Here is a 108,991-nt window from a genome sequence, read left to right as displayed (position 1 = left end):
TTCGGCATGATGAAGGATGGCGCTCTGCCCTGGGTCTCGACCATGGCCACCAATGCCGGCATGGTCGCTATGGCCGCGCTGATGATCTGGATCGCCGGCCTCGATACCTTCCTCGTCGTGCATCTGCCGATCGTGCTGCTCGCCGGTGCACTCGGCATCTGGCTCTTCTATGTCCAGCACCAGTTTGAAGACACCCATTGGTCGAACTCGCCGGAATGGCAGTTCCAGCATGCGGCCCTTCACGGCGCCTCGCATTACGACCTGCCCTGGGGCCTGCGCTGGCTGACCGGCCATATCGGCGTGCACCATGTGCATCACCTGTCGAGCAAGATCCCCTTCTACCGTCTGCCCGAAGTCCTGCGCGACCATCCCGAGCTGAAGACCATCAGCCGCATCACGCTGAAGGAAAGCTTCGCCTGCGTGAAACTCGTTCTCTGGGACGAGGCCTGTGGCCGGCTGGTATCGTTTCGGGAAGCGCGACGGATGGCGGTGGCCTGAGGCCGCGCCTCTCCTTACGGTCCAGGATCAGTTGACGCCCGTCGCTCCGCAAGCGGCGGGCGTCTTGTTTTGTGGGCGCAGCGCCACCGAATCAGCTCTTCGCACCCGTTTCCCATCCTGCGACCCAGAGCTTGCGCAGCCGGTCCCCTTCACGGCGGAAGTGGTTCCCCGTCGCCCGACAGGCGCTGATCCGGTCGGCGCGGAAATTGCGGAGCGCGCCGCGCAACTCGCACCAGCCGACGATGACTTCAGCCTCGGCATAATGGATCACTGCGATCGGCCGGATGCGCCGCGTCGTCGCCTGTTGCTGTTCGTTCACATAATCGATCTCCAGCTTTTCCTCATCGCGGATGGCGCGGCGGATCATCGAGAAGTCAATCGCATCGGGCGCCTCGGCCACCCGTCCCCAGGCATAGAGCGAGCGCGACACGATCGCCTCCTTGAGCGGCCCCGGAACCGCCGCCGCGATCTTGTCGAGCACGCGCAGTGACGCCTCGCGCAGCTCCTTGTCTGCCGTGCGTCGGGTCAAGGCCATGCCAAGCACGATCGCCTCGGTCTCTTCGGCGGTAAACATCAGCGGCGGCAGGTGAAAACCGGGCCTGAGGATGTAACCGACGCCGCGTTCACCCTCGATCGGAACGCGCATCGCCTGGAGTGCCGCGATGTCGCGGTAGATCGACCGCTGCGTCACCTCCAGCTTTTCTGCGATCTGTTGCGCCGTTATCGGGTGGGCAGCAAGCCTCAGGGTCTGGATGATCTCGAACAGCCGGGACGCCTTGCGCATGGGTCAGACCTCATCTCAACTGACACAGCTTTGTCAGTAGCCCTTGTCTAAATCATCTCCAACACATTGAAAACAGGCGGTTCCGACCGGGCTGTCTGCGCAACTGAGGAGATCCTACTGACATGACCTATGCCGAAAACCTCTGGCTCTTCACCCTCTTGCTCGCCGGCATCATCATCGTTCCCGGCATGGACATGATCTTCGTCATCGCCAATGGACTGACGGGTGGTCGCCGCGCAGGCATTGCCGCGACGTCGGGCATCATGCTCGGCGGCGCCTTCCACACGCTCTTCGGCACGATCGCCGTTGCGGCGCTCTCGACGTTCGTGCCCCAGCTTGCCGGCCCCATGCTGGTGATTGGCTCCGCCTACATGATCTGGATCGGCTACACGCTGGCGAAAAGCGCCATCGTCATCGACGGCATCGAGGCGTCGAGGCTGTACCGGACGGCGCGCATCTTCACCCAGGGCCTCATCACCTGCCTGCTCAATCCGAAAGCCTGGCTCTTCATTCTCGCCGTCTATCCGCAATTCATGCGCCCCGAATACGGGCCCTTCTGGCGCCAGGCCCTCGTCATGGGTGCGCTCACCCTGCTCTTGCAGGCGCTGGTCTATGGCGGGCTCGCCTTTGCTGCGGCGAGGGGCCGGGAGGCGCTGGTCTCGAAGCCCGCGATTACCATCTGGCTCGGCCGCGCCGCCGGCTGGCTGCTGGTTGCCGTGGCGGCGCTTATGCTGATCGAGGGGTGGCGCAGCTGGTGAGATGAGGTGGGAAGGGGCGGGGCCTAAAGCCCCACGGCCTTCCGCAAAGCCTTGTTCATCCGTGACTGCCACCCGTCGCCACTCGCCTTGAACCGGTCGATGACCTCCTGGTCGAGCCGGATGCTGATCGCCTTCTTCGGCGTCTCGGCCTTGGGGCGCCCCAGCTTGCGGTCGATCGACGCGGCAAGATCGGGAAAGACCTCGCGGAAGGGGCGGAGTTCTTTCAGTTCCTCGTCGGTCAGTTCGGGATTGTCCGGATCCGACGCAATCATTGCCTGGATCTCGGCCTCTTCCGCATCTGTCAGCGGACGGGCCGAGGAGAATTTGTTCTTCATGGCTCGCTCCTTTCCTTCCGGCTGGCTGGTCGCATGGAGATGATCGAGATCGCTTCACGTCCCATCGGCAGAAAGACGACCGCGATGATGATCCGGCCCTGAACTCACCGATTGCGATCGCCCGACCGGTCTTTGCCGTCCGGATCGATGCGTTCAGAAAGAACGACATGTCGAGATCCGCGAAGTCCAGCCGGTGCTTCGCCAGATTCTGCTGCCGCTTCGGTTCATCCCAGACGATCACCATATTTTATGTATATACGGAAATTCCGCAAGCCGGCATCCTGCGTTTTTGGGGGAATCCGCTCAGCCCCTTGCTGGCAACAGGATCACCGCCGCCCCGGCGAGGCAAATCGCAGCGCCGGTCAGATCGAATCGATCAGGCCGCTGTCCTTCAATCATCCAGAGCCAGCTCAACGACGCCGCGATATAAACCCCGCCATAGGCAGCATAGGCCCGACCCGCCGCATCCGATGGCACCAGCGTCAAAAGCCAGGCAAAGAGGGCGAGCGAGGCAAGACCCGGCACGAGCCAGAGGGGCGAGCGGTCGAGCTTCAGCCAGGCCCAGAAGGCAAAACATCCGGCAATTTCGGCAAGTGCGGCAAGGGAATAGATCACCAGGGTCATGGCGCTGATCTTCTCATGTCACGAAGGCCTGCGAAAGGGCGGGGAAGACTTCAGCCCGAACGACCCTGCAGGTTCAGGACGTGACAGACCCGCGGCAAGAGGTCCGCCTCTTTCGGGAAGCAGACGAAGAAGCCCTGCACGCTGTCGAAGCCGAGCTGTACGGCACTTTCCATCTGGTCCTCGTTTTCCACGCCGGCAGCCGTCACGATCATGCCGAGATCGTGGCAGAGGGCGATGACATGGCGCACGATCGCCTTGTCGACGGGACTGGTGAGCGCGCTGCGCATCAGCGAATGGTCGATCTTCAGGCGCTGGAAGCTGTGATTGCGCAGTGCCGAAAGCCCGGCATGGGTGGCGCCGAAATTGTCCATCGCAAGCGCAAAGCCGCAATAATGCAGCGCCTCGAGCGCCAGGCTGACCGGCTTGGCGAGCGGGCCGTAAAAGGCAGGCTCGGCAACCTCGATCTCCAGCATGTCTGGCGTCAGGCCGAAGTCCTGCACCATGTCGGTCAGGCGCAGGGCAAAATCCCCCGCACACAGGTCGAAGGCCGTGGCATTGACGCTGATCCGACCGAAATCATGCCCCTCGGCCCTCCAGCGCGCCGCCTGGCGCAGCGTGGTCGAAAGCACGAAGTCGCGGATCGACAGCGACAGCATCGGATCGTGGAAGACGGAGCGGAAATCCTGCGCGGCCGCCAGCCGGTCAGGCCCCAGACGCCAACGCAGCAGGGTCTCGACGCTGTCCACTTCGCGCTGATCGACGGAATAGGTGGGTTGATAGGTGAGTTCGAAGCGACCGCGTTCAAGCGCGCGCTTTGCATTGTTGACCAGAACGATTTGATCCAGAGTGCTGTCCAAACTCGACCCCATGAACCCACAGGGCCATTGCCCGTGAATTGTATCAACGCACATCATATATCAGGCTTAGTTGCTCGGAGGTGAACAAAAACGCTGCGGAAACGGCGAGCTTTTGTCACTCAGTTCTTGTCGCCTGCGGAAAAACGCAAGCGTCGGCAGGGCGGTGAGGCATCTGGAAACGATAGATCTCGCGCGTCCTCTCAGGGCACCAGCGTTTGCGCGATCTTGAAGCGTTTCGTGGTCTCGCCCGCCTTGTCCCCCGGTTTTTCGAAATGAAACACGAAGGTTTGCACGGCCTCCAGCAGGCTGGTCGTTGCCATGAAACGTTGCCGGTGTGGTTTCTGATGCGGCTTGCCGATCTCGGCCAGCATGATGGCAATGTTGCGCTTCGGGTCCTTCAGTTCCGCTTCGGGAAAGCCGGTGCCCACCCCACCATTCTGGTTCAGCTGGAAGAGCCCGAAGCTGCGTTCGCCGTTCAGATTTTCCGCGGCCGGGTTCAGGCCCGATTCGGCGATTGCATTGGCGATGGCCGCGATCTGCTGGATCGCGCCGAAACCCGCCGCTGCGAATCCCTCCGCGATCAGGCTTGCGATCGCCCTGCGCGAGGCAGGGATATGGGGGGAGTTCAGGTTGATGCCTGTGGCCGGCAGGGCAGGGCCGAAGTGCTCATCGAGCTTGGCGATCATCTTGTCCACCTCCTCGCGAACCGGTCCGCGGCTCGCCGCGAGCGCGGCCTCGAGGTGGTCTCCGACCAGGCCCAGCGAAGTCTTGCCATCGCGCGACAGAAGCGGCTTGTCGCGGCCATCCAGATTGGCGGCATCGATCTTTTCGGAGGCCGCCTTGCGCCGCGCCACATCGAGGATATCGGCGAGACCGGTTGCCGGTGTCGCAATGGCAAGTGCAGCGGCCTCTGTTCCCAGAACCTGGGCCAGCAGAAGTTCCGCCATGCTGGGCTGCCGCGAGAGCATGTCGGCCAGCGCCCGCTGTCGGGTCGAGGCCATCGCCGCAAAGACCACCATCTGCGCGCGCCAGCGCGTGATGTGGTCTGACGAATATTCGATCTTCCATTCGGGCTGGACGGCATTGAGCGACCATTCCTGTCTGGAAAATCCGATAGGGCCGAAACGTGAACCGTCATCGGTCGCCCAGCCGGTGACATTGCTCCGAAGCTGCGCCACGGCCATCAGATAGAAGGCGTTGATGTCGAAAACGCCGGCCAGATCGACGCATTCCCAGGCGACCTCCTCGCGGCTGAGGGGACCGAGAGAATCGGACGCCTTGTCGATGGCGCCGTCAGTGGTCCAGCCCTCCTGGCCGGTTTCCTTCACCCTGATCTTCGTCCAGGGCAATGTGCTGTCGTCCAGCACCTCGACCACCGTGCCATGTTTGAGCGCGGTTTCGGTCGGTGCACCGCCGGCCGTCTCCCGGAGTGTCCGATCTGCAATCATGATGGCCATGGCATGTCCTCCTGATGACGTTTCTGCTGCGGATCGATCGTCGGTGTGGTCAGGCCGGGGTGAAGGGTCTCGCAATTCCCCGGCCCGCCATCAGCGAGACTGCTCTCCCGCGTCGAAAGCATCCCTGACGCCGCGTTGCGCGCAGGTTTTCCCGGCGGCGAGGTCCGCCTCCTCGGTCAGCATCTCGACTTCGGCACTGTTGATGCCACTCGTCTCCGTATCTGGTCGCAAGACGTTGCGGCCCAATAGAAACTGCCGGATCGCCTGATCCGTGGCAGGTCCCGGCTGCCCGTCGCTCGGCACGCAGACAAGCGCCTGGATGCGCTTCAGTCTTTCGGTGGAAATCAGCGCGCTGAACCGGGGAACGTCGCGGCGCGGGCCCTGCGGCGGCAGGGGTGTCGTGGCGCTTGTCGGCTCCTGAAGGGCTGCGGCGACCTCGGGATCGCGCTCGCTTCCGACCTTGACGCCGACACTGCTGGCGCCAGGCGCGCTCACCGGCACGGCGGTTGCCGCTCCGACATGCTCCACGAGCGAGGCCTCGATGGTCGCCGGCAGGCAGAGGTCGAGATAGCCGCGAACATATCCATAGGCAGACGCCGGTCCGTTGATCCCCGACTTCTGCTGTGCCGCCCCTTCGCGATAGGCACGCGACAGCTTGGCCACGAAGGATTTCGTCGTCGCTGGCGGCAGTTGGTAGAGATAGGTGCCGCTGACAATGTCGGTGAGGCTGGAGGCGAGCCCGAAGGCTTGTGCAACGACCGCCATGGAAAGCTGGGAGGCCTTGGTTGCAAAGAGAATGGCATTCGTCGTCTGCCCGCCGACCGAAAGCGTCGACCGGATTGCGTCCTTGCGCCTGTTCAGCTTGAAGAGACGATCGAAATAGGCCGAGCAGGCATCGTCGACATAGTTGAAGCCGGCGAGCGTCACGTCATACCATCCCGCCTCCACGTTTCCGTACCCGGCATCCCGGCGAAGCCCGTCCAGCACGGTTGAGCGGTTGCTGCTGGCCGCCTCGACGCTCGGGCCCTGCAGGACAAGGCGCGATCCCGTCAGCCAGATCCACAGCACCATTGCATCCGCCGAGACAGAGCGGAATCAGTGCAAAAGTGAAGCGTGCGCGCGGTCGCGTGACCGCTCGAGAATGAGCCATCATGTCCCCCAGACGCTGGCGTCAGCCCGCATCCATCTGCGTTTGTCCGAATGACAACCGCCACCGGAAGTGGAGGATACATGAAGTTACACGCAAGTAAATACTGCGTGCATTTGTTGCGATAATGTAATCAAGGGTTGCATTCGCTTGCGCGGTCACGCAAAGGCAAAAACGGGTGTTATTTTGTGAACTTACCGCTTCAGACTGCCGAGAATCCCGCGCACCAGCGCCCGCCCCACGGAGGTCGCGACCGAGCGGGCCGCGCTCTTCATCGCCGCCTCGATGACGCTCTCGCGCTGATAGCCGGAGCGGCGTTTGGTCGTCGTGCGGCCGGAGGATGTCTCCGTCGGCTCGTCGCCGAAACCGGGAAGCGTCCAGCGACCGGCAGCGCTGTCGCCGCTCTCGGCCTTTTCCTCGGCCGCGCGCTTGGCCGCTTCCGCCTCGGCCGCCTTCTTGGCCCGTGCCATGAGAATTTCGTAGGCCGATTCCGAATCGAGATCGACGTCATACTGCCCGGCGACCGGCGAGAGGTTCATCACCTTTTGACGTGTTGCATCGTCGATCGGCCCGACCTTGCCGGAGGGCGGACGGATCAGCGTGCGCTCGACCATGGAGGGAATGCCCTTGGCTTCGAGTGTCGAGACAAGCGCCTCGCCGATGCCGAGCTGGGAGATCGCATCGGCACAGTCGAAGGCCGGATTGGGCCGGAACGTGTCTGCCGCCGTCTTCACCGCCTTCTGCTCACGCGGCGTATAGGCGCGCAGCGCGTGCTGCACCCGGTTGCCAAGCTGGGCGAGCACGGTTTCCGGCACGTCGAGCGGGTTCTGCGTAACGAAGTAAACGCCGACGCCCTTCGAGCGGATCAGGCGCACGACCTGCTCGACCCGCTCGAGCAGCACTTTCGGCGCGTCATTGAAGAGAAGATGGGCCTCGTCGAAGAAGAAGACCAGCTTCGGCTTGTCGAGATCGCCCACCTCGGGCAGTTCCTCGAACAGTTCCGAGAGCAGCCAGAGCAGGAAGGTCGCGTAAAGACGCGGATTCATCATCAGCTTGTCGGCAGCCAGGATGGAAATCGCACCGCGCCCGTCATTCGTCGTGCGCATGATGTCGGTGACCTTGAGCGCCGGTTCACCGAAGAAATTCTCCGCCCCCTGCTGTTCGAGGATCAGCAAGCCTCGCTGCAGCGTCGCGATCGATGCCTTGGAGATGAGGCCGAACTGGCTGGACAATTCCGTCGCATGCTCGGCCATATAGGTCAGAAGCGCCTGCAGATCCTTGAGATCCATCAGCGGCAGCCCGCCTTCGTCGGCAATCTTGAAGGCGATGTTGAGCGCGCCTTCCTGGGCCTCCGAGGCATTCATCAGGCGCGACAGAAGCAGCGGCCCCATCTCGGCCACGGTGGTGCGCACCCGGTGGCCTTTCTCGCCGTAGAGATCCCAGAAGATGACGGGGAATTCGGCTGGCGCAAAATCGGTGAAACCGATCTGCTCCGCGCGCTGGGTGATCCAGTCCTTCGGTTCGCCCATGGCGGCAATGCCGGAGAGGTCGCCCTTGATGTCGGAGGCAAAGACCGGCACGCCGGCCTCGGAGAAGCTTTCCGCCAGCACCTGCAGCGTCACAGTCTTGCCGGTGCCGGTCGCCCCGGTCACGATCCCATGGCGGTTGCCGTATTTCAAAGCCAGATATTCGGCCTTGTTCAGGCTGTCGTCCGGATTGCGGCTGGTGCCGAGATAGAGCGAACCTTCTTGCAGCATGCGGACGTGTCTCCCATTCGTCATCAGGACTTCAGTTTTCTCTTATAGGTGCAGTATCGGACATCGACAACGGTCGGATGTCCCGCCATGATGCAGGGGACCCGCTTCCGGATGGTCAGGCGGTCGCCCCTTCGGTCCCGGCAAATTTCACCGGCCCGAGCCGACAGGCGCTTGAGTTCGGAAACGACTTCCGTTACGTTGACGTCAACGTCAAAAAATGCCTCAGGAGGACTTCGAGAATGAGCGAAATCGTCACCCGCATCGCCGACAGTGTCGGCATTTCCCCGGACAAGGCCGAAACGGCGCTCGGCATGATGCTCGGTTTCCTGCAGCGTGAAGCCGCTGACGGCCCGGTCGCCAAGATGATCGAAGCGATCCCCGGCGCCGCTGAACTGGTTGCCAAGCACAATGGCGAAGGTTCCGGCGGCGGCGGTCTGCTCGGTGGCCTGATGAGCGCCATCGGCGGCGGCGGCGTCATGGGTCTCGGCCAGCAGCTGATGTCTCAAGGGCTCGGCATGGGCGAGATCTCCACCCTCGCCAAGGAAACCATGTCGGTTGCCCGCGAATATGCCGGTGCTGACGTGGTCGACGAGGTGGTCGCCTCCGTTCCGGGCCTCAGCCAGTTCGTCTGAGCCATCAGTCGTTGCAAAAGCAAATCAACCGTCGGATGCAGATCCGGCGGTTTTTTTATTGGCTCGCGGATCGGATTTATTGTTCCATTCCTGGAACATGAGAATGGGCTTGCATGGCATGGGCATCTGCACGGCCAGTCACCGGTCTGTACCATCCCAGAATTGGGGTGGCGCTGTATCGCAGGGCCTGTGAGCCATCGTGAATTCAATCAAATATTGTTTTCAGCGAAAAAAATTCGCGCATTGCGTTTGTTATTTGCGGCGAGACCATGCTGTCATTTAGCAGTCGTTAACATGAAGCGGGTTTGATTGATGCATGTATTCAAGGCGAGGGGCCAACATGCTGTCGAACTACCTGAACGCGAACAAGCTTGCCGATGACATGAGAGCCCTTTCCAAAGCGCAGGCGATGATCTCGTTCGCGCCGGACGGCACGATCCTCGAGGCAAACGAGAACTTCCTGAAGACCCTCGGCTACCGCCTTGAGGAGATCGTCGGAAAGCACCACCGCATCTTTTGCGACGAGGAACTCCGCCAGTCGCCAGATTACCAGCGGTTCTGGCCAGATCTCGCTGCGGGTCGTTTCCAGAGCGGCCAGTTCCGCCGCCAGAGCAAGGCCGGCGACGATGTCTGGATCGAGGCGACCTACAATCCGGTCTTTCATGGGGGCCGCGTGGTGCGAATCCTGAAGATCGCCTCCGACATCACCGCGAGCAAGATCGCCGCCTTGCATGACGGCAATCGCCTGCGGGCAATCGACCAGTCGCAGGCCATCATCGAGTTCGAGGTCGACGGTGCCGTCGTGCAGGCAAACGACAACTTCCTGAAGGCCATGGGCTATGACCAGGCCGAGATCATCGGCAAGCACCATCGCATGTTCTGCGATCCCGCCTATGTCGACACTGCAGATTACGCCCGTTTCTGGGAGCGCCTGCGCGCCGGCGAATTCATCGCCTCCAATTTCGTCCGTTACGGCAAGGGTGGCCGCGAGGTGTGGATCCAGGCTGCCTATACGCCGGTCTTCAATTCGCGCGGCAAGGTCTACAAGGTGATCAAGGTGGCCACCGACATCAGCCCGCGCATGCGCGCCGTCAAGATCATCGGCCAGGCCATCAAGCGCCTTGCCGATGGCGATCTCACCGTCCGCCTCACCGAATCGCTTGATCCGGTGCTGGAGAACACGCGCCATGACGTCAACACGGCGGCCGAAGCGCTTGATCAGACCATGACCGGCATCGTGCGGGCGGCCCAGACCTTGTCTGAAAATGCCGCCGTCATCAGTGAGGTCTCCAACAGCATCGCCTCCAACGGTGAACGTCAGGCAGCGACGGTCGAGGAGACGGCAGCTGCTCTCGAAGAGATCAACCGCACGGTCAAGGACACGACGACCCGCACACTCGATACCACCCGCCTTGTCGGCGAGACCCGCGCCAATGCCGAGGCCTCCGGCACGATCGTCACACAGGCGACCACGGCGATGGGCGAAATCGCCGGCTCATCGCGCGAGATTGAAAATATCATCGGCGTTATCGACGAGATCGCCTTCCAGACGAATCTGCTGGCGCTCAATGCAGGCGTCGAGGCGGCAAGGGCGGGAGAGGCGGGCAAGGGCTTTGCCGTTGTTGCCCAGGAGGTGCGTGAACTCGCCCAGCGCTCGGCCAGCGCCGCCAAGGATATCAAGGGCCTCATCGCCAAGTCCGCGGATGCTGTCCGCCATGGCGTCGCCCTCGTCGACAAGACGGGCCATGCGCTCGTGTCGATCGTCGATCAGGTTCAGGAAATCGACGGCAACGTCGATGCGATCTCGGTCGCGGCTCGCGATCAGGCTCAGGGTATCGGCGAAATCAACGGCTCGATCAGCATGCTCGACAAGGTGACGCAACAGAGTGCGGCGACCGTGGAAGAGGCGAGCGCTGCCGCCAACTCGCTCGCCGACGGCGCAAGAGACCTCTATGGCCTCGTTTCCCGTTTCCAGACCTCGGCACTGAAACCCGGTCAGATGCAGAACGCAGTGGGTCGGGCGGCCTGAGGGGGGCAAAAGGGATCGCCCTTTCACATCACCTCATGCGGCGTGGCGATCGCCACCCGTGACGGGGCGATGCGGAAATCCTTCGGCAGCATGCGGTGATGTGCCATCACCATCTGGCAGGCGCTGCGGGCATCCTGGCGCAGGTCGTGATGGATGACGAAGGTCAGTTGTCCGCCTGCCAGCAGGGTGCGGTTTTCGGCATCGAGATCGTGGGCGGCAAAGACGTCGATCTTGCGATTCTCCTGCGCAAACGCACTGAGGATCGCCCGGTTGCCGCCGCCGATCGAATAGACGGCGCGGATCTCGGGCTCGGCTGCGAGCGCCGCCTTCACCTGTTGCTCGGTCGTGCGATCGACGCCGAAGCCTTCCGAAACGGTGACGGCCCCAAGATGCGGTGCATCCCGCTGCAGTGCATCGCAAAAGCCGCGCTCCCGCTCCTCTTCCCCTGCAAACCGGGCACTCGACAGCGTCAGCAGCACCTTGCCCCCGGTCGGCCCCGCCATGCGCGCCAGCAGATAGGCGACCGTTGCCCCGGCCACCCGGTTGTCCATGCCGACATAGCCCAGGCGCACCGGCGCCGGCAGGTCGGTCACCAGCGTCACGACGGGAATGCCGCTTTGCATCAGCCCGCCCGCCATGTCGGCGACCGCCGGCGTCGAGGGCACTTTCAGCACCACGCCATGACTGCCGCGTCGGCGGATGCGCGCCAGGATCGCCAGAAGGTCGCGCTCCGCGAACCTATCGGCTACATGGAAGCGGGCCGACAGCGAGGCTGGCCGCAGGGCCGGCAGTTCCGCCTCGAAGGCGGCGCGCACGGCATTGGAAAAGCGCTGCGGCGTTTCCATGACAATGTCGATGACGAGGCGCCGCCCGGCGATGCGCGCCTGCGCATACTGCCGCTCGAGCTCGCCAATCGCCGCCTCGATGCGAAGCCCCGTCGCCTTGGCCACATGCGAGCGCCCATGCAGCGCCCGATCGACGGTGGCGAGGCTGAGACCGGACTGCAGGGCGATCTCCTTGAGCGGGAAGGGTGGGCGCATGGTCTAACCTTGAGGTGTTTTTGAGGTCTTTACCTGCTCATGTCTCGCGCGCGTCTTGTCTATGGTCAAGTCGAAAAGAGCATTTCGGGAGGAAGTCATGGATGTCAGGATTTTGAGCAGCCGCCGACGCCAGAAGGTCTGGCTCGACACCCAGGCCGGAGACATCGAGCCGTTTCGCGCGCTCGTCGCGCAGGAAACCAATCCCGCAGATTGGCCTTTCGCCATGGGGGTGGAAAAGAATGTCCTGATCTACGACGGGGACACGGTGAACAGGCTGGCCCGCAATCCCGACAGCCGCCGCGAGTTGATGGCGGAATGGGTCGAAGCCTTCTCGACCGGACCCGGGGTGATCGTCATCAGGGCGGCCATTGCCGATCATGCCGTGATCGATCGCGCCACCGAGGTCTTCAACGAGATCGTCCAGGCGGAGAAGGAAGCGGGCAAGGCCGCCGCAGACCATTTCGCCAAGCCCGGCGCCAATGACCGCATCTGGAACGCGCTGCAGAAACACGCGCTCGCCGACCCCGACAATTTCGCCCGTTACTATGCATCGGATGCGATCGCCATGGCATCGGAAGCCTGGCTCGGTCGCGGCTACCAGATGACGGCGCAGATGAACCGGGTCAATCCCGGCGGCAAGGCGCAGGTCCCGCATCGCGACTACCATCTCGGCTTCATGTCGCCGGAGCAGATGCAGGCCTATCCGGGCCACATCCACGCCATTTCGCCGGTGCTCACCCTGCAGGGTGCGGTCGCCCATTGCGACATGCCGGTCGAAAGCGGCCCGACGCTCTTTCTGCCCTATTCGCAGAGCTTCTTTGAGGGCTACCTCGCCTTCGGCCGGCCGGAATTCCAGGCCGTCTTTGCTGAACGGCATGTCCAGCTGCCGCTGTCCAAGGGCGACGCGGTCTTCTTCAATCCGGCGCTCATGCATGGCGCCGGCAACAATGTCTCCACCGATATCTGGCGCATGGCGAACCTCTTGCAGGTCTCCTCCGCCTTCGGTCGCGCCATGGAGACTGTCGATCGCGACGCCATGTGCAGGGCCGTCTATCCGGCCCTGCTGGCTGCCGAGAGGACTGGATCGCTGACCTCGGCCGAAATCGCCAATGCCATCGCCGCAACCGCCGAGGGATATGCCTTCCCGACCAACCTCGACAGTGATCCCCCGGTCGGTGGCCTTGCGCCGAAGACGCAGAACACCATGATGACGGAAGCGCTGCAGGCGGGCATGGAACCGGATGCCTTCGCAGCGCTCGTCGAGACACAGGCTGCCAAGCGCAGGGCATGAGGAAGACAATGGGAAGACTGGACAACAAGATCGCCGTCGTCACCGGCGGCACGCAGGGGCTCGGCGCGGAGGTCGCGCGGCTCTTTGCCGAGCGCGGCGCGAGTGGCCTCGTCATCTGCGGCCGCAGCCGGGACAAGGGCCAGGCAAAGGCGCGTGACATCACCGAGCGCTACGGCATCCCGGTGCATTTCGTCGCCGCCGATCTGGGCAATGTCGCGGATTGCCGCCGGGTCATTGCCGCCGCCGACGAAACCTTCGGCCGCATCGACGCCCTGGTCAATGTCGCTGCCATCACCGATCGCGGCACCATTCTCGACACCGATGAGGCCCTGTTCGATCGCATGTTCGCCATCAACACCCGCGCGCCCTTCTTCCTCATCCAGGATGCGGTCAAGCTGATGCTGCGTGATGGCATCGAGGGCACAATCGTCAACATCTCCTCCATGTCTGCAATGGCCGGCCAGCCCTTCATCGCCGCCTATTGCGCCTCCAAGGGCGCGCTCGACACGCTGACCCGCAATGTCGCCTTCGGCCTGTTGAAGAACCGCATCCGCTGCAACGCTCTCAACATCGGCTGGATGGCGAGCGACGGCGAAGACCGCATCCAGCGCGAATTTCACGGCGCGTCCTCGGACTGGCTGGAAAAGGCCGCCGCCCGCCAGCCTTTCGGACGGCTGGTCGACCCGGCCGAAATTGCCCGTGCCTGTGCCTATCTGTCGTCGCAGGAGAGCGGCCTGATGACCGGCGCCACGATCAATTTCGACCAGTCGGTCTGGGGCGCCTATGAGGACAGCCCGCATCCGAAGGAGAAGATGACGCTCTGAGGAGAGGCGAGGGAGGTCGGGGCACCCCCGACCCGGCCTCCCTCAAAGGCTGAAGCGGATTTCGTAGCGTGTCCCGTCACTCGTCTCGCGGGTCATCTCGCCGTCTATCTGGCGAACGAACGCATCGACCAGTCCGGTGCCGGAACGGCGCGTCGTCTCCGCCTCCATGCCGATCCCGTCATCTTCGACAGTCAGGCGCGCCGCACCATCGCCTGTCTCTTCGAGCACGAGGCGAATAATGCCTGTCTCCCGGCCGGCAAAGGCGTGTTTCACAGCATTTGTCACCAGTTCGAGCGCGGCAAGCGTCAGCGGCGATGCCCGGTCGGCCGACACCACGATGCCATCCGGCAGCACGGTCTGCAGCGTGATTGCCCGATCCTCCGGCACAAGCGTCGCCGGGTCGAGCGCCCGGCGCAACAGGTCGCCCAGGTCGATCGTCTCGCCATGGTTCGAGCGGTAGAGCAAATCATGCACCTCTGCGAGCGCCCGCACCCGCAACTGCAGGTCCTGCGCATCGATGCTGCCGCGCCGTGCCTGGATATTGATGAGGCTCGTCACCAGGGCGAGATTGTTCTTCACCCGGTGGTTCATCTCGCGCACCAGTTCGGCCCGCTGCTGCGCCAGGTTCTCCGCTTCCGTCAGTTTCAGAGCCTGCCGGTCGGTCGCCCGTTGCGCCAGCATGCTGCGCCGCGCGAGAGACGTGGCGGCGAGTGTGAACGCCCCCATGGCGACCATCAGCAGCCAGACGGGCATGGCGCTCCACACCGTGGCAGTAAAGATGGATCGCGTGGGAACGCCGAAATTGGCGGTAAGCGGCATGTGCTCCAACCGGCTGTAGGCATAGATGCGGCGGATCCCGTCCGATACGGCGAGGGCCTCGTAGACCCCTTCGGGTGCTACGGCCATGTTCTGCCGGGCAGGCGTGTCGGGCGGAAGAAGGATCGGCTCGCCGGGAACCTGACGCACCATGAGCTTGCCGTCGTCGCGGATCAGCGAGGCCGCCTCATCGACATGGGCCGCCACCGAACGCAGGAAGCTGCGGCTGGTCTCGGTGGCCACCGATGAGACGATCATGCCGCGAAAATCATTGGTGATGAAGGGACTGGCCACGATCATGGCGTCTTCGCCGCCCGGCTCCAGCCGGATGCGGTCGATGAAGAGCCGGCTGCCATTCCGGATCGCCTGCACGTAGTCAAGCGTGACGACGACGCCAGAATCGACCGGGAACATGCGGCTGGAGGCGACCACCTGTCCCTCGTCGCTGATCACCACGAGGCCGAAATTGTCCTGCTGGCGGGCATCGATGCCGGCAAGGAAACTGTGAAAGGCCTGTGATCGGATGAAATCGGCCGGCTCGCCCGAAACCCGGCTGCGGGCCGCGCCATGTTTGACGATCTCCGTCCCGATCAGCCTCTGGGAATATTGCCGGACCAAAGCAACAGTGTCGACCGCATGGTCGATCGCGATGGCCTTCTGCTCCTGAAAGGCGATGCCGCCCCAGATCAGGCAGCCGACGACCGGCAGAACGACACTGCCGAGCTGGATGGTCCGAAACCAGCGCAAGACCATGTCGGGCCCCCAGATCGTCACGCCAGACACCTCTCCTGCGAAAAGACTTCAATTCCTATGTCGCTTTTAGAGCATGCGAGGTTCCGTGATGCAACCGGGGGAACGATCCATGCGCCGCACCGTTGAAAAGGTGAATGGCAATGGCAAGGAGACGCTTGATGACGGACGAAACGACCAACCACCGCGAGAACGGCCAGCGCAAGCTCGGCAATCCGGCAGAGGCTTCGGACCATCGCGAAGCCCGCGAACCCGGCAGCAATGCCGACCGGATGCGCAAGACTACGTCCGGCGAGACAGGCGGCAACGGCGGTGGAAGAGAACGGCTGGACGACGGGCCCGGCGCCGGCCCGGACGCGGCACGCCACGACGCCCTTCGCGAGGCGGGCCGTCTCAGTGCGCCGGATGCCTATCTTGTCGAACAGGACATGGAAGATGCTGGGGAGCGTCAGGGCGACGACGGCCTCGATGGCCGACCGTCTCCGCTCGCCAATGCCGACAACCCGCAGCGCTGAACACGCAACCGGTCGGGCCGAAACGGAGCTGAAAGGATAATGGGATGGACTGGCAGAGCATGCTGTTCCAGGGTTGGCCTGGCATCATTCGCACACTTCTCGTCGGAACGCTTGCCTATGTGACGCTGGTTTTCTTCCTGCGCATTTCCGGCAAGCGCACCCTGTCCAAGCTCAATGCCTTTGACCTTGTCGTCACGGTTGCGCTCGGATCAACGCTCTCTGCGATCCTCTTGCAGGAATCGATTGCGCTTGCGGAAGGTGCCGCCGCCCTCGGACTGCTGATCCTGCTGCAATATCTCGTCACCTTTGCCTCGGTGCGCTCCGGCCGGCTCGCAAGAGCCGTCCGTTCCGAGCCGACGCTTCTTGCAAGGAGTGGCAGTTTCTGTGACGCCGCCATGATCAGCCAGCGCGTGACCGAGGATGAGGTCATGAGCGCCGTGCGCGCCAATGGCAGCGCGGAACTCAGTGGCGTTGCGGCCGTGATACTCGAAAGTGACGGCACGCTCAGCATCGTGAAGGGGTGAAATCCTGGCGGAGTGAAGGCACGCGCCGCGCGCGTCAGTCCGCATCGTCTTTCTTGTCCGCCCTCTCGGTTGCCCGATGCAGGGATTGTGGACTGGGCACACCCTGCCACGGCCAGCGACCCGAGATTTCCACCTCCAGGGAGAGGCTGAGGAAGGTGCGGATCACCACGATCACCGCCAGCACAAGCACCGAATCGAGGCTCGGTTCTACCGCCACCGTGTTGATGATGTCGCCGGCCACCATCAGCTCGAGGCCGAGCAGGATGGCCCGCCCCATGCCGGCCCGCAAGCTGCTATAGGCATCGAGCGTGCCGGGCGCCTTCAGATAGGCAATTCCAGCGATCGCGATTCCGATCACGATGACCGCCACGCCGACGGCTTCAATCGCGCGGGTGATCACATGCATGATGCTGACAAAGTCCATTGCGCCTCTTCCTCTTCAAAACTGGAACGTCCGGCACGGCATTCGGTTGCAGGTTCCGATCCGCATGCCCGGCACCTTTCGGCCGCTCGCGCGTTGAATGCAAGAATACTGCCGACAATTCGAAAGGCCACCAGGCGACAGGGAGACCGACATGCAGAACTTCGATCTGAGCACCATGACCAGGGATGAGCTGGACCAGCTGATCGCCGACGCGACCAGCGAACGCGGGCGGCGCGAGGCCCCGGAGGAAGACACGACCGGCGCCGGCGGCGTGTCTGGACAGGACGTGAACGATCCCGATCATGGCGCCATCACCACGCCGACCCCGCATGCCGTTCGCGAGCAGGGGCCGACCGGCCTCAAGCCGGGCGCACGCGTGGAAGGCACGACCGTGAAGGATGCCGATGAAGTCGATGCGCCGTCTTCCGGCGGCATCGAGGATGCCGCACGCCGCGTCGTCTGACATCTCCTCTACCGATGCCGGCCCCAGGGGCCGTCCGGCCGCCATGCATCGAAACGGATGCATGGCGGCCTTTTTTTGATCTGGCAATCCGCAATGAGAGTGGCCGGGCATGCCCGTCTGGCCGACATGGTCAAGGGATGATTGCCAGACAGGTCGCGCCGGGATAGTGCTCGCCGGTGATCACCGCTCTTGCCACCTATCTCGCGCTTTTTCTCGCGGCCTTCCTGGCTGCGACCATCGTCCCGGCCCAGTCGGAAGCCGTGCTCGTCGGTCTGATCCTTGCCGACGACCAGCCGGTGGTTGCTTTGCTGCTTGTCGCGACGGCAGGCAATGTCCTGGGCTCCGTGGTCAACTGGCTGCTCGGCCGCTTCATCGAGCATTTCCGCGACCGCCCTTGGTTTCCGGTGTCCCGGCCAAGGCTCGCCCAAGCCGAGACCTGGTATCGCCGCTTCGGCATCTGGTCGCTGCTTTTGTCCTGGGTGCCGATCATCGGCGATCCGCTGACGGTCGTCGCCGGCATATTGCGCACGCCCTTCCTGACATTCCTCGCGCTCGTTACGCTCGCCAAGGCCGGGCGTTACATCGTGCTCGCGGCGGCTACATTGCAGGTTGCGGGATAATACAATCCTGGCCTGCGTGTCTGCCGGATAGAATCCGCTAAAATTCTAATGGATGTGTTGACGGGATCATCAGGCGTGCCTGCGATGCTCCAAAATAACGTCCTGCTCTACAATGCTTGCCCACCCAGTCCGGAGAAAAACCATGCAGATCTCCAATCTTGCCGCCCTGGCAACTCTCACCCTTGCACTGTCGACGGCACCCCTTGTGCCTTTCTCCGATAGTATCGGGGGCGCGACAACGGCCTTTGCCAAGGATAAGGGCGGTGGCGGAAATGGTGGTGGCAACGGCGGCGGGAACGGCGGCGGGAACGGTGGCGGCAAGAGCGGCGACAGCGGCGCCGGCAAGGACCGTGGCTCCAATGGTCGAGAAGCCAAGTCTGCAGACCGCGGCCACGCCAGTGCGGCTGCCAAAGACAAGGGCGTGAAGGGCAATTTTCTGACGAAGACTTTCGCTGCCATTACTGGAAAGGCACAGAAGCCTGGCAAGACGCAGCTATCCGAAAAGCGAGCTAAGGCTCCAAGCCGCAAATCGACCGTAGTTCAGCCGACCGAGCCCGTCACCACGCTCGCGTCTGTACCCAAGGTGAAGCCTGAAGTCCGACCCGCCAACGCCGACCTCGCCGGCCTGAATTCGCTGAACCGCAATTACCGCGCCTACCTGAACTCCGCAGACCCGCGCATGGCGGCGATCCGCGACTACGCGGTCGCTTATGCGACCTACGAGCTTGCAAGCGGCATCGACACGCTTCCCACGGATCAGACATTGGGAGACGACGCATTGCGCGCGGCGCTTGAGGCTGCAGCAAAGCCCGGCACGTCCATTGATGATAGCACGCTCGACTGGGCCAAGGATCTGCTCGGTGTCGGACCGGCGATTGGCAAGATCGATGAGATCAGGGAGGAACTCGCGGCTGCAGAACCGGTCGAACCGCCCGTCGATCCTGTGGTCGATCCGGTCACCGATCCCGTGACGGATCCAGTAACAGATCCGACGACAGAGGTAGTTGAAGAGCCGGCACCATCGGAACAACCTGTCGATGAAGCGACACTTCTGCCGTCCGACGCAACGGCGGCACCGATAGCCACGCCATAAGGCAGATAAGATACCGAGACGGTCAGCGGGAGGTCAGGCGGTGATCTTCACCCCGGCTGCCAGTGCTGCCGAAATCAGCGCCTTGCGGCCGTCTTCTTCCTTCGCCTTGCCCTGGGCCACGGCGCCGAGCACCAACAGCGCCTTGTCCAGCGCCTCGCTCTCTTCCTCCGGCCAATCCTCGATCAGCGCCCAGGACGCGCCGAGCGAGCAGTCGACGACCACATCCTCGCCCTCTTCGCCGATCCCGTGCAGGATCACGGGTTTGCTCCAGGTCTGCGTCATGTCTCTTCGTCTTTCCATCGTCTCAAGTGGCGCTTCAGCGCCTGTTCGTGGCGGCTCTATAAAGGTCAAATCGCCTTTCCGCCATCGCCGATCCACTCAAGCGCGTTTCGGCACCAGCCCGTCGAGCGATGAGAAGATCTCGTCCGGCGGGTGATCCACGTACTCGTCCGGCGCGCCGGACCGGTTGATCCAGTGGCAGGCAAAGCCGAAGGCCTTGGCGCCGGCAATGTCCCAGCGGTTGGAGGACTGGAAGGCGATGTCGGGTGCGGCGATCCGGTAGGTGGACGTGACCAGCGCATAGGCCGCCGGCGCCGTCTTGTAGATCTTCAGCGCATCCACCGAGAAAATGTCGTCGATCAGGCCGCCAATGCCGGCTGCGGCCACGGCCTCGTCGAGCATGCGGGGCGTGCCGTTGGAAAGGATCGCGATCTTCGCCCCTCGCTCACGAAGCGTGGTCAGGACACCGGGCACTTCAGGAAAGCAGTCGAGCCGCCTGTAGGCATCGAGGAGATCGTCCCTGAGACGACGATCCACCGCCGGATACCGGGCGAAACAGAAATCGAGCGCGTCTTGTGTGAGTGCGGAGAAATCCCGGTACTGCCCGATCAGACTTGTCACCCAGGTATATTCGAGTTGCTTCACCCGCCAGAGATCGGAAAAGGCTGCCGCATCCGGCCCGATCGTCGCCGCATGCCGGCGCACGGCGGCATGCACGTCGAACAGCGTGCCATAGGCGTCGAAGACATAGGCCTTTGGGCGGGCCTCGCTCACGCCGGCGTCGTTTGATGCGGTCACTGTCATGAATACTCCTCCTTGCAGGAGGGTAGGGCGCCGGCCGAAGGTGATCAAGTCGCCCTGACTTGGCGATTGGTCTCAGCTCCGCCGGGCCGCCAGGCGGCCCCGGTCATGCTCGACCATATCGAAGCCGCGTTGTGTCAACCGGAACTGGCGTTTCTGGAATTCGCCACGGATCTCGATCAGCCCCTGTTCCTCAGCCTCGCCCAGGGTCTTCAGGCTCGTACCCTTCGGCGGTGTCTGCCAGTCCCGGCCTTGGGCCGCATGCAGCAATACCATGATCTTGATCATCGGGGTCTTTCTCCGGACAATGCCGATCTCAGCCTTGCCAGCCTCAGGCTCTGCCGCAGATCGGATGGCGCTGGCACAGTGGATGGCCACCGGCACGCCGAATATTGAACTGGATGCTGCTATGCCTGAGCTTTTGCCTAGCGTCGATCCAAAAATGGAAGATCAGGCACCGGCAAACGCCGGGAAAGCCAACCATAGCCTGTCGGGTTCCGGGTTGAGGCCCCCAGAGGGTTCTTCAGCGCCGCACTGATTCGCGACTGCCAGCCAGGCCCCTCCGCACGCAAGACGTCGATCGCCGCCCGACGGGCTGCGTCACTCGCCCAGATCCTGATCGATCTCCGTCAGCGCCCGGTCGACATGCCCCTCGAAGACCAGCGTCTCCTCCTCGGTAATGATCAGGATCTCCGGCGCCCCCCGCACCCGCACATGCTGCGATTGCGCCAGCCCCTCGTCGAGACCGCGGGTCAGAAGATCCATGAAGCGTGTGCCGGGTCCGGTGATCGCGATCGGCATGGTCTCCTCGGCAAGGCTCAGCATCCGCGCAAGTCCCTGGCCGAGCGCCAGACCCGCCTGGCGGAAGGCATATTCGGAGGCGCGATGCCCCTGACGGGCGCGACTGGCGATTTTTTCCATCTCCAGAAGCGGCACGAATTTCGCCGGGATCGTGTCCGGCGGCACTTCGAAGGCCATGCGCAGGATGCCGTAAAAGCCGGCAGACGCCTCGATGCAGCCGATCGCGCCGCAGCGACACAGCTTGCCGTCATTGGCATGCAGCATATGGCCGAAATTCGGGGCCCGGATCTCGAGATCGCCATGCTGGTCGCGATAGGCGATGCCGAGCCCGATCGAGTGGCCGAGCGACAGTGTCGCGAGCGAAGCGAGAGGCGTTCCGCGGGTCTTCTCCAGGCGCAGTGCCAGCGCATGGGTCACGAGCAGGCTCTCGTTGAAGAGCTGGATGCGGCTGCCGCCGAACTCGGTGAGTGCTGTCTCGAAGTCGAGCTCTTCATAGCCGAAGACGGGCGACCAGAGCAGCTTTGCACCCTCGCGGTCGACCAGTCCCTTGCTGGAAATGGAGATCGTCGAGATGGCCGAAGAGGGCAGGCGCGAGCGCTGGATCAGCCGGGCGATCGCGGCGCGAAACCCCTCGAGAAAACGCCCCGGCGATTCCAGACCCTGTTCGCGGGCCTCCTCGATTCGGTCGATCATCGTGCCGCGATAATCGGCGAGTGAATATTGAACGGCATGCGAGGAAATGCGCACGGCGATCACATGGGCGGCGTCCCGCCGCCGGGCAAAAAGCGCGCGCGGTCGACCGCGCTGGCCGGCATTGGCGACCTCGCGCCGTTCCAGCAATCCGTTCTTTTCGAGATGGGTGGTAATGGCGGAAACCGTTGCCGATGAAAGCCCCGTCGCGGCCGAAAGATCGGTATGCGCAAGCGGCCCCTCGCGTCGGAGCACCTTCAGCACAAGCCCGTTGTTCTGGTGGCGCACAGCTTCCGTGCTCGCCCTCGGACTGGCTGTCATGATGGGCTTGCCGCCCGCTCTTGTCTGATCCACCGCATGCTCCTCCCAAAGCATTTGGTCACTGTCTTTGCAAGCCTCCGCCAGGCCATGTTGACAGCGTGGGAATCTTCTGCCAGTTATTTTCTCGACTGTCGAGAAAAACCATTGGACGGGGGTCCATGGGGTAAGGGCAGTTTCGCAGCGGGTCGTAGGTTGGGAGGTCTTCCGACGGTCCGCTTTCACCTTGGGAGGTTTAAAATGAAATCCGTATTGAAGCTGATGGCAGCGACTGCCGTCATCGTGAGCCTGCATTCCGTTGCCAATGCAGAAGGCCTGACCGTAGGCGTCTCCTGGTCGAACTTCCAGGAAGAGCGTTGGAAGACGGATGAAGCCGCGATCAAGGCAGCGCTTGAAGCCGCCGGCAACAAGTACATCTCTGCCGACGCCCAGACGTCCGCCGCCAAGCAGCTGACCGATGTCGAAAGCCTGATCGCACAGGGCGCAAACGCTCTGATCGTTCTCGCCCAGGATTCGGAAGCCATCGGCCCGGCCATCGAAAAGGCCACCGCTGAAGGTATCCCGGTCGTCGGTTACGACCGCCTGATCGAGAACCCGGACGCCTACTACATCACCTTCGACAACAAGGAAGTGGGCCGCATGCAGGCTCGCGAAGTGTTCAAGGCGAAGCCGGAAGGCAATTACGTCTTCATCAAGGGCGCCTCGACCGACCCGAACTCCGACTTCCTCTATTCGGGCCAGATCGAAGTCCTGAAGGAAGCCATCGACTCCGGCAAGATCAAGAATGTCGGCGAAGCCTACACGGACGGCTGGAAGCCGGAAGCTGCTCAGAAGAACATGGAGCAGTTCCTGACCGCCAACAACAACGCGGTTGACGCCGTTGTTTCGTCCAACGACGGCATGGCCGGCGGTGTGGTTGCGGCTCTGGAAGCCCAGGGTCTCGCTGGCGCCGTACCGGTCTCCGGTCAGGACGGCGACAAGGCCGCTCTGAACCGCGTCGCACTCGGCACCCAGACCGTGTCTGTCTGGAAGGACAGCCGCGAACTCGGCAAGAAGGCTGCTGAAATCGCCAACGAACTTGCTGCCGGCAAGTCGATGGACGAAGTCGAAGGCACCGTGAAGTTCGCCGGCGGCCCGAAGGGCGTCGAAATGAACTCCTACTTCATCGCTCCGCTGCCGATCACCAAGGACAACCTCGCCACCGTCATCGACGCTGGCTGGATCTCCAAGGAAGAGGCCTGCCAGGGCGTTGCCGCCGGTTCTGTTGCAGCCTGCAACTGATCGACCGTGACTGACCACAGAGCTTGAGCCGGGACGCCGCAGCCATTGCGCTGCGGCGTTTCGACTGGTCGGACGCATCGCGGCGAGGGCCGGCAACACGGCTTTAAGGGGCCGCCTGTCGCAGGCTTCACCACAGAATGAGATGTCCCGATCCGCAAGGCGGGTACGAATCCCGCAGGCCTGCGCAAGACGCGCGGCCTTCGCAAGCCGACAAACGACTGGGGAGAATAATTCGTATGGCGGATAACAGCCTTGCCACACCCGCGCACGGAGCCCGGGCATCCAATGTTTCAGCGCTGAAGCGCTTCTTCCAGGCCACCGAGATCGACACGCGCCTGCTCGGCATGGTGATCGCGCTGGGGCTGATCTGGGTCGGCTTCGACATCCTGTCGAACGGCCTTTTCCTGACCTCGCGCAACCTGTGGAACCTCTCGGTTCAGGCCGCCTCGGTTTCGGTCATGGCAACGGGCATGGTGCTGGTCATCGTTACCCGCAACATCGACCTGTCCGTCGGCTCGATCCTCGGTTTTGTCGGCATGATCATGGCGGTGCTTCAGGCCCGCATCCTGCCGCCGATCATCGGCTTCGAACATCCGATGATGTGGATCATCGCCCTGTCGGCCGGCATTCTCGCCGGCGCCGCGATCGGCGCGCTGCATGGTGCCATCATTGCCTTCCTCGGCGTACCCGCCTTCATCGTCACGCTCGGCGGCCTGCTCGTCTGGCGCGGGGCTGCCTGGATGGTCACGTCAGGTGCAACGGTTGCCCCGATGGACACCACCTACCGCCTGATGGGCGGTGGTGCGGATGGTTCGATCGGCGTCACCGCAAGCTGGATCGTCGGCCTCGTCGCCTGCCTGCTGATCGTACTGTCCATTCTCAACACCCGCCGGCAGCGTCGCCGCTTCGGCTTTCCTCTGCGCCCGGTCTGGGCGGAATATTTCCTCGCCATCTCCGGCTGCATTGCCGTGCTCGGTGCCGTCTGGGTGGCCAACAGCTATTACATGCCGGTCAATCTGGCCCGCAGATATGCCGAGGCCAATGGCATCGCCTGGCCCGAAGGTGGTCTGCAGATCGGCCTGGGCATCGCCGTTCCGGTGCTGATCGCCATCGGCATTGCCATGGTCATGGCCTTCATCACCAACCGCACTCGCTTTGGCCGCTACGTCTTCGCGATCGGTGGCAATCCGGAAGCCGCCGAACTCGCCGGCATCAAGGTCAAGTGGGTCATCGTCAAGATGTTCGCGCTGATGGGCGCTCTCTGCGCCATCGCCGCCGCCATCTCGACCGCCCGCCTCAATGCCGCGACCAATGCGCAGGGCACGCTCGACGAACTCTACACCATCGCGGCAGCCGTTATCGGCGGCACGTCGCTTGCCGGTGGCGTCGGCACCATCGCCGGCGCCATGCTTGGCGCCATCGTCATGCAATCACTGAATTCGGGCATGGTTCTGCTCGGTCTCGACACACCGCTCCAGAGCATCGTCATCGGTATCGTGCTCGTCGTTGCGGTCTGGCTCGACACCGTCTACCGCTCGCGTGCGAAGTAAGGGGAGCTGAAATCATGTCGGAAAAACGTACCCCCCTCGTGGAAATGCGTAACGTTTCCATCGCCTTCGGCGGCATCCATGCCGTCGATGACGCCTCCATCGACCTCTTCCCCGGCGAAGTCGTGGCCCTGCTCGGCCACAATGGTGCCGGCAAGTCGACCCTGATCAAGATACTCTCCGGCGCCTACAAGCGCGACAACGGCGATATCCTGGTCCGTGGCGATTTCGCCGACATCAACAATCCGCGCGACGCCAAGCGATACGGGATCGAGACGATCTACCAGACGCTTGCCGTCGCCGATAACGTCGATGCCGCCGCCAACCTCTATCTCGGCCGCGAGTTGCGCACCCCCTGGGGCACGCTCGATGACGTCGCGATGGAAGCCAAGGCGCGTGAAGTCATGGGGCGCTTGAACCCCAATTTCCAGCGCTTCAAGGAGCCGGTAAAGGCGCTTTCCGGTGGTCAGCGCCAGTCGGTGGCGATCGCGCGTGCGATCCTCTTCGATGCCCAGATCCTGATCATGGACGAACCGACGGCAGCACTGGGGCCGCAGGAAACCGCCCAGGTCGGTGACCTCATCATGCAGCTGAAGAAAGACGGCATCGGCATCTTCCTGATCAGCCACGACATCCACGACGTCTTCGACCTCGCAGACCGCGTCTTCGTCATGAAGAACGGTCGCGTTGTGGGCCATGCCCGCACCGAAGATGTCACCAAGGACGAAGTGCTCGGCATGATCATCCTCGGCAAGTGCCCTCCGGGAGCCGTGCCAGGACCGGGCGCCATGCAGACGGCGTGATGGTCGAAGCGAGATGAACGACAGGCGAGGGGGCGAAAGCCCCCTCGTTTGCGTTCGGGGCCCTGCAACGGCTCTGAGGTCAGGTTGCGCGTGACGCTCTTCCACCGCCGCGATGCACGCCCCTTCGCACGCCCATGGAACAATCCTCGCGCCTTGCGCCTTTCGCCATCATACGCCGCATCGGGGCCCGGCATGGGCCGCTTGCGGCCCGTCCTGATGCCCGGAGGCGCCTGATGTCCTACACCCGTTTCGCCGCTATGATCGCAACCTCCACTGTCGTGATGTTTGTCCTGATGTATCTCAACACCTATGCGCTGGATCATGTCACCTACAGCCAGACACGCACCTGGATGGCGCTGCTGATGGGCGCAGTCATGGCGATGGTCATGATGGGCTTCATGGCCTCTATGTATCCAAACGGCCGCACCAACGCCTTTATCATCGCCGCCAGCGTCGTCGTCTTCGCCGGCTCTCTCTGGCTGGTCCGCAGCCAGGAGACGGTCGGCGACGTCAGCTACATGAAGGCGATGATCCCGCATCACTCGATCGCCATCATGACCAGCGAACGCGCCCATATCCAGGATCCGCGCGTGCGCAAACTGGCCGATGAAATCATTGAGGCACAGGTGCGGGAAATTGCGGAAATGAAGAGCCTGATCGCCGACCTCGAGGCCAATCCGCCACCGCAAGACGCTCCCGATCTCGCGCCGTCTGTCCCAGCCGTCCCGGAGCAGCCGTGAGCGATCGCCCGATAACCTTCAGCCCGTTGTGATCAGCGCCCCGATCGTGCCACCGACAAGCAGCACGATCCCGATCAGAAACGTAAGCGCGGAACCCGGTCCACGCGTCTTTGCATCGGTATAATATTCTGCGGCATAAAGCGCCCGTGCCGCAGTCCAGCCCAGCCCAAGCAGCCCGGCCAGCATGTCGGAGACGTAAAAGCCGAAAATCCAGAGGGAGGGCAGGAAGAGCACCATCTGCTCGACGGTGTTCTGCTGGACGCGAAAGACCCGCTCGAAATCGGTATTGCCCGTCGTCTTCGGCGCCTCGACGCCGAATTTCTTGCGGGCCTGTCCGACCTTCAGAAGGAACCAGCAATAGGTGAGGAGGGCGGCGAACGTGGCGAGGATGGTGAAGCGCATGATTGCCCCGGCTACAGGAATTCGGCGGTAACCATTGATTGGTAGGCGCCGTGTCATGATTAGGCAAGCAAGGAAGGTTACGGTTGCAGTGCGTTTGTGAAGAGCGGGCCGCTTGTGAGAGCGGACCATTTCCGCCATCATCCCGGGCATTGCTTCAGAACCTGAAGCTGCCGCAATTGAGAAACGACGAAGAGACGAGATGAGTACCGAGCACTTCAAGTTTGGCCGCGCCTACGACCTTCCGGAACTGGTCGCCGACGGGATCATCCATGGCGTCGGGGTCGTCTTTGCGCTGGTCGGTGCCACAGCACTCATCTTCTACGCCACCGTCTATTCCGACTATGCCAATATTGCCGCGAGCTGGATCTACGGGCTTGGCCTGATCATCTCGCTCGGCGTTTCCTTCACCTATAATATGTGGCCGCATTCGCGCGTGAAGTGGATCCTGCGCCGCTTCGATCACTCGGCGATCTTCATCCTGATTGCCTCCACCTACACGCCCTTCCTCGTCCAGGGCGCCGACCGCCCGATGATCCTGGCGCTCCTGATCGGCATCTGGATTACGGCGTTTACCGGCATCTGGCTCAAATTCCGCTTCCCCGGCCGCTACGATCGCCTCGCCATCCTGCTTTATCTCGGCATGGGCTGGAGCGGCGCACTCGCCATGGGTCCGATCTCCGAGATCATCCCCGGTGTGACGCTGACCCTGATCATCGTCGGCGGCTGCATCTATTCCGCCGGCGTCGTCTTCCACGTCTGGGAACGCCTGCGCTTCCAGAACGCCATCTGGCACGCCTTCGTCGTCACCGCGGCAATCGTGCATTATTCGGCAGTGTTTACGGCGATCAGCCTGGGCTAGGCACGCTCACCTTTTTTTTCGGTGGTCATGTCAGGGCGCGTCCAGAGGGTCTTTCAGGACCGCCGACAAGCCAGGCTTTCCCACTTTCGTTTCATCTCCGTATTCGCAGCGGATGCTCTCAACAGGCCCGAGCCTGACGATTCTCAGATCCCTGTCACCGAGTCCTGTTTTTCGATCTGCTTTGCCACTTGACTGGCGCCGAGGCGAAAGCCCGCCAGCGTCACCGGAAAACTGAGCGCCAGCGAAACACCCGCCAGCACCAGTGCCGCCGTGACAGGCGTCATGTCCATCTGGCCGGCGAGCATCTGCAGCTCCGCCCAGGATAACCCGTTGATGAACACCACGCCAACGAGGATCAGCGAACCGAGCAGCACGGCGACGAGGCAGAGCAGGGCGGAAAGCCTGAGGCTCGATCCCCAGCTTGGTCGCGCCCTCAGCCTCTGTGCCACGAAGCTCCCGGCAGACGAGCCGGCGGCCATCAGCACCGCCACATTGCCGGCCGACGACAGGCTGTCGCCCCAGCCATAGGCGTCAAGCACCAGCACCAGCAGATAAACGAGGATTTGCGCGCCGATCAGGACGAGAACATAGCGGGTGAGGAGGCCGGGAAGAAGAGAGGTCATGGCGCGAGATTTCCTGCGGTGATGGTCTTGCCTTTGCGCCCTTGATGCCCGATGTCTCGCCTCGGCGAAGTATCAGCCGTCACATCATCGTCTCGCGCGGCGCATAGTCCGCTGCAAACTGCAAAAGTCCCGAACATGACCCTGCTCCCCATTCTCCGCGAGGCGACCGAAGCCGATCTGCCCGCGATCCTCGCCATCTACAATCACGCGGTAGCCGAAACCACTGCGATCTGGAACGAGACCCTCGTCGATCTCGACAACCGTCGCGCCTGGTTCGAACTGCGCCGAACGCGCGGTTTCCCGATCCTGGTCGCCGAAATCGACGGCCGCATCGCCGGCTATGCCTCCTACGGCGACTGGCGGCCCTTTGACGGCTTCCGTCAGTCGGTCGAACATTCGGTTTATGTCGAGAAGGAGCATTATGGACGCGGCCTCGGCAAGGCACTGATGGCGGCCCTGATCGAACGTGCGACACAGGGTGGCATCCACGTCATGGTCGCCGCCATCGAAGCCGGCAATACCGGCTCCATCGCCCTCCACAAAAGCCTCGGCTTCCGCCTCGTCGGCACCCACCACGAGGTCGGTCAGAAATTCGGCCGCTGGCTGGATCTGACGATGATGGAGCTGAAGCTGGGGGCGTGACGCCTGTTCCCCTCGCGGGCCGCCACCTCCCCTCCGAGGAGGTGGCTGCGATGTGCGGGTGGAACGTTTTGCCTTAGAGCAGCGCCAGCAAGGCCTTGGCCGCTTCTTCTGACGACGCCGGGTTCTGGCCGGTGACCAGCTTGCCGTCGGTCACCACATGCACGCTCCAGTCGGCGCCCTTTTCGTAAAGCCCGCCGCGTTCCTGCAGCATGTCCTCGACCAGGAAGGGCACGACATCCGTCAGGCCGACCGCCTCTTCTTCCGAATTGGTGAAGCCGGTCACCTTGCGGCCGGAAACGAGCGGCTTGCCGTCCTTGCCCTTCACATGGCGCAGAACGGCCGGCGCATGGCAGACCGTGGCGACCGGCCGGTCCTTGGCCGCGAAGGCCTCGATCAGGGCGATGCTGTCCTTGTCTTCCGCCAGATCCCAGAGCGGCCCGTGGCCACCAGGATAAAAGACGGCGTCGAAATCGGCGGGATCGATGTGCGAGAGCGGCGTGGTCGAGGCAAGCAGCTGCTGTGCCGTCTGGTCCGACTTGAACCGGCCGGTCGCCTCTGTCTGCGCATCCGGCTCGTCGCTCTTCGGATCGAGCGGCGGCTGGCCACCCTTTGGCGAAGCGAGCGTGACGTCAGCGCCTGCGTCCTTCAGGACGTAATAGGGAGCTGCAAATTCCTCCAGCCAGAACCCGGTTTTCTTGCCGGTATCGCCAAGCTGGTCGTGGGAGGTAAGAACCATCAGGATTTTCATAGCTGTCATTCCTTGTCGTTTGAAATTCTCGGGGAAACCAAGTGTGGGCCATGTTGCGACCACGCCCTCATCCTGAGGCGTCGTCGCCAGGCGAGGGGCTCGAAGCCTCAGCCTCGCGCCAGATCAGTCGTCAGGCCCGACGCGGATGACCCGCTTGCCGAAAGCCTCGCCGCGCAGCAGTCCGATGAAGGCGCGCGGTGCCTCTTCCAGCCCGTCGATCATCTCTTCGCGATACTGGATCTTGCCGGCTTCCACCCAGCCGCCCATCTCCTTGGCGAAATCGGCATAGAGATGGCCGAAATCGTCGAAGACGATGAAGCCGCGCACGGTGATACGCTTCTTGAGGAGCATGCCCATCAGCCAACCGAGCCGGTCCGGGCCTTCAGGCAGGCCGGTCGCGTTGTACTGCGCAATCAGTCCACAAAGGGGAATGCGCGCGCCGGTGTTGAGAAGCGGGGCAACCGCGTCGAACACGGCACCGCCGACATTCTCGAAATAGATGTCGACACCCTTGGGCGTCGCGCGTTTGAGGTCTTCGGCGAAGCCGCTGGCCTTGTAATCAATGCAGGCGTCGAAACCGAGCGTGTCGACCGCATGGGCGCATTTCTCGCGCCCGCCGGCAATGCCCACGGCCCTGAGACCGAGGATCTTGCCGATCTGGCCAACGGTCGCACCCACGGGACCCGTTGCGCCCGCGACCACCAGCGTCTCGCCGGCCTTCGGTTTGCCGATCTCGTTCAGGCCCGACCAGGCAGTAAAGCCCGGCATGCCGGTCACCCCGAGCGCCCAGGACGGATGGCTTGGATTGGCGCCGAGCGACGTGATGCCCTTGCCGTCCGACAGCGCATAATCCTGCCAGCCGGTAAAACCGACCACCCAGTCGCCTTTGCTGAAGCCGTCGAGCTTTGAGTCCACCACACGCGAAACAGTGCCGCCGACCATGGTCTGCCCGATCTCGACGGGTGCGGCATAGGACGGCGCATCGCTCATGCGCCCGCGCATATAGGGATCGAGGGAGAGGAAGACCGTGCGCAACAGCATCTGCCCTTCGGACGGCTCGGGAAGCGCCCCGGTCTCCAGCCGCAGCGTCCGTTCGTCGGGCTCGCCCCGGGGGCGCTCGGCCAGCACGAAGCGGCGATTGGTCGTGGTTGATTGCGGCATGGAAATGTCTCCTGAAATTGTCGGCTGTCGTCTGCAGCGTGCAAGCCGCCCGCAAAGGCGGCCCTTGACGTTCGGGCCGCCTCGCTGGCGCGGCGGATGCCGGGCAACGGCACGCATACCGGTTGCTCTGTCCCGATACGCCCATGCCCCGACAACTGATCAAGCCGCCAGAAGTTCCATCGGGGAATTGGCATATGACGATTCGATCAGCGCACGGCGCTGCGCGGGGATCGTCTCCCCCTTGAGGGAGGGAAGGGCCGGCCTGCGCTGCGATCCCCATGCGCTCCGTCACTGGATCGTCGCATGCACCATCTCGCCCCGGATGGTGATATCAGGTCTTGCGCCCGGCGTGTTGGGCAATGCGCTATCGACATAGGATGCGACGGCCTCGACGGCGTAAGAGATCGTCGTCGGCACGAGAAACCGCAGCGTCGCATCGAGCATCTTGCCGGACAGGAGCACCGTCTCGTCCTGCACTACCCGGTCGAAGGTCAGCTTTGCCCGCAACGCCGCCCCCTCGACTGCGACCTGCGTCGCATGGCCGGCAAGGGCAAAGTCGCCCGCATCGCTTCGAACGTCGACCTGAGAGAAGTCGCCGTCGAGCCGCATGCGCGCTGCGTTCTGGGTGATCGAGACTGACGCGTCCGGCGCAAGCGTCGCATCAAGTGTCAGCGTGCAATCGTCCCAGTCGTTCCAGCCGAAGAAACCACTCCTGTCGCCCATGTCGACCGTCAGCCTATCGCCGTCCCGCGTCATCCGGGCCCGTCCGGCACAATCCCCGGCAAACCAGCCCGAGCGCCAGATCGCGCCCCAGCCGCGGCGCGTTCCGGAAAGCGTGGCCTGACGCGCGCCGTCGCCCCGGGTCGAGATCGTGATGTCGCTGGCCGTCCCCGTCACCGAAAGCTGCGTCACGCCGGAAAGATCGACCGGGCCGGAGATCGCGTCGCTCGCCCGGATCATCTGCACGCCGCCGTCGAGGATTGCGAGCCCGACGAGACCGCCGAGAATGGAGAGAAAGATCGTTCTTTTGCGCATGGTGAAGTGACCTCTTGGCTTGGCCGTGCCGCATGTCGGCCGGCCGGTTTCGATGCCTCCATCTGCAACTCCGAGCGCCGCATCTGCGACCTCGATCACGATCCGGGTCGACCGCGATCGCGCTTTGGGTCATGGTCGCGGCATCACGTTTAGGTCTCCAGCCATCGAAACCGGTCGCATGCTTTTCGTCCCGCTCTCCTTCCTCGTCGCCCTGTTCCTCGCCATCTTCCTCGTGCGCCTGCTGCGCGATGGTCGCGAGGCCTGGGGCACGCATGGCCTCTTCCTCGCGCTGATCGTCATGTATATCGTACAGAGCCTGCTCGTCGGGCTGCGCTGGGGTTCCGGCATGACGCAGGTCCTCGGCGTCCTGCCGGTGATGGCGAGCCTCATTCCGGCGCTCTCCTATCTCGCCTTCCGCGATCTCGCCCGCGAGCGGCAGGGTATTGAACGCGCCGACTGGCCGCATCTCCTCCCGACAGGCCTGATTGTCGCGATCCTGCTGACGGCACGCCTGCCGGTTGGGCTCGGTGTTCCACAGGGTCTGCGCATTCCCGTCGATCTCGTCCTGATCGCCACCTTTCTGAGCTATGGCCTGGCGCTGCTCTGGCTCGCCCGCTTCGGTCCAGACGGCCTCGTTGCTGCCCGCCTCGACGGGGCCTTGCGCTCCTATCGCGCACTTCAGCTGACAGGCCTTGCCCTCATCGCCTCGGCCCTCACCGATGTCGCGATCAGCCTCGACATGGTCTGGTCCGGTGGCCGCTATTCGCCAATGGTCGTCTCCGCCGCAACCACCCTCATCCTGCTTCTGCTCGGCATTGGCGCCGTCACTGCCGGTCAGGAGGAAACGGGAGAGGGAGAGGGAGAGGGAGAGGACAGCGATTTGCCGGACCGGCCGGCATTCGGTTCGGATCCGGTCATGTCGGCATCCAGCATGTCATCGGGCGACCGCGCCAAGGTCGCCGCCTTACCCTCTGCCCTGGCAACGAAAGCCGCAACCGAAGACCATCAGCGCCTCGCCGCGGATCTCGACCGTCTGATGACGGAAAAGCGCCTCTGGGCAAATCCGGACCTCAACCTCGCCCGTCTCGCCCGCCGGCTTGGCACGCCCGCCCGCGCGGTGTCGGAAGCCGTCAACCGCGTCCACGGCATCAGCGTCTCGCATTACGTCAACAACCACCGCATTGCCGAGGCCTGCCGGCTGCTGACCGACACCGACATGCCGATCACCCGGATCCTCTTCGAGGCCGGCTTCATGACCAAATCCAACTTCAACCGTGAATTCTTGCGCGTGACGGGAGAAAGCCCCACCGACTGGCGCCGGCGGTTATGCCTTCTCCCCGATGCGGAGAAGGTGGCACGCAGCGCCGTTTGAGGGGAGCGACGCGCTAGACGTCGAGACCTGTACGCGCTGTCGAGCCGCGCCGTCACCTTGCCTCCCCGGCACGGCTGAACCTTGGCGATTGCCTCCGCTACGCCTGCGCCTCTGCCTGAGGCGCGACGGTTGCCTGCAGGAGCCGCCTCCATCCCCCGAAAGGGCAGGGCAAGAACCTCACCGCGAATAGGCCGTGATCACTTCGAGGAACGCATCGCCATACCGTTCCAGCTTCGACTGCCCGATGCCGGAAATGCCGAGCATTTCGTCCTCGTCCATCGGCCGCTCGGTCGCGAGCGCAATCAGCGTCGTGTCGGGAAAGACCACATAGGGCGGCACGGCCTGTTCGCGGGCAAGCTCCATGCGCCTGGCCCTCAGGGCCTCGAACAATTCCTGATCCGCCTGGTCGAGGCCCGCCTTGGCCTGGGCAGAGCGCGAGGATTGACCACGCGCCGCCTTGCCCGAGGTCGGCCGGTCCTTGCGGAAGCGCACCTCGACCTCGCGCTTGAACACGTCCCGCGCCGTCTCCTCGAGCTTCAACGCCCCGAACGCCGTGTGGTCGACCCTGATGTAGCCGGCCGCCAGCAGCTGGCGGAACACCGATTGCCAGGTTTTCGACGGCAAGTCCTTGCCCGCCCCGAAGACTGGCATGTCGCAGTGGCCGAAGCGTGTCGTCTTGTCGTTCTCGGTGCCCACGAGCACGTCGATCAGATGCCCGGTGCCGAAGCGCTCGCCGGTGCGATAGATCGCAGCCAGCGCCTTGATCGCAGCCTCCAGCCCGTCCCAGGTCTCGACGGGTTTCAAACAGGTGTCGCAGTTCCCGCAGCCCCCCGCGTGGCGCTCGCCGAAATGCTTGAGGATCGCCTGGCGTCGGCAGCCCGGCGTCTCGCAGATGGCGAGCAGCGCATTGAGCTTGGCCCGTTCCACCCGCTTGATCTCGTCGGCCGCCTGACCTTCGTCGATCATGCGCCCGCGCTGGATGACATCGGCCATGCCATAGGCCATCCACACATCCGATGGCAGCCCGTCGCGCCCCGCACGCCCGGTCTCCTGATAATAGGCCTCGACGGAACCCGGCAGATCGAGATGCGCGACATAGCGCACATTGGGTTTGTCGATGCCCATGCCGAAGGCGACGGTGGCGACGAGGCAGAGTTCTTCCTCCTTCAGGAAGGCATCCTGATTGGCGTCGCGCAGCGCCCGGTCCATGCCGGCGTGATAGGGCAGCGCCCGGATTCCCTGATCGTCGAGCCAGGTCGCGATCTCCTCCACCTTGGCGCGGGAGAGACAATAGACGATGCCGCTCGATCCCTTGTGGCGCGACAGAAACCTGAGCAGCTGCTGGCGCGGCTGGTCGCGTTCGACGATCTCATAGGCAATGTTCGGCCGGTCGAAGGAGGTGGTGAAGACTTCCGCATCGTGCAGCCCCAGCCGCTCGATGATGTCTTCGCGTGTGTGGGGATCGGCCGTGGCGGTGAGTGCCATGCGCGGCACGCCGGGATAAAGGTCTGTCAGCTTGCCGAGTTCGCGATATTCCGGCCGGAAATCATGCCCCCATTGCGAGACGCAATGCGCCTCGTCGATGGCAAACAGCGCAATTTCCACGCCTTGCATCATCTCGCGGAAGCCCGGCGTGACGGTCCGTTCCGGCGTCACATAGAGAAAGTCGAGCGCGCCGCGATCGAGCGCCCGGCGGATCTCGACATATTCCTCGCGGGAAAGCGTCGAATTGAGCGCCGCGGCCCGGACGCCAAGCCCCTTCAGCGCCTGCACCTGGTCGCGCATCAGGGCGATCAGCGGCGAGACGACCACACCGACGCCCGGCCGGCAGAGCGCCGGCACCTGGAAACACAGGGATTTGCCCGCCCCGGTCGGAAACAGCACCACGGCGTCCCCACCGGACACGACATGGGACACCACCTCCGCCTGCCGCCCGCGAAAGGCCGGATAGCCATAAACGCGTTTCAGCACGGACAGCGGCGTTTCCGGCTCATGGGCGGAAAACAGCGGATCGGTAAGAGAGTGAGTCGGCATGGCGCCAGATGTAGCCGACGAGGGAGGGGATGACCACCGCTCGGCAAGGTTTCCCGGTGGAGAAGCCTTCGGCTCCGTCTCGCCAGACCGCATCCTGCTGCTCCTGGGCATCTGGACCCGCGTTTCGCCAAAGGCGCTGGCAGCGTTCCACGCGGAGTGAGGGTGCCTCCACCTCCTTTTCAATGGAGGAGGTGGCAGCAAACCGCCGGGTGCGGGGGATCAGGCATCCTTGTGCCCGGATCTTACAGCGCCCCGGAGGTTCGCGTCGCCCCTTCCTGAGAGGAAGAGGTTCGTTCGCTCAGTCGATCGGCGTGAACACCATCGAATGGCCGTTGATGCAGTAGCGCAGGCCGGTCGGTTTCGGGCCGTCGGGAAAGACATGACCCAGATGGCCGCCGCAATTGGCGCAGCGGATTTCCGTGCGCACCATGCCGAAGGCCGTGTCGCGGTGTTCGGTCACGGCATCAGGCTTCACCGGCTCGAAATAGCTCGGCCAGCCGCAGCCGGCGTCGAACTTCGTATCGGAGACGAAGAGCGGTTCGTCGCAGGCGGCACAGTGATAGAGACCCTTCTGGAAATTGTCCCAGTAGGGTCCGGAAAAGGCGCGCTCCGTGCCGTGTTCGCGCAGGATCCGGTATTGCTCCGGCGTCAGCTGGTCGCGCCATTCGGCGTCGGACTTGACGATCTTCGGGGCAGGGGTGGAAGCGGTCATGATCTACTCCTTGGCAAGAACCGGGCGTCTGGCGAGCGGCGTGGCAAGCATGGCCCGGCTGGGTTGCACTATAGATAGGGTGCGGGATGTCGACCGGCAATCGCCCCTCCCATGGCTTTGCTCGGCGAAAGCAGCCTGCGCTTTCATGCCAAACTGATAGACATGCACTGTTTTTGACCGAAACCTGGGTTGACGCGTCCGTGAACCGATAAGGTTCCGTTTTTGCTTGAGACGAAGGATGGCTTGTCCTAACACACTCGCACCTTGTATCGACTGATGATCGAGACCCGATCCGATGCCCACGGGGAGATGGAATGCCTGAGATGACGAGCGACCTGACCTGGGTCGCCATGCTGTTGCCCTTCGCCGCCGCTCTTCTGGCGCCATGGCTCACGGGCCGCCTGGGGGCGAATGCCGCCTGGCTGCTGGCTCTGGCACCGGCGCTTGCCTTTGCCCATTTCGCAGGCTTCCTGCCCGAGATCGCAGCCGGCGAACGGGTGACCGGCGGTTTCGCCTGGATCCCCAGCCTCAATCTCTCCTTTTCCTGGTTTCTCGACGGCCTGTCGCTCACCTTCGCACTGCTGATCACCGGCATCGGCGTGCTGATCGTGCTGTATGCCGGCGGCTACATGAAGGGCCATCCGCAGCAGGGCCGCTTCATCGGCTTCATCCTGCTTTTCATGGGTGCCATGCTCGGGCTCGTCGTCTCCGACAGCTTCCTCATGCTCTTCGTCTTCTGGGAGCTGACCTCGATCACGTCCTTCCTGCTGATCGGCTTCGACCACACGCGGGAGGCCTCGCGTCGGGCCGCCCTGCAGGCGCTGGTCGTCACCGGTGGCGGTGGCCTCATCCTGCTTGCCGGCATGATCTTCATCTGGAACATCACCGGCGTCAGCCAGCTCTCGCTGCTGCTCTCGACCGGCGACACCTTGCGCGAAAGCCCCTTCTATCTCGCAGCCCTTCTCCTGGTGCTCGGCGGGGCCTTCACCAAGTCGGCCCAGTTCCCCTTCCACTTCTGGCTGCCCAACGCCATGGAAGCGCCGACCCCGGTCTCGGCCTATCTGCACTCGGCGACCATGGTGAAGGCCGGCGTCTATCTCCTGATGCGCCTCAACCCGGTCATGGGCGAAACGCCCGCCTGGGAAATCCTGTTGCCCTTCTTCGGCGGGGTCACCCTGCTGGTCGGCTCGGTTCTGGCCGTGCGCCAGACCGATCTGAAGCTGATGCTGGCCTATACGACGGTGGCCTCGCTCGGCCTGCTGGTCATGCTGACCGGCTTCGGCACCGAACACGCGGTCGAGGCCGCGGTGCTCTATCTGGTTGCCCATTCGCTGTTCAAGGGCGCGCTCTTCATGGTCGCCGGCGCAATCGACCATGAGGCCGGCACGCGTGACATCACCCGCCTCGGCGGCTTGCGCAAGCTGATGCCGATCACCTTTGCCGCCGCCATTCTCGCCGGCGTCTCCATGGCCGGCCTGCCGCCGCTCTTCGGCTTCCTCGCCAAGGAAGAGATCTATTATGCGCTCGCCGGCGCAAGCCCGCGCGCCATTCTCTTCACCGCAGTCGCCGTCATCGGCAATGCCCTGATGTTCGTCATCGCCTTTGCTGTCGGCCTGAAACCCTTCATCGGCCGGGAAGGTGACACGCCGAAACACGCCCATGAGGGGCCTGTCCTGCTCTGGCTCGGACCGCTGACGCTCGCCGTCCTGTCGCTCGCAGGCGCAATTTTCTCCGGCCTTGCGCACCGCTTCATCTCCTCGCCCATGGCAAGCGCCGTGGATGGCGAGGCCCAGGCCGTCACAATCGGCCTCATACCCTCCCTCGGTGCGGCTCTGGCGCTCTCGGTGCTGACCGTCGTCCTCGGCGTCGTCCTTTATCTCGGCCTCGACCGCCTCCGCGCCACGGTCGATCGCCTCGTCACCGGCCTCGGCGTGAGCCCGGACCGCGGCTTCGACCATTTCATCAGCGGTCTCGTGCGGCTGTCCACCGGGATCACCCGTTTCATCCAGAACGGCCGCCTTGAAACCTACATCACGCTCACCTTCGTCTTCGTCGCGATCGTGCTTCTGGTGACGCCCGTCGTCTATGGCGAGCTGCCGACGGGTCTCAGCCTGCCATCGGAATTCGACTTCCATCAAATGGCGATCCTTGCCATTGCCGTCATCGGTGTCATTGCGGTGCTTTCGGCCCAGGACCGCCTGACCGCGATCGTCTGCCTCGGCATCCAGGGCTTCGCCGTCGCCGTCATCTTCCTGCTCTATGGTGCGCCGGATCTCTCCTTCACTCAGTTCATGGTCGAGACGCTTTCGGTCGTCATCCTGGCGCTGGTCATGACGCGGCTCAGGCTCTCGCCCTCGGATCACCGCCCGATCACCGCCCGTCTGCTCGACGGTTCGCTTGCCATTGCCTGTGGCCTCGGCTTCGGCCTGATGCTCGCCGCCTCGACCGCCGGCCCCTTCGATGCCTCGCTCTCGGCCTTCTTCGCCGAGCATTCCAAGATCATCGCCCACGGCGCCAATGTGGTGAATGTCATCATCGTTGACTTCCGCGGTGTCGATACGCTGGGTGAGATCGGCGTCGTCATGATCACCGGCCTCTCCATCCTGGCGCTGATCCGCATCCGGGTCGGTGCGCCGATCATTCCGACACCGGCTCCCTCCGAGGTCGCGCCCGCGCCGGCGCCGCCCCCTGCATCGTCCAAGACAAAAGGTGCAAAACGCCGATGAACACCCTGATCTTCCGCACCTTTGCGCCGTTCCTGACCGTGCTGATGCTGGTCTTCTCGATCTTCGTGCTGTTGCGCGGCCACAATGAACCGGGAGGCGGCTTCATCGGCGGCCTGATCGGGGCCGCCGCCTTCGCCATGTATGGCATCGCCTTCGGCGTCCAGGCCGTGCGCCGCGCCATGGTCTTTCATCCGATGTCGGTGGCGGGCTGCGGCCTTCTGGTCTCGACCTTGTCGGGCGTGATATCGGCACCCCTCGGCTATCCCTTCATGACCGGCGTCTGGATCTATCCGAGCCTTGGTGGCGTCGAAGTTCCGCTCGCGACCGTGATCTCCTTCGACATCGGCGTCTATCTCGTGGTTGTCGGCACATTCGCCTCGATCGCGCTTGCACTCGAAGAAAGGGATGACGGCTGATGGAAGTCATCTTCGCTCTCGTCGTCGGCATTTTCTTCGCTGCCGCCGTTTATCTCATGCTGTCGAAGAAGGTCATCCGCATCCTCTTGGGCGTCGTGCTGCTCGGCAATGCCGTCAATATGCTGCTCTTCACCGCTGGCCGCCTGACGCCCGCCATCCCGCCGATCATTCCCGGCGGCGTGGACGTGCTTCCGCCAGGCACGGCCAATCCGCTGCCGCAGGCCCTTATCCTGACGGCGATCGTCATCTCCTTCTCCTTCTTCTGCTTCCTGCTGGTGCTGACCTACCGCGCTTACCAGGACCTCGGCACCGACGACACGGATGAGATGCGCGTCGCCGAGCCGAAGGACGAGCCGCTGCCGCCGAGCGGCTACTGAGCAGGAGACACGAGGACCTTATGGCTGCCCCCACAACGACACCTGCCGACTACGCCGCCGCCTATGTGATGGAGCCGATGACGGCCGCCCACTGGCTCGCGGTCACCCCCATGGCGCTCTGCATCGCCTTCGGCGCGATCCTGATGATGATCCGCCACCGCACCCACTGGCATCCGCACGTGGCGCTGACGGGACTGGCGCTGCTTGTGCTCAATGACGTCATGCTCCTGATGAAGGTCGTGGCCGACGGACCCTTGACCATGATGATGGGCCGCTGGCTGCCGCCCTTCGGCATCGCCATCACCGTCGATCTGACCGGCGCATTGCTCGCGCTGGCCGCGGCCATCGTTGCCCTGTGCGGTGCGCTCTATGCCCATGTCGAGATCAACAACAGCGGTCGCCGCTACGGCTTCTATCCGTTGCTGATGCTGCTGATGGCGGGCGTCTCCGGTGCCTTCCTGACCGGCGATATCTTCAACCTCTATGTCTGGTTCGAGGTCCTGCTGATCTCCTCTTTCGGTCTCTTGATCCTCGGCTCCGAGCGCGAGCAGATCGACGGTGCGCTGAAATATGCGGTTCTGAACCTGATGGCGACGACGCTCTTCCTGATCGGCGTTGCCTATCTCTACGGCATCTTCGGCACGCTCAACATGGCCGACATTGCGATGAAGGTGCCGGATTATGCCGGCACAGCACCGCTGATGACGCTGTCGGCGCTCTTTGTCCTCGCCTTCGCGATGAAGGCTGCGGCCTTCCCGGTCAATTTCTGGCTGCCGGCCTCCTACCATACCCCGCGCGTCGTGGTGTCGGCGCTCTTTGCCGGCCTGCTCACCAAGGTCGGCGTCTATGCGCTGCTGCGTGTCATGGTCATGCTCTTTCCCGTCGAGCGCGAGGCCTTGAGCCTCGTCATCGCCATCGTCGCGGCCCTCACCATGGTCCTCGGCGCCATGGGCGCGCTTGCCCAGAACGACATCCGTCGTTTCCTCGGCTTCGTCGTCATCGCCGGGATTGGCAACATGATGGCGGGTATCGCGATCGGCAGCAATCTCGCCGTCGGGGCTGCGATCTTCTACGCGCTGCATTCGATCCTGCTGATGACGGCACTCTATCTCGTTGCCGGCGAGATCGCCCGGATCGGCGGCCACTACCGCCTCGACCGTGTCGCCGGTCTCTGGGCCGTCGCCCCGCTCTTCGGCGCCCTGACGCTGGCGCTCTTCTTCGCCGCGAGCGGCCTGCCGCCGTTTTCCGGTTTCTGGCCGAAGGCACTTCTGGTCAAGGCCTCGATCGACATCGGCGCCTGGTGGCTTGCAGCCTCCGTGCTTTTCTCGGGCTTCCTGACCACGATCGCCTTCGGGCGCGTCTTCCTCTTCGCCTTCTGGCGCCCTGTCGCCGTGGCGGGAGAGCCGGAACTGACGGCCGCACCCGCGATCCAGGTGGGCGCACAGCGCTGGCGCATGGCGCCGATCATCATCCTCACCGGCTTCGTCGTCTGGTTCGGCCTGTTCCCTGACAGCCTGATCGTCATCAGCCAGGATGCAGCCTCCGGCCTGCTCGACCCGACGAGCTATATTCGCTCTGTCTTCCCTGAAGGAGGTGCTCGATGAGCCTTTATGCGATCAGTATCCTGATGGCGGTGATCTGGGCCACAGTATCGGGAAGCTTCACGCTCCTGAACTTCCTCTTCGGCTTCGTTCTCTCGATCCTCACGCTCTATCTCCTGCGCGAGCGCTTCGTCGGGCCCGATTATACCAGCCGCTCACGCCGCATCCTGTCGCTCGTCATGCTCTTCCTGGTCGAACTGGCAAAGTCCGCCTGGCGCGTGGCGACGCTTGTCCTGCAGCCGAAGATGGATCTGAAGCCCGGCATCTTCGCCTATCCGCTGTCGGTCAAAAGCGACTGGGAGATTTCGCTGCTTGCCAATCTCATCACGCTGACGCCGGGTACGCTGTCGGTCGATGTCTCCGAGGATCGCCAGACCCTCTATGTGCATGCGCTCGATTGCTCGGATATCGAAGCGGCCCGCCGTGACATTGCCGAAGGCTTCGAGAAGAAGATCATGGAGGCCTTTGCCTGATGACCCCCGAACTGATCGTCGAATATGCCTCGATCGTGGCCATCGCCATCCTCGTCGTCGCGCTGCTGCTCACCGTCTATCGCGCCGTCGTCGGCCCGACCTTGCCGGATCGCATCGTCGCGCTCGACATGCTGGTCGGCATCGTCATCGGTTTCATCGCCGTCATCGCTCTCAGAACCGGCTATACGCTGTACATCGACATCGCCATCGCGCTCGGCCTCGTCGGCTTCCTGGCAACCGTCGCCTTTGCCCGCTTCGTGCTCGCCCGCGGCTGTGTCGGGGAGGGGGAAGAGATCGAGCCCGGTCCAGCACCTGGACCGGCGCCGCCCAAGCCGGTGGCCACATCTGCAGCCAGGGCCGCTGCGCCGAAGACGGCCAAACCCCGCAAGACCAGCAAGCCGGCCGCACCGTCCGGCAAGGAGGCCAAATGATATCGCTCCTCGCAACGCTCGCGGTTGCCTTCTTGATGATCGCCGGGGCGCTGTTCTCCCTGCTCGCCGCGATCGGTCTCAACCGCCTGCCGGATTTCTACACCCGCATGCATGCGGCCTCGAAGGCCGGTACGGTGGGCTCGGGCTTGCTTCTGCTCGCCGTCGGTCTGCATGCCGCCGATGGCGCGACCTTTGGGCGATCCCTTGCGGGTATCGTCTTCTTCATCCTGACTGCCCCGATTTCCGCCCATCTTCTCGCCCGGGCGGCCCACAAGGTCGGCTACAAGCTGTCATCCGTATCGGTACGTGACGATATGATTGGCTAATCGAACTTTTGGTATTGCTGGTTGAGTTGGGAGTTCTATTGAAATCCCTGCGTTCGATTGTGACGCGATTGAGCAAATCGCCAATAAATAAGTTTTATACCTGTCATATCTAGTAGAAATATCTTGTGGACATTTGCAGCCGGAGTGCTAATTCACAATCAAGAGCGCTGATATGTTGCGTTCGCGGTCTGTAAGCGAAGTTGAGTTCCGGGTATTGGCATTTGCACAGGCCTTATCTTCGTCAAAGTCGGCGTTGCACAGGGCCGGGCGGTTTTGGGGACCGTTTCGGCAAATTTGGTGATCTTAGTCGGGTGTTTTCATCTTCCGGGTCCGCTGTCGTCGGCCGGAAGCGCTATAAACTATTGTCTGCGGGGATGGGGCATCCGCGCAGAAATTGAACAGGAGATGTGAATGAGTGAAGTCCAACAGGGTCCCAGCCAGCAATTGCTGGTGGAGCTGACAGCCGACATCGTTTCGGCCTATGTCAGCAACCACATGGTTCAGGTCAGCGACCTGACAACCCTGATCGCCGATGTCCACCAGGCTCTGAACAGCACAGCCACGCCGACCCCGGTGCAGGCTGTCGTCGAGAAGCCGAAGCCCCCGGTTCCGATCCGCAAGTCGATCGAGGACGACTATCTGATCTGCCTCGAGGATGGTCAGAAATTCAAGTCGCTGAAGCGCCACCTGATGACCCATTACAACATGACCCCGGAAGAATATCGCGAGAAGTGGGGCCTGCCGTCCGACTATCCGATGGTGGCACCCGCCTATGCCGAAGCGCGCTCGCGCCTCGCCAAGGAAATGGGTCTGGGCCAGCGCCGCAAGCGCGCCAAGTAAGCCGGGCTTTGCCGCGCAAGCGGCATGCAGAACACAAGGCCGGTCACGCGACCGGCCTTTTTCATGTGGAGACATAGGAAGATAATCCCGAACTTCGACTGACGTGCTGGCGGGGCATGGACCTTGAGGCAAAAATTCAGGTACCCCCAGATTTTTGGGGTTCTAAGTCCTGAAGAGTCTGCTAGCTTCAATAGGAAGAAAATCCTATTCAAGGTGCGCCATGACCCTCGATCCTTCCTCTCGTCCCGAACCGCCGCCGCCCGCAGCCCTGTCTCCTGCCCCGTCTGCGAATTGGGACCCCGAGCAGACGAATGCCCTCGTGAATGGCGACGGCCCGCGTCCACTCACCCCGGAACGGCGCCTGCTCTGCATGATCGTGCGTCAGTTGACGGAGGAACTGCTGCGCGCGACCGGCCTTGAAAGTGACCAGGATCCCGGACGCCGGGCGACGGGCCATGTGCGTCAGGTCGCCATGTATGTCTGCCACGTCGCCTATTCCATGCCCATGGGCGAGGTGGCGGAGGCCTTCGGCCGTGATCGCTCCACCGTCGGCCATGCCTGCCGCATGGTCGAGGACCGCCGCGACGACCGCGCCTACGATACCTTTGTTGCGATTGTCGAGCGCATGGCGAGCGCCGTGCATCTTCTGGCCGGCCGGCGCATCTGAGGGGAGGCGGCATCATGACGATAAGGAAGAGCTCCAGGCAGACGACCGGGGCCGGTCAGGCCGGACTGCCGCGAGACCCGGCGACGAGCGCCGCGGTGACGGCAGCACCGTTCCATGCGTCCAGCCGCGGCACATTCCGCGCGACGGGGGCCGATGGAGCACTGGCCAATACCTCCCGCGCCGAGCGCAAGCAGATCCGGCAGATCCTCCGCCGCGCACTCACCGGTCCGATCATCCTTCCAGCCGAGGGCGCAGCGTGCAATCCGGCAGATAGGCACTGTCCGCCCGGCGCCATGGCAGGGCTTGCCCGGGAACGCCTCGCCCGACTGGTCGCCGACGGTCTGCTCGCACGGTCCCCCGAAGGCTTCGTCGCCACCACGGAAACGGCCGCATGGCTCCGCCGGGATCTCTGCGAGCTGCCGGACGAGGCCCATGCCAGCCAGCACCGGACGATGGAAGTTGAAACACTGGTGACCCCGGAGGGTCGCCAGACCGTGCGCCGAAATCTGCAGGAATCCCCGCTTTTTCCGCTCCTGCGCCTGAAGGAGAAGGATGGTCGCGCCTTTCTGTCGCCAGACGCCGTCGCCGCCGGAGAACGCCTTGCCGCAGACTTCGACTTCGCCGGCCTTCAGCCCCGGATCACGGCAAGCTGGCAGCCTCGGCTGTCCGCCCGCGCCAGGGGTGGTGCCCCGCCCTCGGTGGACCTGGCAGACAGCAGGCTCGCCGCCCGAACCCGCATCGCCCGCGCCGTCGAGGCCATGGGCCCGGAACTGTCGGGTGTCGCCCTCGATGTCTGCTGCTTCGGCAAGGGCCTGGAAACCGTCGAGCGCGAACGACAATGGCCGGCCCGCTCTGCCAAGCTCATGCTGCGTGCCGCTCTTCTCTCACTTGCGCGCCATTACGTCCCGACATCCGTGCGATCCCGTCCGCGCCACTGGGGCGAGGAGGATTTCCGGCCGAAGATGGGGTGAGGCGAGTTGTGCCCGTTCACACCAGTCGCCGCGCTGCCTCTTCGCGGATGCGCTGGATCATCGAGCGCAGCCCGTTGGCTCGCTGCGCGGTCAGGTGTTCGAGCAGGCCGATCTGGCTGAAGAGGTCGAGCGCATCGAAGGCGACCACGTCTGTCGCCTTTTTGCCGGAATAGGCGGCAAGCACGATGGCCACGAGACCGCGCACGATGAAGGCGTCACTGTCGCCGCGAAAGGTCATCACCGGATCGGCACCGTCACCGGCCGAAACCGAGAGCCAGACCTGGCTCGCGCATCCCTGCACCTTGTTGGCTGCCGTCTTTTCGTCGTCCGGCAGATCTGGCAGCGCCTTGCCGAGCTCGATCACATAGCGCATCCGGTCCTCCCAGTCGTCGAGGAAACCGAAGTCGTCGATCATTGCGTTCAAGCTCGTCATGCTACCCACCCGATGTTCAAGTCGGTCCGATATAGGCCAGACCTCAGCGCATTTGAACCGCCTGCGGCAAGGAAACATGGTGTGGAAAACGGGGAAGGCGAGATCTGAGGGTACCGAGTGGCCGAAGATGCCTATTCTGAGCAACGCCATCACCCTCCTCGGGTGCGCTGAAAAAAGAAAAGCCGCGTAGCTTTCGCCACGCGGCCCGGCAAAATGCCGATTTCAGTGAGGGACAGGCAGACAGGCATCCGGTCCATGGCAGGCCCGGTTGCAAGCGGGGAGGGGGGCGGACATCCGCCCCGGAATTCTTGGATTGACCGCAAGAAGATGCGGTCACGTATGCTGCGAAGCGCTCAGGGCTTAGGCGGCTGATAGGGTTTCGGCAGGTGCTTCGGTCGCGCCGTCGGCGTGACAGTGCCGGTGATGACAGGCTCCTCGGCTTCAATGTTCGCCAGCTGCGGGATCTCGACTTGCGGCTTGACGATCTCGACGGCGCCGCGTGCCGTTGCCGTATTCTCGTCGGCCACGGCCGTCGTACCGCCGTCAGTGAACTGCTTGTCGAGCAATTGGTAGGCGACGAGTGCACCTTCGCGGGCCCGCTGGCCGAGCGCCTGGAAGGTTGCCGCGCCCTTGTTGCAGACCTCAGGCTTCTCGACGCAGAGCGAGGTCACATAGTCATAGGCACCGCTGGCTGCGGTCATGGCTGCACCCATGTCGAAGCCGGCGCCGTCTCTCTCCTCGGCGGGCGGTGCCGCAAGGAAGGACAATGCGACCAGTGTCGCGGTGCAGTAGATTGATCCTTTGATCAGAAACCACATTGTCTTCACCAAAATCCCTGTTGCCGGTCTTTGCCGGAACGGTCCGGGTTACGCCCCGAACTCATGGAAGCGACCCTAGGTTCGATTCGCGAAAATCGTTTTTCGAAAGCCGGTCGGCTTTGATGTGAATTCGATTAAAATTTGAGTGATCTCTCCGTTTCGAGACGCTTGCCTAGAAGTTTAGCGATCCGCGTTAAGCATAAATGTGGCCGCGGCCCGACAATCCACCGCTTCTGGCGGGGCCAGGCCACCACAAGTCTTAACGGCCATTCGAAAAGTTGAATGATATCAGCGCTTACGCACCGTTAACCATGTTTGGGAATGCCTCATCCCGATGTCCCGTTTCGGGTCGGATCGGCCCGGTAAGACCCGTTGCAGGCCTCTGCCTTATCTATTCCTTAAGCGCGTCCGGCCTATCTTCAGGCCGATAAATCAGATGAACCGGTTGCGGATTTCTGGCGTGGTTGTAATGCGTAATATGTCGGATGCACTGACGGTAACGATGGACGGGCTCCTTGCCCGCCTCCTGTCGCGTCATGCTGCCGGCCGCCCCGCCGAACGGTCTGAGATCGTCGCCCTGCGCAATCTGACGCTCGCCATGTCGCCGGCCTTCGTCGCCCTTCCCGCAGGTTTCACCTTTCTCCTCGGCCCCGCCACCGGGCTGCCGATCGGTTTTGCCCTGGCGACAGCGCTCCATCTTCTCGCAGCCGTCGCGCTCGTCTGCGGCCGTCGCCTCGGCGCACGCAGTGCGGAAGCCCGTCTGCCGGCGGGCGAGCAGATCGTGGGCGACCCTTACGAATTCTGCCCGGGCCTCTTCCTGACGCTCGATCCGGCCGGCATCGTCACGAGTGCCGGTGGTCGCGACCGGCAGATGTTTCTCTCCTTCCTGCGCGAACCGCTGTCGCGGCCCTTCGTCGAGCAGGTCCATGTGTCCGATCGGCTGGCCTTCGCCCAGGCGCTCGACGAACTGCGTCTCGGCGCCGATGTCGTCGTCACGGATCTGCGCCTCGATCGCCCGGTGATCGGCCTCGACCAGGCCCAGTTTCTCAATGTCCGCCTCGACATGACGGCCGTGCGCGCCGATGATGGATCGCTTGCAGCCGTGCGCGCCCAGATGCTCGACATCGCAGGCGAAATGGCGATACGCGATGCCGTCACCCGCAAGGAAGAAGAGGCGACTGCCGCCCACGAGATCAAGAGCCGTTTTCTGGCGGCCGTCAGCCACGAGATGCGCACCCCGCTCAATGCCATCCTCGGCTTTTCCGACATTCTGATCGGTGAATATTTCGGCAAGCTCGAAAACGACCGTCAGCGGGAATATGTTCAACTGATCCGCCAGTCGGGCGCTCATCTCCTGTCCGTCGTCAACACGATGCTCGACATGTCGAAGATCGAGGCCGGCCGCTACGAACTCATGCTCGAGGATGTCGATCTCGCCGCATCGCTGACGGAATGTGAACGCATGCTGTCGCTGCAGGCCCAGACCAAGGGGCTGAAGCTCACCAGCCGTCTCCCCAAGGGCCTGGGCGGAATCACCGCCGATGGACGGGCGCTCCGCCAGATCGTCATCAATCTGCTTGGCAACGCCATCAAGTTCACCGATGCCGGCGGCGCCGTGACCATCGATGCGGTCCGGAGCGGCAACGAGGTGACCGTCAGCGTCAGCGATACCGGCATCGGGATTGCACCGGAAAAGATGGCGCTGATCGGCCGCCCCTTCACACAAGTGCAGAACGATCTCAATCGCAACTACGAGGGTTCCGGCCTGGGGCTTTCGCTGGTAAAGGGATTGACGGCCCTGCATGGCGGCACTTTCCGGATCGAAAGCCGGCCGGGCGAGGGCACCGTGGTCATGGTGAGCCTGCCGGTCGACGGCTCGGGCGCCAGGGCCGCAGACGAAACAAACATGGTCGAATTCCCGCCACGCCTGGCGGCTGCGGGGAACGAGAACAAGACGGGTGGGATTGCGCCGGGGCATGACGAAGCGAAAGCGAAAATCGCCTGAGAAGAAGAAGGCGGGCAACACGGCTCTCCGCGTTCTTTCCAGGGGGGGAGGTGCGCTGGTGCGCTTGGCCGGCCGCTATCCGCGTGCCGTCGGCGGCGCCTTCTGCTTCTCGCTGATCTTCGGCACCATCGCCGCCAACGCCCTCTGGTATCAGCCCGGCCAGCATCCATCGCCCTTCCTGCGCACCCGCAACGCGGAGGACTTCACCGCACTCGCGGGCGTGCCGCGCGCCCCGCTGCTGAGCGAGCAGGATCCCGAAACCGTCACCACCTTCCGCATCGAACGGGAGAAGACGGCTGCCGATGGCGCTCCGGTCGAGACGACTGCCGTTCCCGATCCAGCCGTGGAGGCCGCCACCGCTGCGCGCCCTGCCGGCCTGCCGGCCAATGCCGAAGAAGCGGCCGGTCTGATCCGCCGGGTTCAGGGAGAACTCCTGCGCCGTGGTCTTTATGACGGCGAGGCCGACGGTGTCATCGGCCCGCGCACTGAAACCGCGATCGCCGTCTTCCAGAAGACCGTCGGCATGGAAGCGAATGGCCTTGTAACCCCGGAGCTTCTGGCCGCACTGACCCTTGATCGCGGCGTCACAGCCGCCGTGCCCGCCCAGCGTCCGGTCATGGATATCGATGCCGGGGGCGAGGACCCGGTCGCCGCCGCGATCCGCAGCGCCGAAACCAGGCTCGTCACCGCGCCGCGCCGCCCTGTTGTCCCGGTCCAGGCCCTGCCGCCCAAGGCCGTCGAACCGGCCGTTCCGCCTGTCGTCCAGCAGGCGAATTTCGATCCCGGCCTCGTCATGGAAATCCAGCGTGGCCTGTCCAACATGGCCTACAGGAACATCACCATCGACGGCATTCCCGGCGACGACACCCGCGCCGCCATCCGCCGCTTCGAGCGCCATTACCAGCTGCCGGAAACCGGCGAACCGAGCGCTGCGGTCCTGAAGAAACTCAAGGCCATCGGCGCCCTATGAGCCTTTCGTCTAGGCGAATTTTCATAAGCCCTAAAGTAATCCAACATTAATCATACCAGCGCTACTCTTCTCCGATTGGAGGAGGAAGATCCATGACCGCTGCGATGTCCGCGCATCTTGACGACGACCCGTATTCGGCAGGGGCGGCGCCCGCACCGCGACCGGAGGCCGACGCCGCTCTTCTGCGCGGCATTGTCCAGCGCCTGGCGGAAGAGGCCTCGACGCTGGGTGTCGACCTTGTCGACATCGCTGGCGCCATCCAGGATGTGGCCGGCATTTCCAAACGCCATGCCGTCACCTTCGACGGCATCACCCGCACGGCGCTGTCGATCGCCGAGACCAACCGGGACGTCGCCGTCACCCTGCGCGAGACCGACCAGACGGCCGGCGAGGCGCGTCGCATGCTGACCGACAGCGCCACGCGGCTGACCGGTGCCGTCGACAAGATCGATCACATGGTGTCGACGTCAGAGGAGATCGGCACCGAGATCGGCAGCTTTTCGCAGTCGCTGGCCGAGGTCGACAAGGTGGCCGAGGAGATCGGCACGATCGCCCGCCAGACCAACCTGCTTGCGCTGAACGCTGCCATCGAGGCCGCCCGCGCAGGCGAGGCCGGCAAGGGCTTCGCCGTGGTCGCGGCAGAAGTCCGTGCTCTGGCGCTGCAGACCTCGCAGGCAACGGGCGCCATCCAGGAAACATTGAACCAGATCCGCGTGAAGATCGTCCGCCTCACGGAAGCCGGGCATGGTGCAACCGCCAGCGCCCGCGACGTGCGCGAGACCTCCCAGGCGATGAACGCGTCCTTTTCCTCCATGGAACAGGTCATCACCCGCATCCTCGACGGCTCCTCCGCCATGGCCCAGACGACCGACCAGGTCGACCGCCAGTGCTCGGAATTCGTCGCCACCTTGAGCGACATGTCGGCGGAAGTCCGCCAGTCCGACCATCACCTCCAGCAGACCGCCGGCCGCGTCGACAAGGTCGTGGCACTCTCGGAAACGCTGATCCAGCTGACGGCGAGCGCCGGCATCCGCACGGCAGACAGCGAGTGGATCGACACTGCAGTTGATGTCGCCGCCCGCATCTCGCAGGCGTTCCAGCAGTCCGTGGACAGCGGCCGCATCCGCCAGTCCGACCTCTTCGACCGCAACTACCGCCCGATCCCGGGCACCGATCCGGTGCAGATGATGACCGCGTTCACCGAATTCACCGATCAGGTCCTGCCGGCCATTCTGGAGCCGATCGCCGGGTCCTCGGAGCGTATCGGTTTTTGTGCGCCAGTGGATGAAAACGGCTACCTGCCGACCCACAACAAGAAGTTTTCCGCCCCGCAGCGTCCGGGCGACACGGTTTGGAACACGGCCAATTGCCGCAATCGCCGCATCTTCAACGACCGCGTCGGCCTTGCCGCCGGCCGCTCCACGGCGCCCTTCCTCGTCCAGACCTACCGACGCGACATGGGCGGCGGCAATTTCGTCCTGATGAAGGACATTTCCGCCCCGATTTTCGTCGCAGGGCGCCATTGGGGTGGCTTGAGACTGGCTGTGAAGGTTTAAAGCCTCCGCCAAGTCCAGGGGACGAAGCGGCACGCGCCCTGAAGCGCTCCGGCAATGCCGGGGCGTCGACGGATCGAAACGAGCCCTCGACGCTGCCCACCCAATCGCCTAAACCGCTGCCATGCGTATCCGCTCCGACATCTTCGTCTCCGCACTCACGCGCCGCGTCTTCTCCGACGGCGGTTATGCCGCTGTCATGCGCAAGGGTTCGGAGGCCTCAGGCACCATCTTCGTTCGCCAGCGGTTCCGGGATGGTCTGGAGACGCTCTATGGCCCCGCACCCCAGGCCATGATCGATGACGAGACACGCGACGACCGCATCTTCGAGCCGCGTCTCCTGCGTGCCGAACCCGAGGCGATCGAGGCCGTGATTGCCCGCGAGCAGAAATTCGACAGTGATTTGTGGCTGGTCGAAATCGAGGTCGAGGATCTCGGGACCTATCTGACACTTGCAGATCCGGCACGTTGAGTGATCCTGCCGGTCGTTCAGGCGCAAGATAGGTACAAGGCCGGCTGAGGCGCCGACCCGGCACAGAAGCGGCCGTACGACCGTCTTCTGCTGTCGACTGTCCGATTCCTAGGCCTTGCGCACCCTCGGCATCTGGCGCCCGTAGTCGTCAACCACAGGCTGATGCTTGGCCGAGGCCTGGTTTGCGGCCGTAAGGCCCATTGCCGGCTGAGCTGCCGGCTGGCCCGGTGCTTCCGGGCTGAGGTCCTCGCCGGCAAACGTATAGCGATCGGCGCGGATCCAGCTGTCGATCCGGGCTTCCGCCTGATCGGGGTCGATACTGAAGAGCAGGTGTTCCGCGCGGCTTTCGCCATTTTCCCGGCGGGCGAGATGCGGATAGATATGTTCGAGGACAAAGATCGCTTCCCGATCATCCATCGCCACGCCCGAAAGTGTCGTCGCGAGCTGTCGGCCGGAAATGTCGAGCAGGATGCGCTCGGCCAGCCAGCGGCTGGAGGACAGGAGATCGGCAAGCGTGGTGGCGAAGAAACCGCCGTCATGCGACCGCGCGAAGCGCACGAGAAGCGCCGTCTGCAGCGGCGTCGCCTGGCGCCGGCCCAGCCGGTCGCTGGCGGCCGGTCGCTGCTGATAGGCCATGCGCTTGATCGTCTGGCGCAATGCCTCTTCACGGCTGTGATCGCCGGGCGTGGCCGCCTCGGGCATGGCTGGCTCGACCTTGGCGACGATCGTCTCGCTCACGGCTGCCGTGCCGGCTTTGGCACCCGGCAGATCGGCCATGGTGAGATCCGTCATCACCCTGTCGAAACTCGACGGCTTGGCCGGCTCTTGCGGTGTAGCCTTCGTCTCGTCGGTCCGGGCCTTCTCCGGGCGCGGCGGCAGTGCGTGGCGCAAGGATACGAGCGCGTCGATCACGGTCGGCGACAGCCGCTCGCGCTTGACGATGGCGCGCGCATGGTCGGCGCCTTGCGTGCGGGCGATCATGATCAGCATGTCGTCGGACAGTGCAGGGGAGGCGGCGAGGAAGGGAGCGGCGATCGCGATCGGTTGGCTGGCGATGAAAGCGGCGATCGAGAGCGGCAGGCTCGGGCTCTGCGAGAGCGCAGCGACCGCTTCGCGGCGAGCCTCCACCGACGAGCCGGCAAAGAGCGGCTGGAACAGTTCGGCAAATTGTCGGAGTTCGGACCTGCCGGGGAAGGAGAGCGCCTGGAAACTCGTGACCGTGGCCATCAGAACGACATCCTTGTTCCGCGCGCCGGCTGGCTTCTCAAGCTCCCTGAACTGTTCGCTCACCACAAACCCACTCCAACGCAATACAGATGTGTGTGAGAATAGAACGAATTTGTTAGCAAGCTGTTAACTAACCTATGGCTTCTTGTGAACAGGCGGATAGTCGAGGTTGATGATTCGCCGCATGTTTCCGATATTAGGCATATGCGTACCCCGGCCGTGGGGTGAACCGCGACAGGGGCACGCGTCTGAGAAAGGCGCAGATGATCCCGGTGTGTGTGAGACTTTCCGCAGCATGAACCGGATGTGCCAGCCCTCTTAAGAGGAGGGCAGGGCGAGATGATGTCTCGACCCTCTCGATCTTTCTTCTCGAAAGGAGACGAGCATGGCGGATATCATCAGGATTTCGGATCGGTTGAACCACGAGCGCCGACCGACCCGCACGGGCGATCAGAAGGCCGAGATTCTCTTCTTTACCGGCATCCGCTACGAGCGGCTGGACCAAAATGCCATATGGCCACGGGTGGAACTGCCGACCTTGCCGGCATTGCCCGCGCCGCAGGGACCCGTTTTCGGCCCTGGTCGTCGCCCCGGCTGACAGGTTGTCGTTCCATCGCGGCTGAATGGGGCCGCCGGCCGGATCTTGTCCGCGACCAGGCGAGGGGTGTCCGCCTGCTGCAGGCTGCTTCTCCCGGGACGGCAGTCTCTGGGCTCGCCCGGGCGGCTTGTGTGCAGTCTGCCGACATCGGCATCGACGTTCACCAATTGTAAATTACCAATGCCTTATAGAATGAAGTGCGGAACCGCAGCTGGTCCGCGATGATGTCTCCGGGCCATGTCTGGAAGCATCCATCATGTGGAGCCGCGCTACAGTCCCATGCTGGTGAAAATTACCAAGGACCGAATCCGCAAGGGCATGTTCGTTGAAAGCGTCGCCTGTCCCAGCCGGGAATTTGCGCGCCGCCGGTTTCTCGTCAAGACCGACGAGGAACTTGCCGCCATTCGCGCAACCTCTGCGCTTGACGTGTCGATCAATGTGCAGCTCGGCCTCGATCCGGATGGTCATAAGCCTCTGACCGGCAAATCGAGACCGCCAGCGGATATAGTTCGGGTCGAGGCGGTCCGCAGCGAAACCTCCCAATCGGCAAGGGCCTTGCGGGCGAGCCTCGGCAGTCTCGCGGTCGGCGGCTCGCTTGACATGGCGGACCTCTCGCAGGCGGCAGAGATCAATGCCGGCATCTGGTCCGACAACACGGTCATCGCGCTGGAAGTCACCCGATTGAAGAGCAAGGACGAGACGACCTATGTCCATTCGCTTGCGGTGAGTGGCATGATGACGCTTCTCGCCCGCTCGCTGGGGATGGACGAGGAAACCACCGGCATCCTTGGCGTCGCCGGCATGCTGCACGACATCGGCAAGCTGCTCATTCCAAACGAGATCCTGACCAAGCCCGGCAAGCTCACGGATCAGGAACGCCGCCTCATCCGAAATCATCCCGAAGCCGGCTATCACCTGCTCAGGTCCTATCCGGACCTGCCTCCCGTCGTGCTCGACATTTGCCGCCTGCACCACGAGGCGCTGGATGGCTCCGGCTATCCGCTGGGCCTGAAGAATGAGGATCTGAGCCTGCCCGTGCGTTTGAGCACCGTCTGCGATGTCTTCGAGGCGCTCACATCGGTCCGGCCCTACAAGCGCCCCTGGACGTCTACGGAAGCGCTGGACTGGATGTTCGAAAGGCCACAGATATTCGATCGCAAGCTGGTCATCCGGCTCGGCAGCGTGCTCACCGATGCGCCGCTCCGGTGAGCCGGCGGGCCCTCAGCGGCCCGTGAAGGGGAGGCATTCCGCTTCGGCGAGAAAGGCCTCGGCTTCCGGCTCGTAGCTTGCCTGCGGGGCAAGCACCCGCAGCACAACATAACCCTCCGTGCCCGGATGTTCGACGAGGATCGTCTCGGCGAGTGCGGCAATCGGTGTTTTCCGGAGCTGCGCGACCTGCACCGGCGTGGCCACCAGAACGTCGAGATCGCCCGCCACCGAGGTGCGGTCGTTCATCGAAAAAACCTCATTGGCATCCCGGTCGTAGATTGCCACCGACCAGAAATCGACGTCGCCACCCAGCGCCACCAGCGAAAGCGGCTGGCGCTCGATGTCGAAATGGCAGACGGCGACGCGCAGATAGGGATCGATGCTCGAGAGCCCGACGCTGTCTGGGCTCGCCGAAAGTGCATGGAAGACGAAGGGCACGCCCTCCGAGGTCACCCGCGTATAGGCGTCGCGACCGGTGAAATGCGGCACGCCGAGAATGATGATGATGTGCAGCAGGATAGCGCCGAACAGGCCCGTCACGGCAGCATAGAGAAGCTTGTTCATTGGCCGCACCCGATCTGCTCGATGACCGGCATGGACAGCCCGGAAAGCCCCGTGGAGGCGGCAGCCGGCGTGTCGAGCAGCGTCAGCACGAGCTGGAAGGCGCCCGTATCGGGAATGGCGAGCCAGTTGCCGGCCTTCGCCGTGCGCGAGATCACGATGTCGAACGAGCCGTCGCGGCGTCTCAGAACCGTCTGCGAATTCTTCGCCGTCGGAAGCTCGGGCCCGGCATTCAGCGGATTGCCCTCGGCATCCGCCGCATAGAGCGTCCAGAGCCTGGTTGTCGGCGTACGCCCGCTCATCCGGTAGGAACAGGTGCCCGTCAGCGTCAGGCCCTCGGCATCGCGCAAGGCCGTGAATTGCAGCCCCTCCGCCGACCCGTAGAGCAATCGCCCGCCCTTGGCCCGATGCGCCTTGGCATAAGGATCCGCCGATGCCATCTGCGCCGCTGGAAACGCACGCCACCCGGCCACCTCGATCGCTCCGAAACCAACAGAGGCATTCAGCATCGAAAGCGCCGAAAGCACCCCGCCCGCAAAGGCGATGATGAGGGCGATGGCGATGATGAGCGGAGCACGAAACACGGGCGGGACGAAACCTCGGGAAGCGGGCGCCAGGCGCCATGCGATGGAGCCCGAGGCGTATCACTGATTCGGGGGTGAGGGAAGTTTGGGGGCGTGGAGTGAATGGAAAGCAAAGGTAGGGCAATAGCCCCTCATCCGCCTGCCGGCACCTTCTCCCCGCGAGCGGGGAGAAGGCCGAGACCGAGACCGCTTGCTCCATCCTCTCCCCGCCTGCGGGGAGAGGGCAGGGTGAGGGGCTTTTACCCCACTGAGTGCGGCCTGACGGAACCTTCGCTCCGAATGTCCTAACGCAAAACCCCCGCCGCCAGCGCCCGCTGGATCCCGCGCACATCCGTGCCCTTCTTCAGCGTCTTGGTCACCGGCGCCTCTGCGCCCGAAACCCAGATCTTCAACTCGCTGTCGAGATCGAACGTACCGGCGGTCTCGACGGAAAAACGGGTGATCGCCCGGTAGGGCACCGACATATAGTCCACTTTCGAGCCGGTGATGCCCTGCACGTCGATCAGGATCAGTCGCTTGTCGGTGAAGACGAAGACATCGCGGATAACACGGAAGGCGAGCCCGACCTGCTCGCCATCGATCAGGACGCCGTCGAGCGTTGAGCGAGATCGGTCGGATCGACGCTCGATCCATGGCCAAGCAATCCGTCGAACAGTCCCATCATCATCCTCCACTTGTGTCGGAGCGGAAATGGGGAGGCGCGACGGAGCCGTCAAGTTCGATGCCGCCGCGCTTTCGCCTACACCTTCTCGCAGAAGGCGATTCGGTTGCTGAACGGATCGGTGACCGTCATCTGCAATCCCCAGGGCGCCTCTTCCAACCCCGGTTTCAGATAGCGATAGTCCTTGGCCGTAAGTTCCGCATGAAAGACCTTCACACCGCGCATCCAGGTGAAGGCCTTGGCGCCGGGCGATGCGTCTCCCGCATGTTCCGACAGATGTAGGATGCAATCGCCCCGCGAAACCTGGCAATACAGCGGAAAGTTCTCGCCGAAGCGGTGCTCGAAATCGACGGAAAAACCGAGATAGTCCCTGTAGAATTCCATCGCCTTGTCGACGTCGAAAATGCGGAAGATCGGAATCGGCGGCTGGAAGGCCGCTTCCGTGTCTTGTTGCTCGTCCGCCTCGATCCGCGCGGCGAGAATGTTCCATTGGTCGACACCCAACTGCTTTGCAACAAGTTCCAGAGCGAGGGAGTGACTGATGTCGAGCTTGGATTTCGCCAGTTCAGCCTTGAGCGTTCTGGCCATCAGTTTTGCGTCACGAAAGTCGCGCATGGTCTTTCCGTCCTCGGTGGCAACAGTCAAACCAGTGTCCGCGTCTGCTGATCCGTCGCCAGTTTCCGGAGAGGGAAAGGATGAGGATGCCGTCTCGTGATGCGTTCACCATAGCGTTCGCAAGGGAACGCCGCGGAGCGGCAGGCTGCATCGGCCTTTCGCACAAGCTAGGCCGCATCCGGCCCGGACGCAAGAGATGCAAAATCGGCTAGCCGGCCTTCACCCGCCCGCCGCCATGCGCTATCTGGTCATCCGACAACCAATCTTGAGGAGGATCATCATGGGCAAGCGGATCGTATTCACCGGCGGCAGTGGCAAGGCAGGGCGCCATGTCGTGCCCTATCTCCTGGACAAGGGCCACAAGGTGCTCAACGTCGACCGCGCCGTGCTCGACGTGGCAGGCGTACATACGCTTCTGACCGACGTGACGGATGCCGGCCAGGTCTACAACGCGCTGTCCTGCCATTTCGGCTATGACGGCTATGAGGAGGCCGGCGGCCCGAAGCCGGTCGATGCCGTTGTGCATTTCGCCGCCGTCCCCCGCATCCTCATGCATCCCGACAACACGACCTTCGCCGACAACACGGTCTCGACCTATAATGTCATCGAGGCCGCTGCCAAGCTCGGCATCCGGAAGGTCATCATCGCCTCGTCGGAAACCACCTATGGCGTCTGCTTTGCCGAAGGCGACAAGGACTACCACGAGTTTCCGCTCACCGAGGACTACGACACCGACCCGATGGACAGCTACGGTCTCTCCAAGGTGGTCAACGAAAAGACCGCCCGCGCCTTTGCCATGCGCTATGGCATCGACGTCTATGCGCTCCGCATCGGCAATGTCATCGCCCCCGAGGAATATTCGGCATTTCCGGGCTATCTCGCCGACCCGCCGTGCCGCAAGCGCAATGCCTGGTCCTATATCGACGCCCGCGATCTCGGCCAGATCGTCGATCTCTGCGTGAAGAAGGATGGCCTGGGCTTCCAGGTTTTCAACGCCGTGAACGACACGATCACCGCGACGATCCCCACCCGGGAATTTCTCGCCAAATATGCGCCGAACACGCCGATCACGGGCGATCTCGACGGCTTTGCGGCGCCGCTTTCCAACGCCAAGATCCGCGAAGTGCTGGGCTTCAGGGAAGAGCACGACTGGCGCAAATACGTCAACGTCTGACCGCTGGAACCCGTTGCGGCCGGTCGGCCCTCCGATGCGGAGGGCCCGGCCGATGTCGGCGGAGTTGGCGGGGGCGCAGCCTAAAAAAAGTCCCCGAATCGGGAGGTCTTTTGTATATGAGGAATATAGAAAACCCCTCGATCCATGGGGGTTATAGCCGCGGCGCCAGAAGGTGACGTCTTGCCCGAGAAACGTATGGAAATCGCCAACATTGCGCAGACCGAGATCTGCGGGCGGAACTACGTTTCCTTCGATGTCGCGATGAACGGCCATGTCATCTCGACGGTCGATGCGCCGCTGCTGTCGGGGCGCATTCTCTGGTCCCATGCCGCCATACACGGTTTCGGTGATTTCGATCGCTGCGAAAGGACGATGCTGGAGGCCGAGATCGACCGGGCGCTCGGCGACGAGGCCCCGCGCGCCGAGGACCACCTCTCGAAGCACTGATCCGTTACGGCTTCAGGCTGTCCTGCGGGGTGAAGTCATCAGCGGGTCAAGCCAAGGTGGCGGCATCCCCGCCGATTGCGGCAAGCATTAGCCCTTCAGAAAGGCTAGGCGCTCATCTGTGCGTCCCGGCTGCACTTCATGGATCTCGGCGTCGACCACAGCTTCCGCGACGAAGGGGTCCTGTTCGACAATAGCCTTGATCTCGGCATGATCGGCGCCATGAGCGAGGATCATGCCTCCCGCCTGAGGTTGCAGGCTGCCGGCCACGAGAAAAAGCCCGCGTTCGAAGCCTTGCTGGAGCCAGGCATTGTGGGCGGCCATGAGCTCGCCGGCCTTCGCCCTGTTCGTGGAAAAGCGCAGGAAAATGATGAACATGCGAACCTCCTGAAAAGTGCCGGGTTAATGCGGCGTTGAATGCGCAGCCTCGGCGGTGGCGACGTCCCGCAGCCAGAATTTCATCGCCGCAACCTCGCGCGCGAGGAAATCCCTATCCTGGAAGGCGTTGTAGAGGGTTGCCGCCCCCTGGCTGCGTGACAGCAATTCCAGCGCCAGTTGATCCGCCTTCTCGACCTGGCCGAGGGCGCTGAACTGAATGGCGAGCCATTCCCGAAACAGGGTAAAAAGCCGGACGGCATCGGGCTGGGCAGGGTGGGCGAGCTTGGCCAGTTCACTGGCAAGCGTCCCTATCGGACAGCCATGCTCGCGGATCTTCTCGCCATTGACCAGCAACAGGTCGATGAAGCTTTCGATACGGCCAGCGGGGTCCGGTGCCTGGCGCTCCCAGCGGGCGGTCATGCCTGCCCTGTCGGCGAGCCGCTTCATGATCACCGCTTCCAGGATGTCGTCCTTGCTCTTGAAATGGTGATAGAAATTTCCGCGGGATATGCCGACCGCTGTCGCGATATCGGCAAAGGATGTGTGATCGAACCCCCGCCGGTAGAACAGGTCGTCGGCCGTCGCCACGATCATCTCGCGTGTCGCTCTCTGTCCCATCGTTTTGCCGATCGTCCCTGTTCGCTAGGTCGCTTGTCCTAGTCAGAGGATTAGGACGAATGACCTAATTCGTCAAGCGCCTTGAGAATCACCCCACCCCCTGCCAGTGTCCGTCATTGCCATGCCACGGGAGGCCCGATGCTCGTACTCTTTCGCAAGACGCCGATCCTGGGCGCGCTTCTGGCGCAGGTCGTCGCCCTGCCAATCGTCGCGGCCGCCACGGCGCCGCTCTCCACCATGGTCGAACGTCTGCCATTGATCGGGCTTGCGCTGCTTTTGCAGGGGCTGGTCGCTGCGGGCATCACCCGTGTGCTGGGACTGGCGCGCTGGTGGCTGGTCATCGCCTTTCTTTTTCCGCTCGCCATGGGCACAGCGCTTCTCGTCGGCAATCTGCCCGCCTGGCCCTTCGGCCTTGCCTTCCTTCTGCTGGCACTCGTTTTTTCCAACACGACCTGTGGTCGCATACCGCTCTATCTGACCAACACCGAGACGGCCTCCGTCCTCAGGGACGTGATGAAGGATCGCGAGGCGACGCGCATGCTCGACCTTGGTTGTGGCCTCGGCGGCGTCGTGCGCGCGCTGGACGGCGAGGGAAGGACCGCCCGCGGTGTTGAGAATGCGCCGGCCGTCTATCTCACGGCAAGGCTGCTCTCCGCTGTGACCGGCCGGGGTGAGATCCGACGCGGCGACCTCTGGAAGACGGATGTTGCGCAGGAAGACATGGTCTACGCCTTCCTCTCGCCAGCTCCGATGGCCGCCCTCTGGCAGAAGCTCAAGACGGAGATGAAACCCGGCAGCCTCTTCGTCTCCAACAGTTTTCCCGTGCCCGATGTCGATCCCGACGAGATCTGGGAACTGCAGGACGCCCGCAAGACGAAGCTTTATTTCTATCCGATCTCGGCAGCCGTCACTCCCATGGAGTGATGACGCAAGCGCTGGAGGCTGGCTTGGATGTTGCCTCGATCCAACTGATCCGGTCGCCCTCTCACGCCACCACGCGCTCCGCCTCGTTCTCGAGGCTGACGCGCCAGGCGTTGCGGCCATCGGCCTTGGCGGCGTAGAGCGCGCGGTCGGCGATATCCAGGAGTCGGTCGAAGTCGCCTTCGGCCTCGACCGCGCCACAGGCGGCGCCGACGCTGATCGTCACATGTTTGTTGCGGTCGCCGGTGAAACCATGCGCGATGCCGAGCTGGCGCACCGCACGGCGCAGGCTTTCGGCAAGGGCCGGTGCCATGTCGGCGTCGGCGTCCGCGAGGATGGCCAGGAACTCCTCGCCGCCATGGCGGGCGAGATGGGCCTCGATCGGCAGCGAGCGGCGCATGGCGCGCGCCACGCGCTTCAGGCAGTCGTCGCCGGCCCCATGGCCATAGGCGTCGTTGAAGGCCTTGAAGTGATCGACATCGGCGACAAGCAGCACGACGCGCTGCGCCATCTGCGGGCTCTCGGTCCTCAGCCGCGCCAGCTCCATCTCGGTGCCGCGACGGTTGGCGAGCCGGGTCAGCGGGTCGGTGACGGAGAGCCGCGCAAGGTCCTTGTTCTGCCGTGACAATTCCCGTTTCAGCGCCTCGTTTTCCTGCACCTTCACATGGCTCGTCATCGCCTCCACTTCGAGCTGGTAGGAGGCGAAAAGCGTCATGATCACGGTCGGCATGTAGACGGCCAGATGCTGGATCACGTAAGCCGGCGTCGAGCCCTCCAGGAACCAGATGGCCGAATAGTTGAGGCAGAAGGTAAAGAGGGTGGCGCGCAGCGCGGGACGGAAGGGCGAGGCGGCGGCAATGGTAACCGCCATCTGGAAGCTGGCGGCGGCATAATAATAGGTGAGCACGCCGGGGCTCGAGCTCGAAACCAGGATCACGCACCAGGAGATGTTGGCGAGCAGGGCCACCAGGATGGCGGCGACTTCCTTGCGTTCGATGGGGTGCCGGCCATTGATATAGAACAGCAGCCCGATCGCGATCGGCAGCATCACGCCGAAGCGCAGTATTGCCGACAGAAGCGTGACATCGCCCAGCAACCAGAGGTCGAACAGAAAGCAGGCGAGATAGAAACCCAGCACGCAGATCACGGCCGCACGCAGCATGCGGCTGCGCACTGGCGCACGATCTTCCAAAAAGGCCAGATATTCGTCCGCCGTCATGCGGGACCTTGCGGAAAGTCCGAGCCATCTCATCATGGATGTCCAATCACCGATTGAAATAAGTCACCTTCGAAAACGCGGTGAAGCTAGCCTCGACCCCCTTAATTTGGGGTGAAGGCAATGTGCCAATACGAGAAATCATCGATGAACAAAGGTGGGATGATGAATCCGCAGTAAACAATCGGCCTTGGCTCCGCCGTGATGCGGCAAAACCTGTTTCAATTCAGGATGGTATCGCAGCTTCGGGTCACGGATCGCCCGGTCAAGGGCCGAATCGGCCGCATGCAGGTGGCGACCGCAGGCCGTGTTCTCGACCGTTCGTTAACTTGCAATTATCTTAACGTGTGGTTGCGCCGGTGCTTTCTGGCTCGGCCACGACCTGTGCCGTGCCGGCGGCGGGAAGGGAGAGCGCATCTGCCGCTTTCAGCCGAAGGGCCAGATCGCGGATAAGACGCGTCGACTGGGCCGAGAGCGAGCGCGGGCGTATCATTGGCGGCAGGGCATCCGGATTGGCGGCATCGGCGACCTGCGGTTGAGCCTGCTTTTCCGGCATGGGCTGGTCGACGCCCGGAATGGCTTTCAGATCGATGCCCTGATGGGCGTAGTCCATCAGCTTCTTGAAGGTCATGGCCGGCAGGGAGCCGCCCGTCATGTTGTTCGTGGAGGTGTAGTCGTCATTGCCGAACCAGACGGCGGCCGTGTAGTTGCCGGTATAGCCGACGAACCATGCATCGCGATAGGCCTGGGTCGTGCCGGTCTTGCCGCCGGTCAGAACCCCATCGACCGCCGCGCGCCGCGCCGTGCCGATATAGGGGATCTTGGTCATCATCTGGTTCATGTAGGTCGCAGCCTGTTCGCTGAGGATCTGGGCTGCCTCCGGGGTGTCGCGTTCGAATTCGTAGAGCACTTCGCCAGCATAATTGCTGATCTGCGCGATGCCGTGGCGTCGCGAGGCCTTGCCCCCGGCCGGCAACACGGCATAGGCCGTCGCCTGGTCCATGACGGTGACTTCCGCCGTGCCGAGAGGGATCGTCACGTCCTTCTTGATCGGCGTTTCGACGCCCAGAGCCTTGGTGGTCTGGATGATCGCGTCGATGCCGAATTTTTCCTTGGCAAGGCGCACGGGGATCGTGTTGATCGATTTCGCCAGTGCCGTTTCCATGGTCACGCGGCCGGCATAGCTGCGGCCGTAATTCTGCGGGCTCCAGTTGCCCCAGGAGATCGGCCCGTCGACGACGATGGTCTGCGGCGTATAACCATTCTCCATGGCCAGCGCGTAGGTATACATCTTGAAGGAGGAGCCCGGCTGGCGCAGTGCGCGCGTCGCGCGGTTGAACTGGCTTTCGCCATAGTCGCGCCCGCCGACCATGGCGCGCACTGCCCCGCCGTTTTCGATCATCACGACCGCACCCTGGCGCACATTGTAGCTCTCGCCATATTCGCGCAACGACGAGGCGACGGCCTCTTCCGCTGCCTGCTGCAGGCCGAGATCGATCGTGGTGCGCACGACCAGCGTGTGGTCCTTGAAGGTCGCGGCGATGCGCTGCACCTCCTCGAAGGCCCAGTCGAGGAAGAAGTCCGGCGCTTCCTTTTCGTTGCGGTCGATGACACTGGCCGGATTGCGCCGCGCAGCGACCACCTGGCCCTCGGTCATCAGCCCGCTCTGCACCATGTTGCTCAACACGTCGTTGGCGCGTGCACGCGCCGCCGGCAGGTTGACATGCGGCGCATATTTCGCCGGCGCCTTGAACAGGCCGGCAAGCATCGCCGCTTCCGCAAGCGTCACTTCGGTGAGGTTCTTGCCGAAATAGAACTGCGAGGCAGCCGCCGCGCCGAAGGTGCCGCCGCCCATATAGGCGCGGTCGAGATAGAGCGACAGGATCTCCTTCTTGGAGAGGTTCGCTTCGAGCCAGAGCGCGAGATAGGCTTCCTTGATCTTGCGCTCGATGGAACGTTCATTGGTGAGGAAGAGGTTCTTGGCGAGCTGCTGCGTCAGTGTCGAGCCGCCCTGGACCACTTCGCCGGCCTTGGCATTTTCGCTCATGGCGCGGGCGAGCCCGACGAAATCGATCCCGAAATGCTCGAAGAAGCGCCGGTCCTCGGTCGCAAGCACGGCCTTGATCAGATGATCGGGCAGTTCGTCGACCGGTACGGAATTTTCATGAATGATGCCGCGATGCCCGATCGTATTGCCGTAGCGATCGAGAAAGGTGACGGCGAAATTGTCGTGATTGTGCCAGTCCTGCTTGGTTTCCTCGAAGGCGGGCTGGGCGAGCGCCAGAAGCAGGACCATGCCGGCCGTGCCGAGCGTCATGGCTTCGCCGGCGATTTCGAAGCCGAGTTTCTTCAGGCCCCGCACCCGGAAACGGCGAAAGAAGATCGTGATCTCTTCCCAGGCCTCTGTCAGGTCATAGCCCGCATTCCACAGCGTGGAATCGAGCCAGCTGTCGATCTTGAGGAAGACATGGCGCTTGAGCTTCGGCGCCCGGTCGCGCTTGCCGGCCGTGTCGCCACGGTCCGTCCTGGCGTCCTGATCGGCAGCGCCGAGGCGCTCCATGGGCTCCAGATCGTCAGGCTTGTCGCTGTCGGCCACCGTGGCTTTTCCCGAAAACTTGTTGTCCGCTCCTTGACGTGCCCGCCGATAAGGATCAGGACCCATGCGGATTGCGGGCAGGTCGTCTTATCTGAGTGATGGGCGATTTGTCGCGAAAGGACAAGCGGTTTCGCGGGCCATGGTGAACCGGCACCGCCCGGGCTTGAGCTTTTGGCCAGGGGCGTTGCAAGCCTGCACCGGCGATAGCAGGCCAGCCGCCTCGACCGCAGAAGACACCGGCGCCGGACGCATGACAGGGCCGCGCGAAACGACAGTCAGTTGAACGAGACGATGACAGAAAAACCCTTCTGGAAGACCAAGACGCTCGCCGAGATGAGCAATGCGGAGTGGGAAAGCCTGTGTGACGGCTGTGGCCTCTGTTGTCTCAACAAGCTGGAGGACTGGGAAACCGGCGAGGTTGTCTTCACCTCGGTTGCCTGCAAGCTGCTCGACGGTGACAGCTGCCGCTGCTCCGACTATGAAAACCGCCAGGCGACCGTGCCGGACTGCATCCAGCTGACGCTACAGGGCCTGCGCGAGATCCAGTGGCTGCCTCCCACCTGCGGCTACCGCCTGGTTGATGAAGGCCTCGACCTCTACTGGTGGCACCCTCTGGTCTCGGGCGATCCGGAAACCGTGCACCAGGCCGGCATCTCGGCCCGCGGCCGCACGATCTCGGAAGAGGGGCTCGATGTCGAGGATCTCGAGGATTACGTGGTCGATTGGCCCATGCGGGTTGGCGAGGAGCGGCGGTAGGGATCGGTCGCCCAGGCTTCTTGAAGGCTCTTTTCCACCAAACCCGGACGTCGAGGCTTCTCGGATGGTCCTCAGAGTTGCAGTATTCCGGCCTTGTCGTCATGGTTGCTCAACAAGACGAAAGATAAACAAAAAAAATTTGATGTTTTTATATATTTAGCCGCCGAGCTGCTCTTATTTAGAAAGTGTAAACTGCTTACCGCCAGAATTTACACTGTCAAGATTGGGGGGTAAAAGTGCCTTGCCATGTCTGTGACCTTTATCGCGAGATTTGGAGGGGACAATGTTGGGTTTCGGAACTGGCGCGGATGCGAAGGCCGTACTTGAAGCAATGAGCAAGTCACAGGCGATCATAGAGTTCAAGCTGGACGGCACAATCCTGTCGGCCAATCAGAGCTTTTGCCAGGCGCTTGGCTACCAGCTGTCGGAGATCGTTGGCCAGCATCACCGGTTGTTTGTCGATCCGAAAGAGGTAGCTTCTGCAGAATACCGGGAATTTTGGGCGCGGCTCGGCCGCGGCGAATTCGATCGCCGCCAGTACAAGCGTATCGGCAAGGGCGGCAAAGAAGTCTGGATCGAGGCCTCCTACAATCCGGTGACTCGCGGCGGGAAGCCTTACAAGGTGGTCAAGTTCGCGACCGACATCACCGAGCAGAAGCTGAAGAGCGCCGAGGAAGCCGGCAAGCTGGATGCGATCTCACGCACTCAGGCGGTCATCGAATTCACGCCCACAGGCGAGATCTTGACCGCCAACGAGAATTTCCTATCGACGCTCGGCTACCAGCTTCCAGAGATCCAGGGCAAGCACCATTCCATGTTCTGTGATGAGAGCTATACAAACAGTGACGACTATCGCAAGTTTTGGCCGAAGCTTGCCGCAGGGGAAGCTGTCGCCGACGAGTTCATGCGCATTGGTAAGGGCGGCAAGCGTGTCTTCATCCAGGCCTCCTACAACCCGATCTTCGACATGAACGGTCTTGTCTTCAAGGTGGTCAAGTTCGCCACCGATGTGACCGCCCGCGTGCAGAATGTTGATCAACTGGCCGGTGCGCTGAACGCCATGTCGGAAGGCGACATGACACTGACATTAGACAAGCCCTTCCTGCCGACGCTGGAAAAATTGCGCGTCGACTTCAACGGGACCTCATCGAAGCTCCGTAGCACGTTGCAGACGATTTCGCAGAACGCTGGCGCGATTGCCGCCGCCTCACAGGAGATCCAGTCGGCCTCGAATGATCTGTCTAAACGCACGGAACAGCAGGCCGCCTCCGTCGAAGAGACGGCGGCAGCGCTTGAGCAAATCACCACGACAGTATCCGACTCCAGCCATAGGGCGCAGGAAGCCGGCAGTCTGGTCCGCAAGACCAAGATCAATGCTGAGAGTTCTGGTAAAGTTGTCGGCCAGGCTGTCGATGCCATGAGCCGGATCGAGAAGTCGTCGTCGGAAATCTCCAACATCATAGGCGTGATCGACGAGATCGCCTTCCAGACCAATCTTCTGGCGCTCAATGCCGGGGTTGAGGCCGCCCGTGCTGGGGACGCCGGCAAAGGTTTTGCTGTCGTCGCCCAGGAAGTGCGCGAACTCGCACAGCGCTCGGCGAAGGCTGCAAAGGAGATCAAGGAACTTATCAATGCCTCGAACGAGCATGTGGAGAGCGGCGTTTCACTGGTCGGCGACACCGGCAAGGCGCTGCAGGAGATCGTCAGCCAGGTGGTCCAGGTCGATGGCAATGTCGGCGCAATCGTCGAGGCATCAAAGGAACAGGCGACGGGCCTGAAGGAGATTAACACCGCGGTCAACACCATGGACCAGGGAACGCAGCAAAATGCCGCCATGGTCGAGCAGACCACGGCAGCCGCCCACAGTCTGGCGCGCGAGGCTGAACAGTTGTTTCAGCTTCTCAGCCAGTTCAGAATCGGCGCCGGTTCTACTCAGTCAAGAGGCGTACCCGCTGCCGCCAACACCCAGTTGCGCCCGCATCCCGCTCCGGCCCGCCAAATGACTGCCAAGGTCGCCAAGGCATTCAACGGCAACGCCGCATTGAAGGCCGGAGACAGCTGGGAAGAGTTCTGAGCGTTTGCTGTCGCGTACCCGTTGCACAAGGGTTGGACCTTCGCCCGTCTTGGTCAAGCCGTTGGCGGGTCCTACCCCCACAACTCCGCCCGCATCCACGCTGCCGGTAGCATCAGCCGCCCGGCAAGATCGGCCTCTGTCCCGTCCAGCCGCTGCCATTGCCAGGCTTGTCCCCATTCGGCGGGCAGGGGATAGGGCGGGACGACACGGCTTTTCGGCCGGAAGCCGCAGCGGCCGTAATAGGACGGGTCACCCAGCACCAGGACCTGTGCCACACCCTCGGCCTTGAGGCGCGCGAGACCTTCGTTGATCAGCCCCTGACCGATCCCCTTTCGCTGGTGCTGCGGATGCACGGCAATCGGCCCGAGAAGGGCGACGCGTTCGGCCGCGCCCTCCAGTCGGCCGCGGGTGAAGAGCGCGTGACCGACGAGTGTCTCCCCGGTGACGGCCGAGAGGGAAAGAACGGCAGGGTCCACGAGCAGCGCTTCGACAAGGGCTGCGAGATCTTCCTCCGGGAAGGCCGCGGCATAGAGGCCGGGGATCTGCGGTCTATCGGCAGGCTGGGTTTCCTGCAAACGGAGGGTGTCGGTCATGGAATGTCCTCCTGGGAAATGGCGGGTTTACTGCCTAGGCTGGCTTCCGCCGTGTTGCAAGTCGAAGTGGCGCAGCGGCCATCCGGTCAGTCCGGCCGTGCCGAGGCGGACACGGCGTTCAGAATGGCGGCAGATGCAATGGACACCAGCCGGTGAAGCGGCCCTGGTCATCTCCGCCTCTTGTTGGTCGCATGGCGATATCCGACGTCCAGACAGGTGAAGAGCAGCCGGTACCGGGACCTTGTGATGTCTGGCGCGCCTTGCGTTGCCGCCCTCTGATCGCCGGTAGACCGGATTTGGGTCAGCGCCGCGGCGTCCGGGTTTGGCCGGAGCCGCCCTTGAGGCGGCATGTCCGAAAATCTTCAGCCCTACCCCTTGACCCTCCCATGATGGGAAGGTCCATGTATGGTGGCAGAGGTGACCATCATGAACATGCAATCCAGGCCGGATACGGCCAAGACGACAGTCGAAACGATCCTTGTGCCCGTCGAGGGCATGACCTGCGCATCCTGTGTGCGACGGGTGGAAAAGGCCGTGGCGTCAGTGCCCGGCGTCGAAGAGAGCGCGGTGAATTTCGCCAGCGAAACCCTCTCCGTCACGCCGGGTGCCGGCTTTTCCGCCGGAGCGCTCATCGCGGCGATCGAAAAGGCGGGCTATGAGGCCAAGACCGAGACACTGGTGCTCGAGGTCGAGGACATGACCTGCGCCTCATGTGTCTCGCGCGTCGAGAAGGCCCTGAAGTCCGTGCCGTCAGTCGAGACGGCGAGTGTCAACCTGGCCACGGGTGAGGCCGTGGTCGAGGTGCTGGGCGGGATCTCGGCGATGCCGGCTCTCGCCGCGGCCGTCACCAGGGTGGGATATGTCGTGCGGCTGTCGGGTGGCGCGGAAACCGCGTCTTCCAGGAGCGATGCCGCTCCGGACGATCCGCACCATCCGGCTGGCTCCGCCAGTGCAGCCGGCGATGGCCGCGAGGCGCGGCGCGAGAGGGAAGTATCAGGGCTGAAACGCGATTTCCTCATTGCGCTTGTGCTGACCCTGCCGCTTTTCGTCATGGAAATGGGCGCACATCTCTATCCGCCACTGCATCATGTGCTGATGGGCCTTTTTCCCGGCAACACGCTGTACCTGCTGCAATTTGCCTTGGCCACCGCAGTGCTCGCCGGCCCCGGCCGGCGCTTCTATGTGAAGGGCATTCCGGCACTCCTGAGATTGGCGCCCGACATGAATGCCCTGGTCGCGATGGGAACGGGGGCCGCCTATCTCTATTCGCTGGTGACGACCTTCGCGCCGGGCCTGCTGCCATCAGATGCGCGGCATGTCTATTACGAGGCCGCGACCGTCATCGTCACGCTGATCCTGCTGGGCCGGCTGCTGGAGGCCCGTGCCAAGGGTCGAACGGGCGCCGCGATCCGCAAGCTGGCCGGATTGCAGGCGAAGTCGGCGCGCGTGGAGCGGGACGGTGAGACACGCGACATTGCGCTGTCCGAGGTGACGCTCGGCGATGTCGTCGTGGTGCGGCCGGGCGAGCGCATTCCGGTCGACGGGCGCGTGATCGACGGGGCAAGCTCGGTCGACGAGGCAATGATATCGGGGGAACCCATACCGGTCGAAAAGGGCCCCGACGCCACCGTCATTGGCGGCACGGTCAATGGCTCCGGCTCCTTCCGCTTCGAGGCGACGGGCGTCGGCGCCGACATGATGCTCTCTCGCATCATCCGCATGGTGCAGGAGGCGCAAGGGGCAAAACTGCCGATCCAGAAGCTGGTCGACGAGGTCACGGCCTGGTTCGTGCCTGCCGTCATCGGCATTGCCATCGTGACCTTCCTCATCTGGCTCATCCTCGGACCGGAGCCGGCCTATACCCATGGGCTGGTTGCGGCCGTGGCCGTGCTGATCATTGCCTGCCCCTGCGCCATGGGGCTTGCCACGCCGACATCGATCATGGTCGGGACGGGCAGGGCGGCCGAACTCGGTGTACTCTTCCGCAAGGGGGAGGCGCTGCAGAGCCTTGCGCAGGTCGACTGGGTCGTGATGGACAAGACGGGCACGATCACCGCCGGAAAGCCTGAGGTGAGCGAGATCGTCACGGCGGAAGGCTTCGGCGAAACCGAGGTGCTGAGGCTCACGGCAAGTCTCGAAGCGCGGTCCGAACACCCGCTGGCGGATGCCATCGTGCGCGCGGCCGAGGCGCGGGGAATTGTCCTGTCTGCCGTGGAGAGCGTCGAGGCTGTGGCGGGCTTCGGGGTCACGGGGATCGTGGAGGGGCGGCGAATTGCAGCCGGTGCCGACCGGTTCATGGTGAAGTTGGGCGTGATGCAGGAGCCCGGCCCTGGCCAAGCCCCACAAGGGGGAGGTGCGATCACGGCCGACCTCACGGCCGCCGTCAGCCGCTTGGCCGATGAAGGCGCAAGTCCGCTCTATGTCGCTGTCGATGGCAAGCTGGCGGCGGCAATCGCGGTCGCCGATCCGATCAAGGAAACCAGTGCACGGGCGATCGCGGCGCTGAAAGCCCGTGGCCTGAAGCTGATGATGGTGACCGGCGACAACAGGCGCACGGCTGAGGCGGTGGCAAAAAGGGCCGGCATCGATGCTATCGTGGCGGAGGTGCTGCCGGCGGGAAAGGTGAGTGCGATCAGGGACCTGCAGGCAAAGGGTGGCAAGGTCGCCTTTGTCGGCGACGGCATCAATGATGCGCCGGCACTGGCGACGGCCGATGCCGGCATTGCGATCGGCACGGGCACGGATGTGGCGATCGAAAGCGCCGATGTCGTGCTGGTCAATGGCGATCTGATGGGCGCGCTGCATGCCATCGAGCTTTCGGACCGGGTCATGGGCAATATTCGCCAGAACCTGTTCTGGGCCTTCGGCTACAATGTGGCGCTGATCCCGGTCGCGGCGGGGCTGCTCTATCCGCTCTTCGGCGTGACCTTTTCGCCAATGCTGGGAGCGGCGGCGATGGGGCTGTCGAGCGTGTTCGTGCTGACCAATGCGTTGCGGTTGAAGAAGGCGAAGGTGACGGGGTGAGAAGGCCCACCCTCCTCCACAAGGGGGAGAGTGGTCTCGGGAGCGTTTGTGCCCTCTCGGGGAGGGCCGCGATATTTGGAGACAGGACCATGACGATGAACATCGGTGAAGCCTCCGCAGCGTCAGGCGTTTCGGCCAAGATGATCCGCTATTACGAGGAAATCGGGCTGATCGCGCCGGCCGGGCGGACGGCCTCCAACTACCGGATCTACGACGCCGACAGCGTCAACCGGCTGCGCTTCGTGCGCCGGTCGCGCAGCCTCGGCTTCTCGCTGGAGGAGACGGAGCGGCTGTTGAAGCTCTGGGACGACAAGGCGCGGGCAAGCGCGGAGGTGAAGGCCCTGGCGCTCAGCCATGTCGAGGAACTGGAGGCGAAGATCGCCGAGATGCAGGCCATGCGGGACACGCTCGCCCATCTGGCCGAGCGCTGCCAGGGCAATGAGCGGCCGAGCTGCCCGATCCTTGCCGATCTCGAAGGGCGGCCGCTGCGGCAAAACACCGCCGCGAACAGGGCGGACAAGGACTGCTGCGGGGATTGACCTTGCCCCTGTGGGAAGGCTGACAATCAACAGCACACGAGACGCGCGACGCGCAGAAAGGAAAAGACCGTCATGATTGGACAAACCATCTTCAAGATCGAGGACATGACCTGCGGCCATTGCGAAAAGACCGTGGTGAAGGCACTGGCGGATGTCCTGCCGGGCAAGGCGGTGAGCATCGATCTCGCCGCCCGCAAGGCCTTTGTCGAGGGCGATGCCTTGCTCGCCGAACAGGCGATCCGCGAGGCGGGCTATACGCCGGTGCGGGAGGTGTGACGCGGGAGGCCGTGGGATCCAGGCCGTGCAATTGGGCCGTCGCCAGGAGCTGGTAGTCCGTCGGGACCCGGGGAGACTGCCGGCAGCCCCATCTTGCGACGGCCGATATTGCGCCGGTCCTCTGCCGCCTTCCGCCCAGCTAGCGTTGCTGCTGAATCTCAATATATATGTATGGACGTATATATTTTCAGGGGAGCTGTCATGAGCAAGGACTACGTCGCCATCACGAAACAAATCTCGAATGGGATCAGGACCTTGCGCAAGGATATCCCCGAGGTGATGCAGGGCTTCTCGGCCATGGCGGGGGCGGCGACCAAGGATGGGGCACTCTCGAAGAAGGTGAAGGAACTGGTCGCGCTCGGCATTGCGATTTCGACCCGCTGCGACGGTTGCATCGGCTTCCACACGGAGGCGCTGATCAAGCTCGGCTGCACCAAGGCCGAATTCGAGGAGACGCTGGGTCTGGCGGTCTATATGGGCGGCGGGCCTTCGCTGATGTATGCGGGCGATGCGATGACGGCCTGGGAGCAGTTCGGCGGGCCGGGAGACTGAGTGAAGGACAGGTGGCGGCCAGGGTGACCGCGGCAGACCTCGGCGGAATTCTGGCCGGTCGCGTCATTTTTACATGCTAAATTAGGGAAATTTTCGCACGCCTCGCGGATGAGTGTTCCCGGCGCCGATGTGGGGTCGGCACCGGACCGGGAATGACATGCGTGAGTGAAGCAGAGACGACAGCCGACCAGACGAGCGGGAGCGCAACGCGCGCCGGGCAGGGCGGCTCCAAGGGGCGGCTGGACTGGCTGTTGCGCATACCATCCGAGGTGGAACGCGCCCATGAACGGGACTTCGGCGCCGGGCGGGTGAAGCACCTGCGTCACGCCATCATCGTCGGCCTGATCGTCTACAATATCTTCAACCTGACCAGTCTTCATCTGATGGCGGATATCCATCCGTTCACCGTGATGATGCGCCTTTTCGTGCTCATGCCGGGATCGCTGGTCATCTTTGTGCTGGTGCCGCGCGTGCCGCCGGCCTTGCGCGAATTGCTGCTTCTGGGCGGCATGTTCGTCGCGAGCCTTCTGCCGCTTTACCTGTTCTACATCTCGCAATCCGACCATGCGAGCTACACGCTCGGCGAATTGCCGCTCGTCCTGCTCTTCGGCAACATGCTGCTGGTGCTCCGGTATCGCTGGGCGCTGCTCTTCACCACCGTCACCTGCCTGACGGCGCTCTGGGTCCTACACGCCAAGCCGGGTCTCGATCAGAATCTCGTCTTTCCGCTGACCGTTCAGGTGGTGACCGGGCTCTTCTTCACGCTCTATGGCAACTGGCTTTTCGAGAGACAGCGCTGTCTCGGCTATCTCGCACAATATGATGCGCGGAACCGGGCCGACAGGGCCGAGCGCCGTGGCGACGCATTGCGCGACCTGACCCTGACCGACATGCTGACCGGTATCGCCAATCGCCGGCACCTGGACGAGACGCTCGACATCTGGCTCACCGACCGGCGCGACGTCTTGCTGATGATGGTCGATGTCGACCACTTCAAGGCCTTCAACGACCGCTTCGGCCATGTCGCCGGCGACGACTGCCTGCGCCGCATCGCCTCGGCCATGCAGGCCTTTGCCGCCCGGCACGACGGATTTGCCGCGCGCTATGGCGGCGAGGAATTCACCCTGCTCTTTGTCGTGGATACGCAGACCGACGGCGCCATCCTTGCCGATCGGCTGGTGCGCCTGGTGCGCGACCTCTCCATCCCGCATCCGGCCCGCCCAGACGGGATTGTGCACATCACCGTCTCGGTCGGCTATGCCGATACGAGGGAGGGCGGTGTGCGCGATCCGCGCGATCTGGTGACCCGGGCGGATCTGGCGCTGTACGAGGCGAAGCGTGCGGGGCGCAACAGATCGAAGGCGCGGTGAGGGGTGGCTGTCCCTTGCAGGGCAGAATGCGACATCGGTTTGTACCGCTGGATCTGTCTTCTCTTCGCAGCCTCCAGGGTTCAGGCGGCTTGCCGTCCTTTCCCACAGGCGAGAAGGAGACTCAACGACGTTAGGAAAATAATCCTTGACACCGTGACGGTCGTCGGGTAGGTTTGTTGCATGATCGGAAAGCTGTGGCCGCGGGGGCTGGAGCGGTTCGGCAGAGGTTTTCGAAGGTCCGCTGTGCGGGCCTTTTTCGTTTCGGAGGGCGCCATGCTGGAAAGCGATCCTGATGCGGTCGAGGCACTGCCTGATGTCATCGAGGTGAAGGCGGCAGGGGCGGGGGATCTCGAAACGCTGCTGTCCGAATTCACAGCCGAGATGCGCGCCCAGTTCGACCTCTTCCGCCGGTTGCGGGCCGGAGCCGAGAGCCTGCTCGACGGGGCCGACGAGGGGCTGGCGAAACAGGCGCGGGCCGATATCAAGGCGGCGACCGATGCGATAGCGCTGATCGTGCGGACGCTGGAAAAGATCGATGCGCTCTTGCGCCAGCTCGAGCGCGACCGGCTGGATGCCGAGGAGCGGCTGCTGGAGGCGCGCGATCCGGAGGTCTTGCGTCGTGAGGTCGAGGCGTTGATTGCGGCGCGGATCGAGGCGGAGCTGGCCAGGCGGCTGGATGCGGCGGTGGCGGCGCGGCTGGCGGAAGTTTCGGGGCTGGCCGAGGGGCGGGGCCCGCCGCTTTAAATTGATCGCATCTCTCTGCGTCATGGCGATGGATTGCCTGGCCAGACTTCGGATTTCGCACGTAAGGGGATCGATTCTGTTGCCACACGGCCAGCGGATGCTTCCAGGAGACTGCCGATGACGCCGAAGTCCCCGGGAAGGCTGGAGCGGGATCGGGAGGCGAAGGGAATGGCGGCGGCAGCCGCTCTGGCCAGCGGTCTGGCCGATCAAGTGGAAGCCCTTGTGAATGACGTCGACAGGGCGAGGTCGGGCCTTGCGCAGCTGGCCGACCACATCGCGCCGCAGACGCGGACGCTGGCGGATGGAGGCCAAGGCCTCCCGACCGATTTCGCCGGGCCCTCTGGTCTGGCGGCTACCGCCTTATCCAACCTGACGCCATCAGATCTCGCACTTCTCGCGCGCGACTGGCACCTTCTGGCGCGGCCCGAGCAGTGGCCGCCTGATGGCGTCTGGCGCAACTGGCTGATCCTCGGCGGGCGCGGATCGGGCAAGACACGGGCAGGGGCCGAATGGGTGCAGGCCAAGGTTCTGGCCGCCGGCAAGCGAACGGATTTGCGGATTGCGCTGGTGGCGGAAACCCTGGGCGATGCGCGCGAGGTGATGATCGACGGCGCCTCGGGACTGGCAAGGATCGCAAGGCGGATGCGGCCGCAGCTCGAGATTTCTCGGCGTCGGCTGGTCTGGCCGAACGGGGCGATCGCGCAGATCTTCTCGTCGGAAGACCCGGAAAGCCTGCGCGGGCCGCAGTTTCATCTCGCCTGGTGCGACGAGCTCGCCAAATGGAAACATGCCGACGAGACCTATGACATGCTGCAGTTTGCCCTGCGGCTGGGCGATGATCCGCGCCAGGTGGTGACGACGACGCCAAGACCGGTGCCGCTGTTGAAGCGGTTGATGGCGGATGAGGCAACGGTGCTGACGCGCATGGCGACTTCGGCCAATGCGGCGCATCTGGCGCCGGGCTTTCTGGCAGCACTTTCGGCCCGCTATGGGGGCACGCGGCTGGGGCGGCAGGAGCTGGACGGCGAGCTGATCGAGGACCGGGCGGACGCCTTGTGGAAGCGCGCGCGGCTCGACGAGATCGTGGTGAAGCTGTCGGAACCGTTGCGAAGGATCGTGGTCGCGGTCGATCCGCCGGCAGGCGGTGCCCAGGCATGTTGCGGTATCGTCGTGGCGGGCCTGAAGGAGAATGGCCAGGCGGTGGTGCTATCAGATTGTTCGGTGGAGGGGACAGGGCCGGCCGGCTGGGCGCGGGCTGTGGTCTCGGCCTACAGGCGTTTCGAGGCGGACCGGGTTGTGGCCGAGGTGAACCAGGGCGGCGACATGGTGCGCGCCGTGCTGGAGGGGATCGAGGCGCGGCTGCCGGTGACGACGGTCAGGGCGACGCGCGGCAAGTTCCTGCGCGCCGAACCGGTGGCGGCTTTATATGAGCAGGGTCGCGTGCTGCATGCGGGTCGGTTTCAAGCGCTCGAGGACCAGATGTGCGACTTCGGTCCGGAGGGATTGTCGAGCGGGCGGTCGCCGGATCGGCTCGACGCGCTGGTCTGGGCGCTGACGGCACTGATGCTGGAGGGGGGCGGGGAGCCGCGGATCAGGGGCGTATGATGGGTATCAGCTGCCCCGGTCGGCGGAATGGCGATGCCCCTTGAACCGGTCCGCTCGACAACAAAAAACCGGCGCCTTTCGGACGCCGGTCTCATGATGCAATGCGGTGGATCGTCTTACTTGGCAGAAGCCGTCGGCTGGCTGGACTGACCGGACTGGCCGGGCTGACGGACCTGGCGCCATTCGTTTTCGAGGCGCTGCAGGATGTGAGCCGGGATCGTTGCCGGTGCGGCGGTCTTCTGGCTCGTCGAAGTGGTCGTCTCCATCTCTTCCCTCCTCGGGTTTGGGCGTCTGGGCTCCAAACGTTGATATGGGGCGAAAGTTCCACAGCGTTAAACCTTTGTAAATGTGAACGGACCGAGCTCTAAACGATTGAAATTTCTTCAATCGTTTTAATTCCGAAGATTTTTTTGCGGTGGCCATGCCCCAGGGCGCAACGCGGGCCGCTCCCTTCCCGACATCAAGGATTTCACCATGCGGATCGACCGGCGAATCGTCTTCGCGGGACTGCGCAATGCCGTGTTTGGCGGGCGCTTGTCTCAGGCGCAGGTGGAGGGCGTGGAGGCGGTGCTGACACGATTTTCCGCGCGTGGCTGGGCCGATCCACGCTGGCTGGCTTACATGCTGGCGACCGCACATCATGAGACGGGTGGCAGCATGCAGGCCGTGCGCGAGACCTTCGCGGCAACCGACGAGGCGGCGGTGGAGAGGCTCGAACGGGCCTTTCGCGCCGGCAGGCTGCCGACGGTCAAGACGCCCTATTGGCGGCGGGATGCGCAGGGGCGAAGCTATTATGGCCGCGGGCTGGTGCAGATCACCCATCGTGAGAATTACCAGACGATGAGCCGGGTGACCGGGCTCGACCTTGTGGCCGAGCCGGATCTGGCCTTGAGGCTCGACGTGGCGGCGACAATCCTGGTGGTCGGCATGACCGAGGGTCTGTTTTCGGGCGCACGCCTGGCGGATTTCTTCTGCGGCATGAAGGCCGACTGGACCGGGGCGCGGAAGATCGTCAACGGGACGGACCGGGCAGGCAAGATCGCGGTGACGGCGAGGACCTTCGATGCCGCGATCCGGGCGGGGCTTGTGGTGTGAATGGCGGTGTGCGTGGTGATGTGGGCGCATTGAGCGGGGGGCCGTGCGGTGCTATCGGCTTTTGCGCTGCAACAGATTTCAAGAGTGTCCCATGATCCGCCACATCGTCTTCTTCACCGTGAAGCCCGAGCATGTCGAGGCTGTCCGGGCGGGGCTGTCGATCCTGACCGAGATCCCGCATGCGGATCGGCTCGAGATCGGCACCAATGTGAAAACCGACGGTTTTCACCAGAGCATCGATCTCGTGGTCTATGGTGAATTCGCGGATGAAGCGGCGCTGGCCGCCTACAAGGCGCATCCGCTGTACGAGGAGAGCATCCGGCGTGTGAGGCCGCTGCGCGAGGAGCGGTTTGCCGCGGATTACGTGATGGAAGAGGCGGTGCGGGAACGGCTGTGATTAGGGTGGGAGGAAACCCGGCTGCGGCATCACAAGGACACCGCAGCCGTTGACGCGGCTCAGCTTGCCCTGAGGTCCACGCGGCCGAGATCGGCAGCCCGGGTGTTTAACGCGTCCAGGGCGACCGGCCAGCTGGTCTCGTCGATCTCAAGCGCGGTCCTGAGCCAGGCGAGTGTCATGTGCTGGGTGACGGCGAGGCGTTCGGGATCTTCGTCATCTGTTTCCTTGGCGTCGTAGCCGGCAATGCCGCCGAGGCCATGTTTGCCGCCGAAGAGGGTGAGCAAAGCATCGGCACCCGGGGCATGGCGATAGGGATCGACATGCCAATCGGCGCCGCGGGGCGTCAGATGCGGATTGTCGTCAGCGTCGCCAGCGACGACCAGGGTGCGGGTGGTGAGCGTCGAGAAATCCGGATTGAGCGTGGTGTAGTTCTGGCGGGCGTGATCGCTGAGGCTGTCGCCGCCGAGGCCGGGGGCGGCAAGAAGCACGCCGGCCCTGATCCGCGGCTCCGGCTGGCGGACGCGGGTGACGGCGGGATCGGCGGTGTCGGTGAGGCCGGCGCCGAGCAGCATGCCCACCGTCTGGCCACCGAGGGAATGACCGACCGCCGCGATGCGGTCATGGTCGAGCCGTCCGGCGAGCAACGGGGCTGCCTGTTCGATGGCCGTGAGCTTGTCGAGGATCAGCGTCATGTCATCGAGGCGCGACTGCCAGAAGAAGGGATAGCCGGGCGCATCCGGACCGAGGCCGGCGACCTTGGAATTGGCGTGGGTCGGCTGGATGACGACGAAACCATGGGCAGCGTAGAAATCGACCAGCGGGCCGTAACCGTCCTTGGACGGGATGTAGAGCGAAGGGCCGTGGCCATGCGACAGGAGGATGATCGGGAGATCGTCTCCGGTCATGGGTGCCGTGATGCGCAGCGCGAGCGGACGGCTGCGGCCTGATGCAGACAGGGTGACCGGATTGATGGTGATGGTGGTTCGTGGCCTGGGTGTGGGGATGACGCGCGCTTTGGTGACGAGATCGTTCATGGGGAGCCTCCGGGGACTGGATCTTGGGTGGCGATGGGTTTAGAGAGTTAATCGGAACGTCGTTCCGTATGCGGATTTCATATACGGAACAATGTTCCGTTTAGCAAGGGCTGGCTGCGGTTTTCCGCGTCAGCAGGAGACGGCGCATGAGCGCAGGCATTGAAAACGACGAAAGCGATGGCCCGGATGCAGGCGCCCCCCGGGTGCGCGCCGATGCGCGGCGCAATGAAGACGCGGTGCTCGAAGCGGCCAAGGCGATCTTTTCGACAAGCGGTGTGGATGCACCGGCGCGCGAGATTGCAGGCCGTGCCGGCGTCGGCGTCGGCACGCTTTATCGGCGTTTTGCCACGCGCGCCGATCTGGTGATCGCGGTGTTCAAACGCGAGGTCGACGATTGCACGGCGCAGGCGGCCGTGCTTGCCGAAAGCCACCCGGCCGGTGAGGCTCTGGCGCTCTGGCTGCGCCGCTACACGAAATTCATCGCCACCAAGCGGGGTCTCGCCCAAGCCCTGCATTCCGGCGATCCCGCCTTTCAGGGCCTGCCCGACTATTTCCGTCAGAATTTCGAGCCGGCGCTGACTGGGCTCCTGGACGCTGCCGTCGAAGCGGGGGCGGTCCGACCGGGCATCGAGCCCTATGAACTGCTGCGCGCCATCGGCAATCTCGCCTCGGTCAAGGGCGCCGAACCGGACGGCGAGACGCCCGTGATGGTCGAGCTGCTGATCGACGGTTTGCGGTTTGGCGCGCCGAAGGCCGGTGCTGCGCAAAAGGCGTAGGCGGTGCTGGCGGCCTTGCCGTCGCCGATGACGGACGGCGCGGAACGGCGGCGGACAAACTTGCCGGCACATGCCGCGTGATTGATGATCCAATGAAGGCGGTGGAGCCCCCTCTGCCGCCGGCTGACCCCATCCTCGTCTGAAGGACAATCCGATGAGACTTCCCTTCCGTATGCCCTGGGCGCAAGTCCGGGATCGAACCTCTGTGCCAGTCGAAAAGGCGCTGCATCCGCGTCCCGGAACGGCGCTGTCGCTGATTGCGGGCGAGGGCGAGGCGCGGTGGACCGGGCGGAGCTACGCGGCGCTGGCCCGCGAGGGCTTCATGAAAAACCCGGTGGCGCATCGCTGCGTGCGTCTGGTGTCGGAAGCGGCAGCCAGTATCGGCTTTCTCGCCTATCAGCGCGACGGCGAGCGGCCGGATCACCCGGCGCTTGCCCTTCTGGCGCGGCCGAACGGGGCAATGACCGGGGCGGATTTTCTCGAAGCGCTCTATGGCCAGCTGCTGCTCTCGGGCAATGCCTATGTCGAGGCGGTGGCCGTGGGGGCCGGCGGGGCGGCGGAATTGCATTTGCTTCGGCCGGACCGGGTGAACGTGGTGACCGGCGCGGACGGCTGGCCCTCGGCCTATGACTACCGCGCGGGAACGCGCGCCCGGAGGATCGCACTCGACGGTCTCCTGCATCTGAAGCTGTTTCACCCGCTCGACGATCACGAGGGCTTTGCGCCGCTGGCCGCAGCCCAGGTGGCGCTCGATCTCCACAATGCGGCAGGCCGCTGGAACAAGGCGCTGCTCGACAATTCGGCAAGGCCTTCGGGTGCGCTGGTCTATCAGCCCAAGGAGGGCGGCAATCTGTCGACCGACCAGTATCAGCGGCTGAAGGTGGAGCTCGACGAGGGCTATTCGGGACCCATGCGGGCGGGCCGGCCCCTGCTGCTCGAAGGCGGGCTCGACTGGAAATCCATGGGGCTCTCGCCCAAGGACATGGATTTCGTCGAGGCGAAGAACGGGGCAGCGCGCGACATCGCGCTCGCCTTCGGCGTGCCGCCGATGCTGCTCGGCATTCCCGGCGACAACACCTATGCCAATTACCAGGAGGCCAACCGCGCCTTCTATCGCCTGACGGTGCTGCCACTGGTCACCCGCACGGGGGCATCGCTCTCGGTGTTTCTGGGCGACCTGACCGGCGAGGGGCTGAGGCTGGTTCCGGATCTCGACACGGTGGCGGGGCTTTCTGCCGAGCGCGACGCGCTCTGGGCAAGGGTCGGGGCAGCGGAGTTCTTGACGGAGGAGGAGAAGCGCGAGGCGGTGGGCTATTGAGCACCCCTTCTCCTCTCCCCTCTGTGGGCGCGGTTGCAAGATCGAGGTCTGAGCCCGATCAGGGCCAGACTTCAGATCTTGTGGGGGAGGGGATCGTTGTTGGTGGTCACATTCGGGACGTCAGGCATGTCGCCATGCAGAATGTCCCGTGTTGCCAGGCGTGCCAGATAGGGCGCGAGGATGAGGCCCGGATGGCCGGTGGCGAGATAGAGGCCCTCAACCTCCGGGACAAAACCGATGCGGGGCAAGTTGTCGTGGAAGGTGGGGCGATGGCCGATCTCTGCGCGGATCAGCGACAAGGGGGATGGAATATCGAATTCGTCGACGAGGACCGACAGGAACCGCGCGCCGATGAGCGAGGGCGGCTCTTCCATGTCCGCATGCCAGGACTCGGCAATGAAGACGGTATTGTCCAGGCTCTGGCGAACCTCGACACGCGGGCCGTCGAGGATGTGGCGGATGAATGGCTGCTGGCAGGCATAGCGGAGCAAGAGTGCGGGGGATAGAATCATGCCGAGGTCGATACCGAGCTGTTTCGCCAGCACGTCCGTTCCCCGGCCGGCGGCGAGAACGACACAATCGGTTTCGATCAGGCCTGTCGAGGTTTGCACACCTGTGACATGACCATTTGCCGTTTCGATCGAGGAGACGGTCTCATCGAAACGCACGGTGGCACCGCGGCGACGGGCGGTGCTGAGAAGGGTGGTGGCCAACCGGATCGGATCGATGGCGATGTCGTCGGCAGAAAAGACGGCCGTTTCGGGTATGTGGCGCAGATGCGGTTCGAGACGGCTGATCGCTGCGCGGTCCACCAATTCGACAGTCTCGCCGGCATCCCTTCGTGTCGTCAGCAGATGCTCGGTCTCCTGTGTTGAGGCGTGCCAAAGAAGTGAGCCACCCCGCGAAAAACTGCGGATTTCTGGCAGATCCTGGATCAGGGCGGGATAGTCCCTGACAGCCTTCTGCCAGAGGGCGTGACTTTCGCTGCCAGGCCTGCCGTGAACGGTATTGATCCAGCCGAAGGCGCGACCGGTCACACCGCAGGCGGGTGCAGAGCCGCTCTCGATCAGGACGATATTCGTTTGCGGCGAGGCCATGTGATAGGCCATCGCCGTCCCGAAGATGCCGGCGCCGATGATCACGATACGGCGTTTCTGTAATGGCATGATGGCAACCTTGAATGCGACGAGTGCGTGCAATTATGGGTGCTGGCTTGCCTTTGCGAGTATCACGCGATGAAGGTTGCAGGAAATGGAATATTCGACAAAGGCCTCCCGCCCGGCCCCCGGTTGATCCCCCCCGCAGAAGCGGCCGCGCTCGTCGCCCTGTTCGACGCCGGTGCCTGGAAAGGCGAGTTCCGGCGGCGGCTGCCGCTGACGCGGACGTTTCGCACCATGCGGTTTGGATAGCGGCCGCCAAGCCTCTCAGCGCGGACTGAGGCGTTGGCGAAGCGCGAGCCTTCAGGCCTTGCCGTTCTCACCGGTCGACGGCGCCGGGGCAAGGAGCATCGGTGCCAGCGACAGGCGGCGGCGCACGGCGGTGATCCCTTCGCGCCGCACTGCATGCAGCCTGTGGCCGAACTCGGTCATGGCGGCTTCGAGCTTGATGTCGCAGGCTTGTGAGCCCGAGCGGCCATAGAAGAGATAGGCGAGCCCGATCGAGAGCATGGCCATCAGGCCGGCGGCGATCAGGACGTCGGAGAGGAAATGCGCGCCGAACGCGATGCGGTTGAGCGCGGTCAAGGCGGCAAACAGGCTGAGCAGGACGAAGACGCAGCGGCGCCAGACAACAGGCACGAAGAAGGCGAGCGGGATCAAGCAGACGACCACGGCGGCCTCGCCCGACACGAAGGAGCGGTCGTCGAAGAAATCGCCACCGAGAGCCCAGGCATGGATGAACGGATCCTGGCCGCCGAATTCGAGGGTATTGCGGGGCCGGGGCCGGTCGAAGAAGGGCTTGAAGAGGCCGTTCACCAGGAGCGCCGGGCCGAGCAGGAAGAGGCTGGCGAAATAGAGCGTGAAGCGCGGCGGGAAGAGGGACGGGCGCGACGGATAGATGAGCTTCAGCACCAGGCCGAAGACGAGCACGATGGTGAGCGTCAGCGGGAAATACTGGCCGAAGGCGCGGAAGGTGTTGAGCTCGCCCATCCGGCTGGCCGGAAAACCCTCGCCCTCGACATAGAAGATCCGGCTGATGGCGATGTCGATCTGCGGAAAGGTGACGAAGACCGCCGACAGCGTCAGCGTCACGAGCAGGGCGAAGAGAAGCGGCTTTTCCTGAACCGTACCGCGCGGCGCGCGCGCATCCTGCGTGACGAAAACCATGACCATCCCCCGATGTGTTTTACCCAGGCGATAGATGGCCCGGCTCGGTGAAGGCCGTGTGACGGAACGATTGTCGTTTTGTGGCAAATGCCCGCCCGGGCGTTCATGCACGCCCATGATCGACGGGCGTCTGGAAACGGCTCATGGCGGACAGATGCCGGTGGAATCGACCGCATGACTGGCGGGGGCGGCCGCACTTAAAGCACTGGTTGAAGTGGCGGAATCACCGTCTGAACGTCGGCCGTCAAGGGATTCAACGGATTCGACAATCGTGGATCGGAGCCAGAGCGATCAGCTGTTCTGATTGGAGAGGAGGCGCCGGCCGCAGCCTTGTGGGCGGGATCGTTCCGGCCGGCGCCGCATCAAAAGCTAACTGCGAAAGATGAACAAATGACTGATCTCGGCCATGACGGCGGCGTGACTTCCGCGCGTCTGATCGGTGCCGTCGCGGGCTCCGCGATTTCGCTGGTCTACCTGCTTCCCAAACATCGCCGCGAGGCGGCCGTGCGCTTCCTGACCGGGGTCGCCTGCGGGCTGATCTTCGGCGGGCCGGCGGGGATCTGGGGCGCGGCGCGGCTCGGTCTCGAGGGGCGGTTGTCGCCGTCGGAGACCATGCTGGCCGGTGCCACGCTGGCCTCGTTCACGGCCTGGTGGGGGCTGGGTCTGCTGGTACGGCTGACCGGGCGGGCAGGGGACAAGGTGGGCGGATGACGCGTTTGCCGCCTCACCCTGAGGAAGCCCCTGCGCACAAAGTCCGCTGCCGCTTCTCCACCTTCCCGCCGGCGCCGACAAACAATCAACATTACGAGGAGACGAGCCATGCAGGTGACGGAAGCGGCAGAAGCGCCGCGGTTTCGCTATGCCGGATTGACGCTCAAGGGCGTTGGCGGGGACGGGCGGTTTTCGGGCTATGCGAGCCTGTTCGGCGAGGTGGATCTTGGCCGCGACGCGATCGAGCCCGGGGCATTTTCCGCCTCGCTGGAGACGCGGGGGGCAGGCGGCGTGCGCATGCTCTTCCAGCATGATCCGGCTGAGGTGATCGGCCGCTGGACCGTCATCCGCGAAGACGAACGGGGACTTTATGTCGAGGGCAAGCTTGCAACCGACGTAGAGCGTGCCCGCGAGGTGCATGCGCTGATGAAGGCGGGCGCGCTCGACGGGCTGTCGATCGGCTTTCGCGCTGTGAAGGCGAGGAGCGACCGCAAGACCGGTGTCCGGCGCATTCTGGAGGCCGATCTCTGGGAAATCTCGGTGGTGACCTTTCCCATGCTGCCGACGGCAAGGGTCTCGAATGTCAAGCATCAGCGGTTCTACCGCGACAGGGAAACCGAGCTCGTGCGGCTGATGCGCCGGGCGGCACGGTCGATGGCGAACAATCACTTCACGAAAGGATGAGCGAGATGGAAGACGCGATGATTGCAGGTGAGGGCAGAACCGGCGAGCGGGGCCACGGGGTCTCCGGCGTGCAGGGTGGCAGGCCCTTGGCAGGTGGCAAGGGCTCACCCGGCAAGGCGGCACGGCTGGCACCGGAGGTGAAGGCGGCACCCGATACGGTGACATCGGCCTTTGCCGAATTCATGACGGCCTTCGAGGCCTTCAAGGAGGCCAATGACGAGCGGCTTGGCGAGATCGAGGAGAAGCTGACAAGCGACGTCGTCACCCGCGACAAGGTGGAACGGATCAACAAGGCGATCGACGATCAGAGCCGGCTCATCGACGAACTGGTGCTGAAGAAGCGCCGCCCGCCGCTCGCCCGCCCCGGCCGGGACGAGGCCGGGGTTTCCGAACACAAGGCAGCGTTTGAGGCCTATGTGCGCCGCGGCGATGATGCAGCATTGCGCGATCTCGACCAGAAGGCCCTGTCGGCGGGCGTTTCCGGCGATGGCGGCTATCTGGTGCCGCCGCAGGTGGATGAGGAGATTGGCCGCAGGCTGCGCGTCATCTCGCCGATCAGGGCGCTGGCGACGGTGCGCCAGGTCTCGGGCTCGGTCTTGAAGAAGCCCTTTGCGGCGACGGGCTTTGCCTCTGGCTGGGTGGCGGAGACGGCGGCGCGCCCGCAGACCGGCACACCGGAACTGGCCGAACTCGCCTTCCCGACCATGGAGCTCTATGCCATGCCGGCAGCGACACAGGCGCTGCTCGATGATGCGGCCGTCGACATCGAGGCCTGGATCGCAGCCGAAGTCGACATCGCCTTTGCCGAACAGGAAGGCCAGGCCTTCGTCTCGGGCGACGGGGTGCTGAAGCCGAAGGGTTTCCTCGCCTATGACAAGGTCGACGACGGTGCCTGGGAATGGGGCAAGATCGGCACCATCCCGACCGGTGCGGCCGGGGCTTTCGCCGCAAGCGGCGCCTCCGACGTGCTGATCAACACGGTCTATGCGCTGAAGGCAGGACACCGCCAGAACGGCACCTTCGTGATGAGCCGGCGCAGCCAGGGTGCGGTGCGCAAGCTGAAGGACGCAGACGGCAACTATCTCTGGGCGCCGCCGGCACGGGCCGGGGATCCCGCCTCACTGATGGGCTTTCCGGTCGCCGAATCCGAGGATATGCCGGAGATCGCGGCAAATGCGACGGCCATCGCCTTTGGTGACTTCCGCGCCGGCTATCTGGTGGTCGACCGGGTGGGCGTGCGGGTGCTGCGCGATCCCTATTCGGCCAAGCCTTACGTGCTGTTCTACACGACGAAACGCGTCGGCGGCGGCATTCAGGACTTCGAGGCGATCAAGCTGGTGAAGTTTTCGGCGTAAGGGTTTTACCCTCCCCTTGAGGGGGAGGTGGGGGGCTGCGGCGACGACCAACTTGCACAGTTGAAGCTTGCCCCTCATCCGCCAGCCGAACACGCTCTTCTCCCCGCTGGCGGGGAGAAGAGCGTGTTCGGCTGGCGGCGGTGCCTCCTTCTCCCCGTTAACGGGGAGAAGGTGCCCGAAGGGCGGATGAGGGGCCTGTGTTCTCTGCAGGCATCCACCTTTCCCAGTTTCAAAGGACATCTCATGACCATCATCGAACTTACTCCACCCGCGCTGGAGCCGCTGACGCTTGTCGGGATCAGGGCGCATCTCAGGCTCGATGGCGAGGAGGAGGACGCGTTGCTCCTGGCGCTCGCCATCGTCGCCCGCGAGCATCTGGAGCGGGAAACCGGGCTGGTGCTGGCGGCGCGCGAGTTCCGGCTTTGCCTCGACGACTGGCCGGAAGACGGGATCGTGACGATCCCGCGCGGGCCAGTACAGGCGGTGACGTCGGTGACGGTCTATGACGGCGAAGGTGTGCCGCAGGCCGTCGATCTCGACGGGCATCTGCTTGACGGGCAGGCGCGACCGGCAAGGCTTTGGCTGAGGCACCTTCCGCAGCCGGACCGGGCCATGAACGGGATCGAGCTGGAGTTTTCGGCCGGCTTCGGCGAGAGCGGCGCGGACGTGCCGGAGACGCTGAAGCGGGCCATGCTTTTGCATGTGGCGGCGATGTTTGCCGCCCGGGGCGTCGTGGCGCCGGACGCGCAGCCGGCGGTGGTGCCGCCGGGCTATGACCGGTTGATTGCGCCCTTCTGCCGGCGGGGGCTCTGATCATGGCGATGATGGATATCGATGCCGGGCGACTGACGGCGCGGCTGGTGCTGGAACGGCCTGAAGTCGTCGAGGACGGTCAGGGAGGGGCGGTGACGGCTTTCGCCGAACTCGCCCGCGTCTGGGCGCTGATCGAGCCGCGCGGATTTGCCGAGGAGGAGAATGGGCCAGGGCTTGCCGCGACCGTGACGCATCATGTGACCGTGAGGGCGCGCGGGGATCTCAACCCGGGGCAACGGTTCCGCACGGGCGCGCGGGTCTTCGAGATCCTGGCGGTGCGTGATCCGGACGAGACCGGGCGGTTCCAGCGGGCGCTTTGCCGCGAGGTCACGGGATGAGCGGAGCGCGGGAGAGGACGGCACTGGAGACGACCGGCGCGCGGCTCGGCGACCTGCTGCGCCGGGCGCTGGCGGATCGGCTGGCGCGGCGGATGGATGGGCTGTCATTGGGCGTGGCCGAACGGGTGAATGGGGCTCGGCAGGTCGATGAGCCAAGCTCGACCGGGGAAGAGGGAGCGCGCAGATGACGAATGCGGTCAATGCCTTGCTGGCAGCACTTCAACAGGCGGTGAAGGGGGATGCGGCGCTAATGACGGCGCTCGGACCCCAGGGCCTGTCCGACCGCACGGTCCGGCCGCAGCGCTTTCCGGCGCTAGCGGTCGCCACGGTCGAGGCGCGGGATTTTTCGACCGGCGAGGCGGAGGGGGAGGAGATCCTGCTGACGCTCGAGGCCTGGAGTGCCGTCTCGCGCCGCGAGGCCGAAGGGCTGGTGATGGCGGTCCGGCGGGTGACGGACGGATTGCCGGAGGGACTGGAGGACTTCCGGCTGGTGAACGTCCGGCATCGGCGCACCGTGAGCCGGCGCGAGGTGAAGGCGGGCCTCTTCGTCGCGGAGGCGAGTTTTCGGGCGGTGCTGGAGTGAGATGGCGGGGCCGCCCAGGATCCTTGGAGGCCGGGCCCGCACCTCATGATGAGGGGCTGATTGCCGCCGGGCCGCCCTTGCGTGCTCGGCTTGCAATCACCGCCAATGCCAGGATTGCGGCAAAACCCGTTGCGGCAAAGAGGGTGGCCAGCAGAAGGCCGGTATCGATGCCGGCGCGGTCGATGACGGCTGTCATCAGAACGGGGGCGGTGGCATTGGCCAGATTTTGCGGCAGGGACAGACGCGCCGACTGACGGGCAAAACGGCTTGCGGAGAAGAAGGCGAGCGGCAGCGTGGCGCGGGCGAGGGTCGCGACGCCCGAGCCGAAGCCGTAAAGCGCGGTGAACAGGAGAAGGCTGGACGGTGTGCCCGCGGAGAAGATCAGGAGCACGGTCGAAGCCGTGAGCATGGCGGTGCCGGCAAGGCCGGTGGTGATCGGCGAGGAGTGTTTGCCGAGCACGAGATCGAAGGCGCGGGCGGCAATGCCGAAGACGGCGCGCAGCGAGCCGAGTTGCAGCGCCAGCGCCGGGGTTGCGCCCGACAGCTCCAGAATGTGCAAGAGCTGCGGCGACAGGCCGAAGGTCATCAGGCTGGCAAGCGACGTCGAGAGCGCGATCAGGAGAAAGGTGACGGTGGCCATGCGGCGGCTCAGGTTCAGCGGCTCCATCGCGTCGGTGGCGCGGTCCTGCTCCGAGCGGGCAATCGCGATCCGGCCGATGCCGAGATGCACGGGCAGCGCGATGACGAGTTGCGCGCCGGCTGCGGCAAGAAGCGCACCGCGCCAGCCGAAGGCCTCGCCGGCGAGTGTCAGGAGTGGCCAGCAGACGGCCGAAGAGAGGCCGGTAAAGATCATGAGGATGCCGATGGCGCGGCGCGCCTCGCGCCCTTCGCGTTCGACGACGGCGGCAAAGGCCGGCACGGTCAGCGCAAAGGAGCCGCCGGCGCCGAGGATCAGCCAGGCGATTGCATAGGTGAGAAGGCCGGTGGAGAGGGCAAGAAAGACGAGGCCTGATGCCATGAGGATGGAGCCCATGGCGAGCACGCGGGATGCTCCGTGGCGGGCGATCATCCGGCCGGTCCAGGGACCGAGAAAGGCCATGGTCAGCATCATCACGGTGAGGCCGGCAAAGGCCATTTCGTTGGCGAGCCCGAGATCGGCGGCCATGGCGCGGCCAAAGACGGCCGGCATTTCATATGTCGTGCCCCAGCCGAGGATCTGCGAAACCGCGAGCGCTGCGACGAGGGTGGTGCGGGGGACGTTCATGACGAGACTCAAGGAGAGGTGGCATGTCGGCGGGCTGTTTCTTCTAGGCCGGTTGTGGGGCGGGCGATAGGGCGAAATCGTCGGGCGGGCTGTGTTGGGGCAGACCGCGTATTGTCGCCCTTCATGCCGAGGCGCCTGATCAAGGCGAGGACCTCCAAGCATCCGTCTGATCGGAGAGTGGGGCCTCCGAGGCCCGCGGGAGCCTTCGAATTTCCGCGCTCCCACAAGCGGGAAGATGGGCCGCCTCAGGGGCCTCGCTCCGACAAGCAATCACACACATCATCAAGGAGAAACGCCATGGGCGCGCAGAAGGGCAAGGATCTGTTGCTGAAGGTCGAGGATGGGGCGGGGTTTGTGACGGTCGCGGGCCTGAGGGCCAGGCGGCTGGCGTTCAATGCGCAATCGGTCGATGTGACCGATAGCGAGAGCGCCGGGCGCTGGCGGGAGCTGCTGGAAGGCGCGGGTGTCAGGCGGGCCGGCTTGACCGGTTCCGGCCTGTTCAAGGACGCGGCTTCGGACGCGCTTGTGAGGGCGGCCTTCTTTGCCGGATCGATCCTGACCTTCCAGGTGGTGATCCCTGATTTCGGCACGGTGACGGCACCCTTCCAGGTGACGGCGCTTGATTATGCCGGAAATCACGACGGCGAGGTGACTTTCGAGATCGCCCTGGAATCGGCCGGCGCCGTTTCCTTCGCGGCGCTGTGAGGTCGTGATGCGGGGCTATGGAGCGGACGATCTGCGCGAGCCGGTGACTGTGAACCGCGCCAACCGCCATCGCGGCGAGGTGGAGGCGACAATCGACGGCGAGCGGCGCATCTTGTGTTTGACGCTGGGTGCGCTTGCCGAACTGGAGACGGCCTTCGGGGCAGACAGCCTGGCCGATCTCGCGGCGCGGTTCTCGAGCGGCAGGCTGAGGAGTGCCGATCTCACGCGGATCCTCGCTTGCGGATTGCGCGGCGGGGGCAACCGGCTGTCGGATGCCGATGTGGCCGAGATGGCGGTCGACGGTGGGGTCGCGGGTGCGGCCAGCGTGGTCGGCGACTTGCTGGCGGTGACCTTTGGCGTGGCGGCGGATGCGGCCGGGCCGGAGCTTCACAGACGCGGCGAGGGCGCCACCTCCCCTTGAGGGCCGCAGGCGGGGCGGAGGTGCAGCCGTTTCCCTGGGACGCGGCGATGACGCTCGGCCTCTCCCGTCTGCGGCTTTCTCCGGAGGCATTCTGGCGGCTGAGCCTGCCGGAACTTTCGGCCATGGCAGGAGCGTTCGGACAGCTGGCGGGCCTGTCGCGCGGTGACGTGGCGGCCTTGATGCGACGATTTCCGGATTGAGTCCAAGAGGACCAGACCAAGTGCCCGCCAGCGACGGGTGGCCTCGCCCTTCGAGGCCATCGCGGAGTGGGCGCGCCGCCGGGTCTCCAGGAAAAGACAGGGGTGCGGGCGAGCGCCATGTGCCGTCTTGAAAGGAAAATTCCATGACCGATGACGATATGCTGGCGCTTTCCGTCGATCTCGACGGCTCGCAAGCACTGGCCGTGCTGGACGATCTGGAAAGTCGGTCGGCAAGTTTCGGCCGGGCGCTGACGTCTGCGCTGAAGGGCGCGACATCAGGGGGCAAGGGGCTGGAAGACGTGTTGCGCAGTGTCGGGTCGAGGTTGACCGACATTGCGCTTTCGGCGGGATTGAAGCCGCTGGAGGGCCTGCTTGGTGATGCGGCGGGCAGTCTGATCGGCAGTCTCACTTCGGGGCTGGGATCGGCGCTCGGGACGGGCCTGACCGCCTATGCAGCGGGTGGCGTACCCGGGCGGGTGATGCCCTTTGCAGAGGGCGGCGTGGTCGCATCGCCGACCTATTTTCCGCTGGCCGGCGGAGCCGGGCTGATGGGCGAGGCAGGCGCGGAGGCCATACTGCCGCTGAAACGCGGCGCCGATGGCGCGCTGGGCGTGGCCGCCGAGGGGGCGGGCGCCGGCACGGTGATCCATTTTCAGGTAACGGCGAGTGATGCGGCGAGTTTTGCCAGGAGCGAGGGGCAAATCACGGCAATGCTGGCGCGCTCGGTCGGGCGCGGGCGGCGGGGGCTGTGAGGGCGGTCGCGAAGGGCAGCAGGAGTTTGGCGCGCATGCGGCCCTTCGGGTTGTCTCCTCGCGAGCGTGGGAGAAGGAGAGGTCGGCGGGGCTACGGCCCCGGCGCGTGCATTGGCGCCCTCCTTGCCAGCGCCTGAAGGACACGGATTCCAGGCATTTTTCTCATCAATCCATTGAACGGAGACAGGCATGGCCTTTCACGAACAGCGTTTTCCGCTGCGTCTGTCGCTGACGACGAGCGGCGGGCCGGGGCGGCAGACGGATATTGTTTCGCTCTCCAACGGGCGCGAAGCGCGCAATCGGCGTTGGCGGTTTTCGAGGCGCCGGTATGATGTCGGGACTGCGATCCGGTCGGTCTCGGATCTCTACGCGGTGCTGGAATTCTTCGAGGCGCGGGGCGGGCAATTGCATGGGTTTCGCTTTCGCGATCCGGTGGATTGTTCCTCCGCGCGGCCGGGCGAGGGCATGACGTCGCTCGATCAGTGGATCGGGACAGGCGACGGAGAAACGGCGACCTTCCAGCTCGTGAAGGCCTATGGCGACGGTGCGGCAATCGAGCGGCGGCCTGTGGCCAAGCCGGTGGCCGGTTCGGTGCGGATTGCGCTGGACGGGGTGGAGCAGACGGAGGGTTTCACCTGCGATGTGACGAGCGGCATCGTCGTCTTTGCAGGTGGATGTGTGCCGACGGCGGGCACCGAAATCCGGGCGGGCTTCGACTATGACGTGCCCGTTCGTTTCGACACCGACCGGATCGAGATCGATCTCGAAGCCTTTCGCGCCGGCCGCATTCCCGCCATTCCGCTGATCGAGGTGATGCCATGAAACAGCTCCCGGACGCTCTGGCCGCGCATGTGGCGACGGGCGAGACGACGCTCTGCCGGGCATGGCGTGTGACCTGCCGCGACGGTTTTCAGCTTGGCTTTACCGAGCACGACCAGGTGCTTTCCTTTGACGGCACGGTGTTCGAACCGGGTACCGGCTTTGCGGCGACGGAGGCGAGTGCGGGACGTGGGTTGGCGGCACCCGGTGCCGAAGTGCGCGGCGGGTTTTCGAGCGATGCGATCACGGAAGAGGATCTCGCCGCCGGGCGATATGACGGGGCGCGGGTCGAAGTCTTTCTCGTTAACTGGCAGGCGGCGGAAAACCAGCATGCGCTCCTCGCGATGCAGGAGATCGGCGAGGTAAGCCGGGCGGGGCCGGGATTTTCGGCGGAGCTCAGAAGCTTTGCCCATCGCCTGCAGCAGCCGGAGGGGCGGATCTACAACCGCCGCTGCGATGCCGATCTGGGCGATGGCCGCTGCCGGGTGGATATGGCTGTGGAGAACCGGCAGGTGACGGGGGTCGTGGCGCAGGTGCTGTCGGCCGATCGGCTGACGGTCGCAGGTCTGCCGGCTTTGGCGGAGGGGCATTTCCGGCTGGGGGGCGTGCGCTTCCATGCGGGACTGCTTTCGGGCAGGCGTCTGGCGATCGAGGAGAGTGAAGCGGTGGCAGGTGGCATGGCGACGCTCCGGCTCTGGCTACCGCTTGAGGCAAGGCCGTCGCCGGGAGACGCGGTGACGCTGACAGTGGGCTGCGACAAGAGTTTTTCCACCTGTCGAATGAAGTTTGCCAATCAGTTGAATTTTCGTGGCTTTCCGCACATGCCGGGCAGCGATTTCGCCTATTCCTATGTGAGCGGCGACAGCACCCATGACGGCGGCGTGCTCTATGGCTGAGGCAGGCCTTTTCTGCCGCCCTGAACTCCCTTGCCCGATCCCTGCGGCGTCATTTCCAAACCCGTCGCTCCGCAATCGTCACCTCCGCACCGGAGCACGCCCATGTCCGTCAATGCAGAGGTCCTGGCGATCGCCCGGACATGGATCGGCACGCCCTATCGGCACCAAGGGGCGGTGCGGGGCGTGGGCTGCGATTGTTTGGGACTGATCCGGGGGATCTGGCGGGAGCTTTATGGGCAAGAACCGGAACCCGTGCCGGCCTATGCGCCTGATTGGGCCGAGCGGGCCGGCGAGGAGCGGCTGGTTCGGGCGGCGGAACGGCATTTCTCCAGTGTGCCGTCATTCGCCGAGAGCGTGTCCGGCGATCTGGTGCTGTTCCGGTTTCGGCCGCATCTGGCGGCGAAACATGCGGGAATTCTGGCGCTGACGCCGGCTGAACGACCGTCCGGCGTCTCGCATCACGAGCGGATTGGCGCAGGCCCGGGCCTCGATATGCATGAGCCGCGGCCCGATGCCTTCATCCATGCCTATGAGCAATCGGCAGTCACGCTTTCGGCGCTGGTGCCGGGATGGCGGCGCCGGATTGCCGGCATCTATCGATTTCCGGAGAGGACCAGCTGATGGCGACCATTGTTCTGCAGGCGGCAGGGGCGGCACTCGGCTCGGTCTTCGGGCCGGTGGGCGCGATCCTCGGGCGGGCGGCGGGGGCGCTTGCCGGGAGCATGATCGACCGCAGCCTTCTGGGGGGCACCCGAGAGGTCAACGGGGCGCGGCTCTCTTCGGCGCGGCTTGCCGGTGCGACCGAGGGGACCGCGATCCCGAGGCTCTATGGCACGGCGAGGCTTGGCGGCACGCTGATCTGGGCAACGCGTTTCGAAGAGGAGACCGTGACCGAACGGACGGGCGGAAAATCCTCCGGCGGCACGCGCACGACGACCTATCGCTATTATGCCAATCTGGCGCTTGGGCTCTGCGAGGGGCCGATTGCGGGCGTGCGGCGCGTCTGGGTCGACGGGCGCGAGCTCGACACGACCGAAATCGAGATGCGCGTCTATCGCGGCACGGAGAGCCAGCCGCCCGACCCGCTGATCGCGGCCAAGCAGGGCGCAGGCCGGACGCCGGCCTATCGCGGGCTGGCCTATGTGGTCTTCGAGCGGCTGCCACTCGACGATTTCGGCAATCGCATTCCGCTGTTGCAGTTCGAGGTGATCCGGCCGGTGGGGACGCTGGAGGAGAAGATCAGGGCGGTGACGATCATTCCCGGCGCGACCGAGCATGGCTATGCCACCGCGCGCGTCTCGGATGCCCCGCGCGAGGGTGAGAAGCGCTGGCTCAATCGCAACACGCTGGTGGCGACGACCGACTGGCAGGCCTCGCTCGACGAGCTACAGGCGCTTTGCCCCAATCTGGAGAGCGTGGCACTTGTTGTCGCCTGGTTCGGCACGGATCTGAGGGCCGGCAATTGCCGGGTGCTGCCCGGCGTCGAGGTGGGGTATCGTCGCGAGGAGAGCCGGCCGTGGAGCGTGGCGGGAATGTCGCGCGGGGAGGCTTACCTCGTATCGCGCCATGCCGGCGGGCCGGCCTATGGCGGATCGCCGAGCGATCAAAGCGTGACCGAGGCCATCCGGGATTTGCGGGCGCGCGGCTTGAAGGTGACGCTCTATCCCTTTGTTCTGATGGATATTCCTGCAGGCAATGGCCTGCCCGATCCCCATGGAGGTGAGGAACAGGCGGCCTATCCGTGGCGGGGGCGGATCACCGCTTATCCGGCCAGTGCCGACAAGACGGCCTCGGCGCGGGCGCAGATCTCGACATTCGTCACGCGCAGCGAGGGCTACCGGCGATTCGTCCGCCACTATGCGACGCTGGCGGCGTCGGCCGGCGGGGTGGACGGGTTTCTGCTGGGTTCGGAACTCAAGGGGCTGACGACGCTGCGCGACGGGATGAACGCCTTTCCCTTCGTCGAGGCGCTGGTGTCGCTGGCGGGCGAGGTCCGCGGCATTCTGGGGTCATCCACGGCGATTTCCTATGGGGCAGACTGGAGCGAATATTTCGGCCATCAACCGGCGGATGGATCGGGGGATGTGTTCTTCCATCTCGACCCGCTCTGGTCGAGCCCTGATATCTCGGCCGTGGGTATCGACAACTACATGCCGCTGGCCGACTGGCGCGATGAGGATCTCGAGGGGACGAGCCCCGACGGGTTCGCCGGGACCGATGACGCCTCCGGTTTTGGTCGCATGCTGACGGCGGGAGAAGGCTTCGACTGGTTCTATGCCAGTGAGGCAGACCGGCAGGCGCGACTTCGGACGCCGATCACCGACGGCGCCTATGGCAAGCCCTGGATCTATCGCTTCAAGGATCTCGAAAGCTGGTGGGGTAACCACCACTACAACAGGGTTGGCGGGGTCGAGCAGGCGAGCCCGACGGGGTGGATCCCGTCCATGAAACCATTCTGGTTCACCGAACTCGGATGCGGGGCGGTCGACAAGGGGGCGAACCAGCCGAATGTCTTCGTCGATGCGAAATCGGTCGAGAGCGGCAGGCCGCACTTCTCGGCGGGCGCGCGCAGCGACAGCCAGCAGCGGCGCTTTCTCGAGACGCATCTCGACCACTGGAACGAAGGGGAGGCACCTCACGGCATGGTCGGTCCGGCCAGCATCTTCGTCTGGACCTGGGATGCGCGGCCCTATCCGGCCTTTCCGCAGAATTCGGGGCTCTGGGCAGACGGGCTGAACTGGCGCACCGGGCATTGGCTGAACGGGCGGCTGGGCACGGCGACACTGGCCGACACCATCGCCGCGATCCTTGGGGATCACGGCTTTGACGATTTCGATGTCTCGGAAGTGGCGGGCGATCTGGGCGGCTACGTCAAGGGGGATCTCACCTCGGCGCGCGATCTGCTCGAGCCGCTGATCGAGCTGTTCCAGATCGACGTGATCGAGGATGGCGGGCGGCTGAAATTTCGCACACGACCGACGGCAAGCCTGCCGGCCCGCGAGATCACGGTTCTGGCCGACCTGCCCGATCAGGCTCTCTGGAGCGAGACGCGCGGTCATGACAGCGATTTCGCCTCGGAAGCACTGGTGACCTTCTACGATCCGGCTGCTGACTATGTCGAGGCGAGCGTACGTTCGCGCAGGGTCGAGGCGGCGACCGAACGCCAGCTTGCCCGCGATCTGCCGGCCGCGATGCCGGAGGAGACGGCACTCGCTGCTGCCGAAGGCTGGCTGCGCGACAACCGGCTGGCACGGCGGACCTTGCAACTGGCGCTGGGGCCACAGGAGATTGCGGTCGAGCCGGGGGACGTGCTGCGGTTTCCGGACGAGCCGGAAGGGCGGTTTCTGGTGCAAGGGATAGACGAGGGTTTCGAGCGGCGGCTGACGCTGCGGGCCTTTGCCGGCAAGGTGTCGGCACCCGTGGCGGTGGTCGAGCCGGAGCGTTTGCCGGATGGCGGCGGGGCGGCGGGCTTTGCGCCCGTTGTCAGCTTCCTCGATCTGCCGCGGCTGGAGGGCACGAGCCATGCCGGCGATGCCAGCGTCGCTGCCTTTGGCCGGCCGTGGCGCAGGCTTGCTGTGTCGAGTTCGCCGGAGGCTGAGGGTTATCGTCTGCGGCTGACGCTGGACCGGCCGGCAACGATCGGGCGGCTTGCGGAGGCGCTGATGCCGGGCCCGGTGGGGCGTTTCGATCCTGCCCATGCCGTGGTGGTCGATCTTCTGGGCGGGGCCTTCGCCGCGGCAAGCCGGATGGCGGTACTGTCGGGCAGGAACCGGCTGGCCGTGCAGGCGCAGAATGGCGGCTGGGAAGTGGTCGGCTTTGCCCAGGCTGAGGAAGTGGCCGTCGGGCGCTGGCGTCTGAGCGGCCTGTTGCGCGGGCTGGGCGGGACGGAGGATGCGACGGAGGCAGGAGCTGCAGTCGGCGCCGAAGTGGTGCTGCTCGATGAGGCGGTGCGGTCGCTGGGGCTGGTCAACGCCGAACGCGGAGCGGTGCAGAACTGGATTTTGGAACCGATGGGGCTGGTGACGGAGCTGTCCGGGCCGTTTGTCTTTGACGGTGGCATGCGGGCCGAGACGCCGCTTGCGCCGGTGCATGCGCGGGTGGTGCGGCAGGTCTCGGGAGATTTGCGGATTTCGTGGATCAGGCGCAGCCGGATCGAGGCTGATGCCTGGGCCGAAGGTGAGGTGCCGCTCGACGAAGCGGAGGAGCGCTACCGGCTGGAGATCCTGAACGGCAGTGCCGCGGTCCGCTTGGTCGAGGTGGGCGAGGCGGGGTTCACCTATGCCGCGGCCGATGAACTGGCCGATTTCGGGTCGGAGCAGGCGATGCTCGGCATTCGGGTGCGCCAGCTCGGGCGGCTTGTGGCAGGGCTGCCGCTGGCAGGGATGATTGCCATCGATGGATGATCAAGGAAGAGGAGAGAAACATGCTGGATGTGAAACCCTGGTACCAGTCGAAAACCATCTGGGGCGCGCTGATCGCGATCGCCTCCCCGCTGCTCGGCCGGGCCGGTCTGGACGTGGGCGGCGCGGAGCAGGCGGAGATTGCCGAGGCCATGACGACGCTTGCCGGCACGGTGGGCGGGCTGCTGGCCCTGTACGGGCGCCTCACCGCGACAAAGGGGGTGGGTGGGTGAGGTGGGTAGCATAAGTATCCAGGTCAGCCCTTTACGAAGTAAGGAATTTCCATTACATTTCGCTGGGATCAAAGAGGCAGGCGGCATGAACAAGATCTTGCGCAAGGTGAGCACGATCACCGACAAGGGACAAACCACCATTCCGAAGCCCATTCGCGATGCGCTTGGCGTTGGCTATGGTGGACGGATTGCCTTCAGCCTGGACGAGAAGAATCGCGTTTCGGTCGAGCGCGACGATGTCGAAGACGATGATCCGGTATTGGACGGCTTTCTTGATTTTCTGGCCAGGGACATGGCGGCACGGCCGGGGGATGCTTTCATGGAGATCCCGCCCGGCCTGCGTGGCCGGATCGCTGCGTTGACTGAAGGCGCAGACATCGATCTCGACGCCCCGATCGACGGCGAGGTCGCGCTTTGAGATGGAAACGGTCAATGGCTGGATCATCCGGGCGCACCCGCTGTTTCTCGATCAACTGGAGCGCCTGACCGCAGCCGTTGAACGCGAAGCCAAAAGGAAGCCAGATACGTTTCGCAGCAGCGCAAATTTCAAGCTTCTGGTCGCGCTGCAGAAATTGATGGCTGAAGTCATACCGGCCGATCCGACCTCGTCCGCGTTTCGCCAGGGCGGGACGTTGGGTCCCGAGCGCAAGCACTGGTTTCGGGCAAAGTTCGGTAATGGGCGCTTTCGTCTTTTCTTCCGCTACAATTCGACGGGCAAAGTCCTTGTCTTCGCCTGGGTCAACGACGCGGATTCGCTGCGCAGCTACGGGTCGCGCAGCGATGCCTATGCCGTGTTCCGTGCGATGCTGGAGGATGGAAATCCGCTGGACAGCTGGACAGAGCTAATTGAGGCTGCGAGCGACGACACGGTAATACGGCGCCTGGAAGCCATGACAGATCGTTCATCGAGGCTGGCGCGTGGCGATTGACAGAGGCTGGGCCCAGGCTCCTTCCCCACAAGATTACCGAGCATTCATTTGCCATTCAGACGCCTTGCGGTACATAATTTGGCAAGAGTGGACGTCATCCAAGAAGAAGCAGCAATGGCATCTTTCATGAAATACACGGGCCTGGCGCTGGCCATGACCGTGGCGACCTTGCCGACGCCCGGCAGCAATGCCATGGCAGCCGACTGCAGTGCGGCGGCGGAAAGGGTCGTGGCCGAGGTCGGCGGGCAGTTGCTTTCCGTCCGCGAATCGGGCGGTGAATGCGTCATCGTCGTGCTCGTTCCGGGCAGCGGCAACGAGCGGCCGCGCAAGGTCACCATGCGCGTCGCGCAGTGACCGGGGCGCAGTGACAGTGTCGATGGCCCGACTCTCCGCGATCAAGGGGTGAACCGCATGCGCATTCTCGTCGTCGAAGACGATGCCAACCTGAACCGCCAGCTCGTCGAAGCCCTGCAGGAAGCGGGTTATGTCGTCGACAAGGCCTTCGATGGTGAAGAGGGGCATTTCCTCGGCGACACCGAACCCTATGACGCGGTGATTCTCGACATCGGCCTGCCGGAAATGGACGGCATTACCGTGCTCGAAAAATGGCGGTCCGCGAGCCGGGTCATGCCGGTGCTGATCCTGACGGCACGCGACCGCTGGTCGGACAAGGTCGCGGGCATCGATGCCGGCGCCGACGACTATGTGACCAAGCCTTTCCATGTCGAGGAAGTCCTCGCCCGCATCCGGGCGCTGATTCGACGGGCGGCCGGTCATGCCTCCTCGGAAATCGTCTGCGGACCAGTGCGTCTCGATACCAAGAGTTCCAAGGCGACCGTCGAAGGCGTGACGCTGAAGCTCACCTCGCACGAATATCGCCTTCTCTCCTATCTGATGCACCACATGGGTGAGGTCGTATCCCGCACCGAACTGGTCGAGCATCTCTACGATCAGGATTTCGACCGCGACTCCAACACGATCGAGGTATTTGTCGGACGCCTGCGCAAGAAGCTCGGCGTCGACATGATCGAGACGGTGCGCGGCCTCGGCTACCGAATGCAAGCCCCCGCGAAATGAGGATCCGCTCGCTCACCGCGCGCGTCCTGCTTTTGGCCACGCTCTGGTCGGCACTCGGTCTGGTGACCATCGCGGTGGCAATTTCCGCCCTCTATCGCCAGGGCGTCGAACGCGGCTTCAACAATCTCTTGCGTGCCCAGCTCTACAATGTCGTCAATTCCGTTTCGATCGGTGACGGCGACAGCCTGGCCGGCTCGCCGGCGCTGGGCGATCTGCGGTTTTCCCAACCGGCGACCGGTTGGTACTGGCTGGTCGAGCCGCTGGGCAATTATGCGACCGCACCGCTCGCCTCCGCGTCTCTGGGGGTTGCCAATCTCGCTGTACCCGATGTCGAGCTGACACCCTTCGACCAGAATTACGAGCGCTACTACGAGATGACCGACGAGCTGGGCAACCAGATCCGCGTCGCCGAGACCGAGGTCGTGCTCGACGATCAGGGCCGTGCGGCGCGCTTTCGGGTCTCCGGCAATCTGCAGGTCATCGAGGACGAGATCAGCTTCTTCACCAGCCGGCTCTATACGGCGCTCGCCCTGGTCGGCATCGGCGGCCTGATCGTCAATGGTCTGGCCATTCTCTACGGTCTGAAGCCGCTCGACCGGGCCCGTCGGGCGCTGGAGCGCATCCGCCGTGGCGAAGCCGAACGCATCGAGGGTGAGTTTCCGAGCGAGATCCTGCCGCTCGCCAACGAGATCAACGCGCTGATCGACAGCAACAGGCGTATCGTCGAACGGGCGCGCATGCAGGTGGGCAATCTCGCCCATTCGCTGAAGACACCGATCGCCGTGCTGCTCAACGAGGCGCGCACGCTGAACAAGAGCCCTGCCGAGGTGATCGCCTCCCAGGCCGAGGCCATGCAGGCGCAGGTGAGCTCCTACCTCAACCGCGCCCGGATCGCTGCCCAGCGCGACAGCGTTCTGGCCCGCACCGAGGCTCAGCCGGTTCTGGAGCGTCTCGTTCGTGTCATGCGCAAGCTGAATGCCGAAGTGGCCTTCGAGCTCGATGCCGCGCCGGATCTGACTTTTGCCATGGAGCAGCAGGACGTCGAGGAAGTCGTCGGCAACCTCCTGGAAAACGCAGCCCGTTTTGCCCGCACCAAGGTGGTGACCCATGTTGTCATGACCGCACGCGAAGACGACCTGACGGACGGACGGCGCGGTTGGATCGAGGTCGTGGTCGAGGACGATGGGCCGGGTCTGGCGCCCGAAGAGATCGGCGAGGCCCTGAAACGTGGGCGAAGGCTGGACGAAAGCAAACCCGGAACGGGGCTAGGCCTGTCGATCGTCAAGGAGATTTCCGGGGAATATCAGGGTACATTCGGCCTGTCGCGGGCCGGGATCGGCGGACTTCGCGCACAGTTGATCCTACCGGCTGTGACCAAAGACACTGCGTGATTGATTTTCCTGTGAAATTACATAGGTGTATAGGACGGCATTCGGCCAGCTGGCGGCATCCTTCGCGAAAGCGCGACAGGCGATGATCGGCAGCAACAATTCGACGGGACTTGGAACGGTCTGATGAGTGTGAAGCGATTCGGGATATTGGCAGCCACGGCCCTCGTGTCGCTTGCCCTGGTGGGCTGCACCACTTCGGGCGGCGGCCGCTCGGCCACTGCCAAGGCCAATTCCGCCGTCTATATCGCAGCACTTCAGGGCGGCATCGTTTCCCGCGTGGGCGTCGAGCTGTCACGCAGCGAGACGCAACGCGCACTGGAAGCCGAATATCGCGCACTGGAAGCAGCCCCCGGTGGCCAGCCTGTGACCTGGGCAGGCTCAAATATGCGCGGCGAGGTCGTGGCGGCCGCGCCCTATCAGGTCGGCAAGCAGAACTGCCGCCAGTTCACCCACAAGGTGGTGAACGGCGGGCGTGAATTGCAGGCACGCGGTGCGGCCTGCCGCAATTCGAACGGGACCTGGACACCGTTGAGCTGAGGGCGCTGGCCCAAGCCTGATCCCGAAACGCAAACTCGATCTCCGCGTGACGGGGAAGGCCACTCTTCCCGCTTGACTTGGGTCAAGGCCGGGCGGGTTATGGCGGCCTAGAGAAGTCTTGCGGCCAAACGCCTCAACTTTCCGTCAGGGGGTGTTTGGCTGTTGGAAAGCACCCGTCCTTGACGTAATTGGGTCTCATGTTGTTCTGGATCATCTCCGCCCTGCTGACGGTCGTTGTCGCCGTCATCCTGCTCTCTCCGCTGATGCGAGCATCGGCCCGTGCATCCCTTTATGACGAGGGCGAGGCGGCTGTTTATCGTGACCAGCTGCGCGAACTGGAGCGGGACAAGGCGACAGGCCTGATATCCGCCGATGACGCCGACTATGCGCGCGCCGAAATCGGCCGCCGTCTGCTGGCGGTCGCCGGACGTGCGACCACCGGCGAGGCGGCAACCGAACGGGCGTTCGAAGCCGCCGCAGCCGGGCCTGTTGCGCGCCGTCGCTACGGGCTCTCCCAGGCCTTCATCCTCCTCTGTCTTCCCGTCATCGGGCTCGCGGGCTATCTCGAAATCGGGAGCCCCGGCACGCCCGATGCGCCGCTCGCCGCCCGGATCGAAAATCCCGGCGATGACGTTGGTCTGCTTGTGGCCAAGGTCGAGCGCCATTTGGCAAGCAATCCTGAAGACGGCAATGGCTGGAACGTGCTGGCGCCCGTCTATTTCCGCATCGGCCGCCTGCCGGATGCCGAGATTGCCTATCGCAATGCGATCCGCATTCTGGGGCCCGATGCCGAGCGCATGAATGGCCTTGGCGAAACGCTGGTTTTGCGCAGTGACGGGATCGTCACGGACGATGCGCAGATGGCTTTCCAGGCAGCGCTGAAGCTCGAGCCGAACAATCCGCGTGCGGATTTCTATCTGGCCTTGGCGCTGGAGCAGTCCGGTCGTCGTGCCGAAGCTCTGGCCGCCTTCCAGGCGATCGCCACAGCCTCACCGCCAACCGCACCCTGGATGTCGCTGGTCAACCAGCACATTGCTGCCAACAGCGCCGGAGTGCCGCTCGCCAACGCCCCGGCGGCATCGGTGCAGCCGACGGCTCCGGCAACACTCGGCAATCCCTCTGCAGACGACATTGCCAATGCGCAATCGATGTCGGAAGGCGACCGCAGTGAGATGATCCGCGGCATGGTGGCGAGCCTCGATGCGCGGCTGAAGGAAGACCCCAACAATTTCGAGGGCTGGATGCGGCTCGTCCGCTCCTATGCCATGCTGAAGGACAAGGAACGGGCGCAAGCCGCGCTGAAGGATGGCCTCAAGGCCTTCCCGGCTGACGGCGCCGAGGGCCAGCAGTTGATCGCCATGGCGACGGAACTCGGCCTTGATGTCGAGGAGGTGAGCCAATGACCCGCAAACAGAAACGTCTGGCTGTGATTGCCGGTGGCATGGGGTTTATCCTGACGGCCGTGCTTTTGATCATGTTCGCCTTCGGACAGTCGATCGCCTATTTCTACGTTCCCGGCGATCTCGCCAAGGCCGATCTGCAGCCGGGCACCCGCATTCGCTTAGGGGGCCTGGTCGAAACCGGCTCGGTCGTGCGGGGCGAGGGATCGACCATCACTTTCACCGTCACCGATACGCTGAGCGAACTTCCCGTCACCTATACCGGTATCTTGCCCGACCTGTTCCGCGAGGGGCAGGGCGTGGTGGCGGAAGGCCGGTTCGAGGGCATGGGCAAGGTCTTCGTGGCCGATACCGTGCTTGCCAAGCATGACGAGACCTATATGCCGAAGGATGTGGCCGATCGTCTGAAGGCGCAAGGAGTGGAACTTAGCGGCGAGGAAGAGATCCGATGATCATCGAGCTTGGCCATTATGCCCTCGTGCTGGCACTCGCCACCTGTCTGGTCGTCTCCATCCTGCCCGTCATCGGCGCCCGCCGCGGGGATGCGGCAATGATGGCCGTCGCGACAACAGGGACCTATGCGCTCTTCCTGCTCGTCGCCTTTTCCTTCGCGGTTCTTACCTATGGCTACGTCGTCTCCGATTTCTCGGTGCAGAACGTCTTCCAGAATTCGCACTCTCTCAAGCCGATGATCTACAAGGTCTCCGGCGTCTGGGGAAACCATGAGGGTTCGATGCTGCTCTGGGTGCTGATCCTGACGCTGTTCAGCGCCATGGTCGCCTTCTTCGGCACCAACCTGCCGGACCGCCTGAAGGCCAACGTGCTGGCCGTGCAAGCCTGGATCACGACGGCCTTTACCCTCTTCATTCTCCTGACCTCGAACCCCTTCGCCCGCCTGTCGCCCATTCCAGCGGAAGGACAGGATCTCAATCCCGTCTTGCAGGATATCGGCCTCGCGATCCATCCGCCGCTGCTCTATCTCGGCTATGTCGGCTTCTCCGTCTGTTTCTCCTTTGCGATCGCCGCCTTGATGGACGGACGCATCGACGCCGCCTGGGCGCGCTGGGTGCGGCCCTGGACGCTGGCGGCCTGGGTGTTCCTGACGGCCGGCATCTCCATGGGCTCCTACTGGGCCTATTACGAACTCGGCTGGGGTGGCTGGTGGTTCTGGGATCCGGTTGAAAACGCCTCCTTCATGCCCTGGCTTGCGGGCACGGCCCTTCTGCATTCGGCGCTGGTCATGGAAAAGCGCGATGCCTTGAAGATCTGGACGGTGCTGCTCGCCATCATCGCCTTCTCTCTGTCGCTGCTCGGTACCTTCCTGGTGCGGTCTGGCGTGCTGACCTCCGTGCATGCCTTCGCGACCGATCCGACGCGCGGTGTTTTCATCCTCGGCATTCTCGTCATCTTCATCGGCGGGGCCTTCACCCTCTTTGCGCTGCGCGCACCGATGCTGAAGGCCGGCGGCCTGTTCCAGCCGATCTCGCGCGAGGGGGCGCTCGTCCTCAACAACCTGATCCTCACTGTCTCCACCGCGTCTGTTCTGATCGGCACGCTTTATCCGCTGCTTCTGGAAACGCTGACGGGTGAAAAGATTTCGGTCGGTCCGCCCTTCTTCAACATCACCTTCGGGCTTTTGATGATCCCGCTGCTTCTGGCCGTGCCCTTCGGGCCGTTTCTCGCCTGGAAGCGCGGTGATCTGCTCGGGGCTCTGCAGCGCCTCTACGTGGCGGCCGCACTCTCGCTCGTTCTCGGACTTGGCCTTTGGTACGCGCAGAATGGCGGTCCCGTCATGGCAGTGGGAGGCCTTGCGCTCGCCTTCTTCGTCATGGGGGGAGCGATCGCCGATCTCTGGTACAGGGCAGGCTTCGGCACGCATCCGCTGTCGACCGCCTGGAGCCGCCTCAAGGGCCTGCCGCGGTCTGCCTTCGGCACAGCGCTGGCGCATTTCGGCATGGGTGTGACCGTGCTCGGCGTCGTGGCCGTGACCACCTTCGAGACGGAAACCGTGGTCGAGATGAAGCCCGGCATGACAGCGGAGGCCGGCGGTTATGTCGTGACCTTCGACGGCATTCGCGCCGCGACCGGACCGAACTACACGGAGGATCAGGGACACTTCACCATCCGCGAGGGCGGTATCGAGGTGGCCGATGTCTGGTCGTCGAAGCGGCTCTACACGGCGCGCCAGATGCCAACCACGGAGGCCGGCATCGTCACTTTCGGCTTCAGCCAGCTCTATGTGTCGCTGGGTGACCCGATGGCAGACGGCGGTATCGTGGTGCGCGTGTGGTGGAAACCCTGGATCCTCTGCATCTGGTACGGCACTCTCGTGATGATGGCGGGCGGTATCGTCTCGCTCTCGGACCGCAGACTGCGCGTTGGCGCGCCGAAGCGGGCCAAGGTGGCGGCAAAGCCGGCACTGGAGGCTGCGGAGTGATGGCCTGGTTTCAGAAGATTGCCCCACTTGCAGTTGCCGCCGGCTTCTTCCTGCAAGCGGAAGGAGGGGCGAAACCGCCGATGTCGACCATGTCCTCTCCCCGCTTGCTGACAAAGGGTCTGGCGGAGGGGCGAAGCCGCCGGATGCTGCGTTGCCTGTTCATCCTGCTGGCTCTCCTTCTGACCCCCATTCATGCCTTCGCGGTCAATCCGGACGAAGTGCTGGCCGATCCGGTGCTCGAGCAGCGTGCGCGGGCGCTGTCGGCGGAACTGCGCTGCATGGTCTGCCAGAACCAGTCGATCGACGATTCCAACGCCGAACTCGCCCGCGATCTGCGTGTGGTGGTGCGCGAGCGGCTGGTGGGTGGCGATAGCGACGAGCAGGTGCTGGACTATGTCGTGTCGCGCTATGGGGAATTCGTGCTTCTGAAGCCGCGACTGAGTGTCCGTACGATCGGGCTCTGGGGCGCACCGGCGGCGCTTGCCATTATCGGTCTGATCGTGGCTGTGGTCTACACGCGCCGACGCGCTGTGCAGCCCGTGGCAAAGCTGTCGCCGGACGAGGAAGCGCGGCTCGGCAAGCTGCTGGATCGGGACTAGTCAAGAGCGCTTCCAGATCGGCGTCGTCAGCCAGCGCCATGCCCGGCGGCCGTCCGCGACCATGACGGATCGTCAGGACACGCTGGCCGCGCCGATCTCAAGGTGGATCAGATCGTCTCCGGCAACGAACCGCCTTTGCGCCGCAGATGCTCTCTGGCGCGGGGCGAAAAGTGCCCTGGCGCGTGACTGCGCCCGGCGCGAAGGTCGAACACCAAACGAAGCGTGAGCGGATCTGACAGCCGCTGTTTCGATAGCGCTTACTGCTCCGGTTTCAGGACGGATAGATGCGTCAGCCGGGGCTGGGGCCAAGACAGGCGTACCTGTCGGTGAACATTACGAAGAATTCATCTGCCGTACAGTTCGCCGTAACCTGACAGCTCCTATATCTCTCCTCATCCACCGCTTCCCGCCGCCAGATTGGCCGGCGGCTCCAGTCAGATGAACAGATGAAGGTAGATCACATGTCCAAGAACAAAGGTCGTTCGTTGCAGTCGATCCTGAAGACCTCCACCACCGCCGGCCTCGCCGCCATGATGCTGGTGACGGCCGCCCCCTTCGCCGCCGTGCCGGCGCTTGCCGCACCGGTTGAAGTGGACGCGCCGCAGGTGCCGAGCTTTGGTGATGTCGTGCAGGCCGTCCTGCCAGCCGTCGTGTCCGTCCGGGTCCAGTCGAACGTTCAGCCGGCATCGTCCGACGAAAGCAATTTTTCCTTCAACTTTGGCGGTCGCAGCTTCGAGGATCTGCCGGATGATCACCCGTTGAAGCGCTTCTTCCGCGAATTCGGTGGTCCAGGCATGGAAGGTGGTCCGCAGGAGCGTGGCCCGCGTGCCGAGCGTGGTCCGGGTCGCCTGCGTCCGACCGCACAGGGGTCCGGCTTCTTCATCTCCGAAGACGGCTATGTCGTCACCAACAACCATGTCATCGACGACGGCGCCGCCTTCACCATCGTGATGAACGACGGCAAGGAATACGACGCCAAGCTGGTCGGCAAGGACAGCCGCACGGACCTGGCGCTGCTCAAGGTCGACGAACCCGACACGAAGTTCACCTATGTGAAGTTCGCCGATGACGAGAAGGTCCGCGTCGGTGACTGGGTGGTCGCCGTCGGCAACCCCTTTGGCCTCGGTGGCACCGTGACTGCCGGTATCATTTCGGCCCGTGGCCGCAATATCGGCTCCGGCCCCTATGACGACTACCTGCAGATCGATGCCGCCGTGAACCGCGGCAATTCGGGCGGACCCGGCTTCAACCTGAACGGCGAAGTCGTCGGTATCAACACGGCGATCTTCTCGCCCTCGGGCGGCAATGTGGGCATCGCCTTTGCGATCCCGGCCTCGGTCGCGACCGACGTCATCGCCAAGCTCAAGGAAAGCGGCACGGTTTCGCGCGGCTGGCTCGGCGTTCAGATCCAGCCCGTGACCAAGGACATCGCCGACAGCCTCGGCCTTGCCGAGGATAGTGGCGCCCTGGTCGTTGCCCCGCAGGCCGGTTCGCCCGGTGAAGCGGCCGGCATCAAGCAGGGCGACGTGGTGACGGCCGTCAATGGTGACCCGGTCAAGGATCCGCGTGATCTGGCCCGCCGCATCGGAGCCTTTGCACCCGACACCACGATCGACGTCTCACTCTGGCGCGATGGCAAGGCAACCGAGGTCAAGGTCAAGCTCGGCGAACTGCCGGCCGACCAGGCAGCAAGTGCCGAGACCGAGAACAATGCGGCTCCGGCACCGGAAGCCGAGCAGGAACTGTCGAGCCTCGGCCTTTCTGTTCGTCCGGCCGAAGACGGGAAGGGCCTTGCCATCGTCGATGTCGATCCCGACAGCGACGCCGCCGACAAGGGCCTGAAGTCGGGCGAGACGATCACCTCGGTCAACAACCAGGAAGTCTCGTCTGCGGCCGACGTGCAGAAGGTTCTCGACCAGGCCAAGAAGGACGGCCGCACCCGGGCGCTCTTCCAGGTCGAATCGGAGAATGGCAGCCGCTTCGTGGCGCTTCCGATCAACCAGGGCTGATTGTGATGTGACACGGGGCGCCGGCGGTCGAAGGCCGTCGGCGCCCCGTGTCGTTTTCGACGGTCGGTGACCGTCTGGTGTCAGGAAAGGACGAAGCATGGGGATCGTGGAACAGGGACAGCCGGACACCGGCGAAACCGGCTATACGGTGGCGGATGCCGAGGCTAATGTCGCGCGCATGAAGATACTTGTCATCGAAGACGACCTGGAAGCCGCAGCCTACATGACCAAGGCCTTTCGCGAGGCCGGCATTGTCGCCGATCACGCGAGTGACGGCGAAAGCGGTCTTTTCATGGGCACGGAAAATACCTACGACGTCATGATCGTCGACCGTATGCTGCCGCGTCGGGATGGCCTTTCGGTCATCAGCGAACTGCGCAAGCGTGGCATCGATACGCCGGTTCTCATCCTGTCTGCCCTCGGCCAGGTGGACGACCGTGTGACGGGTCTGCGCGCCGGCGGGGACGACTACCTGCCCAAACCCTACGCCTTTTCCGAATTGCTCGCCCGTGTCGAGGTGCTCGGCCGCCGCAAGGGCAAGCCCGAGCAGGACATGGCCTATCGCGTCGGTGATCTCGAACTCGACCGTCTGTCACACGAGGTGAAGCGGGCCGGCAAGGAAATCCTCCTGCAGCCGCGCGAATTCCGCCTGCTGGAATATCTGATGAAAAATGCCGGCCAGGTGGTGACCCGCACCATGCTGCTCGAAAACGTCTGGGACTATCACTTCGACCCGCAGACCAATGTCATCGACGTGCATGTCTCGCGCCTGCGGTCGAAGATCGAGAAGGATTTCGACCGGCCGCTCCTGAAGACCGTGCGGGGTGCCGGTTACATGATCAAGGACGAAGGCTGACATGCGGCTGAAGTCCCGTCTCGGGGTGCTGGCCAAGTCCACGGCCGTCCGGCTTTCCGCGCTCTACATCATTCTTTTCGCGCTGTGCGCCGCCTTCCTCGTCTTCTACGTGACGGGGCTTGCCGAGCGTATCATGAACAATCAGACGCGTGAGGCACTGCGCCAGGACGTGACCGAGATCCAGGGCGCTTTCGAGCGCGGCGGGATCAACCAGCTCCTGCGGACCCTGGAACGTCGCGCGCGGCAGCCGGGTGCCAATCTCTACGTGATTGCAAGCCCGACCGGCGAGATCCTTGCCGGCAATGTCGCCTCGCTGCAGCCCGGCGTCTTCGACGAGGAGGGCTGGACCAATTTCCCCTTCCGCTATCAGCGCTATACCGACAGTGGCGTTGCGAAGCGTCATCTGGCGACCGGGCATGTCTTCGTCCTGGAGAACGGCATCCGGGTTCTGGTCGGCCGCGACCTTGGCGAGCCCGGCAAGCTGCGCCAACTGGTGCGGCAGGCGCTGATGGTGGCGCTGCTGATCATGGGAGTCGGTGCGCTGGTCATCTGGTTTGCCATTGGCCGCAATGCGCTCAAACGCATCGACCGAGTCTCGGCGGCCAGTCAGAAGATCATTTCAGGCGATCTGTCGCAGCGTCTGCCGGTTTCCGGTTCAGGCGACGAGTTCGATCGCTTGTCCTCGTCCCTGAACGAGATGCTGGGGCGGATCGAGCAATTGAACGAAGGCCTGAGACAGGTCTCCGACAACATCGCCCATGACCTGAAGACGCCGTTGACACGCCTGCGCAACAAGGCGGCCGACGCATTGGACGAGGACGATGCGCAGGCGAGAAGAGCGGCGCTGGAGACGATCATCTCCGAATCCGACCAGCTGATCCGGACGTTCAACGCGCTGCTGATGATCTCCCGCGTCGAAGCCGGGTCGATCGCGGCCGAGCTGACTGACATCGACATTTCCACCATCGCTGCCGACAGTGCCGAACTCTACGAACCCGTGGCGGAAGAGGCGGGACAGGTCATGGTCTGCGAGATCGCACAAGGACTATCGGTTCGGGGAAATCGCGAACTCGTGGGTCAGGCGATCGCCAATCTGATCGACAATGCGATCAAGTATGGCAGCCAGGGCGATGCGGGG

Annotated in this window: 117 protein-coding genes and 2 pseudogenes (2 of these 119 running past the window's edge); 80 read left to right on the top strand and 39 right to left on the bottom strand. The window is 64.0% G+C overall.

Annotated features, from left to right (window positions below; all coding sequences use genetic code 11):
• A protein-coding gene (locus LJE98_RS18275; RefSeq protein WP_229576693.1) for a fatty acid desaturase crosses the window boundary here: on the top strand, nt 1-498 show its end. It extends 552 nt beyond the left edge of the window; only the last 498 of its 1,050 coding nucleotides appear in the window; the start codon falls outside the window, past its left edge; its stop codon occupies nt 496-498.
• Nucleotides 499-589: 91 nt separating this feature from the next.
• Here the strand turns inward: LJE98_RS18275 and LJE98_RS18270 are convergent, their stop codons facing one another.
• On the bottom strand, nt 590-1,282 hold the full coding sequence (locus LJE98_RS18270; RefSeq protein WP_229576692.1) for a helix-turn-helix transcriptional regulator: 693 nt from the start codon (nt 1,280-1,282) through the stop codon (nt 590-592).
• Nucleotides 1,283-1,404: 122 nt separating this feature from the next.
• Here LJE98_RS18270 and LJE98_RS18265 point away from each other — a divergent pair, with 122 nt between their 5' ends.
• Nucleotides 1,405-2,040: a LysE family translocator gene (locus LJE98_RS18265; protein ID WP_229576691.1), complete on the top strand. Its 636-nt coding sequence runs from the start codon at nt 1,405-1,407 to the stop codon at nt 2,038-2,040.
• 23 nt (nt 2,041-2,063) lie between these two features.
• Here LJE98_RS18265 and LJE98_RS18260 read toward each other — a convergent pair whose 3' ends face one another.
• The 7 genes and pseudogenes from LJE98_RS18260 to LJE98_RS18230 all read right to left on the bottom strand — a co-directional run bounded on the left by LJE98_RS18260 (nt 2,064) and on the right by LJE98_RS18230 (nt 8,217).
• Nucleotides 2,064-2,375 carry a BrnA antitoxin family protein gene (locus LJE98_RS18260; RefSeq protein ID WP_229576690.1) on the bottom strand — a complete coding sequence of 104 codons (312 nt, stop codon included), beginning with the start codon at nt 2,373-2,375 and terminating at the stop codon, nt 2,064-2,066.
• Nucleotides 2,372-2,619 (bottom strand): annotated as a pseudogene (locus LJE98_RS18255) (BrnT family toxin). The gene LJE98_RS18260 and the pseudogene LJE98_RS18255 overlap by 4 nt, the downstream one beginning before the upstream one ends.
• A gap of 59 nt (nt 2,620-2,678) precedes the next feature.
• Nucleotides 2,679-2,999, bottom strand: a complete 321-nt coding sequence (locus LJE98_RS18250) for a YnfA family protein (RefSeq protein WP_229576689.1) — start codon at nt 2,997-2,999, stop codon at nt 2,679-2,681.
• A gap of 50 nt (nt 3,000-3,049) precedes the next feature.
• On the bottom strand, nt 3,050-3,856 hold the full coding sequence (locus LJE98_RS18245) for an EAL domain-containing protein (RefSeq protein ID WP_229576688.1): 807 nt from the start codon (nt 3,854-3,856) through the stop codon (nt 3,050-3,052).
• Between the two features lie 200 nt (nt 3,857-4,056).
• A complete protein-coding gene (locus LJE98_RS18240) occupies nt 4,057-5,313 on the bottom strand; it encodes a phage tail tip lysozyme (protein ID WP_229576687.1) in 1,257 nt (418 codons plus the stop codon).
• A 90-nt stretch (nt 5,314-5,403) separates the two neighbouring features.
• Entirely contained in the window at nt 5,404-6,384 is a 981-nt protein-coding gene (locus LJE98_RS18235) for a hypothetical protein (RefSeq protein ID WP_229576686.1), read from the bottom strand.
• Between the two features lie 270 nt (nt 6,385-6,654).
• The gene (locus tag LJE98_RS18230) at nt 6,655-8,217 is read right to left on the bottom strand and encodes a helicase HerA-like C-terminal domain-containing protein (RefSeq protein ID WP_229576685.1); all 1,563 of its coding nucleotides are present in this window, start codon (nt 8,215-8,217) and stop codon (nt 6,655-6,657) included.
• Nucleotides 8,218-8,456: 239 nt separating this feature from the next.
• Here LJE98_RS18230 and LJE98_RS18225 point away from each other — a divergent pair, with 239 nt between their 5' ends.
• Together LJE98_RS18225 and LJE98_RS18220 are read left to right on the top strand one after the other, a co-directional pair.
• On the top strand, nt 8,457-8,849 hold the full coding sequence (locus LJE98_RS18225; protein ID WP_229576684.1) for a hypothetical protein: 393 nt from the start codon (nt 8,457-8,459) through the stop codon (nt 8,847-8,849).
• Nucleotides 8,850-9,189: 340 nt separating this feature from the next.
• Nucleotides 9,190-10,878, top strand: a complete 1,689-nt coding sequence (locus LJE98_RS18220) for a methyl-accepting chemotaxis protein (RefSeq protein WP_229576683.1) — start codon at nt 9,190-9,192, stop codon at nt 10,876-10,878.
• Nucleotides 10,879-10,901: 23 nt separating this feature from the next.
• On the opposite strand, the gene LJE98_RS18215 is transcribed toward LJE98_RS18220, so the two are convergent.
• Nucleotides 10,902-11,918, bottom strand: a complete 1,017-nt coding sequence (locus LJE98_RS18215) for a LacI family DNA-binding transcriptional regulator (RefSeq protein ID WP_229576682.1) — start codon at nt 11,916-11,918, stop codon at nt 10,902-10,904.
• A 97-nt stretch (nt 11,919-12,015) separates the two neighbouring features.
• On the opposite strand from LJE98_RS18215, the gene LJE98_RS18210 reads away from it, so the two are divergent.
• Both LJE98_RS18210 and LJE98_RS18205 read left to right on the top strand, forming a co-directional pair.
• On the top strand, nt 12,016-13,209 hold the full coding sequence (locus tag LJE98_RS18210) for a phytanoyl-CoA dioxygenase family protein (protein WP_229576681.1): 1,194 nt from the start codon (nt 12,016-12,018) through the stop codon (nt 13,207-13,209).
• 8 nt (nt 13,210-13,217) lie between these two features.
• Entirely contained in the window at nt 13,218-14,033 is an 816-nt protein-coding gene (locus LJE98_RS18205) for an SDR family oxidoreductase (RefSeq protein ID WP_229576680.1), read from the top strand.
• A gap of 42 nt (nt 14,034-14,075) precedes the next feature.
• On the opposite strand, the gene LJE98_RS20245 is transcribed toward LJE98_RS18205, so the two are convergent.
• Nucleotides 14,076-15,623: a sensor histidine kinase gene (locus LJE98_RS20245; RefSeq protein WP_229576679.1), complete on the bottom strand. Its 1,548-nt coding sequence runs from the start codon at nt 15,621-15,623 to the stop codon at nt 14,076-14,078.
• 137 nt (nt 15,624-15,760) lie between these two features.
• Between LJE98_RS20245 and LJE98_RS18195 the strand changes: the two genes are divergently transcribed.
• The gene (locus LJE98_RS18195) at nt 15,761-16,114 is read left to right on the top strand and encodes a hypothetical protein (protein WP_229576678.1); all 354 of its coding nucleotides are present in this window, start codon (nt 15,761-15,763) and stop codon (nt 16,112-16,114) included.
• 44 nt (nt 16,115-16,158) lie between these two features.
• Entirely contained in the window at nt 16,159-16,638 is a 480-nt protein-coding gene (locus tag LJE98_RS18190) for a DUF421 domain-containing protein (RefSeq protein WP_229576677.1), read from the top strand.
• A gap of 34 nt (nt 16,639-16,672) precedes the next feature.
• Here the strand turns inward: LJE98_RS18190 and LJE98_RS18185 are convergent, their stop codons facing one another.
• The gene (locus LJE98_RS18185) at nt 16,673-17,062 is read right to left on the bottom strand and encodes a DUF1622 domain-containing protein (protein ID WP_229576676.1); all 390 of its coding nucleotides are present in this window, start codon (nt 17,060-17,062) and stop codon (nt 16,673-16,675) included.
• Between the two features lie 151 nt (nt 17,063-17,213).
• On the opposite strand from LJE98_RS18185, the gene LJE98_RS18180 reads away from it, so the two are divergent.
• The 3 genes from LJE98_RS18180 to LJE98_RS18170 all read left to right on the top strand — a co-directional run bounded on the left by LJE98_RS18180 (nt 17,214) and on the right by LJE98_RS18170 (nt 19,238).
• Nucleotides 17,214-17,525 (top strand): hypothetical protein, encoded by a 312-nt coding sequence (locus LJE98_RS18180; RefSeq protein ID WP_229576675.1) that lies wholly within the window; start codon nt 17,214-17,216, stop codon nt 17,523-17,525.
• Nucleotides 17,526-17,704: 179 nt separating this feature from the next.
• Nucleotides 17,705-18,145 (top strand): YqaA family protein, encoded by a 441-nt coding sequence (locus LJE98_RS18175; RefSeq protein WP_229576757.1) that lies wholly within the window; start codon nt 17,705-17,707, stop codon nt 18,143-18,145.
• A 142-nt stretch (nt 18,146-18,287) separates the two neighbouring features.
• Nucleotides 18,288-19,238, top strand: coding sequence for a hypothetical protein (locus LJE98_RS18170; RefSeq protein WP_229576674.1), 951 nt, complete (start codon nt 18,288-18,290; stop codon nt 19,236-19,238).
• A 33-nt stretch (nt 19,239-19,271) separates the two neighbouring features.
• Here LJE98_RS18170 and LJE98_RS18165 read toward each other — a convergent pair whose 3' ends face one another.
• From LJE98_RS18165 to LJE98_RS18150, 4 genes are all read right to left on the bottom strand, one after another.
• A complete protein-coding gene (locus LJE98_RS18165) occupies nt 19,272-19,520 on the bottom strand; it encodes a DUF982 domain-containing protein (RefSeq protein WP_229576673.1) in 249 nt (82 codons plus the stop codon).
• A gap of 96 nt (nt 19,521-19,616) precedes the next feature.
• A complete protein-coding gene (locus LJE98_RS18160; RefSeq protein WP_229576672.1) occupies nt 19,617-20,321 on the bottom strand; it encodes a haloacid dehalogenase type II in 705 nt (234 codons plus the stop codon).
• Nucleotides 20,322-20,393: 72 nt separating this feature from the next.
• Nucleotides 20,394-20,606 carry a hypothetical protein gene (locus tag LJE98_RS18155; RefSeq protein WP_229576671.1) on the bottom strand — a complete coding sequence of 71 codons (213 nt, stop codon included), beginning with the start codon at nt 20,604-20,606 and terminating at the stop codon, nt 20,394-20,396.
• A gap of 312 nt (nt 20,607-20,918) precedes the next feature.
• The gene (locus tag LJE98_RS18150) at nt 20,919-22,130 is read right to left on the bottom strand and encodes an ROK family transcriptional regulator (protein WP_229576756.1); all 1,212 of its coding nucleotides are present in this window, start codon (nt 22,128-22,130) and stop codon (nt 20,919-20,921) included.
• Between the two features lie 237 nt (nt 22,131-22,367).
• On the opposite strand from LJE98_RS18150, the gene xylF reads away from it, so the two are divergent.
• The 4 genes from xylF to LJE98_RS18130 all read left to right on the top strand — a co-directional run bounded on the left by xylF (nt 22,368) and on the right by LJE98_RS18130 (nt 26,498).
• Entirely contained in the window at nt 22,368-23,408 is a 1,041-nt protein-coding gene (gene xylF / locus LJE98_RS18145; RefSeq protein ID WP_229576670.1) for a D-xylose ABC transporter substrate-binding protein, read from the top strand.
• A gap of 236 nt (nt 23,409-23,644) precedes the next feature.
• Nucleotides 23,645-24,958: a sugar ABC transporter permease gene (locus LJE98_RS18140; RefSeq protein ID WP_229576669.1), complete on the top strand. Its 1,314-nt coding sequence runs from the start codon at nt 23,645-23,647 to the stop codon at nt 24,956-24,958.
• 14 nt (nt 24,959-24,972) lie between these two features.
• Complete coding sequence (locus tag LJE98_RS18135; protein WP_229576668.1) at nt 24,973-25,758, top strand: ATP-binding cassette domain-containing protein; 786 nt, start codon at nt 24,973-24,975, stop codon at nt 25,756-25,758.
• A 233-nt stretch (nt 25,759-25,991) separates the two neighbouring features.
• Nucleotides 25,992-26,498 carry a DUF305 domain-containing protein gene (locus tag LJE98_RS18130; RefSeq protein ID WP_229576667.1) on the top strand — a complete coding sequence of 169 codons (507 nt, stop codon included), beginning with the start codon at nt 25,992-25,994 and terminating at the stop codon, nt 26,496-26,498.
• An 18-nt stretch (nt 26,499-26,516) separates the two neighbouring features.
• Here the strand turns inward: LJE98_RS18130 and LJE98_RS18125 are convergent, their stop codons facing one another.
• Nucleotides 26,517-26,900 carry an MAPEG family protein gene (locus tag LJE98_RS18125; RefSeq protein WP_229576666.1) on the bottom strand — a complete coding sequence of 128 codons (384 nt, stop codon included), beginning with the start codon at nt 26,898-26,900 and terminating at the stop codon, nt 26,517-26,519.
• Nucleotides 26,901-27,099: 199 nt separating this feature from the next.
• Here LJE98_RS18125 and trhA point away from each other — a divergent pair, with 199 nt between their 5' ends.
• Nucleotides 27,100-27,759 carry a PAQR family membrane homeostasis protein TrhA gene (gene trhA / locus LJE98_RS18120; RefSeq protein ID WP_229576665.1) on the top strand — a complete coding sequence of 220 codons (660 nt, stop codon included), beginning with the start codon at nt 27,100-27,102 and terminating at the stop codon, nt 27,757-27,759.
• 143 nt (nt 27,760-27,902) lie between these two features.
• On the opposite strand, the gene LJE98_RS18115 is transcribed toward trhA, so the two are convergent.
• Complete coding sequence (locus LJE98_RS18115; protein ID WP_229576664.1) at nt 27,903-28,382, bottom strand: ABZJ_00895 family protein; 480 nt, start codon at nt 28,380-28,382, stop codon at nt 27,903-27,905.
• Nucleotides 28,383-28,517: 135 nt separating this feature from the next.
• On the opposite strand from LJE98_RS18115, the gene LJE98_RS18110 reads away from it, so the two are divergent.
• Entirely contained in the window at nt 28,518-29,024 is a 507-nt protein-coding gene (locus LJE98_RS18110) for a GNAT family N-acetyltransferase (RefSeq protein ID WP_324255865.1), read from the top strand.
• A gap of 73 nt (nt 29,025-29,097) precedes the next feature.
• Here the strand turns inward: LJE98_RS18110 and LJE98_RS18105 are convergent, their stop codons facing one another.
• The 3 genes from LJE98_RS18105 to LJE98_RS18095 all read right to left on the bottom strand — a co-directional run bounded on the left by LJE98_RS18105 (nt 29,098) and on the right by LJE98_RS18095 (nt 31,968).
• Complete coding sequence (locus tag LJE98_RS18105) at nt 29,098-29,772, bottom strand: type 1 glutamine amidotransferase domain-containing protein (RefSeq protein ID WP_229576754.1); 675 nt, start codon at nt 29,770-29,772, stop codon at nt 29,098-29,100.
• A gap of 123 nt (nt 29,773-29,895) precedes the next feature.
• Nucleotides 29,896-30,933 carry an NADP-dependent oxidoreductase gene (locus LJE98_RS18100; protein WP_229576663.1) on the bottom strand — a complete coding sequence of 346 codons (1,038 nt, stop codon included), beginning with the start codon at nt 30,931-30,933 and terminating at the stop codon, nt 29,896-29,898.
• Between the two features lie 288 nt (nt 30,934-31,221).
• Complete coding sequence (locus tag LJE98_RS18095; RefSeq protein ID WP_229576662.1) at nt 31,222-31,968, bottom strand: hypothetical protein; 747 nt, start codon at nt 31,966-31,968, stop codon at nt 31,222-31,224.
• 178 nt (nt 31,969-32,146) lie between these two features.
• Between LJE98_RS18095 and LJE98_RS18090 the strand changes: the two genes are divergently transcribed.
• Nucleotides 32,147-33,340, top strand: a complete 1,194-nt coding sequence (locus tag LJE98_RS18090) for a helix-turn-helix domain-containing protein (RefSeq protein WP_229576661.1) — start codon at nt 32,147-32,149, stop codon at nt 33,338-33,340.
• Nucleotides 33,341-33,517: 177 nt separating this feature from the next.
• Here the strand turns inward: LJE98_RS18090 and recQ are convergent, their stop codons facing one another.
• Nucleotides 33,518-35,374, bottom strand: a complete 1,857-nt coding sequence (gene recQ, locus LJE98_RS18085; protein WP_229576660.1) for a DNA helicase RecQ — start codon at nt 35,372-35,374, stop codon at nt 33,518-33,520.
• Between recQ and LJE98_RS18080 the strand changes: the two genes are divergently transcribed.
• Nucleotides 35,373-35,534, top strand: coding sequence for a hypothetical protein (locus tag LJE98_RS18080; RefSeq protein ID WP_229576659.1), 162 nt, complete (start codon nt 35,373-35,375; stop codon nt 35,532-35,534). The two genes, recQ and LJE98_RS18080, sit on opposite strands and share 2 nt — an antisense overlap.
• A gap of 138 nt (nt 35,535-35,672) precedes the next feature.
• Here the strand turns inward: LJE98_RS18080 and msrB are convergent, their stop codons facing one another.
• Nucleotides 35,673-36,086, bottom strand: a complete 414-nt coding sequence (gene msrB / locus LJE98_RS18075; RefSeq protein ID WP_229576658.1) for a peptide-methionine (R)-S-oxide reductase MsrB — start codon at nt 36,084-36,086, stop codon at nt 35,673-35,675.
• Between the two features lie 323 nt (nt 36,087-36,409).
• On the opposite strand from msrB, the gene LJE98_RS18070 reads away from it, so the two are divergent.
• From LJE98_RS18070 to LJE98_RS18025, 10 genes are all read left to right on the top strand, one after another.
• Entirely contained in the window at nt 36,410-38,812 is a 2,403-nt protein-coding gene (locus LJE98_RS18070) for a putative monovalent cation/H+ antiporter subunit A (RefSeq protein WP_229576656.1), read from the top strand.
• Nucleotides 38,809-39,228 carry a Na+/H+ antiporter subunit B gene (locus LJE98_RS18065; protein ID WP_229576654.1) on the top strand — a complete coding sequence of 140 codons (420 nt, stop codon included), beginning with the start codon at nt 38,809-38,811 and terminating at the stop codon, nt 39,226-39,228. Before LJE98_RS18070 ends, LJE98_RS18065 begins: the two co-directional genes overlap by 4 nt.
• Nucleotides 39,228-39,605 carry a Na+/H+ antiporter subunit C gene (locus LJE98_RS18060; RefSeq protein ID WP_229576652.1) on the top strand — a complete coding sequence of 126 codons (378 nt, stop codon included), beginning with the start codon at nt 39,228-39,230 and terminating at the stop codon, nt 39,603-39,605. Before LJE98_RS18065 ends, LJE98_RS18060 begins: the two co-directional genes overlap by 1 nt.
• Before the next feature lie 20 nt (nt 39,606-39,625).
• Nucleotides 39,626-41,209, top strand: coding sequence for a Na+/H+ antiporter subunit D (locus tag LJE98_RS18055; RefSeq protein WP_229576650.1), 1,584 nt, complete (start codon nt 39,626-39,628; stop codon nt 41,207-41,209).
• Complete coding sequence (locus LJE98_RS18050; RefSeq protein WP_229576648.1) at nt 41,206-41,679, top strand: Na+/H+ antiporter subunit E; 474 nt, start codon at nt 41,206-41,208, stop codon at nt 41,677-41,679. The genes LJE98_RS18055 and LJE98_RS18050 overlap by 4 nt, the downstream gene beginning before the upstream one ends.
• Complete coding sequence (locus LJE98_RS18045) at nt 41,679-42,110, top strand: cation:proton antiporter (protein ID WP_229576646.1); 432 nt, start codon at nt 41,679-41,681, stop codon at nt 42,108-42,110. The genes LJE98_RS18050 and LJE98_RS18045 overlap by 1 nt, the downstream gene beginning before the upstream one ends.
• Entirely contained in the window at nt 42,107-42,436 is a 330-nt protein-coding gene (mnhG, locus tag LJE98_RS18040) for a monovalent cation/H(+) antiporter subunit G (protein WP_229576645.1), read from the top strand. Before LJE98_RS18045 ends, mnhG begins: the two co-directional genes overlap by 4 nt.
• A gap of 411 nt (nt 42,437-42,847) precedes the next feature.
• Complete coding sequence (locus LJE98_RS18035) at nt 42,848-43,276, top strand: MucR family transcriptional regulator (RefSeq protein ID WP_229576643.1); 429 nt, start codon at nt 42,848-42,850, stop codon at nt 43,274-43,276.
• 220 nt (nt 43,277-43,496) lie between these two features.
• Nucleotides 43,497-43,943, top strand: coding sequence for a helix-turn-helix domain-containing protein (locus LJE98_RS18030; RefSeq protein ID WP_229576641.1), 447 nt, complete (start codon nt 43,497-43,499; stop codon nt 43,941-43,943).
• 14 nt (nt 43,944-43,957) lie between these two features.
• On the top strand, nt 43,958-44,914 hold the full coding sequence (locus LJE98_RS18025; protein WP_229576639.1) for a DUF6456 domain-containing protein: 957 nt from the start codon (nt 43,958-43,960) through the stop codon (nt 44,912-44,914).
• A gap of 16 nt (nt 44,915-44,930) precedes the next feature.
• On the opposite strand, the gene LJE98_RS18020 is transcribed toward LJE98_RS18025, so the two are convergent.
• Together LJE98_RS18020 and LJE98_RS18015 are read right to left on the bottom strand one after the other, a co-directional pair.
• Complete coding sequence (locus LJE98_RS18020; RefSeq protein WP_229576637.1) at nt 44,931-45,347, bottom strand: SufE family protein; 417 nt, start codon at nt 45,345-45,347, stop codon at nt 44,931-44,933.
• 353 nt (nt 45,348-45,700) lie between these two features.
• Entirely contained in the window at nt 45,701-46,165 is a 465-nt protein-coding gene (locus tag LJE98_RS18015) for a DUF5330 domain-containing protein (protein ID WP_229576627.1), read from the bottom strand.
• A 469-nt stretch (nt 46,166-46,634) separates the two neighbouring features.
• Between LJE98_RS18015 and LJE98_RS18010 the strand changes: the two genes are divergently transcribed.
• The 4 genes from LJE98_RS18010 to LJE98_RS17995 all read left to right on the top strand — a co-directional run bounded on the left by LJE98_RS18010 (nt 46,635) and on the right by LJE98_RS17995 (nt 51,165).
• Nucleotides 46,635-48,170, top strand: a complete 1,536-nt coding sequence (locus LJE98_RS18010) for a sensor histidine kinase (RefSeq protein WP_229576625.1) — start codon at nt 46,635-46,637, stop codon at nt 48,168-48,170.
• Nucleotides 48,142-49,140 carry a peptidoglycan-binding protein gene (locus LJE98_RS18005; RefSeq protein WP_229576623.1) on the top strand — a complete coding sequence of 333 codons (999 nt, stop codon included), beginning with the start codon at nt 48,142-48,144 and terminating at the stop codon, nt 49,138-49,140. Before LJE98_RS18010 ends, LJE98_RS18005 begins: the two co-directional genes overlap by 29 nt.
• Nucleotides 49,141-49,232: 92 nt before the next feature.
• On the top strand, nt 49,233-50,696 hold the full coding sequence (locus LJE98_RS18000; RefSeq protein ID WP_420710170.1) for a methyl-accepting chemotaxis protein: 1,464 nt from the start codon (nt 49,233-49,235) through the stop codon (nt 50,694-50,696).
• A 121-nt stretch (nt 50,697-50,817) separates the two neighbouring features.
• Nucleotides 50,818-51,165: a DUF1491 family protein gene (locus LJE98_RS17995; RefSeq protein ID WP_229576621.1), complete on the top strand. Its 348-nt coding sequence runs from the start codon at nt 50,818-50,820 to the stop codon at nt 51,163-51,165.
• A gap of 108 nt (nt 51,166-51,273) precedes the next feature.
• Here the strand turns inward: LJE98_RS17995 and LJE98_RS17990 are convergent, their stop codons facing one another.
• Entirely contained in the window at nt 51,274-52,392 is a 1,119-nt protein-coding gene (locus tag LJE98_RS17990; RefSeq protein ID WP_267499121.1) for a DUF2336 domain-containing protein, read from the bottom strand.
• A 385-nt stretch (nt 52,393-52,777) separates the two neighbouring features.
• On the opposite strand from LJE98_RS17990, the gene LJE98_RS17985 reads away from it, so the two are divergent.
• Together LJE98_RS17985 and LJE98_RS17980 are read left to right on the top strand one after the other, a co-directional pair.
• Nucleotides 52,778-52,990 (top strand): hypothetical protein, encoded by a 213-nt coding sequence (locus LJE98_RS17985; RefSeq protein ID WP_229576618.1) that lies wholly within the window; start codon nt 52,778-52,780, stop codon nt 52,988-52,990.
• A gap of 237 nt (nt 52,991-53,227) precedes the next feature.
• Nucleotides 53,228-54,199: an HD-GYP domain-containing protein gene (locus LJE98_RS17980; protein ID WP_229576616.1), complete on the top strand. Its 972-nt coding sequence runs from the start codon at nt 53,228-53,230 to the stop codon at nt 54,197-54,199.
• Between the two features lie 12 nt (nt 54,200-54,211).
• Here LJE98_RS17980 and LJE98_RS17975 read toward each other — a convergent pair whose 3' ends face one another.
• The 4 genes and pseudogenes from LJE98_RS17975 to LJE98_RS17960 form a co-directional block, all read right to left on the bottom strand.
• Nucleotides 54,212-54,763: a DUF1254 domain-containing protein gene (locus LJE98_RS17975; RefSeq protein ID WP_229576614.1), complete on the bottom strand. Its 552-nt coding sequence runs from the start codon at nt 54,761-54,763 to the stop codon at nt 54,212-54,214.
• Nucleotides 54,760-55,344, bottom strand: coding sequence for a DUF1214 domain-containing protein (locus LJE98_RS17970; RefSeq protein ID WP_229576613.1), 585 nt, complete (start codon nt 55,342-55,344; stop codon nt 54,760-54,762). Before LJE98_RS17970 ends, LJE98_RS17975 begins: the two co-directional genes overlap by 4 nt.
• 284 nt (nt 55,345-55,628) lie before the next feature.
• Nucleotides 55,629-56,005, bottom strand: a pseudogene (locus LJE98_RS17965) (PH domain-containing protein).
• 78 nt (nt 56,006-56,083) lie between these two features.
• Nucleotides 56,084-56,620, bottom strand: a complete 537-nt coding sequence (locus tag LJE98_RS17960) for a glyoxalase superfamily protein (protein ID WP_229576611.1) — start codon at nt 56,618-56,620, stop codon at nt 56,084-56,086.
• 280 nt (nt 56,621-56,900) lie between these two features.
• Between LJE98_RS17960 and LJE98_RS17955 the strand changes: the two genes are divergently transcribed.
• Complete coding sequence (locus LJE98_RS17955) at nt 56,901-57,794, top strand: NAD-dependent epimerase/dehydratase family protein (protein ID WP_229576610.1); 894 nt, start codon at nt 56,901-56,903, stop codon at nt 57,792-57,794.
• Between the two features lie 180 nt (nt 57,795-57,974).
• Nucleotides 57,975-58,241, top strand: coding sequence for a hypothetical protein (locus LJE98_RS17950; protein WP_229576608.1), 267 nt, complete (start codon nt 57,975-57,977; stop codon nt 58,239-58,241).
• Between the two features lie 87 nt (nt 58,242-58,328).
• On the opposite strand, the gene LJE98_RS17945 is transcribed toward LJE98_RS17950, so the two are convergent.
• Both LJE98_RS17945 and LJE98_RS17940 read right to left on the bottom strand, forming a co-directional pair.
• Complete coding sequence (locus LJE98_RS17945; protein ID WP_229576607.1) at nt 58,329-58,616, bottom strand: YciI family protein; 288 nt, start codon at nt 58,614-58,616, stop codon at nt 58,329-58,331.
• Between the two features lie 24 nt (nt 58,617-58,640).
• Complete coding sequence (locus tag LJE98_RS17940) at nt 58,641-59,234, bottom strand: TetR/AcrR family transcriptional regulator (RefSeq protein WP_229576605.1); 594 nt, start codon at nt 59,232-59,234, stop codon at nt 58,641-58,643.
• Nucleotides 59,235-59,372: 138 nt separating this feature from the next.
• Between LJE98_RS17940 and LJE98_RS17935 the strand changes: the two genes are divergently transcribed.
• Nucleotides 59,373-60,158 carry a hypothetical protein gene (locus LJE98_RS17935; RefSeq protein ID WP_229576603.1) on the top strand — a complete coding sequence of 262 codons (786 nt, stop codon included), beginning with the start codon at nt 59,373-59,375 and terminating at the stop codon, nt 60,156-60,158.
• Nucleotides 60,159-60,219: 61 nt separating this feature from the next.
• On the opposite strand, the gene LJE98_RS17930 is transcribed toward LJE98_RS17935, so the two are convergent.
• Nucleotides 60,220-61,374: a GGDEF domain-containing protein gene (locus tag LJE98_RS17930; protein ID WP_229576601.1), complete on the bottom strand. Its 1,155-nt coding sequence runs from the start codon at nt 61,372-61,374 to the stop codon at nt 60,220-60,222.
• Nucleotides 61,375-61,711: 337 nt separating this feature from the next.
• Nucleotides 61,712-63,931, bottom strand: a complete 2,220-nt coding sequence (locus tag LJE98_RS17925; RefSeq protein ID WP_229576752.1) for a transglycosylase domain-containing protein — start codon at nt 63,929-63,931, stop codon at nt 61,712-61,714.
• A gap of 327 nt (nt 63,932-64,258) precedes the next feature.
• On the opposite strand from LJE98_RS17925, the gene LJE98_RS17920 reads away from it, so the two are divergent.
• Complete coding sequence (locus LJE98_RS17920) at nt 64,259-64,723, top strand: YcgN family cysteine cluster protein (protein WP_229576592.1); 465 nt, start codon at nt 64,259-64,261, stop codon at nt 64,721-64,723.
• A 283-nt stretch (nt 64,724-65,006) separates the two neighbouring features.
• Nucleotides 65,007-66,797 (top strand): methyl-accepting chemotaxis protein, encoded by a 1,791-nt coding sequence (locus tag LJE98_RS17915; protein ID WP_229576591.1) that lies wholly within the window; start codon nt 65,007-65,009, stop codon nt 66,795-66,797.
• Between the two features lie 71 nt (nt 66,798-66,868).
• Here LJE98_RS17915 and LJE98_RS17910 read toward each other — a convergent pair whose 3' ends face one another.
• Nucleotides 66,869-67,390, bottom strand: a complete 522-nt coding sequence (locus LJE98_RS17910; RefSeq protein ID WP_229576589.1) for a GNAT family N-acetyltransferase — start codon at nt 67,388-67,390, stop codon at nt 66,869-66,871.
• A gap of 426 nt (nt 67,391-67,816) precedes the next feature.
• On the opposite strand from LJE98_RS17910, the gene LJE98_RS17905 reads away from it, so the two are divergent.
• The 7 genes from LJE98_RS17905 to LJE98_RS17875 all read left to right on the top strand — a co-directional run bounded on the left by LJE98_RS17905 (nt 67,817) and on the right by LJE98_RS17875 (nt 75,500).
• Entirely contained in the window at nt 67,817-70,414 is a 2,598-nt protein-coding gene (locus LJE98_RS17905; RefSeq protein WP_229576588.1) for a heavy metal translocating P-type ATPase, read from the top strand.
• Between the two features lie 95 nt (nt 70,415-70,509).
• On the top strand, nt 70,510-70,953 hold the full coding sequence (cueR, locus tag LJE98_RS17900; protein WP_229576751.1) for a Cu(I)-responsive transcriptional regulator: 444 nt from the start codon (nt 70,510-70,512) through the stop codon (nt 70,951-70,953).
• Between the two features lie 72 nt (nt 70,954-71,025).
• Nucleotides 71,026-71,229, top strand: a complete 204-nt coding sequence (locus LJE98_RS17895; RefSeq protein WP_267499116.1) for a heavy-metal-associated domain-containing protein — start codon at nt 71,026-71,028, stop codon at nt 71,227-71,229.
• A gap of 201 nt (nt 71,230-71,430) precedes the next feature.
• On the top strand, nt 71,431-71,781 hold the full coding sequence (locus LJE98_RS17890) for a carboxymuconolactone decarboxylase family protein (protein WP_229576587.1): 351 nt from the start codon (nt 71,431-71,433) through the stop codon (nt 71,779-71,781).
• A 161-nt stretch (nt 71,782-71,942) separates the two neighbouring features.
• Nucleotides 71,943-73,151: a sensor domain-containing diguanylate cyclase gene (locus LJE98_RS17885; RefSeq protein ID WP_229576586.1), complete on the top strand. Its 1,209-nt coding sequence runs from the start codon at nt 71,943-71,945 to the stop codon at nt 73,149-73,151.
• 273 nt (nt 73,152-73,424) lie between these two features.
• Complete coding sequence (locus LJE98_RS17880) at nt 73,425-73,895, top strand: hypothetical protein (protein WP_229576585.1); 471 nt, start codon at nt 73,425-73,427, stop codon at nt 73,893-73,895.
• 117 nt (nt 73,896-74,012) lie between these two features.
• Nucleotides 74,013-75,500 carry a DNA-packaging protein gene (locus LJE98_RS17875; RefSeq protein ID WP_229576583.1) on the top strand — a complete coding sequence of 496 codons (1,488 nt, stop codon included), beginning with the start codon at nt 74,013-74,015 and terminating at the stop codon, nt 75,498-75,500.
• Between the two features lie 116 nt (nt 75,501-75,616).
• Here LJE98_RS17875 and LJE98_RS17870 read toward each other — a convergent pair whose 3' ends face one another.
• The gene (locus tag LJE98_RS17870) at nt 75,617-75,766 is read right to left on the bottom strand and encodes a hypothetical protein (protein ID WP_229576582.1); all 150 of its coding nucleotides are present in this window, start codon (nt 75,764-75,766) and stop codon (nt 75,617-75,619) included.
• Nucleotides 75,767-75,974: 208 nt separating this feature from the next.
• Between LJE98_RS17870 and LJE98_RS17865 the strand changes: the two genes are divergently transcribed.
• Nucleotides 75,975-76,595, top strand: coding sequence for a glycoside hydrolase family 19 protein (locus tag LJE98_RS17865; protein ID WP_229576580.1), 621 nt, complete (start codon nt 75,975-75,977; stop codon nt 76,593-76,595).
• A 91-nt stretch (nt 76,596-76,686) separates the two neighbouring features.
• Entirely contained in the window at nt 76,687-76,992 is a 306-nt protein-coding gene (locus LJE98_RS17860; protein ID WP_229576578.1) for a Dabb family protein, read from the top strand.
• A gap of 59 nt (nt 76,993-77,051) precedes the next feature.
• On the opposite strand, the gene LJE98_RS17855 is transcribed toward LJE98_RS17860, so the two are convergent.
• A complete protein-coding gene (locus LJE98_RS17855) occupies nt 77,052-78,026 on the bottom strand; it encodes an alpha/beta hydrolase family protein (RefSeq protein ID WP_229576577.1) in 975 nt (324 codons plus the stop codon).
• A 146-nt stretch (nt 78,027-78,172) separates the two neighbouring features.
• Between LJE98_RS17855 and LJE98_RS17850 the strand changes: the two genes are divergently transcribed.
• Together LJE98_RS17850 and LJE98_RS17845 are read left to right on the top strand one after the other, a co-directional pair.
• Complete coding sequence (locus tag LJE98_RS17850; RefSeq protein WP_229576576.1) at nt 78,173-78,802, top strand: TetR/AcrR family transcriptional regulator; 630 nt, start codon at nt 78,173-78,175, stop codon at nt 78,800-78,802.
• 154 nt (nt 78,803-78,956) lie between these two features.
• The gene (locus LJE98_RS17845) at nt 78,957-80,120 is read left to right on the top strand and encodes a phage portal protein (protein WP_229576574.1); all 1,164 of its coding nucleotides are present in this window, start codon (nt 78,957-78,959) and stop codon (nt 80,118-80,120) included.
• Nucleotides 80,121-80,191: 71 nt separating this feature from the next.
• Here the strand turns inward: LJE98_RS17845 and LJE98_RS17840 are convergent, their stop codons facing one another.
• On the bottom strand, nt 80,192-81,286 hold the full coding sequence (locus LJE98_RS17840; protein WP_229576572.1) for an NAD(P)/FAD-dependent oxidoreductase: 1,095 nt from the start codon (nt 81,284-81,286) through the stop codon (nt 80,192-80,194).
• A 294-nt stretch (nt 81,287-81,580) separates the two neighbouring features.
• A complete protein-coding gene (locus LJE98_RS17835; RefSeq protein ID WP_229576571.1) occupies nt 81,581-82,444 on the bottom strand; it encodes a phosphatase PAP2 family protein in 864 nt (287 codons plus the stop codon).
• 390 nt (nt 82,445-82,834) lie between these two features.
• On the opposite strand from LJE98_RS17835, the gene LJE98_RS17830 reads away from it, so the two are divergent.
• The 7 genes from LJE98_RS17830 to LJE98_RS17800 all read left to right on the top strand — a co-directional run bounded on the left by LJE98_RS17830 (nt 82,835) and on the right by LJE98_RS17800 (nt 86,928).
• Nucleotides 82,835-83,155, top strand: a complete 321-nt coding sequence (locus LJE98_RS17830; RefSeq protein ID WP_229576570.1) for a DUF6107 family protein — start codon at nt 82,835-82,837, stop codon at nt 83,153-83,155.
• Between the two features lie 108 nt (nt 83,156-83,263).
• The gene (locus tag LJE98_RS17825) at nt 83,264-83,839 is read left to right on the top strand and encodes an HK97 family phage prohead protease (RefSeq protein WP_229576569.1); all 576 of its coding nucleotides are present in this window, start codon (nt 83,264-83,266) and stop codon (nt 83,837-83,839) included.
• A gap of 5 nt (nt 83,840-83,844) precedes the next feature.
• On the top strand, nt 83,845-85,194 hold the full coding sequence (locus LJE98_RS17820) for a phage major capsid protein (RefSeq protein ID WP_229576568.1): 1,350 nt from the start codon (nt 83,845-83,847) through the stop codon (nt 85,192-85,194).
• Between the two features lie 243 nt (nt 85,195-85,437).
• Nucleotides 85,438-86,007: a head-tail connector protein gene (locus LJE98_RS17815; RefSeq protein WP_229576567.1), complete on the top strand. Its 570-nt coding sequence runs from the start codon at nt 85,438-85,440 to the stop codon at nt 86,005-86,007.
• A 2-nt stretch (nt 86,008-86,009) separates the two neighbouring features.
• On the top strand, nt 86,010-86,345 hold the full coding sequence (locus tag LJE98_RS17810; RefSeq protein WP_229576565.1) for a phage head closure protein: 336 nt from the start codon (nt 86,010-86,012) through the stop codon (nt 86,343-86,345).
• Complete coding sequence (locus tag LJE98_RS17805) at nt 86,342-86,533, top strand: hypothetical protein (RefSeq protein ID WP_229576563.1); 192 nt, start codon at nt 86,342-86,344, stop codon at nt 86,531-86,533. Before LJE98_RS17810 ends, LJE98_RS17805 begins: the two co-directional genes overlap by 4 nt.
• Nucleotides 86,530-86,928 carry a DUF3168 domain-containing protein gene (locus LJE98_RS17800; RefSeq protein WP_229576562.1) on the top strand — a complete coding sequence of 133 codons (399 nt, stop codon included), beginning with the start codon at nt 86,530-86,532 and terminating at the stop codon, nt 86,926-86,928. Before LJE98_RS17805 ends, LJE98_RS17800 begins: the two co-directional genes overlap by 4 nt.
• A gap of 43 nt (nt 86,929-86,971) precedes the next feature.
• Here the strand turns inward: LJE98_RS17800 and LJE98_RS17795 are convergent, their stop codons facing one another.
• Nucleotides 86,972-88,192, bottom strand: a complete 1,221-nt coding sequence (locus LJE98_RS17795) for an MFS transporter (RefSeq protein WP_229576560.1) — start codon at nt 88,190-88,192, stop codon at nt 86,972-86,974.
• Nucleotides 88,193-88,489: 297 nt separating this feature from the next.
• Here LJE98_RS17795 and LJE98_RS17790 point away from each other — a divergent pair, with 297 nt between their 5' ends.
• From LJE98_RS17790 to LJE98_RS17685, 22 genes are all read left to right on the top strand, one after another.
• Nucleotides 88,490-88,897: a phage major tail protein, TP901-1 family gene (locus tag LJE98_RS17790; protein ID WP_229576559.1), complete on the top strand. Its 408-nt coding sequence runs from the start codon at nt 88,490-88,492 to the stop codon at nt 88,895-88,897.
• A 7-nt stretch (nt 88,898-88,904) separates the two neighbouring features.
• A complete protein-coding gene (locus tag LJE98_RS17785) occupies nt 88,905-89,318 on the top strand; it encodes a gene transfer agent family protein (protein WP_229576557.1) in 414 nt (137 codons plus the stop codon).
• A gap of 20 nt (nt 89,319-89,338) precedes the next feature.
• Entirely contained in the window at nt 89,339-89,518 is a 180-nt protein-coding gene (locus LJE98_RS17780; protein WP_229576556.1) for a rcc01693 family protein, read from the top strand.
• 143 nt (nt 89,519-89,661) lie between these two features.
• On the top strand, nt 89,662-90,270 hold the full coding sequence (locus LJE98_RS17775; protein ID WP_229576554.1) for a phage tail tape measure protein: 609 nt from the start codon (nt 89,662-89,664) through the stop codon (nt 90,268-90,270).
• Nucleotides 90,271-90,459: 189 nt separating this feature from the next.
• Nucleotides 90,460-91,092 carry a DUF2460 domain-containing protein gene (locus LJE98_RS17770; RefSeq protein ID WP_229576553.1) on the top strand — a complete coding sequence of 211 codons (633 nt, stop codon included), beginning with the start codon at nt 90,460-90,462 and terminating at the stop codon, nt 91,090-91,092.
• Complete coding sequence (locus LJE98_RS17765; RefSeq protein WP_229576552.1) at nt 91,089-91,985, top strand: DUF2163 domain-containing protein; 897 nt, start codon at nt 91,089-91,091, stop codon at nt 91,983-91,985. The genes LJE98_RS17770 and LJE98_RS17765 overlap by 4 nt, the downstream gene beginning before the upstream one ends.
• Before the next feature lie 102 nt (nt 91,986-92,087).
• On the top strand, nt 92,088-92,606 hold the full coding sequence (locus LJE98_RS17760) for a peptidase (protein ID WP_229576551.1): 519 nt from the start codon (nt 92,088-92,090) through the stop codon (nt 92,604-92,606).
• Nucleotides 92,606-96,388, top strand: coding sequence for a baseplate multidomain protein megatron (locus tag LJE98_RS17755; protein ID WP_229576549.1), 3,783 nt, complete (start codon nt 92,606-92,608; stop codon nt 96,386-96,388). Before LJE98_RS17760 ends, LJE98_RS17755 begins: the two co-directional genes overlap by 1 nt.
• Before the next feature lie 20 nt (nt 96,389-96,408).
• Entirely contained in the window at nt 96,409-96,618 is a 210-nt protein-coding gene (locus tag LJE98_RS17750) for a hypothetical protein (RefSeq protein ID WP_229576548.1), read from the top strand.
• An 85-nt stretch (nt 96,619-96,703) separates the two neighbouring features.
• Entirely contained in the window at nt 96,704-97,036 is a 333-nt protein-coding gene (locus LJE98_RS17745; protein WP_229576546.1) for a type II toxin-antitoxin system PrlF family antitoxin, read from the top strand.
• A 1-nt stretch (nt 97,037) separates the two neighbouring features.
• Entirely contained in the window at nt 97,038-97,547 is a 510-nt protein-coding gene (locus LJE98_RS17740; protein ID WP_229576545.1) for a type II toxin-antitoxin system YhaV family toxin, read from the top strand.
• 114 nt (nt 97,548-97,661) lie between these two features.
• Nucleotides 97,662-97,901: a hypothetical protein gene (locus LJE98_RS17735; RefSeq protein WP_229576544.1), complete on the top strand. Its 240-nt coding sequence runs from the start codon at nt 97,662-97,664 to the stop codon at nt 97,899-97,901.
• A gap of 57 nt (nt 97,902-97,958) precedes the next feature.
• Nucleotides 97,959-98,624, top strand: a complete 666-nt coding sequence (locus LJE98_RS17730) for a response regulator transcription factor (RefSeq protein WP_229576542.1) — start codon at nt 97,959-97,961, stop codon at nt 98,622-98,624.
• Nucleotides 98,621-100,015: an ATP-binding protein gene (locus LJE98_RS17725; RefSeq protein WP_229576541.1), complete on the top strand. Its 1,395-nt coding sequence runs from the start codon at nt 98,621-98,623 to the stop codon at nt 100,013-100,015. Before LJE98_RS17730 ends, LJE98_RS17725 begins: the two co-directional genes overlap by 4 nt.
• A gap of 123 nt (nt 100,016-100,138) precedes the next feature.
• A complete protein-coding gene (locus tag LJE98_RS17720) occupies nt 100,139-100,552 on the top strand; it encodes a hypothetical protein (protein ID WP_229576540.1) in 414 nt (137 codons plus the stop codon).
• A gap of 197 nt (nt 100,553-100,749) precedes the next feature.
• On the top strand, nt 100,750-101,955 hold the full coding sequence (ccmI, locus tag LJE98_RS17715; RefSeq protein ID WP_229576539.1) for a c-type cytochrome biogenesis protein CcmI: 1,206 nt from the start codon (nt 100,750-100,752) through the stop codon (nt 101,953-101,955).
• Entirely contained in the window at nt 101,952-102,404 is a 453-nt protein-coding gene (gene ccmE, locus LJE98_RS17710; RefSeq protein WP_229576537.1) for a cytochrome c maturation protein CcmE, read from the top strand. Before ccmI ends, ccmE begins: the two co-directional genes overlap by 4 nt.
• Entirely contained in the window at nt 102,401-104,389 is a 1,989-nt protein-coding gene (locus LJE98_RS17705; protein WP_229576536.1) for a heme lyase CcmF/NrfE family subunit, read from the top strand. The genes ccmE and LJE98_RS17705 overlap by 4 nt, the downstream gene beginning before the upstream one ends.
• A gap of 143 nt (nt 104,390-104,532) precedes the next feature.
• Nucleotides 104,533-104,988, top strand: a complete 456-nt coding sequence (locus LJE98_RS17700) for a cytochrome c-type biogenesis protein (protein WP_229576749.1) — start codon at nt 104,533-104,535, stop codon at nt 104,986-104,988.
• A gap of 461 nt (nt 104,989-105,449) precedes the next feature.
• Nucleotides 105,450-106,997: a Do family serine endopeptidase gene (locus LJE98_RS17695; protein ID WP_229576535.1), complete on the top strand. Its 1,548-nt coding sequence runs from the start codon at nt 105,450-105,452 to the stop codon at nt 106,995-106,997.
• 97 nt (nt 106,998-107,094) lie between these two features.
• Nucleotides 107,095-107,853 (top strand): response regulator transcription factor, encoded by a 759-nt coding sequence (locus LJE98_RS17690; protein ID WP_324255864.1) that lies wholly within the window; start codon nt 107,095-107,097, stop codon nt 107,851-107,853.
• Nucleotide 107,854: 1 nt separating this feature from the next.
• Nucleotides 107,855-108,991, top strand: the 5' portion of a protein-coding gene (locus LJE98_RS17685; RefSeq protein WP_229576534.1) for a sensor histidine kinase. It continues 279 nt past the right edge of the window; only the first 1,137 of its 1,416 coding nucleotides appear in the window; the start codon lies at nt 107,855-107,857; the stop codon falls past the right edge of the window.

It is taken from the genome of Rhizobium sp. 'Codium 1', from assembly GCF_020889605.1.
GTDB lineage: Bacteria > Pseudomonadota > Alphaproteobacteria > Rhizobiales > Rhizobiaceae > Allorhizobium > Allorhizobium algae.
This window is presented reverse-complemented; position numbering and strand designations above follow the sequence as displayed.

Excerpts from the sequence above, each read along its gene's own strand:
- LJE98_RS18270 (WP_229576692.1), bottom strand. The coding sequence starts at position 1,282 with ATGCGCAAGGCGTCCCGGCTGTTCGAGATCATCCAGACCCTGAGGCTT.
- LJE98_RS18265 (WP_229576691.1), top strand. The coding sequence starts at position 1,405 with ATGACCTATGCCGAAAACCTCTGGCTCTTCACCCTCTTGCTCGCCGGC.
- LJE98_RS18260 (WP_229576690.1), bottom strand. The coding sequence starts at position 2,375 with ATGAAGAACAAATTCTCCTCGGCCCGTCCGCTGACAGATGCGGAAGAG.
- LJE98_RS18250 (WP_229576689.1), bottom strand. The coding sequence starts at position 2,999 with ATGACCCTGGTGATCTATTCCCTTGCCGCACTTGCCGAAATTGCCGGA.
- LJE98_RS18240 (WP_229576687.1), bottom strand. The coding sequence starts at position 5,313 with ATGGCCATCATGATTGCAGATCGGACACTCCGGGAGACGGCCGGCGGT.
- LJE98_RS18235 (WP_229576686.1), bottom strand. The coding sequence starts at position 6,384 with ATGGTGCTGTGGATCTGGCTGACGGGATCGCGCCTTGTCCTGCAGGGC.
- LJE98_RS18230 (WP_229576685.1), bottom strand. The coding sequence starts at position 8,217 with ATGCTGCAAGAAGGTTCGCTCTATCTCGGCACCAGCCGCAATCCGGAC.
- LJE98_RS18225 (WP_229576684.1), top strand. The coding sequence starts at position 8,457 with ATGAGCGAAATCGTCACCCGCATCGCCGACAGTGTCGGCATTTCCCCG.
- LJE98_RS18220 (WP_229576683.1), top strand. The coding sequence starts at position 9,190 with ATGCTGTCGAACTACCTGAACGCGAACAAGCTTGCCGATGACATGAGA.
- LJE98_RS18215 (WP_229576682.1), bottom strand. The coding sequence starts at position 11,918 with ATGCGCCCACCCTTCCCGCTCAAGGAGATCGCCCTGCAGTCCGGTCTC.
- LJE98_RS18210 (WP_229576681.1), top strand. The coding sequence starts at position 12,016 with ATGGATGTCAGGATTTTGAGCAGCCGCCGACGCCAGAAGGTCTGGCTC.
- LJE98_RS18205 (WP_229576680.1), top strand. The coding sequence starts at position 13,218 with ATGGGAAGACTGGACAACAAGATCGCCGTCGTCACCGGCGGCACGCAG.
- LJE98_RS18195 (WP_229576678.1), top strand. The coding sequence starts at position 15,761 with ATGACGGACGAAACGACCAACCACCGCGAGAACGGCCAGCGCAAGCTC.
- LJE98_RS18190 (WP_229576677.1), top strand. The coding sequence starts at position 16,159 with ATGGACTGGCAGAGCATGCTGTTCCAGGGTTGGCCTGGCATCATTCGC.
- LJE98_RS18185 (WP_229576676.1), bottom strand. The coding sequence starts at position 17,062 with ATGGACTTTGTCAGCATCATGCATGTGATCACCCGCGCGATTGAAGCC.
- LJE98_RS18180 (WP_229576675.1), top strand. The coding sequence starts at position 17,214 with ATGCAGAACTTCGATCTGAGCACCATGACCAGGGATGAGCTGGACCAG.
- LJE98_RS18170 (WP_229576674.1), top strand. The coding sequence starts at position 18,288 with ATGCAGATCTCCAATCTTGCCGCCCTGGCAACTCTCACCCTTGCACTG.
- LJE98_RS18165 (WP_229576673.1), bottom strand. The coding sequence starts at position 19,520 with ATGACGCAGACCTGGAGCAAACCCGTGATCCTGCACGGGATCGGCGAA.
- LJE98_RS18160 (WP_229576672.1), bottom strand. The coding sequence starts at position 20,321 with ATGACAGTGACCGCATCAAACGACGCCGGCGTGAGCGAGGCCCGCCCA.
- LJE98_RS18155 (WP_229576671.1), bottom strand. The coding sequence starts at position 20,606 with ATGATCAAGATCATGGTATTGCTGCATGCGGCCCAAGGCCGGGACTGG.
- LJE98_RS18150 (WP_229576756.1), bottom strand. The coding sequence starts at position 22,130 with ATGACAGCCAGTCCGAGGGCGAGCACGGAAGCTGTGCGCCACCAGAAC.
- xylF (WP_229576670.1), top strand. The coding sequence starts at position 22,368 with ATGAAATCCGTATTGAAGCTGATGGCAGCGACTGCCGTCATCGTGAGC.
- LJE98_RS18140 (WP_229576669.1), top strand. The coding sequence starts at position 23,645 with ATGGCGGATAACAGCCTTGCCACACCCGCGCACGGAGCCCGGGCATCC.
- LJE98_RS18135 (WP_229576668.1), top strand. The coding sequence starts at position 24,973 with ATGTCGGAAAAACGTACCCCCCTCGTGGAAATGCGTAACGTTTCCATC.
- LJE98_RS18130 (WP_229576667.1), top strand. The coding sequence starts at position 25,992 with ATGTCCTACACCCGTTTCGCCGCTATGATCGCAACCTCCACTGTCGTG.
- LJE98_RS18125 (WP_229576666.1), bottom strand. The coding sequence starts at position 26,900 with ATGCGCTTCACCATCCTCGCCACGTTCGCCGCCCTCCTCACCTATTGC.
- trhA (WP_229576665.1), top strand. The coding sequence starts at position 27,100 with ATGAGTACCGAGCACTTCAAGTTTGGCCGCGCCTACGACCTTCCGGAA.
- LJE98_RS18115 (WP_229576664.1), bottom strand. The coding sequence starts at position 28,382 with ATGACCTCTCTTCTTCCCGGCCTCCTCACCCGCTATGTTCTCGTCCTG.
- LJE98_RS18110 (WP_324255865.1), top strand. The coding sequence starts at position 28,518 with ATGACCCTGCTCCCCATTCTCCGCGAGGCGACCGAAGCCGATCTGCCC.
- LJE98_RS18105 (WP_229576754.1), bottom strand. The coding sequence starts at position 29,772 with ATGAAAATCCTGATGGTTCTTACCTCCCACGACCAGCTTGGCGATACC.
- LJE98_RS18100 (WP_229576663.1), bottom strand. The coding sequence starts at position 30,933 with ATGCCGCAATCAACCACGACCAATCGCCGCTTCGTGCTGGCCGAGCGC.
- LJE98_RS18095 (WP_229576662.1), bottom strand. The coding sequence starts at position 31,968 with ATGCGCAAAAGAACGATCTTTCTCTCCATTCTCGGCGGTCTCGTCGGG.
- LJE98_RS18090 (WP_229576661.1), top strand. The coding sequence starts at position 32,147 with ATGCTTTTCGTCCCGCTCTCCTTCCTCGTCGCCCTGTTCCTCGCCATC.
- LJE98_RS18080 (WP_229576659.1), top strand. The coding sequence starts at position 35,373 with ATGGCGCCAGATGTAGCCGACGAGGGAGGGGATGACCACCGCTCGGCA.
- recQ (WP_229576660.1), bottom strand. The coding sequence starts at position 35,374 with ATGCCGACTCACTCTCTTACCGATCCGCTGTTTTCCGCCCATGAGCCG.
- msrB (WP_229576658.1), bottom strand. The coding sequence starts at position 36,086 with ATGACCGCTTCCACCCCTGCCCCGAAGATCGTCAAGTCCGACGCCGAA.
- LJE98_RS18070 (WP_229576656.1), top strand. The coding sequence starts at position 36,410 with ATGACGAGCGACCTGACCTGGGTCGCCATGCTGTTGCCCTTCGCCGCC.
- LJE98_RS18065 (WP_229576654.1), top strand. The coding sequence starts at position 38,809 with ATGAACACCCTGATCTTCCGCACCTTTGCGCCGTTCCTGACCGTGCTG.
- LJE98_RS18060 (WP_229576652.1), top strand. The coding sequence starts at position 39,228 with ATGGAAGTCATCTTCGCTCTCGTCGTCGGCATTTTCTTCGCTGCCGCC.
- LJE98_RS18055 (WP_229576650.1), top strand. The coding sequence starts at position 39,626 with ATGGCTGCCCCCACAACGACACCTGCCGACTACGCCGCCGCCTATGTG.
- LJE98_RS18050 (WP_229576648.1), top strand. The coding sequence starts at position 41,206 with ATGAGCCTTTATGCGATCAGTATCCTGATGGCGGTGATCTGGGCCACA.
- LJE98_RS18045 (WP_229576646.1), top strand. The coding sequence starts at position 41,679 with ATGACCCCCGAACTGATCGTCGAATATGCCTCGATCGTGGCCATCGCC.
- mnhG (WP_229576645.1), top strand. The coding sequence starts at position 42,107 with ATGATATCGCTCCTCGCAACGCTCGCGGTTGCCTTCTTGATGATCGCC.
- LJE98_RS18035 (WP_229576643.1), top strand. The coding sequence starts at position 42,848 with ATGAGTGAAGTCCAACAGGGTCCCAGCCAGCAATTGCTGGTGGAGCTG.
- LJE98_RS18030 (WP_229576641.1), top strand. The coding sequence starts at position 43,497 with ATGACCCTCGATCCTTCCTCTCGTCCCGAACCGCCGCCGCCCGCAGCC.
- LJE98_RS18025 (WP_229576639.1), top strand. The coding sequence starts at position 43,958 with ATGACGATAAGGAAGAGCTCCAGGCAGACGACCGGGGCCGGTCAGGCC.
- LJE98_RS18020 (WP_229576637.1), bottom strand. The coding sequence starts at position 45,347 with ATGACGAGCTTGAACGCAATGATCGACGACTTCGGTTTCCTCGACGAC.
- LJE98_RS18015 (WP_229576627.1), bottom strand. The coding sequence starts at position 46,165 with ATGTGGTTTCTGATCAAAGGATCAATCTACTGCACCGCGACACTGGTC.
- LJE98_RS18010 (WP_229576625.1), top strand. The coding sequence starts at position 46,635 with ATGCGTAATATGTCGGATGCACTGACGGTAACGATGGACGGGCTCCTT.
- LJE98_RS18005 (WP_229576623.1), top strand. The coding sequence starts at position 48,142 with ATGACGAAGCGAAAGCGAAAATCGCCTGAGAAGAAGAAGGCGGGCAAC.
- LJE98_RS18000 (WP_420710170.1), top strand. The coding sequence starts at position 49,233 with ATGACCGCTGCGATGTCCGCGCATCTTGACGACGACCCGTATTCGGCA.
- LJE98_RS17995 (WP_229576621.1), top strand. The coding sequence starts at position 50,818 with ATGCGTATCCGCTCCGACATCTTCGTCTCCGCACTCACGCGCCGCGTC.
- LJE98_RS17990 (WP_267499121.1), bottom strand. The coding sequence starts at position 52,392 with ATGGCCACGGTCACGAGTTTCCAGGCGCTCTCCTTCCCCGGCAGGTCC.
- LJE98_RS17985 (WP_229576618.1), top strand. The coding sequence starts at position 52,778 with ATGGCGGATATCATCAGGATTTCGGATCGGTTGAACCACGAGCGCCGA.
- LJE98_RS17980 (WP_229576616.1), top strand. The coding sequence starts at position 53,228 with ATGTCTGGAAGCATCCATCATGTGGAGCCGCGCTACAGTCCCATGCTG.
- LJE98_RS17975 (WP_229576614.1), bottom strand. The coding sequence starts at position 54,763 with ATGAACAAGCTTCTCTATGCTGCCGTGACGGGCCTGTTCGGCGCTATC.
- LJE98_RS17960 (WP_229576611.1), bottom strand. The coding sequence starts at position 56,620 with ATGCGCGACTTTCGTGACGCAAAACTGATGGCCAGAACGCTCAAGGCT.
- LJE98_RS17955 (WP_229576610.1), top strand. The coding sequence starts at position 56,901 with ATGGGCAAGCGGATCGTATTCACCGGCGGCAGTGGCAAGGCAGGGCGC.
- LJE98_RS17945 (WP_229576607.1), bottom strand. The coding sequence starts at position 58,616 with ATGTTCATCATTTTCCTGCGCTTTTCCACGAACAGGGCGAAGGCCGGC.
- LJE98_RS17940 (WP_229576605.1), bottom strand. The coding sequence starts at position 59,234 with ATGGGACAGAGAGCGACACGCGAGATGATCGTGGCGACGGCCGACGAC.
- LJE98_RS17935 (WP_229576603.1), top strand. The coding sequence starts at position 59,373 with ATGCTCGTACTCTTTCGCAAGACGCCGATCCTGGGCGCGCTTCTGGCG.
- LJE98_RS17930 (WP_229576601.1), bottom strand. The coding sequence starts at position 61,374 with ATGACGGCGGACGAATATCTGGCCTTTTTGGAAGATCGTGCGCCAGTG.
- LJE98_RS17925 (WP_229576752.1), bottom strand. The coding sequence starts at position 63,931 with ATGGAGCGCCTCGGCGCTGCCGATCAGGACGCCAGGACGGACCGTGGC.
- LJE98_RS17920 (WP_229576592.1), top strand. The coding sequence starts at position 64,259 with ATGACAGAAAAACCCTTCTGGAAGACCAAGACGCTCGCCGAGATGAGC.
- LJE98_RS17915 (WP_229576591.1), top strand. The coding sequence starts at position 65,007 with ATGTTGGGTTTCGGAACTGGCGCGGATGCGAAGGCCGTACTTGAAGCA.
- LJE98_RS17910 (WP_229576589.1), bottom strand. The coding sequence starts at position 67,390 with ATGACCGACACCCTCCGTTTGCAGGAAACCCAGCCTGCCGATAGACCG.
- LJE98_RS17905 (WP_229576588.1), top strand. The coding sequence starts at position 67,817 with ATGAACATGCAATCCAGGCCGGATACGGCCAAGACGACAGTCGAAACG.
- cueR (WP_229576751.1), top strand. The coding sequence starts at position 70,510 with ATGAACATCGGTGAAGCCTCCGCAGCGTCAGGCGTTTCGGCCAAGATG.
- LJE98_RS17895 (WP_267499116.1), top strand. The coding sequence starts at position 71,026 with ATGATTGGACAAACCATCTTCAAGATCGAGGACATGACCTGCGGCCAT.
- LJE98_RS17890 (WP_229576587.1), top strand. The coding sequence starts at position 71,431 with ATGAGCAAGGACTACGTCGCCATCACGAAACAAATCTCGAATGGGATC.
- LJE98_RS17880 (WP_229576585.1), top strand. The coding sequence starts at position 73,425 with ATGCTGGAAAGCGATCCTGATGCGGTCGAGGCACTGCCTGATGTCATC.
- LJE98_RS17875 (WP_229576583.1), top strand. The coding sequence starts at position 74,013 with ATGACGCCGAAGTCCCCGGGAAGGCTGGAGCGGGATCGGGAGGCGAAG.
- LJE98_RS17870 (WP_229576582.1), bottom strand. The coding sequence starts at position 75,766 with ATGGAGACGACCACTTCGACGAGCCAGAAGACCGCCGCACCGGCAACG.
- LJE98_RS17865 (WP_229576580.1), top strand. The coding sequence starts at position 75,975 with ATGCGGATCGACCGGCGAATCGTCTTCGCGGGACTGCGCAATGCCGTG.
- LJE98_RS17860 (WP_229576578.1), top strand. The coding sequence starts at position 76,687 with ATGATCCGCCACATCGTCTTCTTCACCGTGAAGCCCGAGCATGTCGAG.
- LJE98_RS17855 (WP_229576577.1), bottom strand. The coding sequence starts at position 78,026 with ATGAACGATCTCGTCACCAAAGCGCGCGTCATCCCCACACCCAGGCCA.
- LJE98_RS17850 (WP_229576576.1), top strand. The coding sequence starts at position 78,173 with ATGAGCGCAGGCATTGAAAACGACGAAAGCGATGGCCCGGATGCAGGC.
- LJE98_RS17845 (WP_229576574.1), top strand. The coding sequence starts at position 78,957 with ATGAGACTTCCCTTCCGTATGCCCTGGGCGCAAGTCCGGGATCGAACC.
- LJE98_RS17840 (WP_229576572.1), bottom strand. The coding sequence starts at position 81,286 with ATGCCATTACAGAAACGCCGTATCGTGATCATCGGCGCCGGCATCTTC.
- LJE98_RS17835 (WP_229576571.1), bottom strand. The coding sequence starts at position 82,444 with ATGGTTTTCGTCACGCAGGATGCGCGCGCGCCGCGCGGTACGGTTCAG.
- LJE98_RS17830 (WP_229576570.1), top strand. The coding sequence starts at position 82,835 with ATGACTGATCTCGGCCATGACGGCGGCGTGACTTCCGCGCGTCTGATC.
- LJE98_RS17825 (WP_229576569.1), top strand. The coding sequence starts at position 83,264 with ATGCAGGTGACGGAAGCGGCAGAAGCGCCGCGGTTTCGCTATGCCGGA.
- LJE98_RS17820 (WP_229576568.1), top strand. The coding sequence starts at position 83,845 with ATGGAAGACGCGATGATTGCAGGTGAGGGCAGAACCGGCGAGCGGGGC.
- LJE98_RS17815 (WP_229576567.1), top strand. The coding sequence starts at position 85,438 with ATGACCATCATCGAACTTACTCCACCCGCGCTGGAGCCGCTGACGCTT.
- LJE98_RS17810 (WP_229576565.1), top strand. The coding sequence starts at position 86,010 with ATGGCGATGATGGATATCGATGCCGGGCGACTGACGGCGCGGCTGGTG.
- LJE98_RS17805 (WP_229576563.1), top strand. The coding sequence starts at position 86,342 with ATGAGCGGAGCGCGGGAGAGGACGGCACTGGAGACGACCGGCGCGCGG.
- LJE98_RS17800 (WP_229576562.1), top strand. The coding sequence starts at position 86,530 with ATGACGAATGCGGTCAATGCCTTGCTGGCAGCACTTCAACAGGCGGTG.
- LJE98_RS17795 (WP_229576560.1), bottom strand. The coding sequence starts at position 88,192 with ATGAACGTCCCCCGCACCACCCTCGTCGCAGCGCTCGCGGTTTCGCAG.
- LJE98_RS17790 (WP_229576559.1), top strand. The coding sequence starts at position 88,490 with ATGGGCGCGCAGAAGGGCAAGGATCTGTTGCTGAAGGTCGAGGATGGG.
- LJE98_RS17785 (WP_229576557.1), top strand. The coding sequence starts at position 88,905 with ATGCGGGGCTATGGAGCGGACGATCTGCGCGAGCCGGTGACTGTGAAC.
- LJE98_RS17775 (WP_229576554.1), top strand. The coding sequence starts at position 89,662 with ATGACCGATGACGATATGCTGGCGCTTTCCGTCGATCTCGACGGCTCG.
- LJE98_RS17770 (WP_229576553.1), top strand. The coding sequence starts at position 90,460 with ATGGCCTTTCACGAACAGCGTTTTCCGCTGCGTCTGTCGCTGACGACG.
- LJE98_RS17765 (WP_229576552.1), top strand. The coding sequence starts at position 91,089 with ATGAAACAGCTCCCGGACGCTCTGGCCGCGCATGTGGCGACGGGCGAG.
- LJE98_RS17760 (WP_229576551.1), top strand. The coding sequence starts at position 92,088 with ATGTCCGTCAATGCAGAGGTCCTGGCGATCGCCCGGACATGGATCGGC.
- LJE98_RS17755 (WP_229576549.1), top strand. The coding sequence starts at position 92,606 with ATGGCGACCATTGTTCTGCAGGCGGCAGGGGCGGCACTCGGCTCGGTC.
- LJE98_RS17750 (WP_229576548.1), top strand. The coding sequence starts at position 96,409 with ATGCTGGATGTGAAACCCTGGTACCAGTCGAAAACCATCTGGGGCGCG.
- LJE98_RS17745 (WP_229576546.1), top strand. The coding sequence starts at position 96,704 with ATGAACAAGATCTTGCGCAAGGTGAGCACGATCACCGACAAGGGACAA.
- LJE98_RS17740 (WP_229576545.1), top strand. The coding sequence starts at position 97,038 with ATGGAAACGGTCAATGGCTGGATCATCCGGGCGCACCCGCTGTTTCTC.
- LJE98_RS17735 (WP_229576544.1), top strand. The coding sequence starts at position 97,662 with ATGGCATCTTTCATGAAATACACGGGCCTGGCGCTGGCCATGACCGTG.
- LJE98_RS17730 (WP_229576542.1), top strand. The coding sequence starts at position 97,959 with ATGCGCATTCTCGTCGTCGAAGACGATGCCAACCTGAACCGCCAGCTC.
- LJE98_RS17725 (WP_229576541.1), top strand. The coding sequence starts at position 98,621 with ATGAGGATCCGCTCGCTCACCGCGCGCGTCCTGCTTTTGGCCACGCTC.
- LJE98_RS17720 (WP_229576540.1), top strand. The coding sequence starts at position 100,139 with ATGAGTGTGAAGCGATTCGGGATATTGGCAGCCACGGCCCTCGTGTCG.
- ccmI (WP_229576539.1), top strand. The coding sequence starts at position 100,750 with ATGTTGTTCTGGATCATCTCCGCCCTGCTGACGGTCGTTGTCGCCGTC.
- ccmE (WP_229576537.1), top strand. The coding sequence starts at position 101,952 with ATGACCCGCAAACAGAAACGTCTGGCTGTGATTGCCGGTGGCATGGGG.
- LJE98_RS17705 (WP_229576536.1), top strand. The coding sequence starts at position 102,401 with ATGATCATCGAGCTTGGCCATTATGCCCTCGTGCTGGCACTCGCCACC.
- LJE98_RS17700 (WP_229576749.1), top strand. The coding sequence starts at position 104,533 with ATGCTGCGTTGCCTGTTCATCCTGCTGGCTCTCCTTCTGACCCCCATT.
- LJE98_RS17695 (WP_229576535.1), top strand. The coding sequence starts at position 105,450 with ATGTCCAAGAACAAAGGTCGTTCGTTGCAGTCGATCCTGAAGACCTCC.
- LJE98_RS17690 (WP_324255864.1), top strand. The coding sequence starts at position 107,095 with ATGGGGATCGTGGAACAGGGACAGCCGGACACCGGCGAAACCGGCTAT.